The 97,413-nt window shown below is 62.6% G+C and carries 94 protein-coding genes and 2 tRNA genes (1 of these 96 running past the window's edge); 55 read left to right on the forward strand and 41 right to left on the reverse strand.

Features of this window, described 5'->3' with window-relative positions:
- The 5 genes from ASD44_RS02420 to topA form a co-directional block, all read right to left on the reverse strand.
- Positions 1-118 carry the 5' portion of an MFS transporter gene (locus ASD44_RS02420; RefSeq protein WP_056108320.1) on the reverse strand. 1,067 nt of this gene lie to the left of the window's left edge, so the window shows 118 of its 1,185 coding nt (coding positions 1-118); its start codon is at positions 116-118; the stop codon falls past the left edge of the window.
- Between the two features lie 24 nt (positions 119-142).
- Positions 143-883: an NUDIX hydrolase gene (locus ASD44_RS02425; RefSeq protein WP_056108322.1), complete on the reverse strand. Its 741-nt coding sequence runs from the start codon at positions 881-883 to the stop codon at positions 143-145.
- A 67-nt stretch (positions 884-950) separates the two neighbouring features.
- Positions 951-1,385: a DUF983 domain-containing protein gene (locus tag ASD44_RS02430; RefSeq protein ID WP_056108325.1), complete on the reverse strand. Its 435-nt coding sequence runs from the start codon at positions 1,383-1,385 to the stop codon at positions 951-953.
- Positions 1,385-3,676: a ribonuclease R gene (gene rnr, locus ASD44_RS02435; RefSeq protein ID WP_056108330.1), complete on the reverse strand. Its 2,292-nt coding sequence runs from the start codon at positions 3,674-3,676 to the stop codon at positions 1,385-1,387. The genes ASD44_RS02430 and rnr overlap by 1 nt, the downstream gene beginning before the upstream one ends.
- A gap of 4 nt (positions 3,677-3,680) precedes the next feature.
- Entirely contained in the window at positions 3,681-6,299 is a 2,619-nt protein-coding gene (gene topA / locus ASD44_RS02440; protein ID WP_056115277.1) for a type I DNA topoisomerase, read from the reverse strand.
- Between the two features lie 287 nt (positions 6,300-6,586).
- Here topA and ASD44_RS02445 point away from each other — a divergent pair, with 287 nt between their 5' ends.
- Positions 6,587-6,814 (forward strand): hypothetical protein, encoded by a 228-nt coding sequence (locus tag ASD44_RS02445; protein WP_056108333.1) that lies wholly within the window; start codon positions 6,587-6,589, stop codon positions 6,812-6,814.
- A 67-nt stretch (positions 6,815-6,881) separates the two neighbouring features.
- Here the strand turns inward: ASD44_RS02445 and ASD44_RS02450 are convergent, their stop codons facing one another.
- The gene (locus ASD44_RS02450) at positions 6,882-7,259 is read right to left on the reverse strand and encodes a hypothetical protein (protein ID WP_056108335.1); all 378 of its coding nucleotides are present in this window, start codon (positions 7,257-7,259) and stop codon (positions 6,882-6,884) included.
- 195 nt (positions 7,260-7,454) lie between these two features.
- Between ASD44_RS02450 and ASD44_RS02455 the strand changes: the two genes are divergently transcribed.
- From ASD44_RS02455 to ASD44_RS02470, 4 genes are all read left to right on the forward strand, one after another.
- Positions 7,455-8,201, forward strand: coding sequence for a cytochrome c biogenesis CcdA family protein (locus tag ASD44_RS02455; RefSeq protein WP_056108339.1), 747 nt, complete (start codon positions 7,455-7,457; stop codon positions 8,199-8,201).
- Positions 8,202-8,333: 132 nt separating this feature from the next.
- Positions 8,334-9,683 (forward strand): bifunctional UDP-N-acetylglucosamine diphosphorylase/glucosamine-1-phosphate N-acetyltransferase GlmU, encoded by a 1,350-nt coding sequence (gene glmU / locus ASD44_RS02460; RefSeq protein WP_056108342.1) that lies wholly within the window; start codon positions 8,334-8,336, stop codon positions 9,681-9,683.
- 145 nt (positions 9,684-9,828) lie between these two features.
- A complete protein-coding gene (gene glmS / locus ASD44_RS02465; RefSeq protein WP_056108345.1) occupies positions 9,829-11,652 on the forward strand; it encodes a glutamine--fructose-6-phosphate transaminase (isomerizing) in 1,824 nt (607 codons plus the stop codon).
- 142 nt (positions 11,653-11,794) lie between these two features.
- On the forward strand, positions 11,795-12,571 hold the full coding sequence (locus ASD44_RS02470) for a DUF502 domain-containing protein (RefSeq protein WP_056108348.1): 777 nt from the start codon (positions 11,795-11,797) through the stop codon (positions 12,569-12,571).
- On the opposite strand, the gene recG is transcribed toward ASD44_RS02470, so the two are convergent.
- Positions 12,523-14,631: an ATP-dependent DNA helicase RecG gene (recG, locus tag ASD44_RS02475; RefSeq protein ID WP_056108351.1), complete on the reverse strand. Its 2,109-nt coding sequence runs from the start codon at positions 14,629-14,631 to the stop codon at positions 12,523-12,525. The genes ASD44_RS02470 and recG overlap by 49 nt on opposite strands.
- Positions 14,632-14,877: 246 nt before the next feature.
- On the opposite strand from recG, the gene ASD44_RS02480 reads away from it, so the two are divergent.
- Together ASD44_RS02480 and mfd are read left to right on the forward strand one after the other, a co-directional pair.
- Positions 14,878-15,180 (forward strand): succinate dehydrogenase assembly factor 2, encoded by a 303-nt coding sequence (locus tag ASD44_RS02480; protein WP_056115280.1) that lies wholly within the window; start codon positions 14,878-14,880, stop codon positions 15,178-15,180.
- Positions 15,181-15,189: 9 nt separating this feature from the next.
- A complete protein-coding gene (mfd, locus tag ASD44_RS02485) occupies positions 15,190-18,678 on the forward strand; it encodes a transcription-repair coupling factor (RefSeq protein WP_056108354.1) in 3,489 nt (1,162 codons plus the stop codon).
- Positions 18,679-18,704: 26 nt separating this feature from the next.
- Here mfd and ASD44_RS02490 read toward each other — a convergent pair whose 3' ends face one another.
- Both ASD44_RS02490 and ASD44_RS02495 read right to left on the reverse strand, forming a co-directional pair.
- Positions 18,705-19,400 (reverse strand): DsbA family oxidoreductase, encoded by a 696-nt coding sequence (locus ASD44_RS02490; protein WP_056108357.1) that lies wholly within the window; start codon positions 19,398-19,400, stop codon positions 18,705-18,707.
- 9 nt (positions 19,401-19,409) lie between these two features.
- On the reverse strand, positions 19,410-21,197 hold the full coding sequence (locus ASD44_RS02495) for an extracellular solute-binding protein (RefSeq protein ID WP_156459888.1): 1,788 nt from the start codon (positions 21,195-21,197) through the stop codon (positions 19,410-19,412).
- A gap of 262 nt (positions 21,198-21,459) precedes the next feature.
- On the opposite strand from ASD44_RS02495, the gene ASD44_RS02500 reads away from it, so the two are divergent.
- From ASD44_RS02500 to ASD44_RS02510, 3 genes are all read left to right on the forward strand, one after another.
- Positions 21,460-22,092 (forward strand): invasion associated locus B family protein, encoded by a 633-nt coding sequence (locus ASD44_RS02500; protein ID WP_056108364.1) that lies wholly within the window; start codon positions 21,460-21,462, stop codon positions 22,090-22,092.
- Between the two features lie 173 nt (positions 22,093-22,265).
- Entirely contained in the window at positions 22,266-23,315 is a 1,050-nt protein-coding gene (locus ASD44_RS02505; RefSeq protein ID WP_056108366.1) for a glycerophosphodiester phosphodiesterase family protein, read from the forward strand.
- A 175-nt stretch (positions 23,316-23,490) separates the two neighbouring features.
- Positions 23,491-24,822 (forward strand): MFS transporter, encoded by a 1,332-nt coding sequence (locus ASD44_RS02510; protein WP_244478711.1) that lies wholly within the window; start codon positions 23,491-23,493, stop codon positions 24,820-24,822.
- Positions 24,823-24,925: 103 nt separating this feature from the next.
- Here the strand turns inward: ASD44_RS02510 and rpsI are convergent, their stop codons facing one another.
- The 3 genes from rpsI to ASD44_RS02525 form a co-directional block, all read right to left on the reverse strand.
- Positions 24,926-25,402: a 30S ribosomal protein S9 gene (gene rpsI, locus ASD44_RS02515; RefSeq protein ID WP_056108374.1), complete on the reverse strand. Its 477-nt coding sequence runs from the start codon at positions 25,400-25,402 to the stop codon at positions 24,926-24,928.
- 1 nt (position 25,403) lies between these two features.
- On the reverse strand, positions 25,404-25,865 hold the full coding sequence (gene rplM / locus ASD44_RS02520) for a 50S ribosomal protein L13 (RefSeq protein ID WP_056108376.1): 462 nt from the start codon (positions 25,863-25,865) through the stop codon (positions 25,404-25,406).
- A 248-nt stretch (positions 25,866-26,113) separates the two neighbouring features.
- Positions 26,114-26,560 carry a PaaI family thioesterase gene (locus ASD44_RS02525; protein ID WP_056115285.1) on the reverse strand — a complete coding sequence of 149 codons (447 nt, stop codon included), beginning with the start codon at positions 26,558-26,560 and terminating at the stop codon, positions 26,114-26,116.
- Positions 26,561-26,719: 159 nt separating this feature from the next.
- Here ASD44_RS02525 and ASD44_RS02530 point away from each other — a divergent pair, with 159 nt between their 5' ends.
- The 3 genes from ASD44_RS02530 to ASD44_RS02540 are packed head-to-tail and all read left to right on the forward strand — an operon-like array spanning position 26,720 to position 28,342.
- Positions 26,720-27,544: an enoyl-CoA hydratase gene (locus tag ASD44_RS02530; RefSeq protein ID WP_056115288.1), complete on the forward strand. Its 825-nt coding sequence runs from the start codon at positions 26,720-26,722 to the stop codon at positions 27,542-27,544.
- A 2-nt stretch (positions 27,545-27,546) separates the two neighbouring features.
- Positions 27,547-27,966, forward strand: a complete 420-nt coding sequence (locus ASD44_RS02535) for a VOC family protein (protein ID WP_056108379.1) — start codon at positions 27,547-27,549, stop codon at positions 27,964-27,966.
- Positions 27,967-27,994: 28 nt separating this feature from the next.
- Positions 27,995-28,342 carry a cupin domain-containing protein gene (locus ASD44_RS02540; RefSeq protein WP_056108382.1) on the forward strand — a complete coding sequence of 116 codons (348 nt, stop codon included), beginning with the start codon at positions 27,995-27,997 and terminating at the stop codon, positions 28,340-28,342.
- A gap of 20 nt (positions 28,343-28,362) precedes the next feature.
- On the opposite strand, the gene ASD44_RS02545 is transcribed toward ASD44_RS02540, so the two are convergent.
- Both ASD44_RS02545 and ASD44_RS02550 read right to left on the reverse strand, forming a co-directional pair.
- Positions 28,363-29,613: a cytochrome P450 gene (locus ASD44_RS02545; protein ID WP_056108385.1), complete on the reverse strand. Its 1,251-nt coding sequence runs from the start codon at positions 29,611-29,613 to the stop codon at positions 28,363-28,365.
- 64 nt (positions 29,614-29,677) lie between these two features.
- A complete protein-coding gene (locus ASD44_RS02550) occupies positions 29,678-30,403 on the reverse strand; it encodes a hypothetical protein (RefSeq protein WP_056108388.1) in 726 nt (241 codons plus the stop codon).
- Positions 30,404-30,664: 261 nt separating this feature from the next.
- On the opposite strand from ASD44_RS02550, the gene clpP reads away from it, so the two are divergent.
- Together clpP and clpX are read left to right on the forward strand one after the other, a co-directional pair.
- Complete coding sequence (gene clpP / locus ASD44_RS02555) at positions 30,665-31,294, forward strand: ATP-dependent Clp endopeptidase proteolytic subunit ClpP (RefSeq protein WP_056108391.1); 630 nt, start codon at positions 30,665-30,667, stop codon at positions 31,292-31,294.
- 308 nt (positions 31,295-31,602) lie between these two features.
- Positions 31,603-32,880: an ATP-dependent Clp protease ATP-binding subunit ClpX gene (gene clpX / locus ASD44_RS02560; protein WP_056108394.1), complete on the forward strand. Its 1,278-nt coding sequence runs from the start codon at positions 31,603-31,605 to the stop codon at positions 32,878-32,880.
- Positions 32,881-32,942: 62 nt separating this feature from the next.
- Here clpX and ASD44_RS02565 read toward each other — a convergent pair whose 3' ends face one another.
- The gene (locus tag ASD44_RS02565; RefSeq protein WP_056108397.1) at positions 32,943-33,530 is read right to left on the reverse strand and encodes a hypothetical protein; all 588 of its coding nucleotides are present in this window, start codon (positions 33,528-33,530) and stop codon (positions 32,943-32,945) included.
- Between the two features lie 313 nt (positions 33,531-33,843).
- Here ASD44_RS02565 and lon point away from each other — a divergent pair, with 313 nt between their 5' ends.
- A complete protein-coding gene (gene lon, locus ASD44_RS02570) occupies positions 33,844-36,255 on the forward strand; it encodes an endopeptidase La (RefSeq protein WP_056108401.1) in 2,412 nt (803 codons plus the stop codon).
- A 193-nt stretch (positions 36,256-36,448) separates the two neighbouring features.
- Entirely contained in the window at positions 36,449-36,721 is a 273-nt protein-coding gene (locus ASD44_RS02575) for an HU family DNA-binding protein (RefSeq protein WP_056108404.1), read from the forward strand.
- A gap of 87 nt (positions 36,722-36,808) precedes the next feature.
- Here ASD44_RS02575 and ASD44_RS02580 read toward each other — a convergent pair.
- Positions 36,809-36,884, reverse strand: a tRNA-Val gene (locus ASD44_RS02580).
- A 216-nt stretch (positions 36,885-37,100) separates the two neighbouring features.
- On the opposite strand from ASD44_RS02580, the gene ASD44_RS02585 reads away from it, so the two are divergent.
- The 4 genes from ASD44_RS02585 to ASD44_RS02600 all read left to right on the forward strand — a co-directional run bounded on the left by ASD44_RS02585 (position 37,101) and on the right by ASD44_RS02600 (position 40,700).
- Positions 37,101-37,177 (forward strand) — tRNA-Asp (locus ASD44_RS02585).
- 520 nt (positions 37,178-37,697) lie between these two features.
- Positions 37,698-38,414 carry a DUF6065 family protein gene (locus tag ASD44_RS02590; RefSeq protein ID WP_156459749.1) on the forward strand — a complete coding sequence of 239 codons (717 nt, stop codon included), beginning with the start codon at positions 37,698-37,700 and terminating at the stop codon, positions 38,412-38,414.
- Positions 38,411-39,433: a hypothetical protein gene (locus tag ASD44_RS02595; protein ID WP_056108408.1), complete on the forward strand. Its 1,023-nt coding sequence runs from the start codon at positions 38,411-38,413 to the stop codon at positions 39,431-39,433. The genes ASD44_RS02590 and ASD44_RS02595 overlap by 4 nt, the downstream gene beginning before the upstream one ends.
- 46 nt (positions 39,434-39,479) lie before the next feature.
- Entirely contained in the window at positions 39,480-40,700 is a 1,221-nt protein-coding gene (locus ASD44_RS02600; RefSeq protein ID WP_082542367.1) for an MFS transporter, read from the forward strand.
- A gap of 26 nt (positions 40,701-40,726) precedes the next feature.
- Here the strand turns inward: ASD44_RS02600 and ASD44_RS02605 are convergent, their stop codons facing one another.
- Complete coding sequence (locus ASD44_RS02605) at positions 40,727-42,016, reverse strand: M23 family metallopeptidase (protein WP_056108414.1); 1,290 nt, start codon at positions 42,014-42,016, stop codon at positions 40,727-40,729.
- Positions 42,017-42,144: 128 nt separating this feature from the next.
- A complete protein-coding gene (locus tag ASD44_RS02610; protein WP_056115291.1) occupies positions 42,145-42,615 on the reverse strand; it encodes a peroxiredoxin in 471 nt (156 codons plus the stop codon).
- 94 nt (positions 42,616-42,709) lie between these two features.
- Here ASD44_RS02610 and ASD44_RS02615 point away from each other — a divergent pair, with 94 nt between their 5' ends.
- Entirely contained in the window at positions 42,710-46,105 is a 3,396-nt protein-coding gene (locus ASD44_RS02615; protein WP_056108418.1) for a DUF3971 domain-containing protein, read from the forward strand.
- A 41-nt stretch (positions 46,106-46,146) separates the two neighbouring features.
- Here ASD44_RS02615 and tyrS read toward each other — a convergent pair whose 3' ends face one another.
- Positions 46,147-47,400: a tyrosine--tRNA ligase gene (tyrS, locus tag ASD44_RS02620; protein ID WP_056108421.1), complete on the reverse strand. Its 1,254-nt coding sequence runs from the start codon at positions 47,398-47,400 to the stop codon at positions 46,147-46,149.
- Between the two features lie 102 nt (positions 47,401-47,502).
- On the opposite strand from tyrS, the gene ASD44_RS02625 reads away from it, so the two are divergent.
- The 4 genes from ASD44_RS02625 (at position 47,503) to ASD44_RS02640 (ending at position 51,497) form a co-directional block, all read left to right on the forward strand.
- Positions 47,503-48,627, forward strand: a complete 1,125-nt coding sequence (locus ASD44_RS02625) for an anhydro-N-acetylmuramic acid kinase (protein WP_056108424.1) — start codon at positions 47,503-47,505, stop codon at positions 48,625-48,627.
- Between the two features lie 127 nt (positions 48,628-48,754).
- Positions 48,755-49,489 carry a glycosyltransferase family 2 protein gene (locus tag ASD44_RS02630; RefSeq protein WP_056108427.1) on the forward strand — a complete coding sequence of 245 codons (735 nt, stop codon included), beginning with the start codon at positions 48,755-48,757 and terminating at the stop codon, positions 49,487-49,489.
- Positions 49,482-49,814 carry a lipid-A-disaccharide synthase N-terminal domain-containing protein gene (locus ASD44_RS02635; protein WP_056108430.1) on the forward strand — a complete coding sequence of 111 codons (333 nt, stop codon included), beginning with the start codon at positions 49,482-49,484 and terminating at the stop codon, positions 49,812-49,814. Before ASD44_RS02630 ends, ASD44_RS02635 begins: the two co-directional genes overlap by 8 nt.
- Positions 49,815-49,853: 39 nt before the next feature.
- Positions 49,854-51,497: a glycosyltransferase family 39 protein gene (locus tag ASD44_RS02640; protein WP_056108433.1), complete on the forward strand. Its 1,644-nt coding sequence runs from the start codon at positions 49,854-49,856 to the stop codon at positions 51,495-51,497.
- An 18-nt stretch (positions 51,498-51,515) separates the two neighbouring features.
- Here the strand turns inward: ASD44_RS02640 and ASD44_RS02645 are convergent, their stop codons facing one another.
- Positions 51,516-52,190: an alpha/beta hydrolase gene (locus ASD44_RS02645; protein WP_056108436.1), complete on the reverse strand. Its 675-nt coding sequence runs from the start codon at positions 52,188-52,190 to the stop codon at positions 51,516-51,518.
- 225 nt (positions 52,191-52,415) lie between these two features.
- On the opposite strand from ASD44_RS02645, the gene ASD44_RS02650 reads away from it, so the two are divergent.
- The 8 genes from ASD44_RS02650 (at position 52,416) to sufA (ending at position 59,779) form a co-directional block, all read left to right on the forward strand.
- On the forward strand, positions 52,416-53,579 hold the full coding sequence (locus ASD44_RS02650) for a cysteine desulfurase family protein (protein WP_056115294.1): 1,164 nt from the start codon (positions 52,416-52,418) through the stop codon (positions 53,577-53,579).
- A 169-nt stretch (positions 53,580-53,748) separates the two neighbouring features.
- On the forward strand, positions 53,749-55,275 hold the full coding sequence (gene sufB, locus ASD44_RS02655; RefSeq protein WP_056115297.1) for a Fe-S cluster assembly protein SufB: 1,527 nt from the start codon (positions 53,749-53,751) through the stop codon (positions 55,273-55,275).
- Entirely contained in the window at positions 55,275-55,433 is a 159-nt protein-coding gene (locus ASD44_RS18290; RefSeq protein ID WP_156459750.1) for a hypothetical protein, read from the forward strand. Before sufB ends, ASD44_RS18290 begins: the two co-directional genes overlap by 1 nt.
- A 54-nt stretch (positions 55,434-55,487) precedes the next feature.
- Positions 55,488-56,243 carry a Fe-S cluster assembly ATPase SufC gene (sufC, locus tag ASD44_RS02660; RefSeq protein WP_056108438.1) on the forward strand — a complete coding sequence of 252 codons (756 nt, stop codon included), beginning with the start codon at positions 55,488-55,490 and terminating at the stop codon, positions 56,241-56,243.
- An 8-nt stretch (positions 56,244-56,251) separates the two neighbouring features.
- Positions 56,252-57,520 (forward strand): Fe-S cluster assembly protein SufD, encoded by a 1,269-nt coding sequence (sufD, locus tag ASD44_RS02665; RefSeq protein WP_056108440.1) that lies wholly within the window; start codon positions 56,252-56,254, stop codon positions 57,518-57,520.
- Between the two features lie 82 nt (positions 57,521-57,602).
- Entirely contained in the window at positions 57,603-58,844 is a 1,242-nt protein-coding gene (locus tag ASD44_RS02670) for a cysteine desulfurase (RefSeq protein ID WP_056108444.1), read from the forward strand.
- On the forward strand, positions 58,841-59,299 hold the full coding sequence (locus ASD44_RS02675; protein ID WP_056108448.1) for an SUF system Fe-S cluster assembly protein: 459 nt from the start codon (positions 58,841-58,843) through the stop codon (positions 59,297-59,299). Before ASD44_RS02670 ends, ASD44_RS02675 begins: the two co-directional genes overlap by 4 nt.
- A gap of 96 nt (positions 59,300-59,395) precedes the next feature.
- The gene (gene sufA / locus ASD44_RS02680; RefSeq protein WP_056108451.1) at positions 59,396-59,779 is read left to right on the forward strand and encodes a Fe-S cluster assembly scaffold SufA; all 384 of its coding nucleotides are present in this window, start codon (positions 59,396-59,398) and stop codon (positions 59,777-59,779) included.
- A 2-nt stretch (positions 59,780-59,781) separates the two neighbouring features.
- On the opposite strand, the gene ASD44_RS02685 is transcribed toward sufA, so the two are convergent.
- Positions 59,782-59,961, reverse strand: coding sequence for a hypothetical protein (locus ASD44_RS02685; RefSeq protein WP_056108455.1), 180 nt, complete (start codon positions 59,959-59,961; stop codon positions 59,782-59,784).
- A 122-nt stretch (positions 59,962-60,083) separates the two neighbouring features.
- Complete coding sequence (locus ASD44_RS02690; protein ID WP_056115302.1) at positions 60,084-60,581, reverse strand: GFA family protein; 498 nt, start codon at positions 60,579-60,581, stop codon at positions 60,084-60,086.
- Between the two features lie 119 nt (positions 60,582-60,700).
- On the opposite strand from ASD44_RS02690, the gene ASD44_RS02695 reads away from it, so the two are divergent.
- Positions 60,701-61,024 carry a TfoX/Sxy family protein gene (locus ASD44_RS02695; protein WP_056108458.1) on the forward strand — a complete coding sequence of 108 codons (324 nt, stop codon included), beginning with the start codon at positions 60,701-60,703 and terminating at the stop codon, positions 61,022-61,024.
- Between the two features lie 188 nt (positions 61,025-61,212).
- On the opposite strand, the gene ASD44_RS02700 is transcribed toward ASD44_RS02695, so the two are convergent.
- Both ASD44_RS02700 and ASD44_RS02705 read right to left on the reverse strand, forming a co-directional pair.
- Positions 61,213-62,130 (reverse strand): pseudouridine-5'-phosphate glycosidase, encoded by a 918-nt coding sequence (locus tag ASD44_RS02700; RefSeq protein ID WP_056115305.1) that lies wholly within the window; start codon positions 62,128-62,130, stop codon positions 61,213-61,215.
- A gap of 46 nt (positions 62,131-62,176) precedes the next feature.
- Positions 62,177-63,118, reverse strand: a complete 942-nt coding sequence (locus tag ASD44_RS02705; protein WP_056108461.1) for a carbohydrate kinase family protein — start codon at positions 63,116-63,118, stop codon at positions 62,177-62,179.
- A gap of 277 nt (positions 63,119-63,395) precedes the next feature.
- On the opposite strand from ASD44_RS02705, the gene recA reads away from it, so the two are divergent.
- Both recA and alaS read left to right on the forward strand, forming a co-directional pair.
- Positions 63,396-64,490: a recombinase RecA gene (recA, locus tag ASD44_RS02710; protein ID WP_056108464.1), complete on the forward strand. Its 1,095-nt coding sequence runs from the start codon at positions 63,396-63,398 to the stop codon at positions 64,488-64,490.
- A 216-nt stretch (positions 64,491-64,706) separates the two neighbouring features.
- The gene (alaS, locus tag ASD44_RS02715; protein WP_056115307.1) at positions 64,707-67,373 is read left to right on the forward strand and encodes an alanine--tRNA ligase; all 2,667 of its coding nucleotides are present in this window, start codon (positions 64,707-64,709) and stop codon (positions 67,371-67,373) included.
- A 61-nt stretch (positions 67,374-67,434) separates the two neighbouring features.
- Here the strand turns inward: alaS and aqpZ are convergent, their stop codons facing one another.
- Complete coding sequence (aqpZ, locus tag ASD44_RS02720) at positions 67,435-68,151, reverse strand: aquaporin Z (RefSeq protein ID WP_056108466.1); 717 nt, start codon at positions 68,149-68,151, stop codon at positions 67,435-67,437.
- A 351-nt stretch (positions 68,152-68,502) separates the two neighbouring features.
- Between aqpZ and ASD44_RS02725 the strand changes: the two genes are divergently transcribed.
- The 9 genes from ASD44_RS02725 to ASD44_RS02765 all read left to right on the forward strand — a co-directional run bounded on the left by ASD44_RS02725 (position 68,503) and on the right by ASD44_RS02765 (position 77,794).
- Positions 68,503-70,014, forward strand: a complete 1,512-nt coding sequence (locus tag ASD44_RS02725) for an ABC transporter substrate-binding protein (protein WP_056108469.1) — start codon at positions 68,503-68,505, stop codon at positions 70,012-70,014.
- 112 nt (positions 70,015-70,126) lie between these two features.
- Positions 70,127-71,068: an ABC transporter permease gene (locus tag ASD44_RS02730; RefSeq protein ID WP_056108472.1), complete on the forward strand. Its 942-nt coding sequence runs from the start codon at positions 70,127-70,129 to the stop codon at positions 71,066-71,068.
- A complete protein-coding gene (locus tag ASD44_RS02735) occupies positions 71,068-71,931 on the forward strand; it encodes an ABC transporter permease (protein WP_056108474.1) in 864 nt (287 codons plus the stop codon). The genes ASD44_RS02730 and ASD44_RS02735 overlap by 1 nt, the downstream gene beginning before the upstream one ends.
- On the forward strand, positions 71,931-73,154 hold the full coding sequence (locus ASD44_RS02740) for an amidohydrolase/deacetylase family metallohydrolase (protein ID WP_056108477.1): 1,224 nt from the start codon (positions 71,931-71,933) through the stop codon (positions 73,152-73,154). The genes ASD44_RS02735 and ASD44_RS02740 overlap by 1 nt, the downstream gene beginning before the upstream one ends.
- Entirely contained in the window at positions 73,142-74,170 is a 1,029-nt protein-coding gene (locus tag ASD44_RS02745) for an ABC transporter ATP-binding protein (RefSeq protein ID WP_200946397.1), read from the forward strand. Before ASD44_RS02740 ends, ASD44_RS02745 begins: the two co-directional genes overlap by 13 nt.
- Entirely contained in the window at positions 74,167-75,180 is a 1,014-nt protein-coding gene (locus ASD44_RS02750; RefSeq protein ID WP_056108479.1) for an ABC transporter ATP-binding protein, read from the forward strand. The genes ASD44_RS02745 and ASD44_RS02750 overlap by 4 nt, the downstream gene beginning before the upstream one ends.
- A gap of 12 nt (positions 75,181-75,192) precedes the next feature.
- Positions 75,193-75,684, forward strand: coding sequence for a RidA family protein (locus tag ASD44_RS02755; protein ID WP_056108482.1), 492 nt, complete (start codon positions 75,193-75,195; stop codon positions 75,682-75,684).
- Positions 75,685-75,692: 8 nt separating this feature from the next.
- Positions 75,693-76,916, forward strand: coding sequence for an aminotransferase class V-fold PLP-dependent enzyme (locus ASD44_RS02760; RefSeq protein WP_056108485.1), 1,224 nt, complete (start codon positions 75,693-75,695; stop codon positions 76,914-76,916).
- A 59-nt stretch (positions 76,917-76,975) separates the two neighbouring features.
- Positions 76,976-77,794 carry an IclR family transcriptional regulator gene (locus ASD44_RS02765; RefSeq protein WP_056108487.1) on the forward strand — a complete coding sequence of 273 codons (819 nt, stop codon included), beginning with the start codon at positions 76,976-76,978 and terminating at the stop codon, positions 77,792-77,794.
- A gap of 7 nt (positions 77,795-77,801) precedes the next feature.
- Here ASD44_RS02765 and ASD44_RS02770 read toward each other — a convergent pair whose 3' ends face one another.
- From ASD44_RS02770 to ASD44_RS02790, 5 genes are all read right to left on the reverse strand, one after another.
- Positions 77,802-78,443, reverse strand: coding sequence for a CDP-alcohol phosphatidyltransferase family protein (locus ASD44_RS02770; RefSeq protein ID WP_056108489.1), 642 nt, complete (start codon positions 78,441-78,443; stop codon positions 77,802-77,804).
- Positions 78,440-78,829: a hypothetical protein gene (locus tag ASD44_RS02775; protein ID WP_056108492.1), complete on the reverse strand. Its 390-nt coding sequence runs from the start codon at positions 78,827-78,829 to the stop codon at positions 78,440-78,442. The genes ASD44_RS02770 and ASD44_RS02775 overlap by 4 nt, the downstream gene beginning before the upstream one ends.
- Positions 78,829-79,776: a phosphatidate cytidylyltransferase gene (locus ASD44_RS02780; RefSeq protein ID WP_056108495.1), complete on the reverse strand. Its 948-nt coding sequence runs from the start codon at positions 79,774-79,776 to the stop codon at positions 78,829-78,831. Before ASD44_RS02780 ends, ASD44_RS02775 begins: the two co-directional genes overlap by 1 nt.
- Positions 79,773-80,417: a lysophospholipid acyltransferase family protein gene (locus ASD44_RS02785; protein WP_056108497.1), complete on the reverse strand. Its 645-nt coding sequence runs from the start codon at positions 80,415-80,417 to the stop codon at positions 79,773-79,775. The genes ASD44_RS02780 and ASD44_RS02785 overlap by 4 nt, the downstream gene beginning before the upstream one ends.
- A gap of 221 nt (positions 80,418-80,638) precedes the next feature.
- A complete protein-coding gene (locus ASD44_RS02790) occupies positions 80,639-81,850 on the reverse strand; it encodes an NADP-dependent isocitrate dehydrogenase (RefSeq protein WP_056108500.1) in 1,212 nt (403 codons plus the stop codon).
- A 200-nt stretch (positions 81,851-82,050) separates the two neighbouring features.
- Between ASD44_RS02790 and ASD44_RS02795 the strand changes: the two genes are divergently transcribed.
- Genes ASD44_RS02795 through ASD44_RS02805 form a run of 3 tightly spaced genes read left to right on the forward strand, consistent with a single transcriptional unit; the run spans position 82,051 to position 83,926 of the window.
- The gene (locus tag ASD44_RS02795; RefSeq protein WP_056108504.1) at positions 82,051-82,875 is read left to right on the forward strand and encodes an RNA methyltransferase; all 825 of its coding nucleotides are present in this window, start codon (positions 82,051-82,053) and stop codon (positions 82,873-82,875) included.
- Complete coding sequence (murI, locus tag ASD44_RS02800) at positions 82,875-83,684, forward strand: glutamate racemase (protein WP_056115311.1); 810 nt, start codon at positions 82,875-82,877, stop codon at positions 83,682-83,684. Before ASD44_RS02795 ends, murI begins: the two co-directional genes overlap by 1 nt.
- Positions 83,685-83,740: 56 nt before the next feature.
- Positions 83,741-83,926 (forward strand): DUF3008 family protein, encoded by a 186-nt coding sequence (locus tag ASD44_RS02805; RefSeq protein WP_056108508.1) that lies wholly within the window; start codon positions 83,741-83,743, stop codon positions 83,924-83,926.
- Between the two features lie 54 nt (positions 83,927-83,980).
- Here the strand turns inward: ASD44_RS02805 and ASD44_RS02810 are convergent, their stop codons facing one another.
- The gene (locus ASD44_RS02810; protein ID WP_056108511.1) at positions 83,981-84,880 is read right to left on the reverse strand and encodes an NmrA family NAD(P)-binding protein; all 900 of its coding nucleotides are present in this window, start codon (positions 84,878-84,880) and stop codon (positions 83,981-83,983) included.
- A 114-nt stretch (positions 84,881-84,994) separates the two neighbouring features.
- Here ASD44_RS02810 and ASD44_RS02815 point away from each other — a divergent pair, with 114 nt between their 5' ends.
- From ASD44_RS02815 to ttcA, 3 genes are all read left to right on the forward strand, one after another.
- Complete coding sequence (locus ASD44_RS02815) at positions 84,995-85,396, forward strand: helix-turn-helix domain-containing protein (protein WP_056115313.1); 402 nt, start codon at positions 84,995-84,997, stop codon at positions 85,394-85,396.
- 225 nt (positions 85,397-85,621) lie between these two features.
- On the forward strand, positions 85,622-86,239 hold the full coding sequence (gene rpsD, locus ASD44_RS02820; protein WP_056108514.1) for a 30S ribosomal protein S4: 618 nt from the start codon (positions 85,622-85,624) through the stop codon (positions 86,237-86,239).
- Between the two features lie 124 nt (positions 86,240-86,363).
- On the forward strand, positions 86,364-87,236 hold the full coding sequence (gene ttcA / locus ASD44_RS02825; protein ID WP_056108517.1) for a tRNA 2-thiocytidine(32) synthetase TtcA: 873 nt from the start codon (positions 86,364-86,366) through the stop codon (positions 87,234-87,236).
- Here ttcA and ASD44_RS02830 read toward each other — a convergent pair.
- A complete protein-coding gene (locus ASD44_RS02830; RefSeq protein WP_056108519.1) occupies positions 87,224-88,468 on the reverse strand; it encodes a multidrug effflux MFS transporter in 1,245 nt (414 codons plus the stop codon). The genes ttcA and ASD44_RS02830 overlap by 13 nt on opposite strands.
- 110 nt (positions 88,469-88,578) lie before the next feature.
- Positions 88,579-88,914 carry a Grx4 family monothiol glutaredoxin gene (gene grxD / locus ASD44_RS02835; protein WP_056108522.1) on the reverse strand — a complete coding sequence of 112 codons (336 nt, stop codon included), beginning with the start codon at positions 88,912-88,914 and terminating at the stop codon, positions 88,579-88,581.
- A 147-nt stretch (positions 88,915-89,061) separates the two neighbouring features.
- Between grxD and ASD44_RS02840 the strand changes: the two genes are divergently transcribed.
- On the forward strand, positions 89,062-89,856 hold the full coding sequence (locus ASD44_RS02840; RefSeq protein ID WP_056108525.1) for a phosphodiester glycosidase family protein: 795 nt from the start codon (positions 89,062-89,064) through the stop codon (positions 89,854-89,856).
- An 18-nt stretch (positions 89,857-89,874) separates the two neighbouring features.
- Here the strand turns inward: ASD44_RS02840 and ASD44_RS02845 are convergent, their stop codons facing one another.
- Genes ASD44_RS02845 through purC form a run of 8 tightly spaced genes read right to left on the reverse strand, consistent with a single transcriptional unit; the run spans position 89,875 to position 95,892 of the window.
- Positions 89,875-90,108 carry a BolA family transcriptional regulator gene (locus ASD44_RS02845; protein WP_056108528.1) on the reverse strand — a complete coding sequence of 78 codons (234 nt, stop codon included), beginning with the start codon at positions 90,106-90,108 and terminating at the stop codon, positions 89,875-89,877.
- Positions 90,109-90,121: 13 nt separating this feature from the next.
- Positions 90,122-92,347 (reverse strand): phosphoribosylformylglycinamidine synthase subunit PurL, encoded by a 2,226-nt coding sequence (gene purL / locus ASD44_RS02850; protein ID WP_056108531.1) that lies wholly within the window; start codon positions 92,345-92,347, stop codon positions 90,122-90,124.
- Between the two features lie 34 nt (positions 92,348-92,381).
- Entirely contained in the window at positions 92,382-93,014 is a 633-nt protein-coding gene (locus ASD44_RS02855) for a Pr6Pr family membrane protein (protein WP_056108534.1), read from the reverse strand.
- A gap of 3 nt (positions 93,015-93,017) precedes the next feature.
- The gene (locus ASD44_RS02860; protein WP_056108537.1) at positions 93,018-93,440 is read right to left on the reverse strand and encodes a hypothetical protein; all 423 of its coding nucleotides are present in this window, start codon (positions 93,438-93,440) and stop codon (positions 93,018-93,020) included.
- Entirely contained in the window at positions 93,437-94,099 is a 663-nt protein-coding gene (locus ASD44_RS02865) for a glutathione S-transferase family protein (RefSeq protein WP_056115316.1), read from the reverse strand. Before ASD44_RS02865 ends, ASD44_RS02860 begins: the two co-directional genes overlap by 4 nt.
- Before the next feature lie 31 nt (positions 94,100-94,130).
- Entirely contained in the window at positions 94,131-94,799 is a 669-nt protein-coding gene (gene purQ, locus ASD44_RS02870; RefSeq protein ID WP_056108539.1) for a phosphoribosylformylglycinamidine synthase subunit PurQ, read from the reverse strand.
- Positions 94,800-95,042 (reverse strand): phosphoribosylformylglycinamidine synthase subunit PurS, encoded by a 243-nt coding sequence (gene purS / locus ASD44_RS02875; protein ID WP_056108542.1) that lies wholly within the window; start codon positions 95,040-95,042, stop codon positions 94,800-94,802.
- Positions 95,043-95,094: 52 nt separating this feature from the next.
- A complete protein-coding gene (gene purC, locus ASD44_RS02880; RefSeq protein WP_056108545.1) occupies positions 95,095-95,892 on the reverse strand; it encodes a phosphoribosylaminoimidazolesuccinocarboxamide synthase in 798 nt (265 codons plus the stop codon).
- Between the two features lie 274 nt (positions 95,893-96,166).
- Here purC and ASD44_RS02885 point away from each other — a divergent pair, with 274 nt between their 5' ends.
- Positions 96,167-96,487: a DUF1476 domain-containing protein gene (locus tag ASD44_RS02885; RefSeq protein ID WP_056115317.1), complete on the forward strand. Its 321-nt coding sequence runs from the start codon at positions 96,167-96,169 to the stop codon at positions 96,485-96,487.
- Between the two features lie 100 nt (positions 96,488-96,587).
- Positions 96,588-97,367: an HpcH/HpaI aldolase/citrate lyase family protein gene (locus ASD44_RS02890; RefSeq protein ID WP_056115319.1), complete on the forward strand. Its 780-nt coding sequence runs from the start codon at positions 96,588-96,590 to the stop codon at positions 97,365-97,367.
- The last annotated feature ends 46 nt before the right edge of the window (positions 97,368-97,413 follow it).

Genomic DNA, 97,413 nt, shown 5'->3' on the forward strand with positions numbered 1-97,413 from the left:
TGAGCAAGGGCATGCCGAGCCCGATAGCGATGCCGACGACGCTGATCGAGGAGATGGCTGCGATCATCGGCAGCCAGTGCACGCGCTCCTCGTCTTGCGTCTGGGTTTCGACCGTCATGCAATGCCTGGCTGGTTGAGGGATCTACAGAAGAACACGGGTGAACTGGTTCCGCAGCAGCCGATAGAAGGGGACTTCGCCGCCGGGAGCCAGCAGTGGGTCGTAGGAGAGACGCTTTTCAAGTTCTTCCAGGATCGTGCGCGTGATCCCGGGGACGTCCGCCTGCTTGGCATCAGTCAGCGGGAGCCAGACCAGTTCTTCCAACTCGTTGGTGGGACCGCCGCCGGGTAATTCCACGGCCACGTCGTTGCGCCAGGCCGCCAGAAAACGGGTATCGAAGCGGCGCACCCGTCCGGGCGGGGTGATGGCGCGTGCGATGTAGCGCACACAATCGAGCGACGGCTGGACGCCATACTGGACAAAGCCTTGCCAGTCGCGCTTGCCAGTGGCGAAAGGCCCTTTCCGGCCGATCAGCAGACCTGCTTCCTCATAGGTTTCGCGGATCGCCGAAAGCGCGATGGCGCGGGCCCGCGCGGCGCTGGTGCGTCCCGCCCCAGCTGTCAATTTTCGTTCTTCTTCCGGATGGAGACCGGTGGTGACCGGGATACGGCTGTCGGCAGGGTCGGTGCGTCCGCCGGGAAAGACGAATTTGCCTGGCATGAAAGCGTGGCTCGAATGCCGGCGGCCCATCAGGACGAAATGATTGTCGCCCTTGCGTTCCAGCAGGATTAGGGTCGCCGCATCACGCGGCCGCTTCGGGCCGCTTCCCAGCGCGATATCCTTGCTCTCGGCCTTGTCGATTTCAGCCTTGGTCATCCCATGCATGCGTTCGACCTAGCCGAAAGTTCTGTCTTGCGAAAGAGAGAATGGAAATCCCCCGGGCTCGAACAGCTTACAATTCAGGATGGCTTTCCACCTGCTCGGTTTCGCCGCCGAAGCCATGCATGTAGTACGTCCATTGCAGTCCGATGACAGCGCCCTTGACCGGTTGCAGCAGCGCCAGCGACATGACGATGGTGAGCGGCGCCCACACAGCCATATGCAGCCACATCGACCAGTTTGAGGTCGCCTCGACGCCCATGAAGGCGCCCAACACGACGTGGCCGACGATCACCACCACCAGATAGGCGGGCAGGTCGTCGGCGCGGTGATGGTGGATTTCCTCGCCGCAGACTGCGCACTTGTCCACGGTCTTCACGTAGGCGCGAAACAGCTTGCCTTCGCCGCAATGTGGGCAGCGGCCGAGAAATCCGCGCTTCATCGCCGTCCACAGCGCCCGTGCCGGACGGCCGGAATGGTGCTCGCCACCGAAAACCTGTGTCTCCATCATCGTCTCCTGCCGCGTGAGCGCGGCTGCGAGGCGCGGGCCCGGCCCTTCGCCTTGTGGAACGAACGCTTCGATCCGGGCAGAGGCTTCGGGTCGCTCAGCATCTCGAAGCGCATCGCGCCAGCCATTGGCGCCACTTCGACCAGGCGAACCTCGACATGATCCGCGAGCTGATAACCCTTGCCGCTGCGTTCTCCGAAAAGCGACCGCGCCGCTTCGTCATAGATATAGTAGTCATCTCCGAGCGTTGACACCGGTATGAAGCCGTCGGCGCCGTACTGCGGCAATTTGACAAACAGGCCGGCCTTGGTGACCCCGGAAATCCGGGCGTCGAAACGCTCATCGATGCGTTCGGCCAAATAGGCTGCGATCAGCCGGTCGATGGTATCGCGCTCGGCTGCCATGGCCCTTCGTTCCGAAGCCGAGATCAGCACCGCGGTTTCTTCCAGCCGTGCTTCCTCGTCGCGCGTCAGCCCTCCCGGCCCAAGCCCCAGCGCGGCGACCAGCGCCCGATGCACGATCAGGTCGGCATAACGGCGGATCGGCGAGGTGAAATGCGCGTAGCGGAGAAGGTTCAGGCCGAAATGGCCGATATTCGCTGGCGAATACTCGGCCTGGCTCTGCGAACGCAGCACGACCTCGTTGACCAGCTGCTCATTGTCGGCGCCGCGCACCCGCTCCAGTATGCCGTTGAACTGAGACGGACGCATCTGCGCCCCGCGCGCCAGCGACAGGGACAGCGTCTGCAGGAATTCGCGCAGCGATTCCTGCTTGGCCAGCGAAGGCGCATCATGGATGCGGTAGACCAGCGCCTGCTTTTTGTTTTCCAGTGTCTCCGCGGCGGCGACATTGGCCTGGATCATGAACTCTTCGATCAGCTTGTGCGCATCGAGTCGTTCCGGCACGATGACGCAGTCGACCGTGCCATCCTCCTTGAGCAGGATCTTCCGCTCCGGCAGGTCGAGCTCCAGCGGCTGGCGCGCATCGCGGCCGCGCTTGAGGATGGCGTACGCATCCCAGAGAGGCCGTAGAACCGTGTCGAGGATCGGTCCGGTCTTGTCGTCGGGCGCGCCGTCAATGGCCGCCTGCGCCTGCGGATAGACCAGCCGGGCTGCGGACTTCATCATCACCCGGTGGAATGTGTGGCGCAGCTTGCGGCCCTCCGCAGAGAACGTCATGCGCACGGCCATGGCCGGCCGGTCCTCACCCTCGCGCAGCGAGCAGAGGTTGTTCGAGATGCGCTCCGGCAGCATCGGCACGACGCGATCGGGGAAATAGACCGAATTGCCGCGCTTGAGCGCTTCGCGGTCCAGCGCGGAGTTTGGCCGCACATAGGCGGAAACATCGGCGATCGCGACGGTGACAATGACACCGCCGCGGTTCTTCTCGTCCGCGTCGGGCAGGGCGAAGACGGCGTCGTCATGGTCCTTGGCGTCGGCGGGATCAATGGTGACGAGCGGCAGCTCGCGCCAGTCCTCGCGGCCGTCCAGTGTGACGGGTTTCAGCGCTTCCGACTCGGCCAGCACCTCGGGCGGAAAGATGTGAGGGATGTCGTGCGCATGAATGGCGATCATGGAGACCGCCTTCTCGCTGGTCAGCGATCCCAGAACCGACAGGACCCTGGCGCGGGGCAGGCCGTATTTGCCGGCGCGTGCCGGCTCGACCTCGACGAGGTCGCCGTTTTTCGCGCCGTTCTGGAATTCCTTGTCGACGATCAGCTCGGGCTGTCGCCGCTCGACCGGCTCGATGCGAAAGCTGCCGTCCTGAAGCACGCGGAAAACACCGAGAACCGCCTCGTCGCGCTTCTCGAATATTTTCACGATCCGGGCGGTATAGGCGGGGCCGTCCGGATCATCGGTGGGAAAGGTCTTCGCCAGCACGCGGGCGCCGATGCCGGGGGCGGGACCGCTGCGCGAAACGCGGATCGCCACGATCGGTGGATTGTCGCCCTTGTATTCTGCCGGCCGTGCCAGCAGTCCGCCGTCCGGATCGCGGCCGAAAACGTCCAGCACCGTGACATGGGGCAGGGCGCCGACGCGGACATGGCGTTTACGGCTTTTCTCCAGCAGGCCTTCGTCAGCAAGGTCGCGCAACAGGTCTTTGAGCCAGATGCGGTCGTCGCCGCGCAGGGAAAACGCCTTGGCGATGTCGCGCTTGCCGGACCTGTCGGGGTTCTCCGCAATGTAGCGGAGGATTTCGTCACGCGACGGGCGGTAAGTGTCCTGAGCGCCGCGGCGGGTATCGGCGGCGCGCGGATCGCGGTTGCTTTTTCCGGAAATCCTGCGCGCCAAGGACCTAGCCCTTTTTCTTTGCAGCGGCCTTCTTGGCCGCAGGCTTCTTCGCGGCTGGCTTCTTGGCAGCGGAGGCTTTGCGAGCCGGCTTCTTGCCGCCACCCTTGGCTTCCCGCTCGGCGATGAGGGCTATGGCCTCATCGAGCGACACCGACTGTGGTTCCTTGCCCTTGGGCAGTGTGGCGTTGACCTTGCCCCAGTTGACATAGGGACCGTATTTGCCATCCCGCACGGTAATCTTGCCGCCGCCATCCGGATGCTCGCCGAGATCCTTCAGGGCTGCCGGCGTTCCGCCATTGCGTCCACCCCGACCCTTGGCCTGCTTCTCGGCGATCACCGAGACGGCGCGATTGAGGCCGATCGAGAACACGTCCTCGATGGATTCCAGATTGGCGTAGGTGCCATCATGCAGCACGAACGGCCCATAGCGCCCGAGTCCGGCGGAGATCATCTTGGCCGACTCCGGGTGTTTGCCGACATCGCGGGGCAGGGCCAGCAGAGCCAGCGCTTTCTCGTGGTCTATGCTGGCCGGCGTCCACCCCTTCGGCAGGCTCGACCTCTTGGCTTCCTTGCCATCGCCACGCTGGACGTAGGGACCGAACCGGCCGGAGCGCAGGGTGATCTCCTCGCTCGTGTACGGGTCCTTGCCCAGAACCTTCGTGCCGTCCTCGGCGCCGGCGTTTTCACCATTGCCGTTGGCATCGCCGCCGAGCTGGCGTGTGTAGCCGCATTCGGGATAGTTCGAGCAGCCGACGAACGCGCCATACTTTCCGAGTTTCAGCGACAAATTGCCGGTGCCGCATTTGGGGCAGATGCGCGGGTCCGAACCGTCTTCCCGTGTCGGGAATACCAGTGGCGCCAGTTCTTCGTTCAGCGCGTCGAGCACATCGGTAACGCGCAGTTCCTTGATGTCGTCGACCGAAGCCGAAAAATCCTTCCAGAAGTCGCGCAGCACATCCTTCCAGGCGAGCTTGCCGTCGGAAATCTCGTCCAGCTTTTCTTCCAGCGAGGCGGTGAAGTCGTACTCGACATATTTTTCGAAGAAGCTCTCGAGGAAGGCGATCACAAGCCGGCCCTTGGCCTCGGGCAACAGCCGGCGTTTGTCGATCACGACATATTCGCGGTCTTCCAGCGTCTTCAGTGTCGCCGCATAGGTCGAAGGCCGGCCGATGCCGAGCTCTTCCAGTTTCTTGATGAGCGAGGCTTCGGAATAGCGCGGCGGCGGCTCGGTGGTATGCTGCGTGGCGTTGATCGCTTCGCGCGCCAGCGTTTCGCCCGAACGGATTTCCGGCAGGCGGCGGTTCTCCTCGTCTTCGCTATCGTCCTCGCGCTGGTCGGTGTAGGCGGCGATGAAGCCGTCGAAGCGCGTCACGGAGCCAACCGCCCTCAGCGCGGCCGAACGCCCGCCATTGACGGCTTCGATCTCGACGGTGGTGCGCTCGATCTCAGCCGCGTTCATCTGGCTGGCGATGGCGCGCTTCCAGACCAGCTCGTAGAGCCGCGCCTGGTCGGCATCCAGATATTGCCTGACCGATGCCGGGGTGCGGAAGAAGTCCGTTGGGCGGATCGCCTCGTGCGCTTCCTGTGCGTTCTTGGCCTTGGCGGTATAATAGCGGGGCTTTTCCGGCAAATAATTTGGGCCGAATTCCTTCTTGATCGCGTCACGGGCCGCCGAAATGGCCTCGGGCGCCATCTGCACGCCGTCGGTACGCATGTAGGTGATGAGGCCAGCAGTCTCGCCGCCGATATCGAGGCCTTCATACAGTCTCTGCGCCACCTGCATGGTGCGGCTGGCCGAGAAGCCCATTCGCGAGGATGCGGCCTGCTGCAGGGTGGAGGTGGTGAAGGGAGGGCCGGGATTGCGTTTGGTCGGCTTGGCCTCGACCGAAAGCGCGCGGAAACTTGCGCCTTCCAGCATCGCCTTGATGTCGTCGGCCTGCGCCTTGTTCTTGATGTCGAGCTTCTGCAGCTTCTTGCCTTCATAGGCAGTCAGCCGGGCTTCGAAATTGTCCTTGCGCGGCGTGTCGAGAATGGCGGCGATGTTCCAGTATTCCTCGCGGATGAAGCGTTCGATCTCCGCTTCCCGATCGCAGACCAGCCGCAGCGCCACCGATTGAACGCGCCCGGCGGACCGGGCGCCCGGCAGCTTGCGCCAAAGCACCGGTGAAAGGGTGAAGCCGACCAGGTAGTCGAGGGCCCGGCGCGCCAGATAGGCATCGACCAGCGGCGCGTCGATTTCGCGCGGATTGGCCATCGCGTCCAGCACCGACTGCTTGGTGATGGCGTTGAAGACGACGCGGCTGACCGGTTTGTCCTTGAGCACGCGCTTCTGCTTCAAAACCTCGAGCACGTGCCAGGAAATGGCTTCACCCTCGCGGTCCGGGTCGGTAGCGAGAATGAGCCCGTCCGCGTCCTTCACCGCTTTGGCGATGTCGGCCAGGCGCTTGCTCGACGCAGTGTCGACCGCCCAGGACATGGAGAAATCGTCGTCCGGCCGCACCGAGCCGTCCTTGGCCGGCAGATCTCTTACATGGCCGAAGGAAGCCAGAACCTTATAGTTCCGACCGAGATATTTGTTGATTGTCTTCGCTTTTGCCGGCGATTCGACGACGACGACTTCCATGATTGCTCGTATCTGGCTGGTGATTCGCAGAAGAACTTGCGCTGCCCGCAACGAAATCACGTTCAAGTGGTCCGTCAAATGGCCGTGCTTTTCGATCCGGTCAAGAGGCAGGCCCAAATCTGTCAGCGTCCAGCCATGCAACCATAGGGTGTATCTGTAAAAAACTTGCAATTTAAGATATAGTAGCTATTGTCATCGAGCTACCCAAACAATGCAGGTCGATTCGAGGAAATATCGGCAAGGTCCGGCAGCGCTGAGGCGTTCCGGAAAGGCGGGAAAGTGTTCAGATGAGGCAGGTCTATACAAAAAAACGGACGGAAACCCTCGACTATATGCAGTCCATGCTTGGCCAGCTTCGCACCATGGCGGAAGCCGAACGCTGCGATATGCTCGCCTACCTGATCGAGATGGCTTACGTCGAAGCCAGCGACATTATCCGTGGCGAACGACCGACCCGTATCCGGGAGAATTCTTCGCCGGGGAGCGAGATCAAGGCGGTACGACGCAACAGTTGACCGGCGGCTGGATGCGTCGCCAGCCGCCGGCACAGGGTCAATGCTTGTTATTTTTGGCCTGGCCGTATTATTCCGGCTTGGCGATATGCCAGACGCCGTTGACACCGTCGCCGGTCACGTCGCCTGCCTTCTTGTCCTTGATGAATGTGTAGAGCGGCTTGCCGTCATAAGCCCACATCTTGGTGCCGTCCTTGCGCTCGACGACGGTCCATCCGCCTTCCGCCTTGGCGTCGGCTTCAGCCTTGAGCGGTGGCCAGTTGGTGGCGCATTTGTCGTAGCAGTTCGACACGCCATCCTTGTCGTTGTCGAATGTATAAAGTGTCATGCCGCTGGCATCGGTATAGATTTTTGCTCCGTTCACCTCGGCTTCTTTCCAGGCGTCGGCAGCAAGCGAAGCCGTGGTGCCGAGCATCAGTCCGGCGATGGCGAAAACGATCGATTTCATGGAAACTCTCCCTTTCGAATGAAAAGCGGCTGGCAACGCGCCGCTTCGATGCATTAACGACGGGGTGAACGGATTTCTTCCCGGGCATTGCCTCTTCGCAATGCCCTTGTATGAGGTCGCCACGAAATGGTGATTGGAGAACGCCCCATGCCGCGGCTATATCGACGCCGCATGATGACGGGGGCATTCTGAGGCATGGCATTGGACGTCGGTTACATCAGCGCCATCGGGGCCGGGGCGCTTTCGTTCCTGTCGCCTTGCGTGCTGCCGCTTGTCCCGCCCTATCTGTGCTACATGGCTGGCGTTTCCGTGGATGACTTCCGCGGCGACGCCGGGATTGCCGCCAAATCCGGCGCGCGCCGGGCGCTGCTTTATTCTTCGCTCGCTTTCGTGCTCGGCTTCTCCACCGTCTTCGTGGCTCTGGGCGCCGGTGCTTCCACGATCGGACGTCTGCTGCGCATATGGCAGGAACCGCTGGCGATGGCCGCCGGCGTGCTCATCATCCTCATGGGCCTGAATTTCCTCGGCATCCTGCGTATCCCGCTTCTGTCGCGGGAGGCGCGGTTCCAGGCCGAGGGCAAGCCGGCCAGCACGGTCGCCGCCTATGTCATGGGGCTTGCCTTCGCCTTCGGATGGACACCCTGCATCGGGCCGGTGCTGGGGCCGATCCTGACCCTTGCCGGCGGCCGCGAAACCGTGGGCGAGGGGGCGCTGCTGTTGGCCGCCTACTCACTTGGCCTTGGCATTCCGTTCCTGATCGCCGCTCTCTTCTCCGGAGCGTTCATGCGCTTCCTCGGAAAATTCCGCGTCCATCTTGGCCGCGTCGAAAAGGCCATCGGCGCGCTGCTCGTGGTCGCCGGCGTCTTTTTCCTTACCGGTGGCGTGCAGACCGTGTCCTACTGGCTGCTCGAAACCTTTCCGGTGCTGGGTCGGCTGGGCTAGTTCCGCCAGGCGCGACTGTCAGCCACACTTTGCGCGCATCGGAATGGAAACATTGGAGCCGTTGCGAAGCAATGCTAGAACGCGGCCGTTCTTGAAGTCCGCGATTCCTCATTTGTTGTGGTGTCTGTTTCCATGAGCCAACGCACCTGCCTTTCCATCATCCTCGCCGCCGGTGAAGGCACGCGCATGAAGAGTGCGCTGCCGAAAGTGCTTCACAAACTGGCAGGGTTGCCCCTTGTCGGTCATGTCGTGAAGGCCACCGAAACCGCGGGCGCCGGCGATCTGGCGCTGGTGGTCGGCCATGGCGCGGAAGAGATGCGCAAGGCAGCGGAAAAATTCGCGCCCGGCGCGAATATCTTCATGCAGGAAAAGCGCCTCGGCACCGCCAACGCCGTGCTTGCTGCCCGCGATGCCATTTCCCAAGGCTATGACGACGTTCTGGTGATTTTCGGCGACACGCCGCTGATCGATCCCGCCGCGTTGACAGTGGCAAGGTTAAAGCTCGCCGAAGGCGCCGCAGTCGTGGTCATCGGCTTCCGCACCGACAATCCTGCCGGCTATGGCCGCCTCATCGAAAAGGACGGCAAGCTTCTGGCCATCCGCGAGGACAAGGATTGCAGCGGCGAGGAGAAGAAGATCACCTTCTGCAACAGCGGCATGATGGCCGTCGCCGGCCGGGAGGCGCTGGCCTTTCTGGATGCTGTCGGCAACAAGAACGCCAAGGGCGAATACTACCTGACCGATATCGTCGAGATCGCCGGCGGGCAGGGCATGTCGGTCGTGGCGACCGAAACCTCCTTCGAAAGTGCGCTCGGTATTAACAACCGGGCGGAACTCGCCGAAGCGGAAGCGATATGGCAGGCGCGCCGGCGCCGCCAGGCGATGCTGGACGGCGTTACCCTGATCGCGCCGGAGACGGTGTATTTCTCGCACGACACGCAGATCGGCGCCGATACGCTGGTCGAACCGAATGTCTGGTTTGGACCCGGCGTGACGATAGCGGAAGGAGCAAAAATCCATGCCTTCAGCCATCTGGAGGGTGCGACCGTTGCCAGCGGCTGCGACATCGGACCTTTCGCCCGGCTGCGCCCGGGCGCCGATTTATCGACCAAAGCCAAGGTCGGGAATTTCTGTGAAGTCAAGAACGCGAAAATCGAGGAAGGCGCCAAGGTCAACCATCTCACCTATATCGGCGACGCCCGCATCGGCGCGGGGGCCAACATCGGCGCCGGCACCATCACCTGCAACTATGACGGCTATTCGAAATTCGTCACCGACATCGGCAAGGGCGCATTCATCGGCTCCAATTCCTCGCTGGTCGCACCGGTTTCTATCGGTGACGGCGGCTATGTCGCCTCCGGTAGCGTCATCACCGAGAACGTCCCCGACGATGCGCTGGCCTTCGGCCGTGCGCGGCAGAAGACGTTGCCGGGAAAGGCGAGGGAATTGCGCGAGCGCCGCGCCGCTGCGGCGAAGAAATAATGCGTCGGGCTGGACTTCGCGAGCCGCCTGCCATAGTGCGGCCACGCCGACGCCCGCTGATATGAGGCGAAACGCAAAGTGATTTTTACGGTGGCCGGCTATTTTCTACATAGCCGGCATCAGGGAACGAAACGGACAAGCGATCATGTGCGGCATAGTTGGAATTGTCGGGCACACGCCGGTGGCGCCTCTCATCGTCGATGCGCTCAAGCGGCTGGAGTACCGCGGCTACGATTCCGCCGGGGTCGCGACCATCGAACATGGCGAACTGGCGCGCCGCCGCGCCGAGGGCAAGCTGGTCAATCTCGAGCGCCGGTTGAAGGACGAGCCGCTCGACGGCCTGATCGGCATCGGTCACACCCGCTGGGCTACCCACGGCGTGCCGAACGAAACCAACGCGCATCCGCATTTCTCCAACGGCGTCGCCATTGTCCACAACGGCATTATCGAGAACTTCGCTGAACTGCGCCAGGAACTGATCGCCGACGGCTACACCTTCTCCTCGCAGACGGACACCGAAGTCGTCGCCCATCTCATCGCCCGGGAACTGGCCGCTGGAGCCGAGCCGGTGGCGGCGGCGCATAATGCGCTGAAGCGGCTGCAAGGCGCCTTCGCACTCGCCATCATGTTCAAGAGCGACGAGGACTTGATTGTCGGCGCCCGCAACGGACCGCCACTTGCGGTCGGCCATGGCGAAGGCGAAATGTTCCTTGGCTCCGACGCCATAGCGCTGGCGCCGTTCACCAATTCCATCACCTATCTGGAAGACGGCGACTGGGCGGTCATCCGCCGCAACGAGATTTCCATCTTCGACATGGATGGCAACAGGGTCGACCGCAAGCGCCAGCAATCGCTCGGCACCAGCTTCATGGTCGACAAGGGCAACCACAGGCACTTCATGGAAAAGGAAATCCATGAGCAGCCGGAAGTGATCTCCCATACGCTGGCGCATTATCTCGACTTCGCCAATGGGCGTTCCAAGCCGCTCGACCTGCCTTTCGACTTCGCCAAGCTCGACCGCCTGGCGATTTCCGCCTGCGGCACCGCCTATCTGAGCGGCCTTGTCGGCAAATACTGGTTTGAGCGCTTCGCTCGTCTGCCGGTGGACATCGATATCGCCTCCGAATTCCGCTACCGCGAAATGCCGCTGTCAAAGGACAGCGCCGCGATCTTCATTTCGCAATCCGGCGAAACGGCCGACACGCTCGCCTCGCTGCGGTACTGTCGCAAGGAAGGCTTGCCGATCGGCGCAATCGTCAACGTGCGCGAATCGACCATCGCGCGGGAATCGGACGTCACGCTCCCGACGCTTGCCGGTCCCGAGATCGGCGTCGCCTCGACAAAAGCCTTCACCTGCCAGCTTTCTGTGCTGGCGGCGCTCGCCATTCGCGCGGCGGAGGCTCGCGGCACCATTTCGGCTGAAGAGGAAAAGCTGCTGGTCCGTCAGCTTGCCGAAGCGCCGCGCTTTGCCACCCAGGTGCTGAAGCTCGACCAGCAGATCGAGAAGGTCGCGCGCGAGCTCGCACACTACAAGCATGTTCTCTATCTTGGCCGCGACACCAATTACCCGCTGGCCATGGAAGGTGCGCTGAAGCTCAAGGAAATCTCCTATATCCACGCCGAAGGCTATGCCGCCGGCGAACTCAAGCATGGCCCGATCGCCCTTATCGACGAAAATATGCCGGTGATTGTCATCGCGCCGCATGACCGCATTTTCGAAAAGACCGTCTCCAACATGCAGGAAGTGGCGGCGCGCGGGGGCAAGATCATCCTGATCACCGACCGCAAGGGCGCGGCCGCCGCCAGCATCGACACGATGGAGACCATCGTGCTGCCCGACGTGCCGGAAATCATCGCGCCGATCATCTATGCGCTGCCGATCCAGATGCTGGCCTACTTCACCGCCGTGTTCATGGGCACGGACGTCGATCAGCCGCGCAATCTGGCGAAATCGGTGACGGTCGAGTAGGGCCGTCACGTCGGAACACACCCGTCAGGTTTTGGAGCGCGTCACCGCCGCGCATCTCACATCTGCGTCACCTGTGGCAACTTCCCGGTTCCAAACCGTCAGGCGCTCGCCTATGCTGCGCTGCAATGAATGACGGCGGGACATGTCAGACACGATCAGGATTTCCGGCATGACCCGGCTCAGGAACTATTTCCTGACAGGCTTCATCGTCTGCGCGCCGCTGGCCATCACGCTCTATATCGCCTGGTCGTTCATCCGCTGGGTGGATTCCTGGGTGAAGCCTTACATTCCAGCGCGCTACAGCCCTGAAACCTACCTTTCGTTCCAGTTGCCGGGGTTCGGCCTGATCGTGGCGCTGGTGCTGATCACGCTGATCGGCTTCCTCACCGCCAACATCGCCGGCCGCGCCGTGATCGCCTTCGGTGAGCGGCTTCTGGGCCGCATGCCGTTGGTGCGCGGCATATACGGCTCGCTGAAGCAGATATTTCAGACCGTGCTGTCGAACAAGGGCGACATGTTTCGCCAGGTCGGCATGGTCGAATATCCGCGCAAGGATGTCTGGTCGCTGGTCTTCGTGACCGGCGAAAAGGACACCGAGATCGGCCAGAAGCTCGACAAGCAAGGCGATCCCCTGATTGCCGTGTTCATGCCCTGCGCGCCCAATCCGACGACCGGCTTCCTGATGTATGTGCGCAAATCGGAAATCATCGCGTTGGACATGTCGATCGAGGAGGCGGCCCGGCTAATCGTGTCGGCGGGTCTGGTCGCGCCCGAGATCAAGAAGAAGATCGTCGTGCCGAGCGGTATCGCCGTCGAAATCGGCAATCCGCCGATGGGAACGTTGCCCCAATCGGCGGCCAAACCGGCATCTCAGCCAGCGCGCAAAAGGCGCACCGCGTCGTCCTTGCCGAACAAATAGAGCAGCAGCCGCAGCGCCTGTCCGCGTTCGGACTGCAGGTCCGGATCGCGCGACAGGATGAGCCTTGCATCGTCGCGCGCGGTTTCCAGAAGATCAGCGTGGAATTCGATGCGCGCCACCTGGAAGCCAGGCGTGCCGGACTGGCGGGTGCCCAGCAACTCGCCTTCGCCGCGAAGCTTCAGATCCTCCTCGGCGATAAGAAAGCCGTCCTCGGTCTCGCGCAACACGGACAGCCGGCGCTTGGCGGTTTCACCCAGCGGATCCTTGTAGAGCAGCACGCAGGATGACGGCTTCGAGCCGCGCCCGACGCGCCCGCGCAACTGGTGAAGCTGCGCGAGGCCGAACCGCTCCGCATGTTCGATGACGATAATGGTGGCGTCAGGCACGTCGACGCCCACTTCGATGACGGTCGTGGCGATCAGCACGCTGGTTTCGCCGTCCTTGAAGGCGCGCATCGCCTCGTCCTTCTCGGCGCCCTTCATGCGCCCGTGGACAAGCCCCATCCGCTGCCCGAACACCGGCTTCAGCGAAGCGAAGCGGTCCTCGGCCGACATCAGCTTGACCTCTTCCGATTCCTCGACCAGCGGACAGATCCAGTAGATCTTCTGCCCGTCGGCGACAGCGTCGTTCATCCGCCCGATCAATTCGTCCAGCCGTTCCAATGGCAGGGTGACGGTGCGGATGGGCTGCCGCCCGGCCGGCTTCTCGGTCAGCTTGGAAACGTCCATGTCGCCGAAAGCCGTCAGCACCAGCGTGCGCGGAATCGGCGTCGCCGTCATCACCAGCATGTCCGGCGCGTCGCCCTTGGCGGTGATGGCGAGCCGCTGGTGCACGCCGAAGCGATGCTGCTCATCGACCACGGCGAAGACGAGCCGCTTAAAGGTCACGGCCTCCTGGAACAATGCGTGCGTGCCGATGACGATGTCGATCGTGCCGTCAGCGAGGCGTGCCAGCGTTTCACCGCGCTCGCGTCCCTTTTCGCGGCCGGTGAGGATGGCGATGCGCAGCCCGGCATGCTCGGCCAGCGGCGCAATGGTCGCGAAGTGCTGGCGGGCGAGGATTTCCGTCGGCGCCATGAGTGCGGCCTGTCCGCCCGCTTCGACCGCTCGGCCCATGGCAAGCAGGGCCACGACGGTTTTTCCCGAACCGACGTCGCCCTGCAACAGCCTGAGCATCCGGTCCGGTTCCGTGAGATCGGCAAGGATTTGGGCAAGCGCTATTTCCTGAGAACCGGTGAGCGAATAGGGCAGGGCGGCCCGCAGCTTCTCGACGATCCGCCCGTCCCCAGCCAGAGGACGGCCCGCAAGCCGCCGCACGCGGGCGCGGACCAGCGCCAGCGACAACTGGCTGGCGAGGAACTCGTCATAGGCGAGCCGCCGCCATGCCGAGTTTTCCGGCGTCGTGTCGGTGGGCGTTTCCGGATTGTGCAGGCGGCCGAGCGCGTCACCGAAAGAAGGCAGCGTGTTGCGGCGCAGGAAGGCGGCGTCGAGCCACTCGGGAAAGGTCGGCGCGCGTTCCAGCGCTTGGCCGATGGCGCGGCGCAGCACTTTGGCGGAGAGGCCAGCCGTCATCGGATAGACCGGTTCCACCGGCGGCAGGCTATCGGCTTCGCTTGCCAACACGATATGGTCGGGATGCACCATGCTTGGCCGGCCGTTGAACCATTCCATGCGGCCGGAAACCACGACGTGCTCGCCCTCCGGCATCGCCTTTTCGAGATAGGCGGCATGGGCGTGGAAGAAGGTCAGCGCGATCTCGCCGGTGTCATCATGCGCATAGACCCGGTAGGGCACCGACCGGTTGCCGCGCGGCGGCGGCTGATGCCGGTCGATGCGCACCTCCAGCGTGACGATGGCGCCCTCCGCCGCGCCGGCGATGCCGGGCCGGTTGCGGCGGTCGATGACGGAATGGGGCAACACGAAAAGCAGGTCGCCCGCGCGCGCATCTCGGTCGCCGAGGTCTGCCGGCAGCACGCGCTCGATCAGCGTCGCGACCTTGGGGCCGACCCCGGCCAGTGAGGTGATCGGCGCGAACAGCGGATCGAGCAGGGAGGGGCGCATGGCTTCACCCTCCCCCTTGCGGGGAGGATCGACGCGCAGCGTCGGGGTGGGTGAGGGTGAAGCGCGGCGCCGTCGAATTTCCTCTCCCCGACAGGGAGAGGGTGGCGGAGCGAAGCGCAGGCCGGGTGAGGGGGGCCACAGAACAGATAAGCATCGCTCTAGATTAAGGGTTAAGACTCACCTTGTCAGGCTGACACCACACTCTATCCACGCTATATGCGCGACCTTGAAAAAAGGAACGCGGCGATGACCGAGACGATGCGATCTGATGCGGACCTGGCTGACGAAAAGCTGGACGCTCGCCGCAAGAAACTTCTGTTTCGCTCCTGGCATCGCGGCATGCGCGAGATGGACCTCGTTCTCGGCCAGTTCGCGGACCGGGAAATGCCATCCTTGACCGATGACGAGATCGACCAATATGAAAGGCTTCTCGACATTCCCGACACCGAGTTCCTTCCCATCGTCACCGGTGAAAAGCAGGCGCCGGCGGACATGGATTGTCCGGTCCTGCGAAAGATACTGGCCTCGCGCCATTCGATGAAGTTCTGAAAAGCCCGCATGAGCCTCATTCCAGACATCGGCCTGCCGAAAGGCGGCACCGGTTCCTTCATCGTCGATGGCGTGGCCGACGGCTATGAGGCGTTCGCGCTTGCGCGGGCCGCGGCGGAGATGGCGCCGGACGCACCGCTGATCTTCATTGCGCGCGATGGCCAGCGTCTGCCGGCGATTGTCGAGGCTCTCGCGTTTGCCGCGCCCGACCTGCCGGTGCTTGAACTGCCCGCCTGGGATTGCTTGCCTTACGATCGGGTTTCGCCCGGATCGGACGCGGCGTCGCGCCGTCTCGATGCGCTGGCAGGCATCATCGCCCTGGCGAAGAAGCCGCACCGCGCCGTGGTGCTGACAACCGTCAACGCGCTGCTGCAGCGTATTCCGCCGGCCGACCTGATCGAGGCGCACACGTTTCGCGCCAAACCCGGCAACCAGATCGACATGAACCAGTTGGTCGCGAGGCTGGAGATGTCCGGCTTCGAGCGGGTGCCGACCGTGCGCGGAGTCGGCGAATTCGCGGTGCGCGGCGGCATCCTCGATCTCTACGCGCCCGGCGCTGAAGAGGCGCTTCGGCTCGATTTCTTCGGCGACACGCTGGAAACGATCCGCGCCTTCGATGTCGCCAGCCAGCGCACCACCGGCCAGCGCAACGCCATGATCCTGCAAGCCATGAGCGAGGTTGCGCTGACGCCGGAGACCATCAGCCGTTTCCGCCGCGCCTATATCGAAGCGTTCGGCGCGCCGTCGCGGGATGATGGTCTGTACGCGGCGGTCAGCGAAGGCCGCCGCTTCGCCGGCATGGAGCACTGGCTGCCCTTCTTTTACGAGCGGCTCGAAACCGTGTTCGACTACCTGCCCGGCGTGCCTCTGGTGTTCGACCATCTCGCGCACGAAGCGCTCGACGAGCGCCACACCCTGATCCTCGATCACTACGATGCGCGCCGGAAGATGACCGAGGGTACGCTGAAGGAAGCGGTGCCCTACAAGCCGGTGCCGCCGCGGCTTCTCTACCTTTCGCCGGACGAGGTGAAAGCGGCCGCTGCCGACGGCCTTGCGGTCGAGTTCACCCCGTTTGCCGCGCCTGATGCCGGCGGCCGCAAGGTGCTCCACGCCGGTTCAAGGGCCGGCAGGACGTTCGCAGAGGAACGCGCCGATCCGAAGGCCAACGTCTTCGACGTGGCGGTCAAGCATATCGTCGATCAGCGCGCGGCCCGCAGGCGCGTCATGGTCGCCGGCTGGACCGAGGGCTCGCTGGATCGGCTGAGCCAGATTCTGGCCGAGCACAATCTCGGAAATTTCAGGCAGATCGGCACTTTGGCCGAAGCCGCCAAGCTCGATGCCGGTCAGGCGGCGCTGGCCGTGCTGCCGCTGGAATCCGGCTTCGAGACCGACGAATTGGTCGTCGTCGCCGAGCAGGATATTTTGGGCGACCGCCTGGTGCGGCGTTCCAAGCGCAAGAAGCGCGCCGCCGATTTCATCGCCGAGGCGTCGTCGCTGTCCGCCGGCGATATCGTCGTTCATGCCGATCATGGCATCGGCCGTTTCATCGGGCTGAAGACGATCGAGGCGGCGGGTGCGCCGCATGATTGCCTCGAAATTCACTACGCCAACGATGGCCGGCTCTTCCTGCCGGTCGAGAACATCGAATTGTTGTCGCGTTACGGCTCGGATTCGGCCGAGGCCACGCTGGACAAGCTGGGCGGCGGCGCCTGGCAGTCACGCAAGGCGCGGCTGAAAAAGCGCTTGCTCGAAATGGCGGGGCAGCTGATCCGCATCGCCGCCGAACGGCAGATGCGCGCCGCGCCGACACTGGTGCCGCAGGACGGGCTGTATGGGGAATTTTCCGCGCGGTTCCCCTATGAGGAAACGGACGACCAGCAGAACGCCATCGATGCCGTTGCCGAGGATCTTTCGGCAGGCCGCCCGATGGATCGTTTGATCTGCGGCGATGTCGGATTCGGCAAGACCGAAGTTGCGCTGCGCGCCGCCTTCATCGCCGCCATGGAAGGATTTCAGGTCGCCGTCGTGGTGCCGACCACGCTGCTGTCGCGCCAGCATTTCAAGACATTCTCGCAGCGCTTCTCCGGCCTGCCGGTGCGGGTGCGCCAAGCCTCGCGATTGGTCGGCGCCAAGGAGTTGGCGGAAACCAAAAAGGGCATCGCCGACGGCACGGTCGATATCGTCGTCGGCACCCACGCGCTTCTGGGCGCTTCGATCTCTTTCAAGAATCTTGGCCTGTTGATCATCGACGAGGAGCAGCATTTCGGCGTCAAGCACAAGGAGCGGCTGAAGGAACTCAAGAGCGACGTCCACGTGCTGACCCTTTCAGCCACGCCAATCCCGCGCACGCTGCAGCTGGCGCTGACCGGCGTGCGGGAGCTGTCGCTGATCGCCACGCCGCCGGTGGACCGCATGGCGGTGCGCACCTTCATCTCGCCCTTCGATCCGCTGGTGATCCGCGAGACGCTGCTGCGCGAGCGCTATCGCGGCGGCCACTCGTTCTATGTCGTGCCGCGTATCAGCGATCTGGCGGATATCCATGAATTCCTGAAGGAATCCGTGCCGGAGCTGAAAGTCGCCGTGGCGCATGGCCAGATGCCCCCCGGCGAGCTCGACGACATCATGAACGCCTTCTATGACGGCCAGTACGATGTACTGCTGTCGACGACCATCGTCGAATCCGGGCTCGATATCCCGACCGCGAATACGCTTATCGTACATCGCGCCGACATGTTCGGCTTGGCGCAGCTCTATCAGCTCCGCGGTCGCGTCGGCCGCTCCAAGGTGCGCGCCTACGCCCTGTTCACGCTGCCGGCCAACAAGAAGCTCACCGACACCGCCGATCGCAGGCTGAAGGTCTTGCAGTCGCTGGATACGCTGGGCGCCGGTTTCCAGCTTGCCAGCCATGACCTCGACATACGCGGCGCCGGCAACCTTCTCGGCGAAGAGCAGTCGGGCCACATCAAGGAAGTCGGCTTCGAGCTTTACCAGCAGATGCTGGAAGAGGCGGTTGCCGAAGTGCGCGATACCGGCGAGTCTGCGGATTCAGGCTGGTCGCCGCAGATCGCCATCGGCACCGCCGTCATGATCCCCGAAAGCTACGTGGCCGACCTGCAACTGAGGCTGGCGCTGTACCGCCGCCTCGGCGATCTGGAATCGACGGAGGAGATCGACGCCTTCGGCGCCGAGATGATAGACCGCTTCGGCCCGCTGCCAGACGAGGTGAAGCATCTGCTCAAGATCGTCTTCATCAAGATTCTTTGCCGCAAGGCGAATGTCGAGAAACTGGACGCCGGGCCGAAGGGCGTCGTCATCCAGTTCCGCAGACGAGAATTCGCCAATCCGGCGGCGCTGGTCAAATTCATTGCCGAGCAGGGATCATTGGCCAAAATCAGGCCGGACCAGAGCGTCGTGTTCGCCCGCGACTGGCCGACCGCGGAAAAGCGGTTGACCGGTTCTGCCGTTGTGATGACGCAACTGGCGAAGCTGGCGGGTTAGCCCGCAGCGTCCCAAAGCCCCGAAGGTCAGTGCTTCGGGGCCTCGGGCTCGTCGTCGAGTTCCCCTCTCGCCTTCGCGCCGGCAATTTGCCGGATCGCATCGGCGAGCGTCTCGGCATCCTGCGCGCCCATCAGCGCATAGCGGCTTTCGATAACGAAACAGGGCACCCCGGTAATGCCCATGCGGGATGCCGTAGTGATTTCAGCGCGCACCGCCTCCACGTCGGCGTCGGTCGGCAACAGTGTCTCGACCACGGCTGCGTCCATTCCGGCGGCCTTCGCCGCGTCGATCAGCACCGCGCGGTCGCCGGTGTTTTCGCCACGCTCGAAGTAGCGGCTGAACAGTTCATCGGCGACCCGGCTCTGCACCGCTTCGCCGGCCGTGCCTGCCCAGCGGATAACACGGTGTGCGTCGAGCGTGTTGGGCGACACTGCTATCGCATCGAAATCGAAGGATATTCCCTCCGCTTCGCCGAGCGACCTGAGCTGTGCGTGCGACTGCCGCAACTGTTCCTGGTTCGGAAATTTTGCTGCCATATAGGCTTTCCGTTCCTTTCCTTCGGGCGGGATTGTCGGGTCGAGCTGGAAAGGCCGCCAACGGATTTCGGCCTCGACATCGGGCGCCAGTTTCAGCGCGCGCTCCAGCCGCTTGTGGCCGACGAAGCACCAGGGGCAGACGACATCGGAGACGACATCAATGGTGATGGAGGACGTTTCGCTCATGGCTTTTCCTTACTTGGGCTTTCGCCACCACGCCGACAGCTGATAGCTGAATATGGGCGTCTTCTGCGGATGTTCCAGGTAGTTCCAGTAAGCCATCCATCGGTCGGGGCTGTGCTGCATGGGCACCATATAGGCGCCGGAGATGAGCAGCCGGTCCAGAACCCGCACGGCCGCGACATAGTCTTCCTTGCCGCGCGCATTCAGCATGGCCTGGATCGCCGCGTCGATGGCCGGATCGGCGACACCGGCCAGGTTGAACGACCCTTCGACCTTCGCCGAGGAAGAGCCCCAGCGGCCGATCTGCTCGATGCCGGGCGACAGCGAATTGGTGAAGCCGGTAGCGCCGATCAGAACGTCGAAATCGAAGCGCTGCTTGCGCGACTGGATCTGGTCGCCATCGAGTGCGCGGATGGTGACGTCAATGCCGAGCTTGGCCAGAGTGCGCTGGTAGAGGCTGGCCAGCCGCTCCTCTTCCTGGCTGGCGGTCAGGATTTCGAATGCGAAAGGTTCGCCATCCTTGTCCTGCATGACGCCGTCCCGGATCATGTAGCCGGCGCCCTTCAGCATATCGAAGGCCGCCTTCAGCGCCTTGCGGTCCTGGCCCGAACCATCGGTTTCCGGCGGATGCCAGCTTCCATCCATGACATCCGCTGGCACGCGGCCGGGGAACGGCGCCAGCAGCGCCTTTTCTTTCTCGCTGGCGGGATGGCCAAGAGCCGAGAGTTCCGAATCCTGCCAGTAGCTCATGGTTCGCGTGAACTTGCCGCCGAACAGGTTCTTGTTCGCCCATTCGAAGTCGTAAAGCATGCCGAGCGCCCGCCGCACCGCCCGATCGGAGAATTTCTTCAGCCGCGTGTTGAACAGGAAGCCGGTCGCCACCGGCGGCACGCCGAGCGGAAAGGCCTTGACGATCACATCGCCGTTCCTGGCGGCCGGGAAGTCGAAATCGCGCTCCGCCTGCAGCGGCCCCATGCCGGCATAGGCGGCGCCCGCATAGGCCGAGCAGAGACCTTTCTTGAACGCCTCGAACTGGGAGTTGGCGTTGAGGAAATACTGGATGGTGATTTCGTCGTAATTGTCGAAGCCGCGCTTGGACGGGATGTCCTTGCCCCAGTAATCCGGGTTGCGCTTGAACACGATCCGGTCGCCTGGCGCCACCTTGTCGATGATATACGGGCCGCTGCCGATCACCGGCTTCAGCGTCGTCTGGTCAAAAGTGTCCATGCTGAAAGCGTGTTTCGGCACGATCGGCGTCTGGGCGATGATCAGCGGGAATTCCCGGTCGGCCTGATCGTTGAAGGTGAAGCGCACGCTGTGCTCGCCGGTCTTTTCCAGCTTGGCGACTTTCTTCATCCGGTCAGAGTAGGGCGGGCGTCCCTTTTCGGTGTAGACGTCGTAGGTGAACAGCACGTCCTCGGGCGTGACCGGCTCGCCGTCCGACCATTTTGCCTCGGGATCGAGCTGGAATTCAATCGAGCGGCGGTCCTCGCTCATGTCCGCCGATTTCGCCAGCAACCCGTAGAGGCTGAACGGCTCGTTGTAATTGCGCTGCATCAGCGGCTCGAAGACGAAATTGCCGAGCAGCGTATCGATCACGCCGCGCGCCGTGGTGCGCAGGCTCTTGATGATGAACGGATTGAGATTGTCGAACGTGCCGACGACGCAATAGGTGATCGCGCCGCCTTTCGGTGCATCCGGATTGGCATAGTCGAAATGCGTGTAGCCGGCCGGTAGGGCCGGCTCGCCCTGCATGGCGATCGCATGTTTCGGTTCAGCCGCGGCAGGTTGCGCCGACATCGGCAAAAGCGCGGCTGCGGCAGCCAGCAGAAAAAGAACGCGGTCCACGACCGTCCTCCGTTCATGGACAAGTGATTCGGATGCCAGACTAGAGTGCCCGCCACCGCCTTCCCAGTGAAGAAATGCAGGCGAAAGGCTGGATTCGAAACGCCCGGCAGTGTAACACGCCCGCCAAAGTCATTCTGTTGCCTCATTTGGGCAAGAGTTAGCTCGTGACACGGCCTGACCTTGCCTGGGCATCAATCGAGAGGAAATGCACCACATGACGAGCCTGAGAACAAACGCTTATCGCCTGTCGGTCATGACCGCGAGCGTTATCGGCTTCCTCGGCGCGGCGCTGCCAGCGGCAAATGCCCAGCAACAGCAGCAGCAATTGCCACAAGGGTGGTTCAAGGCCTGCAGCAAGCAGGAAGACGTGGACATCTGCAACGTCCAGAACATCACCACCGCCGGCAATGGCCAGCTCGTCACCGGCATCAGCCTGATCGACCTGCGCGGCAAGGTGAACCGCAAGGTGTTCCAGGTTACCGTGCCGACCGGCCGCCTGGTTCCTCCCGGCATCGGTCTCCAGATCGACGGCGGCAAGGCTCAGAAGCTTGACTATGTCATCTGCTTCCCGGATCGCTGCGTGGCTGAGGTTCCAATGACCGACCAGCTCGTCGCCTCCTTCAAGAAGGGTTCGGATCTGACCCTCACTTCGATCAATTTCCAGAACCAGCCGAACCCGATCAAGGTTTCCCTGCAGGGCTTTTCCGGCGCATTTGACGGGCCGCCGCTGAAGCAGTCCGACATCGAGGACCGCCAGAAGAAGCTTCAGGATTTCGTCACCAAGAACAACGAGGACTTCGCCAAGAAGCTCAAGGAAGAGCAGGACAAGGCGAAGGCGGCCAACTGACGTCCCCTGAAATCCCTCTGTAAAACGAAGGCTCCGGTTGAACCGGAGCCTTTTTCTTTTTCGCCCGTGTCTAGCCTTGCCCGCACCGGTCGCACATAGCCGGCTTCGTTCACGCACACGTCACAGCCGTCGCCTATTCCCGCGCCGACAGGTTTCGGTGCGGAGCGATTCCCATGCGATGCAGGCGACTGGGTGCTGTTGCGGGCGCCCTTCTGAGCTTTCTTTCTCCGGCCTATGCTGCCGAAACGCGTGCCGGGCAAATCCTCGAACGGTTCAGCAATGCCAACCAATGGCGCGACCATGTCATGGTCGTTGCCCATCGCTCCGGCGGGTTGCAGGCCGGCAAGACGCGTTACGCGGAAAATTCGCTGGCCGCGCTGCACGCCGCCATCGCCGCCGGGGCGGAAATGGTCGAGGTCGATGTCCGCCGCTCAAGCGATGGCGAGTTCGTCGTGATGCATGATAGCTGGCTCGACCGGACTACGACATGCCGCGGTGAAGTGATCGAACGCACGCTCGCGGAACTTCGAACGTGCCGGCTTGTAATCGAGGGGACGGGCACGGCGACGCAAGAACCTGTGTCCACGCTGCGCGAATTTCTCGAAGCTGCCAGGGACAGAATTCTCGTCAACATCGACAACAAGCTCGATGTCGCGAGCCTGCCGGGCATGATCGAGGTGGCGCGTTCCTTGGGGATGGCTGATCAGACCGTGGTGAAGGAAAACCTCTGGAACAAGCGGCGGATCGATGAGGTCGGTAAAGCGCTGGGCGCGGCGGGCAGGGGTTTCCTGTTCATGCCCATCATCGCCGACGATGCCGTGCGCGATCATGTCTTCGTCGAGGAGGTGAGCCGGACCTTCGCGCCAAATGCCATCGAGATGATCAACTGGCGCAATGGCGCGGCAAACCTGACCGAAACCGGCGGGCCGCTGTTTTCCACTCGCATGCGCGCCGCCGCCGTGCGCGGCAATTGGCACATCTGGGCCGACACCTACGCCATCGTGAACAAGCCCGGCGGGTTCCTGGCTGGCGGCCGGGGCGACGAACTGGCCGTCTCCGCCAGCCTGCCCGCCGAAAGCTGGGGCTTCTGGGCCGAGCGCGGCGCCACCATCATCCAGACCGACGAGCCCGATGCGGCCGTTCAATGGCTGAACGCGAACGGTTATCGTGTTCCCTACGGCGAACGCCCGCGGGAACCCGCGAGCACGGCCAGCATCAACTGAGCGTTGCCAGGCAGGACCGTGACGCCTGATATCTGGCGTCGCGCAACGTGGCGCCGTTCGGACAAGGGTGATGTCAGCAGTCCGGCCACCAGACCTTGTGCGGCGGTGTTTCGCATGGTCTGGTCCACTCACTGTCATGGACATCCCCTTAAAACCCCGGTCCTTTGCCCTCGCTGTGGCAATAACCAGCCTCGGCTTTGTCGTCGTCCAGCTCGACATTTCGGTCGTCAACATCGCCTTGATGCGCATTGGCTTGTCGTTTGGTGCGGGTGTTGCCGGCCTCCAATGGGTTGTCGATGGCTATGCTTTGGCCTTTGCCTCATTGCTGATGTCCGCGGGGGCGCTTGGCGACCGGATCGGTGCACGCCGCATTTTCGCTGTCGGCATGGCGCTCTTCACGCTTGCCTCGCTGGCTTGCGGGTTGGCGCAGGGAATGGCAACGCTCATCGCAGCCCGTGTCGGCCAGGGCGTCGGCGCGGCGATGCTGATGCCATGCTCGCTTGTCCTGCTCAATCACGCGAGCGGTGGCAACGCATCGTTGCGAGCAACCGGCGTTTCCATATGGACCGCAGCCGGAGGCGCCGCGCTTGCCGCCGGACCGGCGTTGGGCGGCTTCATGATCGACAGCCTGGGCTGGCGCAGCATCTTCCTGATCAATCTGCCGATAGGCGTGTTTGCCATCCTTTTGGGACTGCGGTTCCTGCAGGAGACACCGCGCAAGCCCGAGGGGGCGCCGCTTGATCTTCCCGGTCAGGTGTTAGCCATTCTGGCGCCGCTGGCCTTGACCGTCGCCTTCATCGAAGGCGGTGTTCGCGGCTTCGCGTCGCCGCTGGTTATGGCTGCGTTTCTTGTCGCCGCTGTCACCGGGGCAGCCTTTATTGCCGTGGAGCGCCGCAGTACCGCGCCGCTCCTGCCTCTCGGTCTGTTTGCCGATCCCGCCTTTGCGGTCGCCAATTTCGTTGGCCTGGCAATCAATCTGACGACCTACGGCATGATTTTCGTGAGCTTCTATTTCCAGCAAACGAAGGGTTATTCGCCGGCGGTTGCCGGAGCCGCATTTACGCCGTTTCTCGCAATGGTCATTCTTTCCAACATGGCCGCCGGTCCGGTGGTGGCAAGAAAAGGTGTGAAATTGCCGATGATCGTCGGTCTGTGCATCGGCGCTCTCGGCTACGCGCTGCTGTTTTCTGTTGATGCGGATACCAGCTACGCTTCGCTGATGTGGAGGCTTTTCGTGATGACGGTTGGGTCAGGCCTGGCTGTGCCTGCCATGACGACCGCCGTGCTTGCCTCGGCGCCGCCTGGTATGGAGGGCGTGGCATCCGGTGTCCTCAATTCCATCCGCCAGACATCGGGAGCCATCGGCGTGGCGCTTTTCGGCGCACTGATGACGTTTGGCATCGTGCCGGGTATGCGGATAGCGTTCACCGCATCGGCGGTGCTGATGCTGCTGGGCGCGGGCGCTGCGATGCTTTTCATGCGGCCGGCTTGGCACCCGGATACTTGACGTCGTAGGGAGAATCGCTCCCGCGATAAAAAAGGCCGCCCGGAGGCGGCCTTTTCGTATGCATGAAGCGGTAGCGCTTCGAGAACTTGGCCCCAAGCGCGCCTTAGCGCTTGGAAAACTGGAAGGACCGGCGGGCCTTCGCCTTGCCGTACTTCTTGCGCTCGACGGTACGGCTGTCGCGGGTCAGGAAGCCGCCCTTCTTGAGCACGCCGCGCAGCGTCGGCTCGTAGTAGGTCAGCGCCTTGGAGATGCCGTGACGAACGGCGCCCGCCTGGCCCGACAGGCCGCCGCCGATGACGGTGGCGATGATGTCGTACTGGCCGACGCGGTTGGCCGCGACGATCGGCTGGTTGAGGATCATCTGCAGGACCGGACGCGCGAAGTAAGCGCCGAATTCCTTGTTGTTGACAGTGATCTTGCCGGAGCCAGGCTTCACCCAGACGCGGGCGATGGCGTCCTTGCGCTTGCCGGTGGCATAGGCGCGGCCCGACTTGTCGAGCTTCTGGACGTAGACAGGCGCGGCCGGCTGTGCGGTCTGGGCGACCGTGCCGAGTTCTGCGAGCGAGGAAAGCTCAGCCATATCAGGCCCTCTTGTTCTTGGCGTTCAGCGCGCCGACGTCGAGCGTCTCGGGCTGCTGGGCCGTGTGGGGATGCTCGGCGCCTGCATAGACGCGGAGGTTCTTCATCTGGCGACGACCGAGCGGACCGCGCGGAACCATGCGCTCAACGGCCTTTTCCAGGACGCGCTCGGGGAAACGGCCCTCGATCAGCTGGCGCGCGGTGCGCTCCTTGATGCCGCCGGGGTGGCCGGTGTGCCAGTAGTAGATCTTGTCGGTGTACTTCTTGCCGGTGAAGACGACTTTCTCGGCATTGATGATGACGACATTGTCACCGTCGTCGACATGGGGCGTGAAGGTCGGCTTGTGCTTGCCGCGGAGGATGTTGGCGACGATGGTGGCGAGACGGCCGACGACGAGACCTTCGGCGTCGATCAGCACCCACTTCTTCACCACATCCGCAGGCTTCTGCGAAAAGGTTGTCATGGAGTTTGCTTTCGTTTCGGACCCTGTCCGATGGCAAAACCTACGGACAAAGGCGTTTCTTGTTGCTTGAATTGACGAGAGCCGAAGCCCAGCGCCAATAACAAAACGGCGACCATTGCTGGCCGCTGTTTCGAGAGCGCTTATACGAGGCGGCAAACCGCCCGTCAATCGAATTAAAACAGGCATCGGCGAAGAAAATTGTTTTAAATCAATAGTTTGGTAATGAGGTATTATTTTACCTCATCTTGTCATCGTTTGGGCGGGATCGAATAGGTGCCGGTGGCGTGGGCAATTGTCTGTCCTTCCGGCCCGGCAACGATGTCGACGTCGAACACCATCAGGCTTTTGCCCAGCTTCAGGATACGGCAATGCCCGTCGATGGGGCCGGCTTCTGCCTTGCGCACGAAATTGATGTTGAGGTTCGTCGTCACCGAAAGCGCATCAGGCCCGGCGTGGGAGAGCACGCAGGCATAGCCGCCAATGTCGGCAAGCGTGAACAGCGATGGACCGGAGACCGTGCCACCGGGGCGGATGTGCCTTTCATCGGCATTCAACCGCACAATGCAGCCACCGGGAAACACATCGAGCGTTTCGTAGACGCTGTCAGCGCCGTTGAGTTGCGGATAGACTTGGCGCATCAGCGCATTGACGTCGACTGCGTCGAGGACCGGGGTGAGATTGCTTTGCAGCGGCATGGCGCGGCCCTTCCTGGCAGATGTCCGTGTCTGGCGTGGGTTGCTCAAACCGGCCTTCTGCGAGAAAACATGCACGAAGCTGTTCTTCAACTGGCAGGACGCTAGTTCTTTGGTTTCATGTGCCATCGAGACGCGATGCCGATGCTCCGGGAGACGACAATGGGCGAAATCCTTGCCATCAAGACGATTGCCCCGCAATCGCCCTTAAAGGTCGAGATGGAAGGCGGCATCCTGCGGCTGACACTTTCGAACCCGCCGGCCAACGCGCTCTCGCTGTCTGTGATGGCCGCGCTGCAGGCGCAACTCGACGGTATCCTTCACGATCCGTCCGTGCGCGTCATCGTCCTGGCGGCCGCACCGGGCAAGGTGTTCTGCGCCGGCCACGATCTCAAGGAGATGACTGCCCGTCGCACCGATGCTGACGGCGGCAAGGCCTTCTTCGAGGAAACGTTCGGTGCCTGTTCGCGGCTGATGCAGTCGATTGTGCGGCATCCCAAGCCGGTAATCGCCGAGATCGACGGCATCGCCACGGCGGCCGGTTGCCAAGTCGTCGCATCCTGCGATCTGGCCATCGCATCGGATCAATCGACATTCGGCGTCAACGGCATCGATGTCGGGCTGTTTTGCTCGACGCCCGGCGTCGCGCTGGCCAGAGGCCTGAAGCCCAAGCATGCGATGGAAATGCTGCTGACCGGCGAGATGATCGATGCGTCCAGCGCCCGGGAGTTCGGCCTCATCAATCGCGTGGTCCCGCGCGAGTATCTGAATCAGATCGTGACGAAATACGCGCAAGTCATTGCCGCCAAATCGCCTTCGGCCGTCAGGCTCGGCAAGAAGACCTTCTACGAACAGGCGGGAATGAATCTGGCGGAAGCTTACGATCATGCCTCGAAAATTATGGTCGAGAACATGCTCAACGCCGATGCTCAGGAGGGCGTCACGGCGTTCTTCGGCAAACGCAAGCCGGAGTGGAAAGGCGAGTGAAGATGGAACCCCGCATTTCCATCATCACCATCGCCGTCGATGATCTGGATGGAACCTCGGCCTTCTATGAGGCGATGGGCTTGCAGCGTCACCACATCAAGGACGGAGTCGCCTTCTTCCAGATGGGCGGTGCGATCCTTGGCCTGTTTCCACGAAGCAGCGCCGAGGAAGATTCCGGTATTTCGTTCGGCGCGCAGCCATCGCGGGTCTATCTTGCTTACAATGTCCGTTCCGACGCCGAAGTCGATCAGGTGCTGGCACAGGCGGAGAAGGCCGGTGGCCGCATCGTCAAGCCCGCAGGCAAGGCCTTCTGGGGCGGCTGGTATGGTTATTTCGCCGATCCGGAAGGCAGTCTCTGGGAAGTCGCGCACAATCCCGACTTTCCTATAGATGCGGACGGCAACATATCGCTGCCGAAGTGACCGGCATTAGAACGATGATCCGAAAATCATGACTTTGGCCCTGTTCGTCCCCATTGATACCGACGGCATCGAGCCGGAAGAGGGCGCCCCGGCGCCCGAACGTGTCCTTGCCGGCGATCCCCGCTTCCGCACCTGGAATGCCGAAGAGCGCGACGGCCTTTACGCGGGCATCTGGGAGGCGACGTCGGGCAAATGGCGCATCGAATATGACGAGTGGGAATTCTGCCATATCCTGTCCGGCATCTCGATCATCGCCGAAGACGGTGGCGAGAGCCGCACCGTCAGGACAGGGGATAGCTTTGTCTTGCGGCCCGGCTTCAAGGGAAGCTGGGAAGTGCTTGAAACGACTCGCAAGGAATACGTCATCAAGCTCTGAACTCAGGGTCCGACAATCGGTCAGAAGTTGACGGCAAGCCGCTCCAGTCCATGGAAATGGTAGGTGTCGCGGAACTGCGCCGTATCGGCTAGTCGAAGCGCCGGCAAGCGCTCGAACAGCACCTTCAGCGATACCTGCAGTTCGAGCCGCGCCAGCGGCGCGCCGATGCAGAAATGAATGCCGGCGCCGAACGACACATTCTTCTGGTCCGACCGTTGAGGCTGGAATCCGTCCGGTCGCGCAAACGCCGTGGGGTCACGGTTGGCCATCCCGAGCAGCATACCGACCGTCTCGCCAGGAGCGACCGTGACTCTCGGTGCGATTTCGATCCGCTCATAGGCATAGCGGGTGAACATATGCAGCGGTGCGTCGAAGCGCAGGCATTCCTCGACCGTCGATGCCGTCACCTCCGGCGTGGTGAAAAACCGGCGTGGATCGCCGCCCTGGTCGAGGATAGTACGGACTGCGTTGCCGGTCTGACGCACCGTCGCTTCGTGGCCGGCATTCAGCAGCAGAATGACCGACGACACCAATTCGTCCTCGGAAAGCTTCCGGTCGCCTTCCTGAGCTGCGACGAGCAGAGACAGAAGGTCGTCACCCGGCTGCTTGCGGCGTTCCTTGATGTAGCCGCGCAGGAAATCGGAAAAATCTTTGGCTGCGCGGTTCGCAGTCTCTTCCGTCTCGCGTGTGCGGCCGTGCATGTACATGGCCACCATCTGGTGCGACCAGTCGAGCAGTTGCGGCCCCATCTCGACCGGAACGCCGAGCATTTCGGCAATGATGGTGATCGGCAGCGGCGCGGCATAGGCGGGCAACAGGTCGGCGTGCCGATCCGGCTCGAACCGGTCGATCAGGTCGTTGGCCAGAATTTCGACCCGCGGCCGCAGCCTCTCCACCTGGCGCGAGACGAAGGCGCGGTTCACCAGCGTCCGCAGCCGCGTATGCACCGGCGGCTCCAGTTCCAGCAGCGAATTCGCCTCAACCGCGTCGAATGCGGCAAGATGCGTCCTGTCCAGGTCGAAGCCGCGGCTGTCGGGAATGCCCGCGGGGTTCTGCCGGCCGAAGCGCCGGTCGCGCAGCAGCCGGTTGACGGCGTCGAAGCCGCCCACGCACCAGAAGCCGAAATCCTCCCAGAAAAAGGCACCGCCGGCTGCGTGCAGCCAGGCGTATGCCTCATAGGGGTTCTGCACGAAGGCCGGCTCATGCGGGTCGAGCCGCAGCCGGCGTGCGGCGGCATCGAATTCGAGATAGGACGGCATAACAGCGTTCATGCCTTTTCCTAGCCCGGTTTGCCGCCGCCCTGCCAGAGCGCGATGAGGCCCGGTTCTAAACCAGTCAGTAGGCGCAATGCCGTGGGATGCGTACGCGTTGCCAGCCTTCGGAACCTTCGCTCACCAGCACCTTGCGCGTAACCCGCTGGTAGGATGGCGGTATGTCGATGACCCGATGCTGCTTTGGCTGGATGACCACCTGGTCGCGTATGGTTTCGTATTCGGGGGCCAGCACATAGCTTTCCGTGCTCTCTGCCTGGACCAGCACCTTGCGCTTGCGATACTCATATTGGGCGGGAACCCTTTCGTGCACATAGTGCGACGGACCCTGCACGGTGTAGGCGATGCGTTCGTAGCGCGCCTTGTTCTTCACTTTGCACAGCACCTTGCGGCCGTCGATCCAGCGCCATTCCCAGCTATAGCCGCCATCCGATACCTTGACGGTCTTGTAGCGGATCTCTCCGCGACCGGACACAAGGCGCTTCACCGTGCGCGCAGGCTCGACCAGCACGCGTTCCGTCTCGTAGCTGTAAACGGCGGGTACGGTGCGATGCTTGATCCGGCCGGGCCGAACCAGAACATCGCGTGTGCGCGTGCCGATGATCGGTGGAATGGTCTCGACCCGGCTGTAACCCGGATTGACTTGAGCAATACCGTCGATGCGGTCATAGACCGGCGCGGTGTGATACCGTTCGTAGCACTCGACGGCTCTGCCGCCCGCCACGCTTTGCGAAGCCGTTGCCAGCATCGCCAGCGCCGAGACCGCCATGGCCAGATGTTTCCTGAACATGCTGCACCCCTTTCACGCGAAAAATGTCGCCTGGCGCAACTTTAGCGGACATCGGAGGGCGAAAAAGCGGTTTCCTCAGGTTTCGTTAAGATGTGGTCTCGGTTAACCGGCAACCTTAACTGAATGGCGAACAAAGCTCTCGGCTACGAACCCTTGCGCTGGGGTGAGGCGGCATCCTATTTACGGTGCAACGATCCAGCACGATTCTGCCCGACTCGCACCGAACGGGGCCGGAATCCCAGCCGAACAAAGGGATAGTCGATGAAGAACCCCGTCGAAACCTACATGAACCTCGTGCCGATGGTTGTCGAGCAGACGAACCGTGGCGAGCGGGCCTATGACATTTTCTCGCGCCTGCTCAAGGAGCGCATCATCTTCATAACCGGCCCGGTCGAGGACGGCATGGCGACCCTGGTGTGCGCGCAGCTTCTGTTCCTGGAAGCCGAAAATCCGAAGAAGGAAATCAATCTCTACATCAATTCACCCGGCGGCGTGGTCACTTCCGGCATGGCGATCTACGACACCATGCAGTTCATCAAGCCGGCGGTTTCGACCCTTTGCATCGGCCAGGCCGCATCGATGGGTTCGCTGCTCCTGACAGCCGGCCACAAGGACATGCGCTTCGCGACGCCGAACGCCCGTATCATGGTGCATCAGCCCTCGGGCGGGTTCCAGGGTCAGGCCTCGGATATCGAGCGTCACGCTCAGGACATCATCAAGCTGAAGCGGCGCCTCAACGAGGTCTATGTGACCCATACCGGAAAATCCTATGAGGAGATCGAGCGCACGCTCGACCGCGATCACTTCATGACCGCTGACGAGGCCAAGGACTTCGGCCTCATCGACAAGGTCATCTCATCCCGCGAGGCGATCGAGGCTGCCACTGCCTAGTCGTCCGGATAAACTGACGGAATTTGTCAGCGGGAACGCGGTCTCGCCGCACTTTTGCGGGGATTTGCGGCATTTCGGCCACATTTGGCTGTTCCATCCGGTGGTTGGACCGCCTACGTTAAGGCTATGTTGATTTTCGGCGGCTTAGCTTTTCGTGGGGCGCCGCGAATCATTGCCACGTTTTCTGAATTGTGTTTCGTACGGAATACGTTGCGGGAGCCAGGGCACTGGCGGCGGCGGATTCCCGCGATAGATTTGTAGGCGCATCCGGCCAGCCATATGGCAGGCGCCCATGAAAGGACTGGAAGATGAGCAAGGTCGGCAGCAGCGGCGGCGGTGATTCCAAGAATACGCTTTATTGCTCGTTTTGCGGCAAGAGCCAGCATGAAGTGCGCAAGCTGATCGCTGGCCCGACAGTTTTCATCTGCGACGAATGCGTCGAACTGTGCATGGACATCATCCGCGAGGAGAACAAGACCTCGATGGTGAAGTCGCGCGAAGGCGTGCCGACACCGCAGGAAATCCTCAAGGTTCTCGACGATTACGTGATCGGCCAGCCTTACGCCAAGCGCGTGCTGTCTGTGGCCGTCCACAATCACTACAAGCGCCTCGCTCACGCCGGCAAAAGCAACGACGTTGAACTGGCGAAGTCGAACATCCTGCTGATCGGCCCGACCGGCTGCGGCAAGACCCTGCTCGCCCAGACGCTGGCCCGCATCATCGACGTGCCCTTCACCATGGCCGACGCCACGACGCTGACCGAGGCCGGCTATGTCGGCGAGGATGTCGAAAACATCATCCTCAAGCTGCTGCAGGCGGCCGACTACAATGTCGAGCGGGCGCAGCGCGGCATTGTCTACATCGACGAGATCGACAAGATTTCGCGCAAGTCCGACAATCCTTCGATCACCCGCGACGTTTCGGGCGAGGGCGTGCAGCAGGCGCTTCTGAAGATCATGGAAGGGACTGTCGCGTCCGTGCCGCCACAGGGTGGCCGCAAGCATCCGCAGCAGGAATTCCTGCAGGTCGACACCGCCAACATATTGTTCATCTGCGGCGGCGCTTTCGCCGGCCTCGACAAGATTATCTCGGATCGCGGCCGCAAGACCTCGATCGGCTTTTCTGCGACGGTTGCGTCGCCCGAGGATCGGCGCAGCGGTGAGGTTTTTCGGCTGGTTGAGCCAGAGGATTTGCTGAAGTTCGGCCTCATTCCCGAATTCGTCGGCCGTTTGCCGGTTCTTGCAACGCTGGAAGACCTCGACGAGCCGGCGCTGATCCAGATCCTGACCGAGCCGAAGAACGCCCTGGTCAAGCAATATCAGCGGCTGTTCGAGATGGAGAACGTCGACCTGACGTTCCACGAGAACGCCCTGTCGGCTATCGCCAAGCGCGCCATCGAACGCAAGACCGGCGCGCGCGGCCTTCGCTCCATTATGGAAGCGATCCTGCTCGACACGATGTTCGAACTGCCGGCTCTGGAAGGCGTTCGCGAGGTCGTGATCTCGGAGGAAGTGGTGTCCGGCAATGCCCGGCCGCTCTACATCTACTCCGACCAGAAGGAAAAGAAGGGCAACGTCAGCGCATAGCGCGTTACCCTTCCAGGTTGGACGGCGCCTTCGGGCGCCGTTTGTCGTTTATGTCTTCTGGATCAGGGATTTGGCTGAAGCTTGGGCGTGTTGAACGACGCCAGGGCATTGATGGCCGGTGACCTCTTCTCCTTGAGACCGATAAGGAAATCCCGTGCCTGGTCGCCATAGCCACGACGGCTGATGGCGTAGAGCGCCACGCCGCCCGATTTGTTCAAAGGCGCGTACCGGTAGGCGTTCCATTCGACGATCGTCGTTCCGCTGCTGGAATCGCTGAGCACGAAGTCGAGAATGATCTCGTCCGTAGCGTCGTTGCGGATCAGGTCGTAGTTGACCACCGGATCGGATCCCTTGCGCTTGTGCAGCATGTCGACTTGCGCTGCCGCTGCGGCTTCCGGGCTGGCCGAAGTCTCTGCTTCGATCATGAACATCTGATTGAAGTTCTCGACTTGTTCTCCGGCCGGCACGTATTCCTGCTTGAAATAGCTTGGAGACGGGTTGGAAGTCCAGGCAAGCGCGAATTCGGTGCCCTGAAAGCTCACCGGGCCGGGTACGCCAAGCCTATCGGTAACGGATTGCGCTGAAGCCGGCGATACTCCGGAAAGGAGCAGCAAGAAGCAGATCATCCAGCCATGACGGGTGTGTCTCATATGGCATCTCCTCGACGAGCGGTTCAAACCTCGCATGCGAGCACGGTGGTCAAGTATTGCAGTTCTTGTTGGGCCGCTCCACCATTCAAATCGCTCGGGAAAAGCGGGGCCGTTTTGCTCAATGGCACCGGTTTGCCGGCACATTGCTACTTGATCTTTGCGCCTCGTAACTCCACCTAAGACCGGAAGGCCGTGGGGCTGAATTCCGTGCTGTAAAACTCCCGTCATAATCGGTTGTAGGCGGAACGACTTCCGGTCGTTAATATGAGAATCGCGGTTGGCTGAGACGCGGCCGCGAAGGAAAGGTTGGACAATGGCCAAAATAGCAAGGTCGCCCTCTGACGGTGTTTTCGCGGTCCTCCCGCTGCGCGACATCGTCGTGTTCCCGCACATGATCGTGCCGCTCTTTGTCGGGCGTGAGAAATCGATCAAGGCGCTGGAAGAGGTGATGGGTCAGGAAAAGCAGATCCTGCTCGCGACCCAGATGAATGCCGCCGACGACGATCCGGAGCCGGATGCCATTTATGACATCGGCACGCTCGCCAATGTTCTGCAACTGCTCAAGCTGCCCGACGGCACCGTCAAGGTTCTCGTCGAAGGTTCGGCGCGCGCCAAAATCGGCTCGTTCACGGAGCGAGCCGACTTCCACGAAGCCCGCGCCGCCATTCTGGTCGAGCCCGACGAGGAAGAGGTCGAGGTCGAGGCTTTGGCGCGCTCGGTCAACGCCGACTTCGAAAATTACGTCAAGCTGAACAAGAAGATCTCGCCCGAGGTGGTTGGCGCCGCCAGCCAGATAGACGACTACTCGAAGCTTGCCGATACGGTTGCCTCGCATCTCGCCATCAAGATTCCCGAGAAGCAGGAGATGCTTGGTACGCTTTCCGTCAAGGAACGTCTTGAGAAGGCGATGGGCTTCATGGAAGCCGAAATCTCCGTCCTGCAGGTGGAGAAGCGCATCCGCTCGCGCGTCAAGCGCCAGATGGAGAAGACCCAGCGCGAATACTACCTCAACGAGCAGATGAAGGCGATCCAGAAGGAGCTCGGCGAGGGCGAGGACGGCCGCGACGAGGCCGCCGAACTGGAAGCGCGCATCAAGAAGACCAAGCTCTCCAAGGAGGCCCGCGAGAAGGCGGAAGCCGAATTGAAGAAGCTGCGGACGATGTCCCCCATGTCGGCCGAATCCACGGTCGTGCGCAACTATCTCGACTGGCTGCTGTCGATACCGTGGGGCAGGAACTCAAAGGTCAAGCAGGATCTGAACTTTGCGCAGGACGTGCTTGATTCCGATCACTACGGCCTCGACAAGGTCAAGGACCGCATTGTCGAGTACCTGGCCGTGCAGAGCCGTCAAAAGAAGCTGAAAGGCCCGATCCTGTGCCTCGTAGGCCCTCCCGGCGTCGGCAAGACCTCGCTCGGCAAGTCGATCGCCAAGGCGACCGGCCGCGAGTTCATCCGCATGGCGCTTGGCGGCGTGCGCGACGAAGCCGAAATCCGCGGGCACCGGCGCACCTACATCGGCTCGATGCCCGGCAAGGTCATCCAGTCGATGAAGAAGGCGAAGAAGTCCAATCCCCTGTTCCTGCTCGACGAGATCGACAAGATGGGCCAGGACTTCCGTGGTGATCCGTCGTCGGCCCTGCTCGAGGTGCTCGATCCGGAACAGAACTCGACGTTCATGGACCACTATCTTGAGGTCGAGTACGACCTCTCGAGCGTGATGTTCGTGACCACGGCGAACACGTTGAACATCCCTGCGCCGCTGATGGACCGCATGGAGATCATCCGCATCGCCGGCTACACCGAGGACGAGAAGGTCGAGATTGCCAAGAAGCACCTGATGCCGAAGGTCGTCCGCGACCATGCGTTGCAGCCGAAGGAGTTTTCGGTCGGCGACGACGCGATCCGCGAGATCATCCAGACCTACACGCGGGAAGCCGGTGTGCGTAGCCTTGAGCGCGAGCTGATGAAGCTCGGCCGCAAGGCGGTGACCGAGATCCTGAAGACGAAGAAGAAGTCGGTGAAGATCACCGCCGAGAACCTGTCCGATTATCTCGGCGTACAGCGCTTCCGCTTCGGTCAGGTCGAGGCGGACGATCAGGTCGGTGTCGTCACTGGACTGGCATGGACCGAGGTCGGCGGCGAACTGCTGACGATCGAAGGCGTCATGATGCCCGGCAAGGGCCGCATGACGGTCACCGGAAACCTGCGCGACGTGATGAAGGAATCGATCTCGGCGGCGGCGTCCTATGTCCGCTCGCGAGCTCTCGATTTCGGCGTCGAGCCGCCGCTCTTCGACAAGCGCGACATCCACGTCCACGTGCCGGAAGGTGCAACCCCGAAGGACGGTCCTTCGGCCGGCGTGGGGATGGCCACCGCCATCGTTTCGATCCTGACCGGTATTCCGGTCAAGGCGGATGTGGCGATGACCGGTGAGATAACCCTGCGCGGACGCGTTCTGCCGATCGGCGGCCTGAAGGAAAAGCTGCTGGCCGCGCTTCGCGGCGGCATCAAGAAGGTGCTGATCCCGGAAGACAACGCCAAGGACCTGGCGGAGATTCCGGACAATGTGAAGAACGGCATGGAGATCATCCCGGTCGCTCGCATTGGCGAAGTGCTGCGTCATGCGCTGGTGCGCATGCCGGAGCCCATCGAATGGGTCGAGCCTGTCTCGACGCCGGCCCCGGCGGATGCCGCGGACGAAGCTGGAGCCTCCCTCGCGCACTGAGTCGCGCCGAGCGTGCACTGCACAATCGAAAAGCCGGGGTTCTGGCCCGACTTTTCTCTGAAAAAGCCCGGAATTCCGGGCTTTTTTTGTGCTTGGCTGCGATTTTGGCCTTGGTTGCGGCCAAGCTTCTCCCTATTGTCCAATCCCTGCCGGATGAGTCGGTGTTCCGGTTTTCTTATGGAAGGGAATTTTCATGAACAAGAACGAACTGGTGTCCGCTGTAGCCGACGCCGCGAAGATTTCGAAGGGCGACGCCCAGTCGGCCGTTGAAGCCGTTTTTTCTGTCATTTCCAGCGAGTTGAAGAAGGGCGGCGACGTTCGGCTTGTCGGGTTTGGCAACTTCTCCGTTTCGAAGCGTGCGGCCTCGACCGGCCGCAATCCGCAGACTGGCGCGGAAGTGAAGATCCCCGCCCGCACCGTGCCGAAGTTCTCGGCCGGCAAGGGCCTCAAGGACGCTGTGAACTGATTTCACCTGCTACCTAAATAGAAAAGCCGGGCTTTCAGCCCGGCTTTTCTTTTGTCGGCTTGATCTTCAGGCCAATGCGGGAAGGCGTGGTGGGCGATGACGGGCTCGAACCGCCGACATCTTCGGTGTAAACGAAGCGCTCTACCAACTGAGCTAATCGCCCTTCAGGCGCGGACCTTTAAGCAGTTCGCCCTTGCTTCGCAAGGCCAAATGCGCCGCAGCCGGATGACAAGGAAGGGCATACTCGCGGCCCTTCATCGCTATCCCGGAAAAACCGCCAAAGGTTTGTTTTATACTGGCTGGAGAAGCTTGACACCCAGCGGTGAACCCCGTAATCCACCGCCCATCGACGTACGCGCCTACACGTGTTCGTCTATGCGCGGGTGTAGCTCAGTTGGTTAGAGTGCCGGCCTGTCACGCCGGAGGTCGCGGGTTCGAGCCCCGTCACTCGCGCCATCTTTCAAAGACTTGGTCGTCTTGAAAGATGATGACGTCTGAACGCCGGAACGGCGGTTCAAACTTTTCCCATGTCCCGAGAAGCCTCTGTAGTCGTTGCAACAGCGGTGTCCGCGTCTCATGTTTCGATGTGAACGGTCATCTAGTCCGTTCAAGCTTTTCGGTCGAAAGAGCGGAGAAAAGTAGGCGGGTTTTCTGCCGAGAGGTGTTTTTAAATCGGCAAATCCCAAGGAATAAAAATTGAGACGGCGCTGCAGTTTTTGATCCGTTGACCGAAGCCGGCTTTGTGTTACGCTGATTGAGTAAGCATATTGCGCACTGGCAGTTGCTATAATGAGGAGAATGAAAATGAAAATCGTTCTTGCAAGCAAGCTTCGCGAAGTGTCGAGCAAAGGCGTTGTCGTGAAGAATCACGGCGGCGGCGGCGCTAAGTAATACCGGTTTATAAGGACAGGCGCGCATGCTTCTGGCATGCGCGCCACTTTTTTATACATGGGTTCGGCGACGGTATACGTAACGAATGAGATTCTTTAAGGGATACCCTGGTGTTCCCGATCCTCAGCCGGGCGAAGATCGCCTGTCAGGAGAGATTCCGTTACGAGCCTACCAGCATTGTGAGCCTTTCCTGGCTGCCAATCGCGTCGGGTGGCTGCTCTATCCTCCGGTTGATTTCAGCATTCAGTGGAACGGGGTGGACGTGTTCGTCCAGTTCGACACCATCGAAGAGGTCGTCAAGCTGGACCGTGTATTTTTGCCGGGGTTCGCCGATTTCTGGATCGACAATACGGATCAGGACCTCGTCGATGCGATGCCGCCGTTTCTGGAGTTGTTTCCGGAACGGGGCGTCCTCCAGGTCTGGACCGGCTTTTTCGTCAAGACGGACGAGAATGTCAGCACTTGGGTGCGTGCGCCGGTCAATCGCCAGGACAGCACCGCCTACAAGGTCGTGGAAGGCATAATCGAGACGGACTGGTGGACAGGGCTTCTGTTCACGAACATCCAATTGTTGCGGACGGACGAACCCATCCAGTTTTCGAAGTCCCGTCCATGGTTCCAGGTGTTTGAAGTACCGCGCGCCCTCCATGGCGCCGGGCCCCGCCCGCAACTCGATATCGTGGAAGACCTGTCCGATTTTCCGTCGGACTTCTGGGATGGCCTCAAGGAAACAGCCCACCGGCGCAATTCGGAAAAAGCCGGTTCGTACCGGGTGATATCCCGAAGGCGCGGCCGGGAATGAGCATCTGGCAGCGGTTCCTGCAATCTGGCGCCAAGGCTGCCGTACTGGGGCAAAAAATCGATTTCGAGCCGCCGCCGGAGCCCGATCTCGTGGGGCTGGTAATGCTGGCCCTGGAACACAAGCTGGAAACTGCGTTGGCCCCGGTGGTTCCGGAGCTCGCTCCCGTCATAACGCTCCACGATCACATATATCGTGACCAGACGAATTGGCTCAAAAGCAATTACAGCCGGTTCAGCCACCTCGACACGCTTAGGTTCATTCAAGGATTTCCGCGGAACAGGCGCTTTGGTCCTGCGCTTCCGGCCAGCCAGCGAAGCGACATCGACTACGTGATCTCCGACAAGGAGAATATCGAGCTCCTCCGTATTTTCAGCGGGCTGGGATTGAGGCAGACCTTCTTCGTCGATGGCGAACTGGTTACACTCGGCGATGACGAGATCGCCGATATCGAGAGTTCGTCCGGCTATGCCTATCCGAAGAACATTCCCTACAGCGTCGATCTGCCCTTTCAACTGCCGCATATGGGGAGTTTGGAAATAGGCGACGCCCTCGGCCCGTTGCGGAAAATGGGAGAGGATTTCTCTCTGCTGGTGATTTTCGAGCGGACCCTGTCCTTCGGCGGCCCGCATGATTTGGAAATCCTGCTGGACAAGAACAACCGGATACTTCTGGACGGCCTTCCGACGTCGAACGATGAGGTCTACATCCTCTTTGCCACCGTGCGGTTCTACAAGGCCACATGGAACGGGGAGCAGCGGATGCGCTCGTTGCTGGAAATGGCGCACGTCTTGGGTCCGGGGCAATCCGGCTTCCGAACGGACCTGCTGCTGCGTCTTGCCGAGAAAAGTGGATTGGAGCGGGAAGTCTACGCGGTCCTGGATGGATTTGCAGAGATCAGCCCGGAATTTGCCGAGGCGTGTCGTCAGCGACAATTGCCGCTTGTGCCGGATATGGCTTGGAAGCAGAAAATGTACGAGGCGCAAAGCGGCGTCGGGGAATTGCTGAAACTGACTGGCTGACCGCACGCCGACGCGATGCTGTCCATCCGATCTGTCACGGGTTGCTATGCGAATTCTTCTTCAAAACCGTCAGTTTTCCCTGGTGTTCATGGTTTCGATGCTCAGCGTGCTGGGCGTCGAGATGGCGCGGCTGGCGTTGCCGCTGATCGTCTATGAAATTCAGCGCTCCGAGATGGAATTGTCGGTGCTGCGAGGCGTCGTCTTCCTGCCCAACATTGTCCTGGCGATCTTCATCGGGACGATCAACGATCGGGTCAGAAGAGTTTTTGCGCTTCGTTTCTATCTGGCCGCGCAGGCAGCAATCCTTCTGTGTACGGCCTGGGCGCTGAAGGATGTGGCTGGCGGCCTCGGGCTGGTGCTGACGCTGGTCTTCTTCCTGATGGCGTTCTTCTACGCCTCGGGCAATGTGCAGACCGGATTGGTTCAGCAGGCGGTGCCGGTTTCTGACCTGGTCACTGCCAACGCGCTGTTGAGCGGGTTCAACTCCACAATTTCGGTGTTCGCGCCCATGGCGGCGGGCGCCTTGTTGGTTCTCATCGGTGGCTCGGGCACTATCGTCGCCTGCGCCATCGCGCTTTTTGCCGCGATGCTTTTTTCCGCCCTGATCCGGCTGGAAGATTCGCCAAAGCCGAAAGGCAATTTTCTTCAGGACATAACGGACGGTTTGAAGGCATTTGCCAGCAACCGTGAACTGGTCGTCATGTCGCTTGTCGTGATGATCGTAAACGGTGCCGAAGGCATCTATGCGACGATGCTCATCGTGCTGCTCAAGTCGAACCTCGGCGTCGGCGACTTCGAAGTGGGCGTCGTCCTCGGTCTGACGGGCGTCGGCGCGGTTTGCGGCGCCTGGCTGACTCCCTACGGACGACGAGCCTTTGGCGTGGCCAAGACGTTCGCCATGCCCATCGTCCTCGTCGCCGGCGTCTATGTCGGCACGGCATTCTCGCCGAACGTCGCCGTGGTCGCGGCCCTGGGTTTTCTCGAAGGCCTCATCTCCACGGTCTTCGTGGTGTCCCTATGGACGTTCCGGCAGGAGACTGTCGAGCGACGCTATATCGGTCGCGTGGCGGGGATTTCAGGGGCTATCTTCAAGATTGGCATGCCGCCGCTCATCATCCTGGGAGGGCTCGTCTCCACCCGATATGGCGTGGTCTATTGCCTGCTGTTTGCGGCGCTGTTGAACGTTCTCGTCTTCGCCGCCTTGGTGCCGACCAGGCTGTGGCGTTACAAATCGCCGGTGGACGGAAATCCGCTGCCGGCTGGGTGAGCCCCGCAAGCGGTATGCATAAGCCGTCAGAGGTACTGCGCGACCTTTTTTCCCACCGCGATGAACCGCAGCGGATCCAGCGCTTCGCCATTGTGGCGGACTTCATAGTGCAGATGCGGCCCGGTCGAGCGGCCACTGCTGCCGGTCTGGCCGATGATGTCGCCGGCCTTCAGCTTCTGTCCGACAACGACCGATATCTTGCTGAGGTGACCGTAGCGGGTCGAAAAGCCCTGGCCGTGGTCGACCTCGATCATGCGTCCATAGCCGCCGGCCCAACCGGCGCGAACGACGACGCCGGCCGCGGTGACTTTCGCCGGCATGCCCAGCGGTGCGCGGAAATCCATGCCGGAATGCAGGGCCGCCGAGCCGAGCAATGGGTCGGTCCGCACGCCGAACGGACTGGTGACGGCGTGGCCGGGAGCCGGGTTGGAGAGCGGCAGCCGGCGCGCCTCGGTCTTGAGCTGGTCGAGCGTATTCAGCGCCTCGTCCAGTTCCTTGACCTTGGTTTCGAACATGGTGGTGCTGTCGAGTGGTACAAGCGGGCCGCCGACATCGGTTTCGTCCTTGCCGAAGTCGCTGTCCACGGGCAGGCCCGCCGCGCGCAGCGCTTCGGAAATGCCATCGGCATTTTGATAGGCCGTATCGGCAAGATTGGTGATACGCGACAGCTGCTCGCTTTCTATGTTGCGAAGCGACTGGTTGATGGCCACGAAAAGCTTGTCGGCGCGGTCTGCGGAGGATTCGTTCTGCTCGCCCTTGCGGGTCGCCCAAAATGAGAAGGGCAATGATTTCTGGCTGTCCGCGCTCGCAAGCGCAACGGTCTTGGCGGCTACAGGTTGAGCGTCGCCGGCATCCGCACGGTTGTCGGGCTTCTGCGCGGGCACCGGGCCGTTGGCGGGAAGCGGCGCGCCAACATCGTTTCCGGCGCTTTCCATAAGTCCGAGGCGGCCGTGCCGTTGGCTGAGCAGCGTCTGTCGGTCAAGAAGCTCGCCGACCTTCGTTTCCATCAACTGCTGGTCGAGCAACTGCCGGCTGGTGATACGGTCCACCTGGGCGCGCAGCGCCGAAATCCTGTCCTCGTAGGCTTGTTGTATGCGTGCCTGGCGCGCCGTGCTGGCGCCGATCAGGTCATCGCGCAAAACCAGATAGGAGGTTGCCAGCAAGTAGCCCACTGCGACCGCCGCCAGCGCGGAGCCGGCAAATGCCGCAAGCCATGGCCTGACGGTGAAGTGCCGGATCTCGTCGCCGCGGGCGATGATGACGGTATGAGGTTCCCTGCGTTTGCCGAAAACAGCGGACTGACCGGTTACGTTCACAGCACCAAGCTTTCGTTGCCACACCCAAGACATGTTCGATTACACATCGTTAGGGTTAACAAAGCTTTGCGGATCGGACGTCCCGTTAACGATAGACGCGCGATTTCCGGTTCAGGCGCGATACTTGGCTAGGAAAGTGCGCGGACGGCTTCCAGCACGGCCTCGGCGTGCCCCTTGACCCGCACCTTGCGCCATATCTGAACGATCCGGCCATCGGCGCCGATGAGGAAGGTCGCGCGCTCCACACCCATATATTTGCGGCCGTACATCTGTTTCTCGACCCACAGGCGATACGCCTCGACGACCTTGCGGTCCTCGTCGGCGGCGAGAGCGACGGCCAGTCCGTGCTTGGCCTTGAACTTGTCGTGCTTTTTGGCACTGTCCGTCGACAGGCCGATGACCGTAGCTCCGGCCTTCTCGAAGTCCGGCTTGAGCTGCGAAAAGCTGATGGCCTCGTTGGTGCAGCTCGACGTGTCGTCCTGCGGATAGAAGTAGAGGACGACCGGGCGGCCCGCAAAGTCTGCAAGCCGCAACGACCCGCCGCCGTCGCGGGGAAGGTCGAAAAGCGGTGCCGGGTCTCCCACCTCGAGATCAGCCATATCGTTGCCCTTGTTTGAGGTTACGCGCGCCGCCGCAGGCATATAAGGTCTTGCGAGGATTCGTCCATGCGCAATTGGCGATACGGAAGATTACGTGGATCAGGAGCTGCCGCGGCACGAAAAGATCAAGTTCAGGCGGGAGGAAATCACCGACCTGGGCAAGATGCCGTCGGCATGCGGCGAACCTCCGCTGGGGCAGGCGGCCATTGGCCGTAGCGCCCGTATCCTCGCCCGTACCTTTCTGACTGTCGTGGCCCTGGTCGCCGTGGCGGCGGTCGCGCTCCAGCTGATCGACGCCTCGGGCATCGGCGCGTCGCGACTGCGCGAGGCGGCTGAGAAGGCCATCGAAAACATGGCAGGCGTCGATGTCGAGGTCACGACGGGCCCGGCAAGCATCACCCTGGACGGTTCGGCGTTCCTTGCGCTCCAGGTGCGCGATGTAAGCCTCAGGACGGCTACTGGCCAGCCGATGGCAACGGTCGGCCGTATGCGCTTCGGGCTGCGGCTGATGCCGCTGCTGTCGGGCGAAGTGAGGCTGACCAGCGCCAGCGTGTCGAATGCCCGGCTGATCGCCTCCGCGCTACCCTCAGGCGGCAATGACTGGACGGGCGCCCTGCGAAGCCCGGACGGTCTTCTCAACCCGGACAAGGTCAGTGATGCGGTGTTCGGCCTGGCCAATAAGACGCTCGACGCCGTGCGGCTGAATTCCGTGCGTGAAATCGAACTGGACAATGTGGAGATTGTCCTTCCCCAGCAGGGAACCGTCAGGCTCGTCAAGGTTGCGGAAGCCACTGTGCGCCAGACCGGACCCGGTCAGATGCAGTTTTCCTCCACCAACGAGATAGATGGCAAGGCGATGACCGTCGCCGGTTCCGCGGTCCGTGATCTCACCTCACACTTGATAACTTCGCTGGAAGCCGACATCGCCGTCGCAGCGAGCGAGGAAGGACCGCCGGCCGAAGATGGTGAGGGCAGCACATTGGGGGCTATCGGTCTACGGCTGACAGGCAGCGAAGGCTCGGCGGAAACCGCGCCCGTCCTGAAAGCGCAGCTGTCGTTGACAGGCGCAGCCATGGACCTCGACCGTAAGGGCCGGCTGGTGGCAAACATCAATGCCGATGCCACCTTGCTGCGGGGAAGCAACAAGCTGGACCTCGGCAGGCTGCAAATCTCAACCGGGCGTTCGCTGCTCAGTTTTCAGGGTTCGTTCGGGCCGAAGCCGAAAGCCGTCCCGAATGAAGAGCCGTCCTACCGCTACGACCTGGTGAGCGACGGCTCCAGTCTCGGACCGCTGGAGTCACCCGAGCCGGTGCTGCGGTTCATTGCCCGCGCCGCTGGCGTCTACCGTGTCCGCAGCGCCACGCTCATCGCCGACACGATCGCGCTCAAGTCGGACGCGGAGGGCGAGGTGCTGGGAACGGCATCGATGCAGTTCGCGCGGGGCAAGACGCCGGGAATGTCGCTTGGCCTCAACGTGCACGATATGCCGGTATCCCATGCCAAACAGTTGTGGCCATGGTTCTCGGCAAGCGGCGCGCGCCGGTGGGTACTGCGAAATCTCTTTGGCGGCCGCATCGTCGATGCCAACCTGCAATATCAGGTGCCTCCCGGCCGCATCGGCGATGGCGTGCCTTTGAACGGCAACGAGGTCTTCGGCCGCTTTCGCATCGAAGGATCGCGCTTCGATACGGCGGGACGCATTCCTCCCATTCGCGATGCGGTTGGCGAGGTGGCCTTCCGGGGTAACGATGTGGACATCTCGCTATCGTCCGGCACGGTCTATCTTCCGAGCGGGCGGACCGTGGCGGCGAGCGGCGGCACGCTGAAGGTCAAGAACGCCAACCATCCACCCGTCATCGGCGCACTCGACATCGATGTTGCAGGCGAAGCTCCTGCGATCGTTGAACTCGCCTCGTACGAACCCATCAACGCCATGCGCCATGTCGGCATCCTGCCTGCAGAACTCTCCGGGACCGTGACCGGCAACGTCAAGGCGGACATTCCCCTCCAGGCCGGCATTGATGCAAGCAAGCTCAACTGGCTGGTGGCGCTCGACTACAAGAACCTGGCTCTGGCGAAGCCCGTCGATGGCCAGATGGTCACCGAGGCGGAGGGGACCATAGTCGTCGATCCAAACAAGGCCGTGATTGGCGCCAAGGCGCTGCTCAGTGGCATTCCGGCGGAAATCGACATCGTCGAGCCTTTGCTGCCGGAGGGGCCGCCACGCAGCCGCAATGTGACGATGGTTCTCGATGAGAAGACGCGCGCGGCGTTCATGCCCGGCCTGTCGTCCATCCTTTCCGGAACGGTGAGGGTGGCGCTCGACAAGAATGGCGATGGCAGCCAGGCGGTCTCCGCCGATCTGGCGGCGGTGAAGCTGAATTTGCCCTGGGCCGGATGGAGCAAGGGCGCCGGGGTGCCGGCCAAGGTGAAGTTCACCATGCAGTCGTCCGGCGGTTCGACCAGGCTGTCGGATTTCGACCTCAGCGGAACGACCTTCGCCGTCCAGGGCTCGCTGGTCCTTGCCGGTGGCAGCCTTTCCGCAGCCGATTTCAATCGTGTCAGGCTGAACCGCGGCGACGACGTCTCGCTGTCCCTGAAGCGGACTTCGAAAGGCTATTCGATCAGCGTGCGCGGCGATGCGCTGGATGCGCGCTCTCTCATCAAGCAGCTCACCGCCGATGCCGGCACGGCGACCAAGGGCACGGGATCACAATCGGTTTCGGTGCAGGCCGATATCAACTCCCTGTCCGGTTTCAATGACGAGAAACTGTCCGGCTTCAAGCTCGACTACGGCGCTACAGGTTCGAGCGTGAATACGCTCAAGGCGAGCGCGCAGACCACCTCCGGCGCTGCCATAACGATCAGCGACGGCGGCGGCGGGGGCGGCAACCGTAATCTCGTGCTGAAATCCGGTGATGCAGGCGCCATCCTGCGATTTCTCGACACCTACGATCATATGCAGGGCGGGGCTATCGCACTGTCGCTTTCAGGAGCGGCGGGAGGACCCTTGCGCGGTACGATCGACGCGCGCGATTTCCTCATCGTCAACGAGCCGAAGCTGGCATCCATCGTGTCCACGACGCCTCCGGGCGACAACAGAAGCCTCAATCAGGCCGTCAAAGCCGACATCGATACGTCCAGGGTGGCATTCGACCGTGGCTATGCCGAAATCGAGAAAGGCAATGGCTATCTGAAACTTGCGAACGGCATCCTGCGCGGAACATCCATCGGTGCCACGTATCAGGGTCTTTTCTACGATCAGGATAACAATATGGACATGACGGGCACCTTCATGCCCGCCTATGGCCTCAACCGCATCTTCGGCGAAATCCCGATCGTTGGGATGCTGCTCGGCAATGGGCGCGACGGCGGTCTGATCGGCGTCACCTTCAGGCTGAGGGGCAAGGTCAGCAAGCCGGAACTGACGATCAACCCGCTCTCGGTGATCGCGCCGGGTATCTTCCGCTCGATATTCGAGTTTCGGTAGCCTGACCCTCCCTTCTCCCACAAGGGGAGAAGGGAAGACGTTTAAACCGGCCGCACCAGAATGTGTTTTTTCTTGCCGAGTGAAAGCTTTACCGCCTGTTCCGGACTCAGATCCTGAAGCGTGACGACCCGCTTGTCGTCGCTGACCGGCTGGTCGTTGAGCCGCACCGCGCCACCCTGAATGTGCCGGCGAGCTTCGCCGTTCGATGCCGCCAGGCCGGCCGACACGAACAGCGCCAGAATGCCGATGCCTGACTCGAGCTGCGCCCGGGGCACCTCGATCGAGGGCAGGGTCTCCGCCGTCACGCCTTCCTCGAAGGTCTTGCGCGCAGTCTCGCCGGCCTGGTCAGCCGCTTCGCGGCCATGCAGCAGGGTGGTGATCTCGGTGGCCAGGACCTTCTTGGCGTCGTTGATTTCGGCGCCGCCGAGCGCTTCCAGCCGTGCGATCTCCGCCATCGGCAGCGTCGTGTAGAGCTTCAGGAAGCGGCCGACATCGGCGTCCTCGGTGTTGCGCCAGTATTGCCAGAAATCGTAGGGCGACAGCAGCTCCGGATCGAGCCACACCGCCCCGGAGGCCGTCTTGCCCATCTTGGCGCCCGACGAGGTGGTCAGCAGCGGCGTCGTCAGCGCATAGAGTTGCGCATTCTCCATCCGGTGGCCGAGATCGATGCCGTTGACGATGTTGCCCCACTGGTCGGAGCCGCCCATCTGCAGGCGGCAGCCGAAACGCTTGTAGAGTTCGACGAAATCGTATGCCTGCAGGATCATGTAGTTGAATTCGAGGAAGGACAGCGACTGCTCGCGGTCGAGCCTCAACTTCACCGAATCGAATGCCAGCATCCGGTTGACGGAAAAGTGCCGGCCGACATCGCGCAGGAAGTTGACGTAGTTGATGCCCATCAGCCAGTCGGCATTGTTGACCATCAGCGCGTCGCCGGCGCCGTCGCCGAAATCGAGATAGGGCGCGAAATTGCGCCTGATGCCGACGAGGTTCGCCTCGATGTCCTGCGGCGTCAGCAGCTTGCGCGCCTCGTCCTTGAAGGATGGGTCGCCGATCATCGACGTGCCGCCGCCCATCAGCGCGATCGGGCGATGCCCGGTCTGCTGCAGCCAGTGCAGCATCATGATCTGGATCAGCGAGCCGGCGTGAAGGCTTTTCGCCGTGGCGTCGAAGCCGATATAGGCGGTCACCGTTTCCTTGGCGAAGAGCTGGTCGAGGGCGGCATCGTCCGAGGTCTGGTGGATGAAGCCGCGCTCGCTCATGGTGCGCAGGAAATCGGATTTGAAGGCGGACATTTTTTCTCTTTCCGGAAACCGCCTGATCGCAAGGCGACCGTGGCGTCTGTCATGGCGCGCGTTTAGCATCCTCCCCGTGGGAATCACAAGAACGGCTGGCAAATGACTGCAATCTGCGCGATCGGACTGATGAGCGGCACGTCGATGGACGGCATCGACCTCGCCATGCTGCGCACCGATGGCGAAAACGGCGTCGAGCGGGGACCGGCGTTCTTCGTCGCCTACGACGCCGAATTCCGGCGCCGCATCGAGGCGTCGCTGGATGCGGCCAAACAGATCGTCCGCCGCGAGGACAGGCCCGGCGACCTGGCAGCTTTGGAGCGCGACATCACCCTGCGCCATGCCGAAGCAATCGAGAAATTCCTGAAGACGGACGCCAGTCGATGGGGCCGGCCCGAAATGATCGGATTTCACGGCCAGACCGTCCTGCACAAGCCCGATATCGGATTGACCATCCAGCTGGGCGATGGCGGATTGCTCGCCGGGCGGATTGGGTTGCCAGTCGTTTACGACATGCGCGCCAACGACATGATCCATGGCGGGCAGGGCGCTCCACTGGTGCCCATCTACCACGCGGCGCTGGCCCGCTCGTTGTCGCAGCCGTTCGCGACGGCATTTCCCGTCGTCTTCGTCAACATAGGCGGAATTTCCAACATCACTTATGTGCCGGGAGCGGGCGATCCGGTGGCCTTCGATACCGGCCCCGGCAATGCGCTGATCGACCAGTGGGTGGCGCGGGAAGGTGGCATTCCGTTCGATGCCGGCGGTGCGGTTGCCAGCGAAGGCGGCGCGGTCCGCGCCGTGATTGAGGCCTATCTGGACAAGCCGTTCTTCGCCAAGCCCGGCCCGAAGTCGCTGGACCGCAACGATTTCACCCTCGCAGAGGCGGAAGGGCTCGAATTGGCGGACGGCGCCCGCACGCTCGCCGCGGTTTCGGCAGAGGCGATCCTTGCATGCGTGCCGCATCTCTCCGAACCGCCGAAGCTGTGGGTCGTGTGCGGCGGGGGCAGGAAGAACCCGCATATCGTTGGCGATCTGCGCCGCGGCGCTCAGGCGCAGGACGCAGAGGTGATCCTCGCGGAGGATGCCGGGCTGGACGGCGACGCCACGGAGGCGGAAGCCTGGGCTTATCTCGCAGTCCGCGCGCAAAAAGGATTGCCGCTGACCTTCCCGACCACGACCGGCTGCCGCAAGGCGGTCGGCGGCGGCGTGATCGCGCAGCCGTGATGCGCCGCGCAGGCGTGGCCCTTGCCTAGCGGTTGCGGCTGGCGTAAGGAGCGCGCCACCCGGCCCCGCGGTTCCATGCCCGCCTGATTGCAATACGGATGCCGCGAGAAAACGAGCCTGGCCCTGTATGGCTGACAAGTTGATATCGATCGTTATCCCGTGCCGGAACGAGGCGCAGAACGTGCCGCTTCTGCTGGACGAGATTCAGGCCGCCATGGCCGGCCGCGACTTCGAGGTGATCGTCGTCGATGACGGATCGACCGACGAGACGCCACAGACGCTGGCGGCACAGGCGGCGCTGCGGCCTTTTGCGGTGCGCCATCTGAGGCATGAGAAATCGTCCGGCCAGAGCCTTGCCGTGCGCACCGGCGCTTGGGCCGCGCGCGGCAGCGTCGTCGCCACCATCGACGGCGACGGCCAGAACGACCCGCATTATATTCCGGTCCTGATCGATGCCCTGCTCGCCGCCGGCCCGCAGGCAGGCGCCGCGCAAGGCCAGCGCCTGAAGCGCCGCGACAGCAGGGTGAAGCAACTCGCGTCGCGTTTCGCCAACTGGTTGCGCAATGCGATCCTGCACGACGAGACGCGCGACACCGGCTGCGGCCTCAAGGCCGTCCACACCGACATATTGCGTAAGCTGCCCTTCTTCGACGGCACGCACCGCTTCGTGCCGGCGCTGGTCATCCAGGAAGGCTTCGGCGTCGTGCATTGCGACGTGGTCGATCGTTCACGACGGCATGGAAAGTCGAACTACGGCATCTTCGACCGGGGCTTGCAGGGCGCGCTCGACCTGGCCGGCGTCTGGTGGCTGCGGCGTCGCCGCCGACGGATGCCGAAGGCAAGGGAAATAAGCCATGGCTAATGTTTTTCAGGAACTTTCCACCTGGTTCCACCAGGTATTCGTGCTTCAGTTCGACGGCTGGATCCTGCTCGGCTTTATTGCACAGGCCTTCTTCACCATGCGTTTCCTTGTTCAGTGGATCGCATCGGAAAGGGCTAAGCGCAGCGTCGTGCCGATCGCCTTCTGGTTCTTCTCGCTTTTCGGCGGCGGCCTGCTCTTTGTTTACGCCATCCAGCGCGAGGATCCCGTCTTCATTGCAGGGCAGGGCCTCGGCCTCGTCATCTATATCCGCAATCTGTGGCTGATCGCCAATGAGCGGAAATCGTCCATGACCAAGGTGGACTAAGCCACCGTCCATGCCGCGCTTGAAAGTTGAACCCCGGCAATGAAGCTCCGCTACGCGTTGCTTTTCCTGTTCAGTCTGCTGATGACGGCATCGGGCCTTGCAACGTTGCCGCCGCTGGACCGTGACGAACCGCGCTTCACCCAAGCGACCAAGCAAATGGTCGAAAGCGGCGATTATGTCGATATCCGTTTCCAGGAAACGCCGCGCTATCAAAAACCGATTGGCATTTACTGGCTGCAGGCAGCCGCTGTCACGCTGAGCGGGCAGGGACAAGAAGCGCCGATCTGGATCTACCGGCTGGTCTCGGCGCTGGCGGTCGCGATTGCCGTCGTCGCCATAGCCTGGACCGGAACGAACCTGTTCGGCGCCAATGCGGGCATCGCAGCGGGGCTGGTCCTGGCGGCCATCTTCGCCACCGCCTTCGAAGGGCGGGATGCGAAGACCGATGCTGCGCTGCTGGCCTGTTGCGTCGCCGCACAGGGCGCTTTGGCCCAGATTTATCTGGCGTCACGGCGAAATCAGGCGGTTCCGGGGCATTTGCCTTGGATTTTCTGGATCGCACAGGGTTTCGGCATTCTGATCAAAGGACCGATAGCTTTGTTGCTGTCCGCACTGACGATCCTTTCCCTACTCGCTTTCGAGCGTGAGGCGCGATGGCTGGCGCGGCTCAAGCCTCTGCGTGGCTTGGCTCTTCTCGTTCTCATTGTCGCGCCCTGGCTGGTGCTGATCACGCTCAAATCGGGCGCCTCCTTTTGGCATGGTTCGGTCACGAACGATCTTCTGGAGAAGGCCGTCCCCGGTGGCGCACCGCATTGGGGCCCGCCGGGTTATTATGCGCTCACCTATTCGCTGTTCATGTGGCCGTTCGGCCTGATTGCGCTGGGCGCCGAATTGCTCGCGATCGGCCGAGCAAGGCAAGACTACCGGCTTAGGTTCTGCCTCGCCTGGTACGTTCCCTTCTGGCTGCTGTTCGAGCTCATTCCGACCAAGCTGCCGCACTACGTAATGCCGGCATATCCCGGGCTGATCCTGCTGATCGGCTGGCTTTTGACCTTATCACCGGAAGAACGCGCCACACCGATGAAAGCCTGGCAGGCATGGTGCTGGCGGGCAGGAGCGTTCGGGCTCGGCGTCGTGACGCTGGCCATTGCCGTCGTCGCCGTTGGCGCGCCGATCTATCTCGACGGGCGCCTGTCGCCATGGGGTATTATCGCGGCCCTTGCCGTACTCGCCGCCGGCTATTTCGCCTTTGCACGCAATGACCAGATCTCGCTACGCCGTATTGCGATAACCACCGTTTCCGCCGGTATTGCCGCAGCGCTCCTTTTCGGCATCGTCATCCCATCGCTGACGCCGATCTGGATGACGCCGCGGATCGTGGACGCGGTTCGTGCGGCAAAGCCGTGCACGGGTACGGTGCTGGCGTCGTCGGAATATCACGAGCCCAGTCTTGTCTTCCTTCTGGGTACAAGGACTTTGCTGACCAATCTGCGAGGTGCCGAAGATCATATGGCTGCCGATCCGGCCTGCGCCCTGGCGTTGGTTCCGGCCCCGCAAGGCGACGAGTTCGCCGGTCAAATGACCCGGCGCGGCGTGGGCGTCACGCGCATTGCAACCATCGACGGCTACAACTTCTCGTCGGGCGACACGCTTTCCCTGAGCCTCTACCGCGCAACGCCGTAGCGCCGCGGCGCTGCCGGGTTATCGCAGCCGCTTGGGGCGTGGATCGGACAATTCGCCGGCCAGACGGCGGTCGAGATAGTCGGCGCATTCCTCGAGCAACAGCTCGGCGTCGTTGGCGAAGAAGTGGTTTGCGCCGGGAATCGTCTTCTGCGTGATGGTGATGCCCTTCTGGGCGTGAAGCTTGTCCACAAGACCCTGCACATCCTTGGCGGGCGCCACCTTGTCGGCATCGCCATGAATGATGAGGCCGGACGACGGGCAGGGCGCCAGGAATGAGAAATCATAGGTGTTGGGCTGCGGCGAGATCGAGATGAAGCCTTCGATTTCCGGCCTGCGCATCAGAAGCTGCATGCCAATCCACGATCCGAACGAATAGCCGGCAACCCAGCAGCTCTTCGAATCCGGATGCAGCGACTGCACCCAGTCGAGGGCCGCCGCGGCGTCGGAAAGCTCGCCGGTGCCGTGGTCGAATTCGCCCTGGCTGCGGCCGATGCCGCGGAAATTGAAGCGCAGCGTGGTGAAGTTCCGCTTCTGGAACATGTAGAAGAGGTCATAGACGATCTTGTTGTTCATCGTGCCGCCAAATTGCGGATGCGGATGCAGCACGATGGCGATCGGCGCGCTCTTTTCCTTGGACGGCTGATAGCGCCCCTCGAGACGTCCGGCAGGACCGGTGAAAATGACCTCTGGCATCAATGACTCCACTTCGGTACCACACGCAGCCTCGGCCTGAACAAGTTCCGGCTCTGGCCTTGACGCAGGGCAGCCGTCTTCATAGAAGCTAGTTTAGAATTGTTCAAAACTGGTGGTTTTGGCCACCCGAGCCGCAAGCCGCGTAAATAGGACGGCTTGCGTTGGAATTTCAAGGAAATAACGCGTCGTCCTGACGGAATGGTTTTTGGAAGGAATGCCCGGGCGATGGCCCCAGAGCGCGCCTATCTCGACTATAACGCAAGTGCGCCGCTGACCGCGGCCGCGCGCGAAGCGATGTTGGCGGCATTCGAAATCGCGGCCAATCCGTCCTCCGTGCATTCGGAGGGACGCGCCGCGCGCCGCCTGATCGAGGACGCGCGCCGTGCCGTCGCGGCGCTGGTGAACGCCAAGCCGGACCATGTGGTCTTCACGTCCGGGGCGACGGAAGCGGCCGCGATGCTGCTGACGCCTGACTGGCAGATGGGACGCGGCCCCCTGCGCATGGGCAGGTTGTATGTCTGCCAGGCCGATCATCCCTGCCTGTTGAATGGTGGCCGCTTTGCCGCCGACCGCGTGACGCGCATCGGCGTCGACCGCGAAGGTATTGTCGATCTCGCTGAACTGGAAAAGGCGCTGGCGGCACACGACAAGGCTGAGGGCCTGCCTCTGGTCGCTATCCACGCCGCCAACAACGAAACCGGCGTCATCCAGCCGCTGGAACGGCTTGGCCAGGTGGTCAAGGCGGCCGGTGGCGTGCTGGCGCTCGATGCCGTTCAGGCTGCGGGGCGTATTCAGCTCGATTTGTCAGCAGGTTACGCCGATTACCTGATTCTCTCGTCACACAAGATGGGCGGCCCGAAGGGCGCCGGCGCGATCATAGCGGCATCTGACCTGATGATGCCGAAGCCACTTGTTACCGGCGGCGGGCAGGAGAAAGGCCATCGTGCCGGCACCGAGAATCTGGCGGCCATTGCAGGTTTTGGCGCGGCCGCGCGGGAAGCGCGTTTGGCTATCGAAGACATGGCCCGCATCCGCGCATTGCGCGACGAAGTCGATGCGACGGTGAAGGCGATCGTTCCGGATGCAGAAATCTTTGGAGCGGGCGCCGAGCGTCTTGCCAATACGACATTCTTCGCTATTCCGGGCCTCAAGGCCGAAACGGCCCAGATCGCCTTCGATCTCGCCGGCGTTGCGCTTTCGGCCGGATCGGCATGTTCCTCTGGCAAGGTGGGTCCGAGCCATGTGCTGAAGGCAATGGGTCGGGGAGAGGCGCTGGGTGCGTTGCGTGTGTCCGTCGGCCACGCGACGACCGCGAAAGATTTGGAATTGTTCCGAAAGGCTCTTGCGGCGATTGCCGCACGCCGGTCGGATCGGGAAAAGGCCGCCTAGCGGCAACAGGGTTTCGGCCCGCTTGAGCCGTGCGTCATCGTTGGCCGGTGAATTTCCGGTGGTGGCGCACTATATTGAACTTACGCCGTTCAGCGCCTTCGGGCCGCCTTGCGGTGCCATAGTTTGAAAACGGTCGGGCCTTGAACCCGGCATGGATGGAGAACGCGACATGCCTGCTGTGCAGGAGACGATCGATCGGGTCAAAAAGATCGATGTCGATCAGTATAAATACGGATTCGAGACCGAGATTGCCGTCGACAAGGCTCCAAAAGGCCTGTCTGAGGATATCATCCGTTTCATCTCGGCCAAGAAGGATGAGCCTGCCTGGATGCTTGAATGGCGTCTGGAAGCCTATCGGCGCTGGCTGACGCTGGACGAGCCGACCTGGGCGCGCGTCAATTATCCGAAGATCGATTTCCAGGATATTTATTACTATTCGGCGCCGAAGAGCACCTCGGGTCCCACCTCGCTGGCCGATGTCGATCCGGAATTGCTCAAGGTTTACGAGAAGCTCGGCATTCCCCTGAAGGAGCAGGAAATCCTGGCCGGCGTGCAGAAACCTGTTGCCGAGGATTCGGAAGGTCTCGAGGAGGCCAACGACAACGTCTACAAATCCGGCCGGGTCGCCGTCGATGCCGTGTTCGATTCGGTTTCCGTGGTCACCACCTTCAAGAAGGAGCTGGCGCAGGCCGGCGTCATCTTCTGCTCGATCTCGGAGGCCATCCGCGAGCATCCGGAACTGGTGAAGAAATATCTCGGCTCCGTCGTTCCAACCACCGACAACTATTACGCCACGCTGAACTCGGCAGTCTTCACCGACGGCTCCTTCGTGTTCGTGCCGAAGGGCGTGCGCTGCCCGATGGAGCTTTCGACCTATTTCCGCATCAACGAGAAGAATACCGGCCAGTTCGAGCGCACGCTGATCATCGCGGAGGAGGGGGCCTACGTCTCCTATCTCGAAGGCTGCACCGCCCCCCAGCGCGATGAAAACCAGCTTCACGCCGCCGTGGTCGAACTGGTGGCGCTGGACGACGCCGAGATCAAATATTCTACGGTGCAGAACTGGTATCCCGGCGATGCCAACGGCAAGGGCGGCATCTACAATTTCGTCACCAAGCGCGGCGACTGCCGCGGCGACCGCTCGAAAATTTCGTGGACGCAGGTCGAGACCGGCTCGGCGATCACCTGGAAATACCCGTCCTGCATCCTGCGCGGCGACGACAGCCAAGGTGAGTTCTATTCGATCGCCGTGTCTAACGGCTATCAGCAGGTCGACTCTGGCACCAAGATGATCCATCTCGGCAAGAACACGCGCAGCCGGATCATTTCCAAGGGTATCGCCGCCGGCTATTCGCAGAACACCTATCGCGGCCAGGTCTCGGCGCACCGCAAGGCGACGGGCGCGCGCAACTTCACCAATTGCGACTCGCTGCTGATCGGCGACCAGTGCGGCGCGCACACCGTGCCCTACATGGAAGCCAAGAATTCGACCGCCAAGTTCGAGCACGAGGCGACCACCTCGAAGATTTCCGAGGACCAGAAGTTCTACGTCATGCAGCGCGGCATTCCCGAGGAGGAAGCCATCGCGCTGATCGTCAACGGCTTCGTCAAGGACGTCATCCAGGAACTGCCGATGGAATTCGCCGTCGAGGCACAGAAGCTGATCGGCATATCGCTTGAGGGGAGTGTAGGCTGATGGATACGGTTGCCGCTGTTTTCTACGCGCTGGTCTGTGGTGGTGTCGCCGCTTCGGTGCCGACTATCCAATCGCGGATCGGGCGCATCGTCGCCGGAGCCGTAACCGGCGTTATCGCCTCGGTGATCCTGCCTTACATCCGCAGCCTGCTGGCCTGAATGGAATTGTCCCGCTGACCGCGAAAGCTCCATCGACTACGTGAAAGAATAAAAATGCTTGAGATCAGAAACCTCCACGCCCGCATCGTCGAAGACGGCACCGAAATCATTCGTGGGCTCAACCTGACAGTGCAGGACGGCGAGGTCGCCGCCATCATGGGGCCGAACGGTTCCGGCAAGTCGACGCTCTCCTACATCCTCGCCGGCCGTGAGGACTACGAGGTCACCGAAGGGGAGATTCTCTACAACGGTGAGTCCATCCTCGAGATGGACCCGGCCGAGCGAGCCGCCGCCGGCATCTTCCTCGCCTTCCAGTATCCGATGGAGATACCGGGCGTGGCGACGATGGAGTTCCTCAAGGTCGCGATGAACGCGCAGCGCAAGGCGCGCGGCGAAGAACCGCTGAAAATTCCCGACTTCCTGAAGAAGGTGAAGGAAGCGGCGGGCCTGCTCAACATGGACATGGCGATGCTGAAGCGTCCGCTCAATGTCGGCTTTTCGGGGGGTGAGAAGAAGCGGGCCGAAATCCTGCAGATGAAGCTGTTGGAGCCGAAGCTCTGCGTGCTGGACGAGACCGACTCCGGCCTCGATATCGACGCGCTGAAGATCGTGTCCGATGGCGTCAACGCGCTGCGTTCGCCCGACCGCTCCATCGTCGTCATTACTCACTACCAGCGGCTGCTCGAGCATATCGTGCCGGATTCGGTGCATGTGCTCTACAAGGGCCAGGTCATCAAGTCCGGCGACAAGTCGCTGGCGCTCGACCTTGAGGCGAACGGCTATGCCGGCGTGATCGGCGAGGCAGCCTGAGGCAGGTCATGAATATGCAGACGACATTCCAGCATACGCCGGCCGAAGCGACCTTGATCGACGCTTTCGGCGAACGGCTTTCGCTGCTGCCGGGCGACGGCGACGTCATGATCCGGCGCGACGACGCCATCGAGGTGCTGAAGGCCGGCTTGCCGACGCGGCGCATCGAATCCTGGCATTACACCGATCTGCGCCGGCTGCTTGCGACCGTGCCCGCCTTCGATCCGAGCGCCGATGCCAAGGCCATTGCGCCGATCATCGAGGGTTCGGCCGTATTGCCGCTGCTCAACGGCGTCGCAAACGCCAAGGCCCCGACGATCGAGGGCGTGACCATCCAGCGCCTGTCGGACAAGCTCACGGACGGCAGCTTCGCGCCCGGACTGGAGCGCTACGGCAGCGATGATGCCATCGGCGCGCTCAACACCGCCTTTGTCGCCGACGGCTGGTTCGTGGACATTGCCGATGGCGTCGCGCTGGAAAAGCCGCTGGAACTGCAGAACCTGCATGCCGGCGGCCAGACGCATGTGCGCCTCCCGGTTCGTGTCGGCAACAATGCCAAGGCGGTCATCGTCGAGCGCCAGACCGGCGAAGGCGCGGTGCTTGCGAGTTCCGTCAGCCAGCTTCTGCTGGGCGACGGCGCCGAGGTCACCTGGCTGATTGTCCAGGAGCAGCCGGAAACGGCGACGCATCTTGCCCAGTTCAAGGCGCATCTCGGCAAGGATTCCAGGCTGACCCTGTTCTTCATGAACGCCGGCGGCAAGCTGGTGCGCCAGGAGATCGTCGTCGCCGCCAAGGGCGAGGGCGCGGATTTCACCCTGCGCGGGGTCAATCTGCTGGCCGGTGACACGCACACCGATGTCACCATGGTGCTGGACCATGCGGTGCCGCATACGACTTCGACTGAAGTGATCCGCAATGTCGTGACCGGCAAGGCGCATGGCGTCTTCCAGGGCCGCATCAACGTGCACCAGTATGCCCAGAAAACCGACGCCAAGATGGCCTGCAACACGCTGCTTCTGTCGGATGACGGCGAGTTTTCGACCAAGCCGGAGCTGGAAATCTTCGCCGACGACGTGCAGTGCGGCCACGGCGCCACCGTCACCGAAATCGACCATGGCCATCTGTTCTACCTGATGGCGCGCGGCATCGATGAGAAAACCGCGCGTGGCTTGCTGGTCAAGGCTTTCGTCGCCGAGGTGATCGAAGAACTGCAGGACGAGGCCATTGTCGAGGCGCTGGAAGCCAAGCTCGACGCGTGGTTCGCGGAACATGGGTAAGAGGACGGCAATCGTCAATCGGCAGTCGGCAGTCGGGTTTATCGATTGCCAACTGTCGACTGCCAACTGCCGCATTGCATAGATGGATCGATCCGCACACACCACTCCCTATGACATCGAGGCCATTCGCCGCGATTTCCCGATCCTGTCGCGGCAGGTCCACGGCAAGCCGCTCGTCTATCTCGATAATGGCGCGTCGGCGCAGAAGCCGCAGGCGGTGCTGGACGCCATCCAGCACGCCTACAGCCAGGAATACGCCAACGTCCATCGCGGCCTGCATTTCCTGTCCAATGCAGCGACCGACGCCTATGAGAAGGCGCGCGAGACGGTGCGGCGTTTCCTGAACGCACCAAGCATCGATACCGTCGTCTTCACCTCCAACACCACCGCCGCCATCAACACGGTCGCCTATGGCTGGGGCATGCCCAACATCGGCGAGGGCGACGAGATCGTGCTGTCGATCATGGAGCACCATTCCAACATCGTGCCGTGGCATTTCATCCGCGAGCGGCAGGGCGCCAGGCTTGTCTGGGCGCCGGTGGACGATCAGGGCGTGTTCCACATCGAGGAATTCGAGAAATGCCTGACCGACCGCACCAGGCTGGTCGCCATCACGCAGATGTCGAATGCGCTGGGCACCGTCACGCCGATCAAGGAAATCTGCCGGATCGCCCATGCGCGCGGCATTCCTGTTCTGGTCGATGGCAGCCAGAGCGCCGTCCATATGCCCATCGACGTGCAGGACCTCGACTGCGACTGGTTCGTCTTCACGGGCCACAAGGTTTATGGGCCGTCCGGCATTGGCGTGCTGTACGGCAAGAAGGAGCGGCTGGAAGCCATGCGGCCCTTCATGGGCGGCGGCGAGATGATCGAGGAGGTGACCGAGGACATCGTCACCTACAATGAACCGCCGCACCGCTTCGAGGCCGGCACGCCGCCCATCGTCCAGGCGATCGGCCTCGGCGCGGCACTGGAGTACATGGAAAAGATCGGCCGCGACCGCATTGCCGCGCATGAGGCCGATCTGAAGAACTATGCGCATGAGCGGCTGCGGTCGATCAACTCGCTTCGCATTTTCGGCGATGCACCGGGCAAGGGCGCCATCGTTTCGTTCGAGCTTCAGGGCATCCACGCCCATGACGTGTCGATGGTGATCGACCGCCAGGGTGTCGCGGTCCGCGCCGGCACCCATTGCGCCCAGCCGCTGTTGAAACGCTTCGGCGTCACCTCCACATGCAGGGCATCGTTCGGCATGTATAATACCCACGCAGAGGTCGATGCGCTTGCAGATGCGCTGGAAAAGGCGCGAAAGTTCTTCGGATGACGATGATGGAAGAAACCAAGGCTACAGAAAACGAAGCAGCGGCCGGTCCCGCCAGCGACGCGACCGGAAGCGATGCCGTTGGCACTGCTGCCGGGAGCACGCCCGCGGGCAATCCGGTGGTGTCGGCTTCGGCCATTCCGCAGGAAGAACTGGCGCGGCTGACCGACGATATCGTCTCGGCGCTGAAGACGGTCTACGACCCGGAAATTCCAGCCGATATCTACGAGCTTGGCCTCATCTACAAGATCGACGTCGAGGACGACCGCCAGGTCAAGATCGACATGACGCTGACGGCGCCGGGTTGCCCGGTGGCCGGCGAGATGCCCGGCTGGGTCGAGAATGCCGTGGGCGCGGTGGAAGGCGTTTCCGGCGTCGACGTCAAGATGGTGTTCGATCCGCCCTGGACGCCCGACCGCATGTCGGAAGAGGCGCAGGTCGCAGTGGGGTGGTATTGAATTCGGCCTATAGCCTTGCGTCGGGCTGAAAACTTCACCATTTTAGGTATGAATCATCCTGCAGGCCTTGAACCTGCGCGGAATGGAGCATGAACAATGGGACGCTTTGCCGTCATCACCATGACCGAACGGGCCGCCGAGCGCGTCCGTGAGATCGTCGCCACCCGCGACAATGCCCAGGGCGTCCGCCTCGGCATCAAGAAGGGCGGCTGCGCCGGCATGGAATACACGGTCGATCTGGTGACCGAGCCGAAGCCCGGCGACGACCACATCGAGCGCGATGGCGCAAATGTCTGGGTCGCACCGGAAGCCGCCCTTTTCCTGCTCGGCACCCAGATGGATTTCGAGCAGACAACGCTGCGCACCGGTTTCACGTTCAGCAATCCGAACCAGTCTTCGGCTTGCGGCTGCGGCGAATCGGTTGAGTTGAAGCCCGCCGATTTGAAGGCGCTGGCCGAGGCGCGGGCCAGCGCGGCTTAGGTTTACTCGTAATAGAGTGCGCTGTAGAGCGCCTTTGCCATGGATTTGAAGGATATGGATGGATCGCTGACTTCCGTTGGAGTCATGTGTTTCGTGTCAGCTATAAGCGCCGACAGGCTTTCCAGATAATCTGCCGTCGATGGGTTCTCGATCGTTACGTCCTTTCCGGCGAATTCAGACAAGTCTCCTGATCCAGCCGATGTAATCATCGAGTGTCTCTATCTCCTCGATACGTCGATGAATTGCTGTGTGGTCGATCTGATTCATCAAACGGCTCCCCATTTGCCGGCGTCTCCGCGATAATTCAATCTATCCACATTCCCGTCCGCTTGTGCCACTCGGCAATCGACTCCTCCGGATACACCTCGAACACCTTGTCGCCTTCGGCAATCTCCGGCTCCACCCAGTTCGCCTTGTATTTCAGCATCAGATGCGTCCGCTCCTTCGGCGTCGGCAGGTCGCTGTCTATGGCTGAGGCGAAGGGATGCACCAGGTCCGGCCAGTTCGGATCGTAAAGCCACAGCGCCGAGCCGCATTTTGTGCAGAAATTGCGTTCTCCGGTCGAGACCTCGCAGGTCGGATGCTCGTCGTCCTCGATCTTGGCCCGGTAGATGCCGATATGGCTTTTGCCTTCGATCTTGAGCGTCGCCATCTCGGCTGCGAGATTAATGGCATATCCGCCGCCGCCCTGCTGCTTGCGGCAGATCGAGCAGTAGCAGAGTTGGTAGGGCGCCGGCGTGTGGCTTTCGACTTCGAAGCGGACGACGCCACATCGGCAGGAACCCTTGAGCAGAAGCGGCATGGTCATCTCCTTGGTAAGCAACGAACTTAGCACCCGGTCCTGTTTAAACATGTCAGCAGGCGTTCGGTTTCAGCGTCTCCCGTCATGACAGCAGCGCCCGGCCATGACATCATCGCGGCATGGACGATGAACGCATCCGTGAACTGTTCGAAGGCCTCGGTTCGGTCTCGATCCGCCGCATGTTCGGCGGCAAGGGCATCTACCACAACGGCGTCATCATTGCGGTGATCCTGCGCGACGAGCTGATGCTGAAGGGCGATGCCGAAATCGCCGCGGAATATGAGGAAGCCGGTGCGAAACGCTGGGTCTATATCGGCTCCCGCCACGGCAAGGAGGTCGCCATGCCTTACTGGACCGCGCCTGAAAGCGCGCTTGACGACCCCGACGAGATGGCGGGATGGGCGCGCAAGGCCTATGAGGCGGGGTTGCGAAGCGGGAAGTGACGCCAAACTTTACCCTCCCCCTTGTGGGGAGGGTCGGCGAGTACTGAAGCAAAGCGGAAAGTGCGAGACGGGGTGGGGGTATTTCCCGTAATGCACCGCCCCGGTCACCCCGACCCCGCGTCAAAAACCTCGTGGGCTCGGTTTTCTCCGCGACCCTCCCCACAAGGGGGAAGGTAAGGCGCCGAACGTCAAAGCGCCCTGGCAATCCGCGCTGCGACCCGCGCATTGTTCTCGACCAGCGCGATGTTGGTCTTGAGGCTGCGGCCGTCGGTCAGTTCGAGGATCTTCGACAGCAGGAACGGCGTCACCGCCTTGCCGGTCACTTTCTGCGCTTCTGCCGCCTTTTGCGCCGCCGCGATATAGCCGGCCATTTCGGCTGCCGGGATTTCATGGTCCTCGGGAACCGGGTTCGCCACCAGCACCCCACCGATCAGCCCCAGAGCCTGCCGCGTCTTGTAAAGGTGCGCGACCGAAGCGGGATCCGGCAGCGTCAGCGGCGCCTGGAACGGCGACTGCCGCGACCAGAAGGCCGGCATCACCGCGCAGCCGAGGCCGATCACCGGCACGCCGCGCGTTTCCAGCACTTCCAGCGTCTTTTCGATGTCGAGTATAGCCTTGGCGCCTGCCGAGACGACGATCACGGAGGTCCGCGACAATTCGTCGAGATCGGCCGAGATGTCGAAGCTTTTTTCCGCGCCCTTGTGTACGCCGCCGATGCCGCCGGTGGCGAAAACCTTGATGCCGGCGAGCTGCGCCGCGATCATCGTGGCGGCGACCGTCGTGCCGCCCGTGCGCCCTTGCGCCACCGCGAAGCCGAGATCGGCGCGCGACAGCTTCATGGCGTCGTCGCGCAGGGCGAGCGATTCGCGCTCGCCGTCGGAGAGGCCGATCTTGATGCGGCCATCGATCACGGCGATCGTCGCCGGCACCGCGCCTTCCTCGGCGACGATCTTTTCGACATTGGCCGCCATGGCGGTGTTGTCGGGGTAGGGCATGCCGTGAGTGATGATGGTGCTTTCCAAAGCCACCACCGGCCGATGAGCCGCCAAGGCCTCCGCCACAGGCTCGTGCAGGTCGATGAACGGGCGGGCGGTTTCGAATGTCACGGGCATCTCCGGTCCGCGCATGGACGATCGCGGCTGTCGAGGGCTGTCATGCCACTTCCTCCGGTTCCGGCACAAGGGCCAGGGCAGCCGCGAAGGATTCGGTGGTGAAGCCGGGAAAGACATGCGGGCTTTCCACCGCCAGCTTCGCGGCCGCCACGCCATGGCGCACCGCCTGCCGCAATTCGACGCCGCCAAGCAACGCCGTCACCGTCGCGCCCGCCAGCGCGTCGCCGGCCCCGGTGACGTCGGAGACACGATCCGGAGCGGGCGGTGCGATGGTGAAAGCGCCTTTAGCGTCGAAACCGATGGCCGGGTTGGGTCCCGAGGTCATGACAGCGCCCTGGAGTCCCAGCGTTCGCAAGGCAGCGACAAGCTCTCGGGGCGGCGCATCATTTCCCAGCCCGCTCAGCGCCTTCGCTTCATTGTGATTAAGGAAGGCGAGGGTGAGCGCGCCGAATATGCCGCGCAGGCGCTGCGCCTTGGCCGGCGAAATGCCGATGGCGAAAAACGGCTTCCCGCCGACAAGGGCCGCCAGCTTTTCCAGGCCTGTAGCGGGCAGGTTGGCGTCGCAGATTACCGCGTCGGCCATCGCCACGATCTCGCGCGCCTTCGAACGCCGCAACTGCTTGGTGAAGGCCAGATCATAGAGCGTCATGTCGGCGAAACCGACGATCAGGTCGCCATGACGGTCGAGCAGCGCCAGATAGCTTGGGCTGGCGCGGTCGAGGAAGACGGCCGAATGATCCTCCATTCCTGCTTCGCTGATGGCCCGCGATACCGCTTCCGCAGCCGCGTCGCCGCCGCGCAGCGAAAGGAGTGAAACCGATGCGCCGCGCAACTGGGCGATCCTTAGTGCGTTGAAAGCGCCGCCGCCCACTTCCTCGCGCATCATGCCGGGGTTCGATGCCGCCGGGACATAGTCGCCGATGACGTGGCCGCGCCGGTCGATATGCGCGCCGCCGACGCCGAGGATGACAGGGCTGCTCATCGCCTCACCAACTCCGCGATTCTGTTGGCGCGAACAGCCCCAGGAGGCTTATGCTCACCCTCGATCCGAATCGGACCGTTCGTTCCCGTCCTCCATCCCCGCCGAAACACGCGGACAGGCTCCAGACCAAAATCGGCGGACAAAAAAAGAACAAACTGGAATATTCCTTGTTTTTCATAGAGTTGAGTACTCTTGCCAAAATGGAACAAAAGCGGTACATATTCACAGGGATCACCGGATTATCCGGCCTTCATTGACGACCAAGGGGTGATGTATCATGGCTCAGAATAGCTTGCGGCTTGTAGAGGATAAATCCGTGGACAAAACAAAGGCTCTCGACGCCGCGCTTTCGCAGATTGAGCGCGCTTTCGGCAAGGGCTCCATCATGCGGCTGGGCGCCAATGAGCAGGTCGTCGAGATCGAAACGGTGCCGACCGGTTCGCTCGGTCTGGATATTGCGCTTGGCGTCGGCGGCCTGCCGCGCGGCCGCATCGTCGAGATCTACGGGCCGGAAAGCTCGGGCAAGACGACGCTGGCGCTGCACACGGTTGCCGAGGCGCAGAAGAAGGGCGGCATCTGCGCCTTCGTCGATGCCGAGCACGCGCTCGATCCCGTCTATGCCCGCAAGCTCGGCGTCGATCTGGAGAATCTCCTGATCTCGCAGCCGGACACCGGCGAGCAGGCGCTGGAGATCTGCGACACGCTGGTTCGGTCCGGCGCCATCGACGTGTTGGTGGTGGATTCGGTCGCGGCGCTGACGCCGCGCGCCGAAATCGAGGGCGAGATGGGCGATTCTCTGCCGGGCCTGCAGGCCCGCCTGATGAGCCAGGCGCTGCGCAAGCTGACCGCCTCGATCTCGCGCTCCAACACCATGGTCATCTTCATCAACCAGATCCGCATGAAGATCGGCGTTATGTTTGGTTCGCCCGAAACCACCACCGGTGGCAACGCGCTGAAGTTCTATGCGTCGGTTCGGCTGGACATCCGCCGCATCGGCTCGGTCAAGGACCGCGACGAGGTCGTCGGCAACCAGACGCGCGTCAAGGTGGTCAAGAACAAGCTGGCGCCGCCCTTCAAGGTCGTCGAGTTCGACATCATGTATGGCGAGGGCGTGTCGAAGACTGGCGAACTGGTCGATCTCGGCGTCAAGGCCGGCGTCATCGAGAAGTCAGGCGCCTGGTTCTCCTACAATTCGCAGCGATTGGGCCAGGGGCGCGAGAACGCCAAGCTGTTCCTGCGCGACAATCCTGACACCGCGCGCGAAGTCGAGCAGTTGCTGCGACAGAATGCCGGTCTGATCGCCGAAAAATTTCTTGAGAACGGCGGCAGTGAGAACGGCGACGACGCCGAAGACGAAGCCGGCGCGATGTGATCGTCATTCCCGGCCGTTCGCCGGGGCGAGTACGCGTTCATGCGTTTTCAAGCCGCCGGCCTCGCGCCGGCGGTTTTGTTTTGACCGCTTTAAGGGCATGCGGCCACCATGATCGGCGATGCCGTTTCCGTGTTTCTGGACAGTCCACCGGACGCCCGCTAAAAGGCCATGTTCATTTCCGCCGGCTGCCGGCGGTTTCCGCGAAAAGGCATGATTATGAGTGGCGTCAACGAGATACGGTCGGCATTTCTCGGCTATTTCCGCAAGGAGGGGCACGAGGTCGTAGCCTCCAGCCCGCTCGTGCCGCGCAACGATCCGACATTGATGTTCACCAATGCCGGCATGGTGCAGTTCAAGAATGTCTTCACCGGTTTGGAGACACGGCCCTATTCGCGCGCCACGACATCCCAGAAATGCGTGCGCGCCGGCGGCAAGCACAACGATCTCGACAATGTCGGCTACACCGCCCGCCATCACACCTTCTTCGAGATGCTCGGCAACTTCTCCTTCGGCGACTATTTCAAGGAGCGCGCCATCGAGCTCGCCTGGAACCTGATCACCAAGGAGTTCGGGCTGTCGAAAGACCGCCTTCTGGTCACGGTCTACCACACGGACGCCGCCGCCGCCGGCTTCTGGAAGAAGATCGCCGGCCTGTCCGAGGACCGCATCATCCGCATCGCCACCAGCGACAATTTCTGGGCGATGGGCGATACCGGTCCATGTGGCCCGTGTTCCGAAATCTTCTACGACCATGGCGAGAGCATTCCCGGTGGTCCTCCCGGCAGCCCGGATGAGGATGGCGACCGTTTCATCGAGATATGGAACCTCGTCTTCATGCAGTTCGAGCAGTTGACGAAGGAGGAGCGCGTCGACCTGCCGCGTCCGTCCATTGACACCGGCATGGGGCTGGAGCGTGTCGCCGCTGTCATGCAGGGCGTGCATGACAACTACGACATCGACCTGTTCCGCGCTCTTATCCGCGCTTCGGAAGAGGCGACAGGCGTGAAGGCGGAAGGCAAGAACAGGGCGAGCCACCGGGTCATCGCAGACCATCTGCGCGCCTCGTCCTTCCTGATCGCGGATGGCGTTCTGCCGTCCAACGAAGGCCGCGGCTATGTCCTGCGCCGCATCATGCGCCGCGCCATGCGCCATGCCCAGCTTCTGGGCGCCGCCGATCCCCTGATGTGGCGGCTGGTGCCGGCGCTGGTGCGCGAGATGGGCCAGGCCTATCCGGAACTGGTGCGCGGGCAGGCATTGATTGCCGAGACGCTGAAGCTGGAGGAGACGCGCTTCCGCAAGACGTTGGCGCGCGGCCTTGGCCTGCTCAACGACGCGACGGAAAACCTCGCCAGCGGCGATCGCCTCGACGGCGAGACCGCCTTCAAGCTCTACGACACTTATGGATTTCCGCTCGACCTGACGCAGGATGCCTTGCGCCAGCGCGGTATCGGCGTCGATCTCGAATCCTTCGACGCCGCGATGGCGCGCCAGAAGGCCGAGGCGCGGGCGAACTGGTCCGGTTCCGGCGAGGCAGCGACCGAGGCTGTCTGGTTCGGCGTGCGCGAAAAGTCCGGCGCCACCGAATTTCTCGGCTACGAAACCGAACAGGCGGAAGGCATCGTCCAGGCTCTCGTCCGGGACGGGCAGGCAGTGGACAGCGCTTCCGCCGGTGAAGCCGTCGCCGTGGTCGTCAACCAGACGCCGTTCTATGGTGAGTCCGGCGGCCAGATGGGCGATGCTGGAGTCATTTCGGGAGAAGGGTTTTCCATCGACGTCACCGATACGCAGAAAAAGGGCGACGGCCTCTTCGTGCATCTCGGCAAGGTCGCCAGCGGCAAGGTGAAAACCGGGGCGGCGGTCGAACTCAAGGTCGATCATGCGCGCCGCACGCGACTGCGCTCCAACCACTCGGCGACTCACCTCATCCACGAGGCGTTGCGCGAGGTGCTGGGCACGCATGTCGCGCAGAAAGGCTCGCTGGTCGCGCCCGAACGGCTGCGTTTCGACATCTCCCATCCGAAGCCGATTTCGGCCGACGAACTGGAGACGGCCGAGGCGATGGCCAATGAAATCGTGGTCCAGAACAGCCCGGTCACCACGCGGCTGATGAGCGTGGACGACGCCATTGCCGAGGGTGCGATGGCGCTGTTCGGCGAAAAATACGGCGATGAGGTGCGCGTGGTTTCGATGGGAACCGGGCTTCACGGCGCCAAGGCGAACCGGCCATACTCGGTCGAACTTTGCGGCGGCACCCATGTCGCCGCAACCGGGGACATCGGGCTGGTGCGTATCCTTTCCGACAGCGCGGTCGCCGCCGGCGTGCGCCGCATCGAGGCCCTGACGGGCGAAGCGGCGAGAAAGCATCTCGACGAGCAGGAGCGTCGGCTGAAGGCTACGGCGGCGGTCCTGAAGGTTTCGCCGGCTGATGTCCCGTCGCGTGTCGAAGCCTTGCTGGACGAGCGCAAGAAACTCGAAAAGGAACTGGCCGACGCACGCAAGAAACTCGCTCTCGGCGGTGGTTCGGCCGCAGGCACGCCGGGCGGCAATGAAACGATCGCCGGCGTTGGCTTCCTCGGCAAGGCAGTCTCCGGCGTATCGCCCAAGGATTTGAAGCCGCTCGCCGACGAAGGCAAGAAGTCGCTGGGCTCCGGTGTCGTCGTGTTCGTCGGCGCCGGCGAAGACAACAAGGCAAGCGTCGTCGTCGCGGTAACCGACGACCTGACCGGTCGCTTCAGCGCCGTCGATCTTGTGCGAGTGGCCTCGGCCGCGCTCGGCGGGCAGGGCGGCGGCGGCCGGCCCGACATGGCGCAGGCCGGTGGCCCGGACGCCTCGAAGGCAGATGACGCCATCGCCGCTGTGAAGGCGGCGCTGGAAGCAGCCTGATCTTTATAAAGCCAGGTGAGAAAGGGGCGGCTCGGGCCGCCCCTTTTGTTTGGAACTGGAACTATTCCGCCGGTACTGTGCCGGCAGTCTGGATCCTGTCCTCGAACAGCGCTTTCCATATCACCGCGCCGACGATGGCGCCGACGATCGGCGCCAGCCAGAACAGCCAGAGCTGGCCGATTGCCCCGGTTTCCGCGAACAGCGCTGCGCCGGTGGAGCGTGCCGGGTTCACCGAAGTGTTGGTGACGGGGATCGACACGAGGTGGATCAGCGTCAGCGTCAGCCCTATGGCCAGCGGTGCGAAGCCGGGAGCAGCGCGCGGACTGGTGGTCGCCAGGATGATGAAGATGAAGAAGCCTGTCAGCACGACTTCGATCAGAAGGCCGGCGAGCAGCGAGTACTTCCCGGGCGAAAGCTCGCCATAGCCGTTGCTGGCGAAGCCGCCGGCGACGAAATCCGGCTTGCCGGATGCGATCAGATACAACACCGCGGCCGCGACGACGCCGCCGATGATCTGGGCGATGACGTAGCCGGCCAGGTCACTGGCTGGCATGCGCCCACCGACAACCATGCCTACCGAGACAGCAGGGTTGAAATGGCCGCCGGAAATTCCGCCGACCGCATAGGCCATGGTGACCACGGTCAGGCCAAAGGCCAGGGAAACGCCGAGCAGGCCGATGCCTACATCGGGGAAGGCAGCTGCGAGCACCGCGCTGCCGCAGCCGCAAAACACCAGCCAGAATGTTCCGAAGAATTCTGCTGCAAGCTTTCTATACATGGGTCCCTCCGTACCGAAAAGTTACGCACGCAACTTACGCCGAGTCGGTGCGTTCAGAAAGCAGCTCAAACCGCCGGAAATCGGCTGATCGCAACGGTCAAATGCGCGCGATTGGAACCCTTGCAGCTCGAGTTCCCTTCACACGTCGTCGCTGTCTTCCGCAGCCGCGAACGGCGCTATCGCGACGCATCTGCGACCATATCCGTGCTTGTCGACGATTAGCTTGGGACGGGGAATGAAATAGCCGCTTGACGCTCCGTCATCTTGGTGCAAGTCTAATCCGTAACTAGAATATAAGTTACATAATTATGGATTAAACGGGAGGGAACCGGAATGAGGCGTTTACTTCAAATGGCCGCTGTGGTTGCGGCGCTGCTGCCGGCTTTTGCATCCGCTGAACCCCAGAAGGGCGGCGTGATCGACGTGGCCACGGTGGGCGAACCGCCGACACTCGATCCGATGGCCTCTACCGCCGATCTGGTCGGCATCGTCACCCAGCACATATTCGAGACGCTCTATACGTTCGGCAAGGACTGGGCGATCACGCCGCTTCTCGCCGCCGACCTGCCGCAGATTTCGGACGACGGGTTGACCTACACGATCCCCCTCCGGACCGGCATCAAGTTCCACGATGGTTCCGATATGGATTCCGCCGACGTCGTCGCTTCGCTGCAGCGCTGGATGAAGGTGGCGACCCGCGGCAAGCAGGCCGCCGAGGTGGTCGCCAGCATCGAGGCGCCGGACGCCAACTCCGTCAAGATCACACTGAAGACGCCCTATGCGCCGCTGCAATCGCTGCTGGCATTCAACAACGCGGCCGCGATCATCATCCCTTCGGAGAACGCCGGCGAGGACCCGATGACCAAGTTCATCGGGACCGGCCCGTATATGCTGAAGGATCGCAAGCCGGACCAGTTCATCCAGCTCGTCCGCTTCGACGGCTACAAGCCGCTTGAAGGCGAATCGAACTTCTATGGCGGCGCACGGAAGCAGTATCTCGACGAGATCCGCTTCGTGCCTGTGCCGGATCCCAACACCCGCGTCGAAGGCGCGGTCGCCGGCCAGTTCGCCTATGCCGATGCGCTGCCGGTCGAATCCTACGACAAGATTTCCGGCGGCAAGACAAAGCCGGTTATCCTGAAGCCGTTCGGCTGGCCGGTGTTCGTCATGAATACCAAGGAAGGCCTGAATTCGGATATCCGCATCCGCAAGGCCATCCAGGCGGCTCTGGCGCCAAGCGACATGCTGACCGCCGCGTTCGGCTCGCAGGACTTCTTCGCGGTGGACGCTTCCATGTATCCGGAGGGCTTCGCCTGGCATAATGCCGCCGGCACCGACGCCTACAAGCCGGATGGCGACACCGAGGCAGCGGCGGCGCTGTTGAAGGAGGCTGGCTATGACGGCTCGAAGCCGCTGCGCATCCTCACCAGCCGCCAGTACGAGTTCCACTACAAGATGGCGCAGGTGGCCCAGGCCTATCTCGAGCAGGCCGGCTTCAAGGTCCAGCTCGACGTGGTCGAATGGGCGACGCTGACGAAGAATCGCACCGATCCGAAACTGTGGGACATCTACATCACCCACAGCCCCTTCCTGCCCGAGCCCTCGCTCAACGGCTTCATGTCGGACACGACGCCGGGCTGGTGGGCGACCGATGCCAAGCACAAGGCGGTCGAGGCCTTCAACAAGGAGTCCGATCCCGCCAAGCGTGCCAAGCTCTATGAAGCGGTGCAGCAGGCGATCTATGACGAGGCCCCGATCTTCAAGATCGGCGACTTCAATGCGCTCGCCGCTCAGTCGCCGGAGCTGAAGGGCGTGACACCCGCGCCGTGGCCATACTTCTGGAACGCCTATCTGGAGAAGTAAGCCTTTCGCTCGTTTCGCCCTTTCCGTCCTCGGATGGGAAGGGCGGCGGACGCGCCGTCCAGGTCGACAAAGGCATCCGCCTGTCGACGATGCAAGGGGACCGTGAGGACCGATGCTGCGCTCGATCCTGAACAGACTGCTCGGCATGATCGTGGTGATGGCGCTGGTCGTCACCATCGTCTTCGTCATCGTGCGCGTTACGCCGGGCGATCCGGCGGCGGTCATGCTCGGCCCCGACGCCACGGCCGCCGACATCGCCTCGCTGCGGACGCGGCTCGGCCTCGACGCGCCGATGCCGGTGCAATTCGGCCGCTACATACTCGGCGTCGTGCAGGGCGATTTCGGCCAGTCCATCTTTCTGAATCAGCCGGTCACCACCGCGCTTGCCCAGCGCGCCGAACCGACCTTCTTCCTGACCGTCTTCTCGCTGCTCATCGCAACCGTCATTGCGCTGCCGGTCGGCATTCTCTCCGCCTATTGGCGCGGCTCGCTGTTCGATCAGGCAGCCACCACGCTCGCCATGTTCGCGGCAAGCGTCCCGAGCTTCTGGCTCGGGCTGCTTTTCATCCGGTTCTTCGCCGTCAGACTGGGCTGGTTCGACACCTCGGGATATGGCGGTCCCGGTGCATCGTTCGCCGAACGGCTGAACCATCTTGTGCTTCCGGCGCTGGCTCTGGGGCTGGTTTCGTCGGCGCTGATTACGCGCTTTACCCGCGCCTCGATGCTCGATGTGCTCAACGATGACTATGTGCGCACCGCGCGCTCCAAAGGCATGAGCGAGCGGCGGGTCGTCATGAAGCACGCGTTCAAGAATGCGCTGATTCCCATCCTCACCGTCATCGGCCTGACCGCAGCTTTGCTGATTTCCGGCGCTGTGGTCACGGAAACCGTGTTCGGCCTGCCCGGGGTCGGCAGTCTCGTCGTCTCGGCGGTGCTGCGGCGCGATTATCCGGTCATCCAGGGTGCGCTGCTCGTCATCGCCGGGCTCTACGTGCTGGTGAATTTCGCCATCGACATGCTTTATCTCGCCGTCGATCCGAGGGTCCGCTACTGATGGCTGCGATCTCCGTCCCCGTCCACCAGGAACCGAACATCCTCTCCCGGCTGCTCGGGCGTCCAACCTCGGCCATAGGCCTGGCGATCCTCGTTCTGATCGCGCTGGCGGCCATCCTCGCACCGGTGATCGCGCCTTATGCGCCGGCCAAGCTTTCCATTGCCAGCCGACTCGATCCGCCGAGCATGGCGCATCTGTTCGGCACCGACGATCTTGGCCGCGACGTCTTCACCCGTATGCTCTACGCGGCGCGGACTTCGCTGGCCGTAGGTCTCGCCGTTGTCGTGTTCGCCTCGATCATCGGCATCGTACTTGGGCTGATGGCAGGCTTCTTCCGCAAGCTCGACGCGCCGGTTTCACGGCTGATCGACGCCATGATGGCGTTTCCCGACATTCTGCTTGCTATCGCGCTTGTCGCGGCATTGGGCGCCACGGCGGTAAACGTCATCATCGCGCTCGGCATCGTCTATGCGCCCCGGCTGGCGCGCGTGGTCAGGGCATCGACGCTGGTCATAAGGGAGTTGCCGTATGTCGAGGCCGCGCGGGCTTTGGGAATTCCGACGCCGATCATTCTCGTGCGTCATGTCCTGCGCAACGTCACATCGCCCATCCTTGTGCAAGGCACCTTCATCTTCGCCAATGCGATCCTGGCGGAGGCGGGGCTGTCTTTCCTCGGCGTCGGCATCTCACCTTCCATTCCGACCTGGGGCACGATGATCGCAGTCGGACGCCAGTACATGGACCAGGCCGGCTGGATGATGATGTTTCCGGGCGCCGCCATCGTCATCACCGTGCTCGCGCTGCAACTCGTCGGCGATGGGCTGCGCGACCTTCTCGACCCCAGACTTGCGAAAGACATCTGATGTTTGCAAACCGCTTCCCGCTCTCGAAACGCCCACTGCTGATCCGCGGCGCCAGGCCTGTCGGCTTCGGCGCCGGCAATGGCGATGCGCTGGACGTGATGGTGGAGAAACACGGCCGCATCGCCGAGATCGGCTCGATGATCGCTGCTGGCGAAGACACGCAGATCGTCGAGGCGAATGGCGCCTTCCTGTCGCCCGGCTGGACCGACCTGCATGTGCATGTCTGGTACGGCGGCACCGATATTTCCCTGCGGCCGCAGCAATGCGGCGCGGCGCGCGGGGTCACCACCATGGTCGATGCCGGTTCGGCGGGCGAAGCCAATTTTCACGGCTTCCGCGAGTTCATCATCGAACCCGCGCAGGAAAACATCTATGCTTTCCTGAACATCGGCTCGATCGGGCTCGTCGCCTGCAATCGCGTCAGCGAACTGATCGACATGCGTTCGATCGACATCGACCGCACCATCGCCACAGTCGAGGCCAACCGCGACGTCATCGTCGGGCTGAAGGTGCGCGCCAGCCATGTCATCACCGGCGGCTGGGACCTGACCCCGGTGCGGCTGGCGAAAAAGTTCAGCCGTATCCTCAAGCTGCCGATCATGGTGCATGTCGGCGAGCCGCCGCCGCTCTATGACGACATCCTGCCGCTGCTTTCCGAAGGCGACATCGTCACCCATTGTTTCAACGGCAAGGCCGGCGGGTCGATCCTGGAGGACGAAGACCTTTACAGGCTGGCCGAGGACGCTGCGGCGCGTGGCATCGTGCTCGATGTCGGCCATGGCGGCGCGTCGTTCTCGTTCGACGTGGCGAAGGCCGCGCTGGAACGCGGCCTGCCGCCGAAGACCATCTCGACGGACCTGCACAACCGCTCGCTGGATGGTTCGGTCTGGGACATGGCCACGACGATGTCGAAACTATTGTCTCTCGGCATGAAGTTCGAGGATGTGGTGGCAGCATCCACGACCGCGCCGCGTCGCGCCATCGGACTGGCTGCCACAGGCCTGCTGGAGAAGGGCAAGCCGGCGGAGTTCACACTGTTCGATCTGGTCGATGCCGACATAACCGTGCGGGATTCGCAAGGCGCGACCAGCACGCTGCATCGCATCTTCGAGCCGCGCCATGCGATCCTCGGCGCTGAAGCGGTGAAGGCACACCGCCACGTTCCAGCCGAAGGGGCTGCAAGTGAAGGCCATGTCTGCCCGCATTGCGGATGGAAAACATGACCGATACGCTGGCGTCCGACACAATCCTCTCTGTCCGAGACCTGCGGACCTGGTTCGCCGGACGCCGGGTTACGGCCAAGGCCGTCGATGGCGTCACCTTTGACCTGAAGCGCGGCAGGACACTGGCGGTCGTCGGTGAATCCGGTTCCGGCAAATCGGTTACCAGCCTCTCCATCATGGGGCTGCTGTCACGCCCCGGTAAAATAGCGGGCGGATCGATCCTGTTTCGCGACCGCGCCGGTACGGTGCATGATCTGGCGAAGTTCGCGCCGAGGGATTTCCGCAAGATCCGCGGCCGCGAAATGGCGATGATCTTCCAGGAGCCGATGACGTCGCTCAATCCGCTCTACACCGTGGGCGACCAGATCGGCGAGATGATCGCCCTGCATGAACCGCTCGGGCGAGACGCTATTCGCAAACGCGCGCTCGCCATGCTGAAGCATGTCGAAATTCCCGACGCGGCGTCGCGCCTCGACGATTACCCGCACCAGATGTCGGGCGGCATGCGACAGCGCGTCATGATCGCCATGGCGCTGGCCTGCAACCCGTCGCTGCTGATCGCGGACGAGCCGACGACCGCGCTCGACGTTACGATCCAGGCGCAGATTCTCGATCTTTTGCGCAGGCTGCAGGCCGAGTTCGGCATGTCGATCCTGTTCATCACCCACAATCTCGGCGTGGTCGCCGAGATCGCGCATGACGTCGTCGTCATGTATGCGGGCCGCGTCGCCGAGCAGGCGCCGGTGAACGATTTGTTCGCGCATCAGCGTCATCCCTATACGCGTGGCCTTTTGGCCTGCACGCCCAACGCCGAGCGCGATATCGGCGGCGACGGCGAGCGGCATTCGCTCTATTCCATTCCCGGCAGCGTGCCGCCCATCACCGCGCTACCGCCTGGCTGCGCCTTCGAACCGCGCTGCGACTTCGCCATCCCGCCCTGCCGCGCCGCGCCGCCGCCGCTCATGCCGGCCGGCGTCGCCGGTTTCTCGCGCTGCATCCGGAGCGCCGAGCTATGAGCGTCCTTTCCACAGCCGCCGCGCCCCTGCCGGTCGAGGCCGCCAACGCCGTCGCACCGCTGCTCAGTATCCAGGGGCTGACCAAGCATTTTCCGGCCCGCAACGACCGCATCGTCCATGCCGTCGAAGATGTCAGCTTCGATGTGAAGCGCGGATCGACCGTCGGCCTCGTCGGCGAATCCGGTTCCGGCAAGACGACTGCCGGCCGCGCCATCCTGCGGCTGATCGAACCGACCGGCGGCAAGGCCATCTTTGACGGCGTCGATTTGTTTTCGCTGTCCGCAAGTGACATGCGCGCCTATCGGCGGCAGCTGCAGATTGTCTTCCAGGATCCGTTCTCCAGCCTCAATCCGCGCATGCGCGTCGCTGCCATCCTCAATGAGGCGCTCGATGCGCGCGGCTTTCCGCGCGGGCAGGCGCGCCGCGACCGGGTCGCCGAACTGCTGACGCTCGTGGGGCTTTCGCCGGACCACGCCTCGCGCTATCCGCACGAGTTTTCCGGCGGCCAGCGGCAACGTATCGGCATCGCCCGCGCGCTCGCTGTCGAACCGCAGTTCATCGTCGCCGACGAGCCGGTCTCGGCGCTGGACGTTTCCGTCCAGGCGCAAATCCTCAACCTGCTGGGAGACCTTCAGAAACGGCTCGGCCTGACGCTCCTGTTCATCGCGCACGATCTCTCGGTCGTGGAATATCTGTGCGACGAGGTCGTCGTCATGTATCTCGGCCGCGTGATGGAGCGCGGACCCAGCCGTCTGGTCTACGCCGCGCCGCGCCACCCTTACACCAAGGCCTTGCTGGCGACGGCCCCGATTCCGGACCCGACCCGAGTTCGCACCCATGTGCCCTTGCAGGGCGATATTCCCAGCCCGATCAATCCGCCTTCAGGATGCGTCTTCCGCACGCGCTGCCCGGAGGCGATAGAAGACTGCGCCAAAATCATCCCCACGGTCGACCCTGTCGGCGGCGGGCATCACGTGGCCTGCATCCGCCACAATCAACCATTTGCCTGACTGGAGTTTTGCATGACCCTTTCCGAGCCCAACCGGCGTCCGGAAACCACACCTTACGACCGATTGGCGGCGCTTGGCATCACCTTGCCGGCTGCGCCGCCGCCGGTTGCCAATTTCGTCACCCATGTGCAGGAGGGCAAGCTGCTCTTCCTCTCGGGGCAGGGGCCGACGGAGAGCGACGGAACCGCACACCAGGGCAAGGTCGGCGATGACATAAGCATCGAGCAGGCCTATGCCCACGCCCGCTTGACCGGTATCAACCTGATCGCCGTCATGCATGATGCGCTCGGCGATCTCGGTCGAGTGCGGCGCATCGTGAAACTGCTCGGCATGGTCAACGCGACAGCCGATTTCGGCGATCATCCTACCGTCATCAACGGCTGCTCGGACCTGTTCATCGAGGTATTCGGCGGCGCCGGAATCCATGCCCGCTCGGCGGTGGGCCACGGCTCGCTGCCGAACCGCATCACCGTCGAGATCGAAGCGATCGTCGCCATAGACTGAGGACCGACATGACAATGAAAGACCAGGGCGCAACAAAGCCCGCCGACATCCGCAAGCAGTTGAATCTGAGGCCGGTCATCAATGTGTCGGGCACGATGACATCACTCGGCGCCTCGATCGTCGTGCCGGAGGCGGTGGCGGCGGTCTCGGCCATCCTCACCGAATTCGTCGAGATGAGTGATCTGCACCGCCGCGCCAGCGCCATGATCGCGGACCTGACCGGCGCCGAAGCCGGGTTCATCACCGCCTCCTGTTCCGCCGGCATCACACTGGCGATTGCCGCCGCCATGACAGGCCCGGACCTCGCCGCCATCGAGCGGCTGCCCGACACGACCGGACTGAAGAACGAAGTGCTGATCCAGTCCGGCCACATGGTCAGCTACGGCGCGCCGGTCGAACAGGCGATCCGGCTTGCCGGCGCCAGGGTCGTGCCGGTCGGCCAGGCAACCAGCGCCTACGCCTATCAGTTGGCCGGCGCCATCACCGAGCGCACCGCTGCGGCGCTTTACGTGGTGTCGCATCACGTCGTCGATTATGCCCAGATCCCGCTGAAGAGATTCGCCGATGTCGTACACGCGCGTGGCGTGCCGGTGATCGTCGATGCGGCGTCCGAATACGATCTCCAGGGGTTCCTGGCCGATGGCGCCGACATCGTGCTTTACTCCGGCCACAAGTTCCTTGGTGGTCCGACCTCAGGCATCGTCGCAGGCCAAAAGGCGCTCGTGCGAGACGTCTACCTGCAGAACCGTGGCATAGGCCGCGGCATGAAGGTGGGCAAGGAGAGCATCGTCGGGGCTCTCGCCGCCTTGCAGGCCTGGAAGACACGCGACCATGACGGCATCCGCGCGCGCGAACGCAGCGCGCTGGAGTGCTGGGCGCAGGCGCTCGATGGCAGGCCTGGCATCCGCGCCGAGATCGTACCGGACCCGACCGACAATCCGCTGGACCGGATGAAGGTCAGCATCGATCCGGAAGCAGCGCGGATCACCGCGTGGGATCTCGCCGATCGGCTGGCAAGCGGCGAACGGCCGGTGATCGTGCGTGACCATGAAGTCGAGCACGGCCATTTCTTCCTCGATCCCTGCAATCTGCATCCGGATGAGGAATTCATCGTCGCCGAAAGGCTCGCCGAGGAACTCGACCGCGTCCGTGCCTCGAACGAAACAATCGCCACCGCTTTCGACGAACGGCTGCTTGCGCGCGAAGCGGCAATCCTTCATTGGCCGGATTGAGACTGTCGCGAATTGGTGGCGCCGCTACAATGATGCACGAACAACAATCGGGTACCGTAATGCCGATCATCGCAACCGAACCCGACGCCCCGGCGGCCAGCGCGTCGGCATCGCGCCGGTCGCGGACCAGCGGTATCGATCGGGCGCTGCAAATCCTCGACTCTCTGCAAAGGCATGAGCGTCCTGCGACCGCCTATGAGATCGCCCGCGACATCGGCGCGCCGCTGTCGACCATTTACGTCATCGTCGACGATCTCGTGGAAAAGGAAATGCTCGACCGTCAGGATGGCGGGCTGCTGTGGCTCGGTCCGCGGCTCTATCATTACGGGCTGACCTATGCGCGTTCTCTCGACCTGCTCACGGTTGCCACGCAGGTGATGCACGAACTGGCGGAAAGTTCACGCGAGACCATCCAGGTCTGCGGCCGGGATGGCGACCATATGGTCGTGCTCGCCATGGAGGAGGGCAAGGATCATTTCCAGGTCACCTCGCGCATCGGCACCCGCAGCCCGTTGAACTGGACGGCGTCCGGCCGGCTGCTGGTCGGCCATCTGCCCGACGACGAGCGGCGGGCCTTGTTCGCGCGCTCGGCGAGGCCATCGCCGACCGGCCGCGCGGAAACCGACGAGGAGGCGCTGTCGCAATCGGCTGCCTCGGCGCTGGCCGCCGGACTGTCGATCCAGGCGGGTGAGTCGGATTTCTCGGTCGCCTGCATCGCCGCCCCCGTCTGCGACAGCCACGGCGCTTGCCGCGCCACGATTTCGATCGTCGTTCCGGATGTCAAGCTGAAGCAGAAGGACCCCGACCTCGTCGCGCTGGTGAAGGAGAGCGCCCGGCGCATCGAATCCCGCCTCGGATGGATGCCGGGTGGCAGATAGCCTCTGCCTATGAGGGTCCTTTCAGCCGGCGGATTTGCGCAAGACCGCGCCGGAGCGCCGTGAAGGCGGCCCCCACGGCCACCACCCAAAGGGCAAGTCTCAGGATTTCGTTGTCGCCGTCCCAGAGGAATTCCAGCACCGAGACGAGCGCGGCAAGAGTGACGACGGCCATGCGGTGTTGCTTCGCCATCGGGCCGGAAAAATCGCTTCCGGCGCCGTTCGCCCGGCCGAGTTCACGCACATAGGCGGTCATGACAGCCATGGCGGCCGCTGCCCAGCCAAGGCCGGGGGAGGCGACGGCGTATCCGATGCCGACGAAGATCAGCATATCGGCGATGCGGTCTGGAAACTCGTTCCAGAATGGACCGTCCGCGGCTGCCTTGCCGCCTTCGACCGCGACCATGCCGTCGAACAGATTGCACAGGAGGCGCAACTGGCAAAAGACAGCCGCCGCGACAAGCAGTATGCCTTTCACGAGAGGTTCGCTGTCTCCTGCCAACCAGAAGCAAGTTCCTGCGAGCGCCGCCATCGCCATGCTCGCCTGCGAGATCATGTTCGGCGTCACCGACATCGTCGCCAGGCGGCCGGCAATCGTCTGCGCCAGCCTCGTATCGCGGCTGGCGAGCGGGCGGCGGCTGTCTGTGGTCATGGCTTCCCCCGGCGGTAGATCGAATAGCTGTAGAGCGCGCTGTAGGTCGCAGAAACAATTACCGGCACCAGGATCGTGCGCAGGATCTCGGGCGTGCCGCTGATGGTGTGAACCGCGACGAGCAGGCCAGTTGACAGGATGCAGGCAATTGCGGGCGGCGCCCAGAAACTGCTGACGCCTGAAAACCGGTGCGACAGGGCATCGATCGTCGTCTTGAGGCAAAGCGTCAGAATGGCGGACATCGTGCCTTGCACCAGCCCGGCCAGCACCGGGCGGGGCATGGCATGGGCGCGGTTGGCGAAGACGGCCCATCCGCCCATCGCCAGGAAGGCGAAGGCGACATGGACGACACCGCTTCCGGCAAAGCTGCGCAGCCAGGCTGGCATCAGAGCGTCCACCAATAACGGGTGAGGTGGAAGAAGACCGGCGCTGAGAACACGACGGAATCAAGCCTGTCGATCAGTCCGCCATGACCTTCGATCAGGTGACCCCAGTCCTTGACGCCGCGATCGCGCTTGATCGCAGACATGACGAGGCCGCCGAAAAAGCCCATCAGCGTGATGATCAGCGCCATCGCGCCGGCCTGGAGAGGCGTGAAGGGGGTGATCCACCACAAGCTGGCGCCGATCAGCGTTGCGCTGGCGACGCCGCCGACAAAGCCTTCCACGGTCTTGGAGGGTGAAAGATTCGGCGCGATCTTGGTCCGCCCGAACAGCTTGCCCCAGACATATTGCAACACGTCGCTCAGTTGGACGACGATGATGAGGAAGGCGATCAGCAGGACGTTGCGGCCTTCATAGCCGGGTATGCGCAGCGTCAGCAGGGCGGGAACGTGCGAGGCGCAGTAGACGCAGATCATCAGCGCCCATTGGACTTCAGCAACCCGGATCAGGAAGCGTTGCGTGTCGCCGCGCAGAACGGTGATGATGGGCATCAAAAGGAAGGTATAGACAGGGATGAAGACGGCAAAGATGCCGTAGTCCTCACTCCACAAAAGGAAATATTGCAGCGGCAGGACGACGAAGAACGCGGTCGCCAGCGCCCAGTGGTCGGCGCGCCGCGTGTTGATGAGGGTTACGAATTCGCGCAGCGCCGCAAATGAGCAGAAGGCGAAAAGCACGATCACGCCGATACGGCCGGCGACGAAGGCAATGGCGATGAGGATCGCCATGATCCACCACGCGTTGATGCGGGCGTTCAGGTTCTCGATTGCTGCGTTGGAGCCATTTGGCGACAGCCAGCGCTGCAGAAAATACCCAACGAGCGATGCGAGAATCAGGATCCCGCCAATCCCGGAGATGAGGAGGAGCATGTCTGCGCGCGCATCGGTCATCGCCCTGTCTCCCCGTTGATCGGGGCCAGGGCCAGCAGCGCGTTCCTTGCCCGCTCGATGAAGGCGTCCTTGGTCTCACCCTCGCCGATTCGTAGCGGCGCACCGAACGTGACCGTGCAAATCAGCGGGATCGGTACGAACTCGCCTTTCGGCATCACCCGGTTGAGATTGGCGATCCACACGGGAATGAGATCGATCCGGGGGCGGGCGGAAGCGAGGTGGAACAGGCCGCTCTTGAAGGGTTGCAGCGGCGTGTCGGTGAGGTTGCGCGTTCCTTCGGGAAAGAAGATGAGCGAGGAGCCCTCGTCGAGCGCGTTGGCCATGACGGTGACCGGGTCGGCATCGCGCTCTTCCCGGACGCGCTGGATCAGCACGGCGTTGAAGACATCCCGTCCGATGAAAGCGTTGATTTTGGACTTGAGCCAGTAATCCGCCCCGGCGACAGGTCGCACATTTTCCCGGACCCGGGGAGGCAAAACGGTCCAGATCAGGATGAAGTCGCCATGGCTGCTGTGATTGGCGAAATAGACGCATTGTTGCGACGGCAATCCGCTCTCGTCCCAGATCGGCCTTACGGCCGTGACGGCGCGGGCGAAAAGAAGGACGATGATCGAGACCAGCTTGGCGAACAACGCTTTCATGCGGCCTCTCGCATTTCCGTCGGCAAACAATCGATATCTGAAGCCAGGCAGGATGCAAATCCTCCCGCCATGCGAGCGCTGAGCTTTCCACCGCGCTCATGCAGCCCCTTGGTCAATGGATGGGAACAGGCAGGTCGAGCCGCATCAAAAAGATGTGCGAGCGGGCCGGGCACAAAAAAGCCCCGAAGACCAGGGCTTTGATTGTCAGCGGGCGGTTTCGATCAGCCCATCGCCTTCTGCAAATTCTCGTCGATCTTGTCGAGGAAGCCGGTGGTGGAAAGCCAGGGCTGGTCAGGCCCGATCAGCAGCGACAGGTCCTTGGTCATGAAGCCGGCTTCCACGGTCTGGATGCAGACCTTCTCCAGCGTCTCGGCAAAGCGCGCCAGGGCGGCATTGTCGTCCAGCTTGGCGCGGTGCGAAAGCCCGCGCGTCCAGGCGAAGATGGAGGCGATGGAATTGGTCGAGGTTTCCTCGCCCTTCTGGTGCTGGCGGTAGTGGCGCGTCACCGTGCCGTGGGCTGCTTCGGCTTCGACGGTCTTGCCGTCCGGCGTCATCAGCACCGAGGTCATCAGGCCGAGCGAACCGAAGCCCTGCGCGACTGTATCGGACTGCACGTCGCCGTCGTAGTTCTTGCAGGCCCAGACATAGCCGCCCGACCATTTCAGGCTGGATGCGACCATGTCGTCGATCAGCCGATGCTCGTAGGTCAGCTTGCGTGCCTTGAACTCGGTCTCGAACTCGGCCTCGTAGACTTCCTGGAAGATGTCCTTGAAGCGGCCGTCATAGGCCTTGAGGATGGTGTTCTTGGTCGACAGATAGACCGGATAGTTGCGCAGCAGGCCGTAGTTCAGCGAGGCGCGGGCGAATTCGCGGATCGACTCGTCGAGGTTGTACATGGCCATGGCGACGCCGGAGCCGGGCGCGTCGAACACCTCGTGCTCGATGACCTTCCCGTCCTCGCCGACGAACTTGATCGTCAGCTTGCCCTTGCCGGGGAACCTGAAGTCGGTGGCGCGGTACTGGTCGCCGAAGGCATGGCGGCCGACGATGATCGGCTTGGTCCAGCCCGGCACCAGCCGCGGCACGTTCTTCATGATGATCGGCTCGCGGAAGATGGTGCCGCCGAGGATGTTGCGGATCGTGCCATTCGGCGACTTCCACATCTTCTTGAGCTTGAACTCTTCGACGCGCTGTTCGTCGGGAGTGATGGTGGCGCATTTCACGCCGACGCCGTGCTTCTTGATGGCGTTGGCGGAATCGATGGTCACCTGGTCGTTGGTGGCGTCACGGTTTTCGACGCTGAGGTCGTAATATTCCAGGTCGATGTCGAGATAAGGGTGGATCAGCTTGTCCTTGATGAACTGCCAGATGATGCGGGTCATCTCGTCGCCGTCGAGTTCGACAACCGGGTTCGCCACCTTGATCTTCGCCATGGAATGAAAGCCTCGCTGCTGATGTCGGAAAAGCCGCGCGCAAAGGCGCGGCCAAGTAAGATGCGGCCCCTATATCAAAGCGCGCGTTGGGGTGCAAACGGCGACAATGGCGGTCGAGCCTCTCATATCCGCCATGCCGATGCTTCATTTTCCTGTAGGGATATGGCAGGGGATGCTGCAAACACGGTTCATTGCCATTCATGTCTTCAAGCGATCGAAATCCCGGCAGCGGCCCCGCCATCATCCTCGTCGAGCCGCAGCTCGGCGAAAACATCGGCATGGTGGCGCGCGCGATGGCCAATTTCGGTCTGTCGGAACTGCGGCTGGTCAATCCGCGCGACGGCTGGCCGAGCGAGAAGGCCCGGGCGGCCGCCAGCAATGCCGATCACGTTATCGACGCGACGCGTGTGTTTGACGATCTTCCCTCGGCGATCGCCGACCTGAATTTCATCTTCGCCACCACGGCGCGCGAACGCGACGGCTTCAAGCCGGTGCGCGGCCCGGTCGAGGCGGGCAGGGTGCTGCGCGGACGCGCGCTGGCCGGTCAGCAGACGGGCATATTGTTCGGCCGCGAACGCTTCGGCCTCTACAATGACGAAGTCGGCCTGGCGGACGAGATCGTCACCTTTCCGGTCGATCCGGCGTTTGCCTCGCTCAACATCGCGCAGGCCGTGCTGTTGATGTCTTATGAGTGGATGAAGTCCGGCCTCGAGGAGGAAACGCAGACGAATTTTTCGGGGCGTGAAATGGCGCCGGCGACCAAGGAGCAGTTGCACAGCCTGTTCTCCAATCTGGAGCAGGCGCTCGATGCGCGGGGCTATTTCCGGCCCTTGCCCAAGAAGCCGAAAATGATCGACAACCTCCGCGCCGTGCTGACGCGCGCTTCCTTCACCGGACCTGAGCTCAGGGTGCTGCAGGGCGTGATTTCCTCGCTGGACAGGTTTTCGCCCCTGCTGCGCAAGGGTGAGGGGTCGCCCGGCGACGATCCCCGGCGTCGGCCCGCCGGAGCGAAGGACCTCGAGTGATGGCCGTCGCCAGCAACGCCAGCGGTCCCATCCTGATGTTCGATTCCGGCGTCGGCGGCTTGACGGTCCTGCGCGAAGCACGCGTGCTGATGCCGGATCGTCGTTTCATCTACATCGCCGATGACGCCGCTTTCCCCTATGGCGCATGGGAAGAGGAGGCGCTGCGGGCGCATCTGCTCACCCTCTTTGCGAGTCTGCTGGAACGCTACCGCCCGGCGCTTTCGGTCATCGCCTGCAACACTGCCTCGACGCTGGCGATCGACTCTTTGCGCGAGGCGTTCCCCGGCCATCTCTTCGTCGGCACCGTGCCGGCGATCAAGCCCGCGGCCGAGCGGACGCGGTCGGGCCTCGTCTCGGTGCTGGCGACGCCGGGAACCGTGAAGCGGCAATATACCCGCGACCTCATCCGCCAATGGGCCTCGAAATGCCATGTCCGCCTCGTCGGCAGCGACAGGCTGGCGGGTCTGGCGGAAACCTATATGCGCGACGGCTTCGTCGACGAGGAAGCGGTGCGCGCCGAGATCGCACCGTGCTTCATCGAGCAGGATGGCGCCCGCACCGACATCGTGGTGCTTGCCTGCACGCACTATCCCTTCCTCGTCAACCGTATGCGCAAGACCGCGCCATGGCCGGTGGACTGGCTCGATCCGGCCGAGGCTATCGCCCGGCGGGCGCTTTCCTTGGCCGTGGCCGGTGCGGACCAAGGCAGGCCGTCCGACGAAATCAGGGACATCGCCGTGTTCACCTCCGGCAAGCCTGATTTCGCCGTCACGCGCCTCATGCAGGGTTTCGGCCTCACGGTTCCCTGAATGCAGGAACATCGGCGGGAACGATGCGTTCTCCTGCTTTGACAGGAGATACGGCCATGCCCGCCACATCCAAAGCGCAGCAGAAAGCCGCAGGCGCAGCCCTTTCGGCCAAGCGCGGCGAAACGAGGAAAAGCGAACTCAAGGGCGCTTCCAAGAGCATGTACAGTTCGATGAGCGAAAAGCAGCTCGAGGAGTTCGCCGAAACGAAGCGCAAAGGCCTGCCCGAGAAAAAGGGCGACTGAGCCCGTCCTGCGCATGTCCCTCCGCCAGCAAGGCCGGCGGGACAAGCTGTGACGTCAATGCGCGGCAGGCGTTGCAAGCGCTCCGGCGTTTTCCGCCAGCCAATCCTCGAACGGACGTGGCTTGCGGCCGGTGAGGGTCTCAAACTCGTTCGAATTGCCATCGAGGAAACCGCCCTTCTGTGCGGCGTCGAAGGATCCGAGCACCGTGGCGACGCCCGCGGGCAGGCCGGCGCCGATCATACCTTGAACAAGTCCGTCGAGCGGTACGTGGACCACTGTGAGCGGCTTGCCGGTGGCGTTCCTGACCATTGCTGCGACTTCCTCGGTGGAGCGGGCCTTGCCGCCGCCGAGCGTCAGTGTGCGGCGGCCGGCAAAGCCGTCCGTCAGCGCCACCGCCGCCGCCAGGGCCAGATCGTCGCGCGCAATGTGCGCCAGCCTGCCGTCGCCCGAAGCGCTGTACCATTGTCCCGAGGCAAGCGCGGACGGCATCGACAGGTACAAATTCTCGAAATACCAGTGATTGCGCAAAATGCTCCAGCCGGCGACGCCGCTTGCGGCGATGGCCGCTTCGGTGCCGGCATGGTCGGGCGCAAAGGTCACCGGCGACGTGTCGGCATACGGGAGCGACGTATAGACGATATGCTCGACGCCGGCCTTGGCGGCGGCGGCTATCGCGGCGCTATGCTGGCGCAGCCGGGTGCCTTCCGCGTCGAGCGCATTGGTGCTGATGATCAGCACGCGCCCGGCGCCGGCAAACGCCGTGGCCATCGACGCAGCGTCGTCGAAATCGACAGCGCGCGTTGCGATGCCGCGCGCGGCCCATTGGGAAAGCGCGTCCGGATTGCGGCTGGCGGCCGCGATACGCCCCGGCGCGATCTTCAAAGTATCGAGCAGGTGGCGCAGGACGCTTTGTCCAAACTTGCCGGAGGCGCCGGTGACGAGAAAGTCGGTCATATGGTGATCCTGTTGACTATGGTCTCAAAATGAGAGCAGGGTAACTATATGGATGCAAAGGCGCTGCCGAAAGAAGGCAGTTTTCCAGAACCAGGTTACTTCGAGGGAACCACCATGACCGAGCAGTCACGCATCGCATCGAGGTTCAAGGCCAGCGCGGCGGTGCCCCAGGGGCTGGCCAACTGCCCGGTCCGCAATGTGCTCGATCAGATCGGTGACAAGTGGAGCACGTTGTTCATCTCGCTGCTTGGCGAGAAGCCGCACCGCTTCGGCGAGCTGAGGCGCGCCGTGCCCGACATTTCCCAGCGGATGCTGACACAGACGTTGCGCGACCTGCAGCGTGACGGGCTGGTGAGCCGGCATGTTTATCCGACCGTGCCCCCTTCGGTCGAATACAGGCTGACGCCGCTCGGCCAGTCGCTGCTGGAGCCGCTGTCGCATCTGATCCGCTGGGCCGAAACGCACCACGCGGCGATCCGTACCGCGCGCGGCGAATTCCAGCGGCAGGCCGCCTGAAGCATCGAGCTGCCTTGCCGGTGCGGCGTTGACTTCCCTGATGTTTCCGCCTATTGAGCCGCCAACGCTGGTCCGAAAAGGGCCGGTGTTTCATTTGACGTGTCCCGTGGATCGTCCGCAGCGTGCGGAAAATCCTGTCAGGCTTCGAAAACGGAGGCCAGAGGAGGGCGCGTTTCCTTTGCCCCGGCCGCGAGGCCGTAGGCGTTTTGTTCGAAAGGGAATGCGATGAGCAAACGCGAATCCGCAAAATACAAGCTCGACCGCCGTCTTGGCGAAAACATCTGGGGCCGTCCTAAGTCCCCGGTCAACAAGCGTGAATACGGTCCCGGCCAGCACGGCCAGCGCCGCAAGGGCAAGCTGTCCGACTTCGGTCTGCAGCTGCGCGCCAAGCAGAAGCTGAAGGGCCACTACGGCGACGTTTCGGAAAAGCAGTTCCGCAAGACCTACGAAGAGGCGAACCGCCGCAAGGGCGATACCTCCGAGAACCTGATCGGCCTGCTCGAGTCGCGCCTGGACGCTGTCGTCTACCGCGCCAAGTTCGTGCCGACCATTTTCGCGGCGCGCCAGTTCGTCAACCACGGCCACGTGAACGTCAACGGCCGGCGCACCAACATCAGCTCCTATCGCTGCAAGCCGGGCGACGTGATCGAAGTCCGCGAGAAGTCGAAGCAGCTCGTCATCGTGCTCGAGGCCGTCGGCCTGGCAGAACGTGACGTGCCGGACTACATCGAAGCCGATCACAACAAGATGACCGCCACCTTCGCCCGCATCCCGGGCCTGTCGGACGTGCCCTTCGCCGTCCAGATGGAGCCGAACCTGGTCGTCGAATTCTATTCGCGCTGATCCTGGCGCACATTCGCTTCAAAGGCCGCCCCGCAAGGGCGGCCTTTTTCGTTGAAGCGGGTGCGTCTATGGTGCGTCACTGGAGTCACTGGAAGGCAAGACCGATCCAGCAGGAATCAAGATCATGAACATCCACGCCGACGCCATAGCCGATCCCGGCGAAACCGAAGGCGGCTGTCATCCGCTGTTCGCGAATGCACCGTCGTCAGTTGAATTCAACAAGCTGCGCAAGCGCCTGCTGCGCCAGACCCGGCAGGCGCTGGAAGATTTCGCCATGGTGAAGCCGGGCGAGCGCTGGCTGGTGGCGCTTTCCGGCGGCAAGGATTCCTACGGCCTGCTCGCTCTGCTTCTTGACCTCAAATGGCGCGGCCTGCTGCCGGTCGACCTGTTGGCCTGCAATCTGGATCAGGGGCAGCCGAATTTTCCCAAGCACATCCTGCCGGACTATCTCTCCGCACATGGCATTGCGCACCGCATCGAATACCGGGACACCTATTCGGTGGTGACAGACAAGCTGCCGGAGGGCAGCACCTACTGCTCGCTTTGTTCCCGGCTGAGGCGTGGCCATCTCTACCGTATCGCGCGCGAGGAAGGCTGCTCGGCGCTGGTGCTCGGCCACCACCGCGAGGACATCCTCGAAACCTTCTTCATGAACCTGTTCCACGGCGGCAGGCTGGCGGCCATGCCGGCCAAGCTGCTCAACGACGACGGCGATGTCATGGTGCTGCGGCCGCTATCCTATTGCGCCGAAATGGATCTCGAGAAATTCGCCGGCGCCATGCGCTTTCCCATCATCCCCTGCGATTTATGCGGCAGTCAGGATGGATTGCAGCGCAATGCCACGAAGGCCATGCTCGACGAGATGGAAAAGCGGATGCCTGGCCGCAAGGAGACGATGATCCGGGCGCTGGCGAATATCAGACCGTCACATCTGCTCGACCGCAAACTGTTCGATTTCGCCGCGCTCGGCTTGCCCGTGGACGATCAGACCGGGTGATTATGCGGCGTGAACATCCGCCCCTTTTCAGCGATGGCGACCATTGCCAGCCCGCCGATCGCCATCACCAGGAAACCCAGCGCCAGCGGCGTTACCGTGCCGTTGTAGGACTGCCCGACAATCGTTCCGAAAAGACCGCCGCCGAAGGTCTGCATCGAACCGAGGAAGGATGAAGCGGTGCCTGCCAGCCGTCCCAGCGGCTCCATCGCCAGCGCGTTGAAGTTCGTGCCGAGCAGCGCGAACGGAACCATGATCCCGCCGACGATGGTGAGGAATATCGGCAGGGGGATAGGTCCCCAGAGCGAAAGCAGCACCCAGATCAGGCTGATGACGAGCATGACGCACAATGCGCCTTGCGAAAGGAGGCGCATGCCGTAGCGGCCGACCAGCTGTGAGTTGGCCAGGTTGGTGAGCGAGAGCATGCCGGCCATCACTGCGAACACCACCGGAAACAGCTGGCCGAGGCCATAGAGCCCGACATAGATCTGCTGAACGCTGGTGATGAAGCCGAACATGGCGCCGAAGGCCAGCGTGCTGGCAATCGTGTAGCAAAACGTCACCCGGTTGGTGATGACGATGCGGAAGCCGCCGAGGACAGATTTGGCGGTCAATGGGCGCTTATATTCGGCATGGAGAGTTTCAGGCAAACGAAACATAACCCACAGAGCGCTGGCTAGCGCTCCCGCCGCCATCACCAGGAAGATGAAGTGCCAGGAGGCGAACAGCATGATGACCTGGCCGATGCTGGGCGCAATGACGGGAACGGCCATGAAGACCATGAAGATCAGCGACATGACTTCGGCCATGCGACGTCCGGCAAACACGTCGCGCACGATCGAAACCGAGATGACGCGGGTGCCGGCAGCTCCCACGCCCTGAATGACCCGGCAGATCAGCAGCGTCTCGAATGTCGGCGCGACGGTGGCGGCGGCTGCCGCCAGAATGTAGATGGCGAGGCCGATCAGCAGCGGTCCGCGCCTTCCGAACCTGTCGGACAGCGGACCGAAGACGATCTGGGCAATGCTGAAGCCGAAGATATAGGCTGGGATGACGTATTGACGGTGATTCTCGTTCTCGACGCCGAGACTTTCGCCAATGTGCTGCAACGCCGGCAGCAGGATGTCGATGGCAAGTGCGTTGAGCGCCATCAGCGCCGCGCACAGCGTGATGAACTCCCAGCGCGGAATGGACAGCGCGCCCTGCGGCTCGGTCACTTGGCTGGGAGTATCCATTGCAAATTCCGTTCAAAAGAAAATGCGCCGGGTTTCGGCGCATTTGCTCGTCTCGTTGCCGGGGCGGGCCGGGATCGAATGCAGCCGGCAGAAACCCCGGCGGAAATCGGTCAGGCCGCGCCTTTGACGCTGACGCCTTTTTCTTCCAGGAATGTCTGCAGTTCGCCTGCCTGGAACATTTCCCGGATGATGTCGCAGCCGCCGACGAATTCGCCTTTGACGTAAAGCTGCGGGATGGTCGGCCAGTTCGAAAAGTCCTTGATGCCCTGGCGCAGTTCATTGGAGGTGAGAACGTTGACGCCCTTGTAGTCGACGCCCAGATAATCGAGAATCTGCGTGACCTGGCCCGAGAACCCGCACTGCGGGAAACCCGGCGTTCCCTTCATGAAAAGAACCACGTCCTGGCTCTTCACTTCGCTGTCGATATAGTCGTTGATTCCGCTCATGGATCATCCTTCCGCCTGTTGGGAGTCAGGCATTGACACCAGATAAACCCGCACGCGACCCGAAACAAGACATTTGCCGCCCGACTGTACGCATGGGGCATTGAAAGGCGTGGATTTGAACCAAGATTCGAGGACGAATTCATCTCAATGCTGAAAAAGCGATATCTGGCCGCGATAGGCCTTGGCCTTGTGGCGGTGGCGGCAGCCGCGTTTCTGGGGAAGCGCCCGCCGGCGAAACCATCGCTGGTGGCCGGGGAACTGCCGGCGCTTTGCCGGGACAAGAGCTTCGAAGGCGTCGCCTATGTCGTGTGCGAAATAGACCCTCGCACGCACCGGATTACCGTTGCCAGAACCGATGCAGATGGAAAACCCTACGGATCGCTGGAAGCGTTCGGAAAGGCGATGGCGGCGACTGGAAAGCCCGTTCTGCTCGCCATGAACGCCGGCATGTATCATGAAGGCCTGGGTCCTGTCGGCCTGTTCGTCGACAACGCCCAGGAGGAGGCGCCGCTTAACACGGCCGACGCGAAGGGGAATTTCTTCCTGAAACCCAACGGTGTCTTTTTCGTCGGCAAGGATGGCCGCGCAGGCGTTCTGGAAACCAGCGCCTACGCCACCGCGAAGCTCGATGTCGCATTTGCAACCCAGTCCGGCCCGATGCTTGTCATCGACGGGCAACTGCATCCAAGGTTCGAAGCCGACGGCCTGTCGCGCTACACCCGCAACGGCGTCGGCGTGCGCGGTGACGGCATGGTCGTGCTGGCGATCTCGCGCGGGCCGGTCAGTCTCGGTAGCTTCGGGCGGTTGTTCAAGGATACGCTGGCCTGTCCCAACGCCCTGTTCCTCGATGGCGATATTTCCGCGCTCTCGGATGGCCGCCGCATGATCGTCGGCGGCAAGCGCCCGGTCGGGCCGATCCTGGCCATCAGCGAGAAAGAGTAGCCCCTAGGCTTGTTCCAATCAGTCCGGCGCGCTGGTCTGCAGGGCCAGCGCGTGCAGCACGCCGCCCATATTGCCCTTGAGCGCGTTGTAGACCATCTGGTGCTGCTGCACCCTGCTCTTGCCGCGAAAGCTTTCGGCCACGACCTCAGCCGCGTAGTGGTCGCCATCTCCGGCAAGGTCGCGGATCGTCACGGTGGCATCCGGAATGCCCTCCTTGATCAACCGTTCGATGTCATGCGCGTCCATTGCCATTGGAAAGTCCTGCTCAGTTTTCCATGAAGCGGGGGAACCAGGCCTCGTGCGCGGCCTTGAGTTCGCTGACAGCTATCGCACGCGCGCTGCCCAGTTTCAAATCGCTGCCGCCTGTCGTGCCGATCCACGGCGCGAAAATGCCCTGCTCCTTGGCTTGGTTCCAAAGCTCGAGAAGGCCGTCCTGCTGTGGGTCCAGATTGACGGTCAGCACATAGCGTCCCTGGTCCTCGCCGAACCAGACGGGAACCGGATCGATGTCGGCCAAGCCGGGCACGGTCGCGCCGATGCCTGAAGCCATCGCCATTTCGGCCAGCGCCACGGCAAGGCCGCCGTCCGACACGTCATGGCAGGCGGTCACGACGCCCGACGCGATCAGCTTGCGGACGAAGTCGCCGACCTTTTTCTCATGCCCCAGATCGACCGGCGGAGGTGGGCCGTCCGTCCGGTCATGCAGATCGCGCAGGTAGACGGACTGGCCAAGATGCGTGCCCCAGCGCTCCGGACCGCCGACAAGCAGGATCACCTCGTTCTCGCGCGCGAAGCCGATGCGGGCCATTTTCGACCAGTCGGACAGCAACCCGACACCACCGATGGTCGGCGTCGGCAGGATGCCCCGGCCGTTGGTCTCGTTGTAGAGCGAGACGTTGCCGGAAACGATGGGAAAGCCGAGCGTACGGCAGGCCTCGCCGATGCCCTTGATGGCGCCGACGAGCTGGCCCATGATTTCCGGGCGCTCGGGATTGCCGAAATTCAGATTGTCGGTGGCCGCGAGCGGCAGCGCGCCTGTCGCGGTCAGGTTGCGCCAGCACTCTGCCACGGCCTGCTTGCCGCCCTCGAACGGGTCGGCCTCGCAGTAACGCGGGGTGACGTCTGAGGAAAAGGCGAGCGCCTTGGTCGCGTGGCCTTCGACGCGCACCACGCCGGCGTCACCGCCCGGCAGTTGCAGCGAGTTGCCCTGGATCAGCGTGTCATACTGCTCCCACACCCAGCGGCGCGACGACAGGTCCGGGCCGCCCAGCAGCTTGAGCAGCGCGTCCGCCACATCAGCCTGCGGTACATCGCTAGCCGCGAGCGCGGCAGGCTTGGCCGGTTCCACCCACGGGCGGTCATATTCGGGCGCCTGGTCGCCCAGTTCCTTGATCGGCAGGTTCGCCACCTCGTCGCCCTGATGGAGGATGCGGAAACGCAGATCGTCGGTGGTCTTGCCGACGATGGCGAAATCCAGCCCCCATTTGTGGAAGATCGCTTCGGCTTCCTTCTCTTTCTCGGGCCGCAGCACCATCAGCATGCGTTCCTGGCTTTCGGAAAGCATCATCTCGTAGGCGCTCATGCGCTCCTCGCGCACCGGCACCTTGTCGAGGTCGAGCTCGATGCCGAGGTCGCCCTTGGCGCCCATTTCCACCGCCGAGCAGGTAAGGCCGGCGGCGCCCATGTCCTGGATGGCGATGACCGCGCCCGACGCCATCAGCTCCAGGCAGGCTTCCAGCAGGCATTTCTCGGTGAAGGGATCGCCGACCTGCACGGTGGGACGCTTTTCGTCGATCTTGTCGTCGAATTCCGCCGAGGCCATCGTCGCGCCGCCGACGCCGTCGCGTCCGGTCTTGGCGCCGAGATAGACGACGGGCAGGCCGACGCCCTTCGCCTCGGAGAGGAAGATAGCATCGGTTTTCGCCAGCCCGGCCGCGAAGGCATTGACCAGGATGTTGCCGTTGTAGCGTGCGTCGAAATTCACTTCGCCGCCCACCGTCGGCACGCCGAAGGAATTGCCGTAGCCGCCGACGCCGGACACCACGCCGGCGACCAGATGCTTGGTCTTGGGATGGTCCGGCGCGCCGAAGCGCAGCGCATTCATCGCCGCGACCGGCCGCGCGCCCATGGTGAAGACATCGCGCAAGATGCCGCCGACGCCGGTCGCCGCGCCCTGGTAGGGCTCGATATAGGAGGGGTGGTTGTGGCTCTCCATCTTGAAGACCACGCAGTCGCCGTCGCCGATATCGACGACGCCGGCATTCTCGCCCGGACCCTGGATGACGACATCGCCTTTGGTCGGCAGCGTCCGCAGCCATTTCTTGGAGGATTTGTACGAGCAGTGCTCGTTCCACATGGCGGAAAAGATGCCGAGTTCGGTGAAGCTCGGCTCGCGTCCGACGAGGTCGAGGATGCGCTGGTATTCGTCCGGCTTCAGTCCGTGCGCGGCGATGAGGTCCGGTGTGATCGGCACGCTGTTCGAAATGGTCATCAAATCTTCCGGTCGGTCCGGCCTTGTTGAAAGATCAGGGCTTCCTAAACCTTGAAACGGCGTGGTCCGCAAGCACGGCCACCACGCTCAGCACAAGAAAAAGCCCGGCGACGCCTGCCGCCGACAGTGCAACGCCCCCCACGCCATTTTTCGCGACATCGAGGAAAGGATAGGGCACTTCACCGGCGAGCGGCGCTCGGGCCAGCGCGTAGACGAGGTAGGCGACGGGGTAGATCATCCAGATCGGAATATCGCTCCAGCGCGTCGAGCCGTCTGCGCCGGCGCCCAGCCACCACAGAACGAACAGGATGGGCGCGACGTAGTGCAGGAGCAAGTCGGCCACGAGAAAGAGGCCCTGGGGTTGCCATAGCTGCGCCAGCACGGTGGCATAGACGATCGAGACAAGTGTGATCGACACGGCGACGCAGGCGCGCATCCGCCGGCCGGCAAAGGCCGGAAACCATGCGTAGCCGCCCGGCGAGAGCAATGAGGCATGGACGAAAACGGCGGCAATGTTGGTCAGGATGGTGAAGAAGGAAAAGTAGAAGACAAGCGAACCGGCCACGCCGCGCCCGGCCGCCAGCGCTGCCGGAATGGTCAGGCAGAATTGCAGGATGAGCCCGACCAGTCCAACGGCAAGGCCCGCAATCTGCAGCGCCCGCCCCATTGGCTATGCCTTCGCGCCGCAGTCGCTGTCGCCGGTCTGCCAGCGCGCGACGTCGGCGCTGATTCGCGGCCCAATGGATTCGGTGGTCAGCGGCCCGAATACTTCGACGCTGCTGGAGCTGCCGCGCGCCTGCACCACGAGCAGCGGTTTGCCGCCGTAATGCTTGGCCGGAACCAGAAGGAACCGCGGCGTGCCGCCGAAATTGTTCAGCTCGTTCGCCATCTGGTACTGCCGGAAGGCAGGGTCCTTGCTGGCGATCCAGCATTTGTGGGCAGCGATCGCCACCTGTTCCATCGCTCGCAGCGAGGCGCTCTTGCCGCTGGGAACGGACGGTGTGCTCTTGGCCCCGGACTGGCAGCCGGCCAGGGAAAGCCCGGCGACGGTCAGAAGAGCGATGGCCGGTGCAACGAACGAGATGCGTGTCATGCGTCCGCCTTGAATTCCTTCATGAACACCGTCAGCCCGTCATCCATCTCGTTCCAGACGAGCGACAGCGCCGGCTGCTGCCGCGCAATCTGCTCGTAGGCCTCGAATTTCGGATAGGGGTCGAGCAGATCGGTCTCGCCCGACATGACGCGGTAATTGTTGAAGATGAAGCGGATCGGCGTCAACCAGGCATCGGCGAAGGTCAATTGCTCGCCCAGCGCATAGGGGCCTCGCGCCAGCCGCGCCTCGACCGCCGCGAGACCGTTTTGCTGGCGTTTGGAATAATAGGTGATCGCCGCCTCGTCGCGTGCTGCGGCGCTGATCAGCTCGAACAGGCGTATGGTCGGCGTCAGCACGTCGAGGTCGGCAATGCGGCAGAACATGCGCACCAGCGCCCGTTCGCGCGGGTCCTGCGGCAGAAGCACCGGCTCCGGGAATCGCTCTTCGAGATATTCGGCGATCACCACCGATTCCACGATCGTCTCGCCCGAGCCGGTGATCAGCACCGGAATGCGGTTGAGCGGCGAGATGGCGCGGAATTCCTCCGGAATCGGTATGCCCGGCGGCGGCGCAATGATCTTCAGCGGCACGTCTTTCAAATAGGCGATGCCGCGGATGATGGAGGAGTATGTGGAGAGGGGGCGCGAATAGAGCTTCATCGCCGAGTCTTCGCGGTTGCCGGCGAAAAGGTCAAGCGGCGATCCTGAGCGCGCCCTCGAACAGCGCGCGGCCGTCAATGCCGCCATGCGCGGCCTCGATCAGGTTTTCCGGATGCGGCATCAGGCCAAGCACGTTGCCCTTGGCCGAAACGATGCCGGCAATGTCGTTGATCGAGCCGTTCGGATTGGTGCCTTCGGCGTAGCGGAACACCACTTGGCCTTCGCCTTCCATGCGTTTCAACGTCTCGTCGTCGGCGAAATAGTTGCCGTCGTGATGCGCAACCGGGCAGCGGATAACCTGGTTCGGCTGGTAACCGCGGGTAAAGGCGGTGTTGGCGTTCGCCACCGAGAGCTTCACCTCGCGGCAGACGAATTTGAGCGAGGCGTTGCGCATCAGCGCACCGGGCAAAAGGCCCGCTTCGACCAGGATCTGGAAGCCGTTGCAGACGCCGACGACCATGACGCCCTGCGCTGCCTTTTCAGCAACGGCGCGCATCACCGGCGAGCGGGCGGCGATGGCGCCGCAGCGCAGGTAATCGCCGAAGGAAAAGCCGCCGGGAATGGCGATCAGGTCGACATCCGGGATTTCCGTGTCTGTCTGCCAGACGGTGGCAGGCGCTTGGCCCGAAATCTTGGTCAGCGCCGCGATCATGTCGCGGTCGCGGTTGAGGCCGGGGAGGAGAACGACTGCGGATTTCACTTAACCCACCTCCACCGCGTAATTCTCGATCACGGTATTCGCCAGGAGCTTGTCGCACATGGCCTTGAGGTCGGTTTCGGCTTGCGCCTTGTCGGCGCTGTCGATTTCGATGTCGAACACCTTGCCCTGGCGTACGGCGCCGACGCCGCCGAAACCCAGGCCGGACAGCGCATGTTCGATCGCCTTGCCCTGCGGGTCGAGCACGCCGTTCTTGAGGGTTACGGTGACGCGGGCTTTTATCACGATGCGATCCTTGGAGTGTGGAGGGCTGGCGCTGTGGACGCCGGCACATGGGTCAATGCGGCTTTGTGCCCTTCGGCGGCTCGCTGGTGGCAACCAGCACCGGCCCGGTCGGGCGAGGCGGCTCGTTCTCGTTCATGATGCCGAGGCGCCGCGCCACTTCCTGATAGGCCTCGACCAGCCCGCCCATGTCACGGCGGAAGCGGTCCTTGTCGAGCTTGTCCTGGGTAGCGACATCCCACAGCCTGCATGAATCCGGCGAAATCTCGTCGGCGACGACGATGCGCATCATGTCGCCCTCGAACAGTCGGCCGCATTCGATCTTGAAATCGACGAGCTGGATGCCGACGCCCATGAACAGGCCGGAGAGGAAGTCGTTGACGCGGATGGCCAGCGCCATGACGTCGTCGATTTCCTGGGGACTGGCCCAGCCAAAGGCGGTGATGTGCTCTTCCGAGACCATCGGATCGTCCAGCGCATCGGCTTTGTAGTAGAATTCGATGATGGAGCGCGGCAGCACCGTGCCTTCCTCGATGCCGAGGCGCTTGGCCAGCGAACCGGCCGCGACATTGCGCACGACCACTTCCAGCGGGATGATCTCGACTTCCTTGATCAGCTGCTCGCGCATGTTGAGCCGCTTGATGAAGTGCGTCGGAATGCCCATGCGGTTGAGATGGTTGAAGATGTGCTCGGAAATGCGGTTGTTGAGCACGCCCTTGCCGTCCACCACTTCGTGCTTTTTCTTGTTGAACGCGGTGGCATCGTCCTTGAAGAACTGGATCAGCGTTCCCGGCTCTGGTCCTTCATAGAGGATTTTGGCCTTGCCTTCGTAGATGCGGCGGCGTGACTTCATCGGATTTGTTCTCTGGTTGGAAGGGCAGGTGGCGGCACCCGGTCCCTTTCTCTCGCCTGAGCGGCGGCTGTGGGTCTCACGCGGTCTCTAGCGCAATCGTGCCGTTTGCTCAATTGGCAAATCGGTCCAATCACAGTTTCGGCGGCCGGTTGCGGACCGAAATGCCGCAGCACCGCGGGCCATGTGTGATATTGACCGCGATGCGGCCTTTTGATTTGTGCTTCCCGACCACATATTCACCACCAACGAATCGCCATCCATCCGGAGGAATGCCATGAGCAGCATGAAGGACCGCGAAGAAGGTTTCGAACGCAAATTCGCCTTCGACGAGGAACTGCGCTTCAAGGCGACGGCGCGCCGCAACAAGGCGCTTGGCCTGTGGGCGGCCGAAAAGCTCGGCAAGTCCGGCGCCGATGCCGACGCCTATGCCAGGGAAGTGGTAGTGGCCGACATCGAGGAAGCCGGCGATCACGACGTTTTCCGCAAGGTCCGCAAGGATTTTGATGCGGCTGGCATCGACCAGTCCGACCATCAGATTCGCCGCACCATGGACGAATTGATGGCGCAGGCCATCGAGCAGATCAAGAACACCTGATCCATTTCTCTGGACCAGCAAACCGCCCGGCTTGCCGGGCGGTTTTTCTTTGCGTTTCCGGTATTTCCGTCTGAAACTGGAATCAAAACCGGAGGATCGCATGTCCCTGAAATCCCGCCTCGCGGCCGGAGAAACGCTTTGCACCGCATGGTCCGGTGTTCCCGACGCGCTGACCGTCGAAATCGTCGCCGCGCAGGGGTTCGATGCGGTGACGCTGGACATGCAGCATGGCGGACATCACGAGGACAGCGTTCTGCGTTCCATCCCCGCCATCCAGGCGGCAGGCAAGCCGGCCCTCGTGCGCATTCCCGTCGGGCGCTTCGACATGGCCAGCCGGGCTCTCGATTTCGGCGCCGAGGCGGTCATCGCGCCGATGGTGAACTCGGTGGCCGACGCCGAGCGCTTTGCCGCGGCGATGAAGTATCCGCCGCTTGGCGAACGCTCCTGGGGGCCTACATACGCCATGCCGAGGCACGGCAAGGGCACGTCCGTCGAATGGCTGCATGAAAGCAACCAGCGCACGCTGGCCTTCGCCATGGTCGAAACGCGCGCCGCGCTGGACGTCCTCGACGGCATCATGGCGACGCCCGGTATCGACGGCATCTTCCTCGGGCCGTCGGATTTTTCCATCGCCTGGACGAATGGCGGGACGATCAATTCGACGCTCGAAGACATGATGGGGACCATCGCTTCGGTCGTCGCCCGCGCCCGAGCCGCGGACAAACATGCCGGGATATATGTCGTCGACCCGGGCGTCGCTGGCCGCCTGGTTGAAATGGGCTACCGGCTGCTTGCCATGGGTTCAGAACACACGCTGATGGCACTAGGCGCGAAGACGTTGCTGGCGAATGTGAAGAAGTCGATAGGCAGTAGGCAGTAGGCAGTAGGCAGTAGGCAGTAGGCAGTAGGCAGTAGGCAGTAGGCAG

Source organism: Mesorhizobium sp. Root554, assembly GCF_001427025.1.
Classification (GTDB): domain Bacteria; phylum Pseudomonadota; class Alphaproteobacteria; order Rhizobiales; family Rhizobiaceae; genus Mesorhizobium.

Coding starts and splice junctions, on each gene's coding strand:
- ASD44_RS02425 (WP_056108322.1), bottom strand. CDS start 883: ATGCATGGGATGACCAAGGCTGAAATCGACAAGGCCGAGAGCAAGGAT.
- ASD44_RS02430 (WP_056108325.1), bottom strand. CDS start 1,385: ATGGAGACACAGGTTTTCGGTGGCGAGCACCATTCCGGCCGTCCGGCA.
- topA (WP_056115277.1), bottom strand. CDS start 6,299: ATGGAAGTCGTCGTCGTCGAATCGCCGGCAAAAGCGAAGACAATCAAC.
- ASD44_RS02445 (WP_056108333.1), top strand. CDS start 6,587: ATGAGGCAGGTCTATACAAAAAAACGGACGGAAACCCTCGACTATATG.
- ASD44_RS02450 (WP_056108335.1), bottom strand. CDS start 7,259: ATGAAATCGATCGTTTTCGCCATCGCCGGACTGATGCTCGGCACCACG.
- ASD44_RS02455 (WP_056108339.1), top strand. CDS start 7,455: ATGGCATTGGACGTCGGTTACATCAGCGCCATCGGGGCCGGGGCGCTT.
- glmU (WP_056108342.1), top strand. CDS start 8,334: ATGAGCCAACGCACCTGCCTTTCCATCATCCTCGCCGCCGGTGAAGGC.
- glmS (WP_056108345.1), top strand. CDS start 9,829: ATGTGCGGCATAGTTGGAATTGTCGGGCACACGCCGGTGGCGCCTCTC.
- ASD44_RS02470 (WP_056108348.1), top strand. CDS start 11,795: ATGTCAGACACGATCAGGATTTCCGGCATGACCCGGCTCAGGAACTAT.
- recG (WP_056108351.1), bottom strand. CDS start 14,631: ATGCGCCCCTCCCTGCTCGATCCGCTGTTCGCGCCGATCACCTCACTG.
- ASD44_RS02480 (WP_056115280.1), top strand. CDS start 14,878: ATGACCGAGACGATGCGATCTGATGCGGACCTGGCTGACGAAAAGCTG.
- mfd (WP_056108354.1), top strand. CDS start 15,190: ATGAGCCTCATTCCAGACATCGGCCTGCCGAAAGGCGGCACCGGTTCC.
- ASD44_RS02490 (WP_056108357.1), bottom strand. CDS start 19,400: ATGAGCGAAACGTCCTCCATCACCATTGATGTCGTCTCCGATGTCGTC.
- ASD44_RS02495 (WP_156459888.1), bottom strand. CDS start 21,197: ATGTCGGCGCAACCTGCCGCGGCTGAACCGAAACATGCGATCGCCATG.
- ASD44_RS02500 (WP_056108364.1), top strand. CDS start 21,460: ATGACGAGCCTGAGAACAAACGCTTATCGCCTGTCGGTCATGACCGCG.
- ASD44_RS02505 (WP_056108366.1), top strand. CDS start 22,266: ATGCGATGCAGGCGACTGGGTGCTGTTGCGGGCGCCCTTCTGAGCTTT.
- rpsI (WP_056108374.1), bottom strand. CDS start 25,402: ATGGCTGAGCTTTCCTCGCTCGCAGAACTCGGCACGGTCGCCCAGACC.
- rplM (WP_056108376.1), bottom strand. CDS start 25,865: ATGACAACCTTTTCGCAGAAGCCTGCGGATGTGGTGAAGAAGTGGGTG.
- ASD44_RS02525 (WP_056115285.1), bottom strand. CDS start 26,560: ATGCCGCTGCAAAGCAATCTCACCCCGGTCCTCGACGCAGTCGACGTC.
- ASD44_RS02530 (WP_056115288.1), top strand. CDS start 26,720: ATGGGCGAAATCCTTGCCATCAAGACGATTGCCCCGCAATCGCCCTTA.
- ASD44_RS02535 (WP_056108379.1), top strand. CDS start 27,547: ATGGAACCCCGCATTTCCATCATCACCATCGCCGTCGATGATCTGGAT.
- ASD44_RS02540 (WP_056108382.1), top strand. CDS start 27,995: ATGACTTTGGCCCTGTTCGTCCCCATTGATACCGACGGCATCGAGCCG.
- ASD44_RS02545 (WP_056108385.1), bottom strand. CDS start 29,613: ATGAACGCTGTTATGCCGTCCTATCTCGAATTCGATGCCGCCGCACGC.
- ASD44_RS02550 (WP_056108388.1), bottom strand. CDS start 30,403: ATGTTCAGGAAACATCTGGCCATGGCGGTCTCGGCGCTGGCGATGCTG.
- clpP (WP_056108391.1), top strand. CDS start 30,665: ATGAAGAACCCCGTCGAAACCTACATGAACCTCGTGCCGATGGTTGTC.
- clpX (WP_056108394.1), top strand. CDS start 31,603: ATGAGCAAGGTCGGCAGCAGCGGCGGCGGTGATTCCAAGAATACGCTT.
- ASD44_RS02565 (WP_056108397.1), bottom strand. CDS start 33,530: ATGAGACACACCCGTCATGGCTGGATGATCTGCTTCTTGCTGCTCCTT.
- lon (WP_056108401.1), top strand. CDS start 33,844: ATGGCCAAAATAGCAAGGTCGCCCTCTGACGGTGTTTTCGCGGTCCTC.
- ASD44_RS02575 (WP_056108404.1), top strand. CDS start 36,449: ATGAACAAGAACGAACTGGTGTCCGCTGTAGCCGACGCCGCGAAGATT.
- ASD44_RS02590 (WP_156459749.1), top strand. CDS start 37,698: ATGAGATTCTTTAAGGGATACCCTGGTGTTCCCGATCCTCAGCCGGGC.
- ASD44_RS02595 (WP_056108408.1), top strand. CDS start 38,411: ATGAGCATCTGGCAGCGGTTCCTGCAATCTGGCGCCAAGGCTGCCGTA.
- ASD44_RS02600 (WP_082542367.1), top strand. CDS start 39,480: ATGCGAATTCTTCTTCAAAACCGTCAGTTTTCCCTGGTGTTCATGGTT.
- ASD44_RS02610 (WP_056115291.1), bottom strand. CDS start 42,615: ATGGCTGATCTCGAGGTGGGAGACCCGGCACCGCTTTTCGACCTTCCC.
- tyrS (WP_056108421.1), bottom strand. CDS start 47,400: ATGTCCGCCTTCAAATCCGATTTCCTGCGCACCATGAGCGAGCGCGGC.
- ASD44_RS02625 (WP_056108424.1), top strand. CDS start 47,503: ATGACTGCAATCTGCGCGATCGGACTGATGAGCGGCACGTCGATGGAC.
- ASD44_RS02630 (WP_056108427.1), top strand. CDS start 48,755: ATGGCTGACAAGTTGATATCGATCGTTATCCCGTGCCGGAACGAGGCG.
- ASD44_RS02635 (WP_056108430.1), top strand. CDS start 49,482: ATGGCTAATGTTTTTCAGGAACTTTCCACCTGGTTCCACCAGGTATTC.
- ASD44_RS02640 (WP_056108433.1), top strand. CDS start 49,854: ATGAAGCTCCGCTACGCGTTGCTTTTCCTGTTCAGTCTGCTGATGACG.
- ASD44_RS02645 (WP_056108436.1), bottom strand. CDS start 52,190: ATGCCAGAGGTCATTTTCACCGGTCCTGCCGGACGTCTCGAGGGGCGC.
- ASD44_RS02650 (WP_056115294.1), top strand. CDS start 52,416: ATGGCCCCAGAGCGCGCCTATCTCGACTATAACGCAAGTGCGCCGCTG.
- sufB (WP_056115297.1), top strand. CDS start 53,749: ATGCCTGCTGTGCAGGAGACGATCGATCGGGTCAAAAAGATCGATGTC.
- ASD44_RS18290 (WP_156459750.1), top strand. CDS start 55,275: ATGGATACGGTTGCCGCTGTTTTCTACGCGCTGGTCTGTGGTGGTGTC.
- sufC (WP_056108438.1), top strand. CDS start 55,488: ATGCTTGAGATCAGAAACCTCCACGCCCGCATCGTCGAAGACGGCACC.
- sufD (WP_056108440.1), top strand. CDS start 56,252: ATGAATATGCAGACGACATTCCAGCATACGCCGGCCGAAGCGACCTTG.
- ASD44_RS02670 (WP_056108444.1), top strand. CDS start 57,603: ATGGATCGATCCGCACACACCACTCCCTATGACATCGAGGCCATTCGC.
- ASD44_RS02675 (WP_056108448.1), top strand. CDS start 58,841: ATGACGATGATGGAAGAAACCAAGGCTACAGAAAACGAAGCAGCGGCC.
- sufA (WP_056108451.1), top strand. CDS start 59,396: ATGGGACGCTTTGCCGTCATCACCATGACCGAACGGGCCGCCGAGCGC.
- ASD44_RS02690 (WP_056115302.1), bottom strand. CDS start 60,581: ATGCCGCTTCTGCTCAAGGGTTCCTGCCGATGTGGCGTCGTCCGCTTC.
- ASD44_RS02695 (WP_056108458.1), top strand. CDS start 60,701: ATGGACGATGAACGCATCCGTGAACTGTTCGAAGGCCTCGGTTCGGTC.
- ASD44_RS02705 (WP_056108461.1), bottom strand. CDS start 63,118: ATGAGCAGCCCTGTCATCCTCGGCGTCGGCGGCGCGCATATCGACCGG.
- recA (WP_056108464.1), top strand. CDS start 63,396: ATGGCTCAGAATAGCTTGCGGCTTGTAGAGGATAAATCCGTGGACAAA.
- alaS (WP_056115307.1), top strand. CDS start 64,707: ATGAGTGGCGTCAACGAGATACGGTCGGCATTTCTCGGCTATTTCCGC.
- aqpZ (WP_056108466.1), bottom strand. CDS start 68,151: ATGTATAGAAAGCTTGCAGCAGAATTCTTCGGAACATTCTGGCTGGTG.
- ASD44_RS02725 (WP_056108469.1), top strand. CDS start 68,503: ATGGCCGCTGTGGTTGCGGCGCTGCTGCCGGCTTTTGCATCCGCTGAA.
- ASD44_RS02730 (WP_056108472.1), top strand. CDS start 70,127: ATGCTGCGCTCGATCCTGAACAGACTGCTCGGCATGATCGTGGTGATG.
- ASD44_RS02735 (WP_056108474.1), top strand. CDS start 71,068: ATGGCTGCGATCTCCGTCCCCGTCCACCAGGAACCGAACATCCTCTCC.
- ASD44_RS02740 (WP_056108477.1), top strand. CDS start 71,931: ATGTTTGCAAACCGCTTCCCGCTCTCGAAACGCCCACTGCTGATCCGC.
- ASD44_RS02745 (WP_200946397.1), top strand. CDS start 73,142: ATGGAAAACATGACCGATACGCTGGCGTCCGACACAATCCTCTCTGTC.
- ASD44_RS02750 (WP_056108479.1), top strand. CDS start 74,167: ATGAGCGTCCTTTCCACAGCCGCCGCGCCCCTGCCGGTCGAGGCCGCC.
- ASD44_RS02755 (WP_056108482.1), top strand. CDS start 75,193: ATGACCCTTTCCGAGCCCAACCGGCGTCCGGAAACCACACCTTACGAC.
- ASD44_RS02760 (WP_056108485.1), top strand. CDS start 75,693: ATGACAATGAAAGACCAGGGCGCAACAAAGCCCGCCGACATCCGCAAG.
- ASD44_RS02765 (WP_056108487.1), top strand. CDS start 76,976: ATGCCGATCATCGCAACCGAACCCGACGCCCCGGCGGCCAGCGCGTCG.
- ASD44_RS02770 (WP_056108489.1), bottom strand. CDS start 78,443: ATGACCACAGACAGCCGCCGCCCGCTCGCCAGCCGCGATACGAGGCTG.
- ASD44_RS02775 (WP_056108492.1), bottom strand. CDS start 78,829: ATGCCAGCCTGGCTGCGCAGCTTTGCCGGAAGCGGTGTCGTCCATGTC.
- ASD44_RS02780 (WP_056108495.1), bottom strand. CDS start 79,776: ATGACCGATGCGCGCGCAGACATGCTCCTCCTCATCTCCGGGATTGGC.
- ASD44_RS02785 (WP_056108497.1), bottom strand. CDS start 80,417: ATGAAAGCGTTGTTCGCCAAGCTGGTCTCGATCATCGTCCTTCTTTTC.
- ASD44_RS02790 (WP_056108500.1), bottom strand. CDS start 81,850: ATGGCGAAGATCAAGGTGGCGAACCCGGTTGTCGAACTCGACGGCGAC.
- ASD44_RS02795 (WP_056108504.1), top strand. CDS start 82,051: ATGTCTTCAAGCGATCGAAATCCCGGCAGCGGCCCCGCCATCATCCTC.
- murI (WP_056115311.1), top strand. CDS start 82,875: ATGGCCGTCGCCAGCAACGCCAGCGGTCCCATCCTGATGTTCGATTCC.
- ASD44_RS02805 (WP_056108508.1), top strand. CDS start 83,741: ATGCCCGCCACATCCAAAGCGCAGCAGAAAGCCGCAGGCGCAGCCCTT.
- ASD44_RS02810 (WP_056108511.1), bottom strand. CDS start 84,880: ATGACCGACTTTCTCGTCACCGGCGCCTCCGGCAAGTTTGGACAAAGC.
- ASD44_RS02815 (WP_056115313.1), top strand. CDS start 84,995: ATGACCGAGCAGTCACGCATCGCATCGAGGTTCAAGGCCAGCGCGGCG.
- rpsD (WP_056108514.1), top strand. CDS start 85,622: ATGAGCAAACGCGAATCCGCAAAATACAAGCTCGACCGCCGTCTTGGC.
- ttcA (WP_056108517.1), top strand. CDS start 86,364: ATGAACATCCACGCCGACGCCATAGCCGATCCCGGCGAAACCGAAGGC.
- ASD44_RS02830 (WP_056108519.1), bottom strand. CDS start 88,468: ATGGATACTCCCAGCCAAGTGACCGAGCCGCAGGGCGCGCTGTCCATT.
- grxD (WP_056108522.1), bottom strand. CDS start 88,914: ATGAGCGGAATCAACGACTATATCGACAGCGAAGTGAAGAGCCAGGAC.
- ASD44_RS02840 (WP_056108525.1), top strand. CDS start 89,062: ATGCTGAAAAAGCGATATCTGGCCGCGATAGGCCTTGGCCTTGTGGCG.
- ASD44_RS02845 (WP_056108528.1), bottom strand. CDS start 90,108: ATGGCAATGGACGCGCATGACATCGAACGGTTGATCAAGGAGGGCATT.
- purL (WP_056108531.1), bottom strand. CDS start 92,347: ATGACCATTTCGAACAGCGTGCCGATCACACCGGACCTCATCGCCGCG.
- ASD44_RS02855 (WP_056108534.1), bottom strand. CDS start 93,014: ATGGGGCGGGCGCTGCAGATTGCGGGCCTTGCCGTTGGACTGGTCGGG.
- ASD44_RS02860 (WP_056108537.1), bottom strand. CDS start 93,440: ATGACACGCATCTCGTTCGTTGCACCGGCCATCGCTCTTCTGACCGTC.
- ASD44_RS02865 (WP_056115316.1), bottom strand. CDS start 94,099: ATGAAGCTCTATTCGCGCCCCCTCTCCACATACTCCTCCATCATCCGC.
- purC (WP_056108545.1), bottom strand. CDS start 95,892: ATGAAGTCACGCCGCCGCATCTACGAAGGCAAGGCCAAAATCCTCTAT.
- ASD44_RS02885 (WP_056115317.1), top strand. CDS start 96,167: ATGAGCAGCATGAAGGACCGCGAAGAAGGTTTCGAACGCAAATTCGCC.
- ASD44_RS02890 (WP_056115319.1), top strand. CDS start 96,588: ATGTCCCTGAAATCCCGCCTCGCGGCCGGAGAAACGCTTTGCACCGCA.